The 98,587-nt window shown below is 72.4% G+C and carries 84 protein-coding genes (1 of these 84 cut by a window edge); 47 read left to right on the top strand and 37 right to left on the bottom strand.

Annotated features, from left to right (window positions below):
• Both AB0I67_RS12920 and AB0I67_RS12915 read right to left on the bottom strand, forming a co-directional pair.
• Window positions 1–728, bottom strand: a 728-nt coding sequence (locus tag AB0I67_RS12920) for a hypothetical protein (protein WP_357922141.1), incomplete at its 3' end; no start/stop codon positions are given.
• Between the two features lie 58 nt (window positions 729–786).
• Window positions 787–2,142, bottom strand: coding sequence for a hypothetical protein (locus AB0I67_RS12915; protein ID WP_357922139.1), 1,356 nt, complete (start codon window positions 2,140–2,142; stop codon window positions 787–789).
• Between the two features lie 80 nt (window positions 2,143–2,222).
• On the opposite strand from AB0I67_RS12915, the gene AB0I67_RS12910 reads away from it, so the two are divergent.
• From AB0I67_RS12910 to AB0I67_RS12895, 4 genes are all read left to right on the top strand, one after another.
• Window positions 2,223–2,873 carry a response regulator transcription factor gene (locus AB0I67_RS12910; protein ID WP_357922196.1) on the top strand — a complete coding sequence of 217 codons (651 nt, stop codon included), beginning with the start codon at window positions 2,223–2,225 and terminating at the stop codon, window positions 2,871–2,873.
• On the top strand, window positions 2,870–4,018 hold the full coding sequence (locus AB0I67_RS12905) for a HAMP domain-containing sensor histidine kinase (protein WP_357922136.1): 1,149 nt from the start codon (window positions 2,870–2,872) through the stop codon (window positions 4,016–4,018). The genes AB0I67_RS12910 and AB0I67_RS12905 overlap by 4 nt, the downstream gene beginning before the upstream one ends.
• A gap of 112 nt (window positions 4,019–4,130) precedes the next feature.
• Window positions 4,131–5,231: a spherulation-specific family 4 protein gene (locus tag AB0I67_RS12900; protein WP_357922134.1), complete on the top strand. Its 1,101-nt coding sequence runs from the start codon at window positions 4,131–4,133 to the stop codon at window positions 5,229–5,231.
• 75 nt (window positions 5,232–5,306) lie between these two features.
• Window positions 5,307–6,335 carry a DUF418 domain-containing protein gene (locus tag AB0I67_RS12895; RefSeq protein ID WP_357922132.1) on the top strand — a complete coding sequence of 343 codons (1,029 nt, stop codon included), beginning with the start codon at window positions 5,307–5,309 and terminating at the stop codon, window positions 6,333–6,335.
• Here the strand turns inward: AB0I67_RS12895 and AB0I67_RS12890 are convergent.
• The gene (locus AB0I67_RS12890) at window positions 6,288–6,812 is read right to left on the bottom strand and encodes a TetR/AcrR family transcriptional regulator (RefSeq protein WP_357922129.1); all 525 of its coding nucleotides are present in this window, start codon (window positions 6,810–6,812) and stop codon (window positions 6,288–6,290) included. The two genes, AB0I67_RS12895 and AB0I67_RS12890, sit on opposite strands and share 48 nt — an antisense overlap.
• 75 nt (window positions 6,813–6,887) lie before the next feature.
• Between AB0I67_RS12890 and AB0I67_RS12885 the strand changes: the two genes are divergently transcribed.
• Window positions 6,888–8,093, top strand: coding sequence for an FAD-dependent monooxygenase (locus tag AB0I67_RS12885; RefSeq protein WP_357922127.1), 1,206 nt, complete (start codon window positions 6,888–6,890; stop codon window positions 8,091–8,093).
• Between the two features lie 2 nt (window positions 8,094–8,095).
• On the opposite strand, the gene AB0I67_RS12880 is transcribed toward AB0I67_RS12885, so the two are convergent.
• A complete protein-coding gene (locus AB0I67_RS12880) occupies window positions 8,096–9,211 on the bottom strand; it encodes a CaiB/BaiF CoA-transferase family protein (RefSeq protein WP_357922124.1) in 1,116 nt (371 codons plus the stop codon).
• Window positions 9,212–9,411: 200 nt separating this feature from the next.
• Here AB0I67_RS12880 and AB0I67_RS12875 point away from each other — a divergent pair, with 200 nt between their 5' ends.
• From AB0I67_RS12875 to AB0I67_RS12860, 4 genes are all read left to right on the top strand, one after another.
• On the top strand, window positions 9,412–10,902 hold the full coding sequence (locus AB0I67_RS12875; RefSeq protein ID WP_357922121.1) for a serine/threonine-protein kinase: 1,491 nt from the start codon (window positions 9,412–9,414) through the stop codon (window positions 10,900–10,902).
• Window positions 10,903–10,973: 71 nt separating this feature from the next.
• On the top strand, window positions 10,974–11,906 hold the full coding sequence (locus AB0I67_RS12870) for an NAD(P)-dependent oxidoreductase (RefSeq protein WP_357922118.1): 933 nt from the start codon (window positions 10,974–10,976) through the stop codon (window positions 11,904–11,906).
• Window positions 11,907–11,999: 93 nt separating this feature from the next.
• Complete coding sequence (locus AB0I67_RS12865; RefSeq protein ID WP_357922115.1) at window positions 12,000–13,358, top strand: FAD-binding oxidoreductase; 1,359 nt, start codon at window positions 12,000–12,002, stop codon at window positions 13,356–13,358.
• A gap of 4 nt (window positions 13,359–13,362) precedes the next feature.
• The gene (locus AB0I67_RS12860) at window positions 13,363–14,622 is read left to right on the top strand and encodes a class I SAM-dependent methyltransferase (protein WP_357922112.1); all 1,260 of its coding nucleotides are present in this window, start codon (window positions 13,363–13,365) and stop codon (window positions 14,620–14,622) included.
• Window positions 14,623–14,658: 36 nt separating this feature from the next.
• Here AB0I67_RS12860 and AB0I67_RS12855 read toward each other — a convergent pair whose 3' ends face one another.
• Together AB0I67_RS12855 and AB0I67_RS12850 are read right to left on the bottom strand one after the other, a co-directional pair.
• Window positions 14,659–15,324: a tetratricopeptide repeat protein gene (locus AB0I67_RS12855; RefSeq protein ID WP_357922109.1), complete on the bottom strand. Its 666-nt coding sequence runs from the start codon at window positions 15,322–15,324 to the stop codon at window positions 14,659–14,661.
• Window positions 15,325–15,326: 2 nt separating this feature from the next.
• The gene (locus AB0I67_RS12850) at window positions 15,327–15,893 is read right to left on the bottom strand and encodes a helix-turn-helix domain-containing protein (RefSeq protein ID WP_357922106.1); all 567 of its coding nucleotides are present in this window, start codon (window positions 15,891–15,893) and stop codon (window positions 15,327–15,329) included.
• Between the two features lie 47 nt (window positions 15,894–15,940).
• On the opposite strand from AB0I67_RS12850, the gene AB0I67_RS12845 reads away from it, so the two are divergent.
• Entirely contained in the window at window positions 15,941–16,798 is an 858-nt protein-coding gene (locus AB0I67_RS12845; protein ID WP_357922103.1) for a class I SAM-dependent methyltransferase, read from the top strand.
• On the opposite strand, the gene AB0I67_RS12840 is transcribed toward AB0I67_RS12845, so the two are convergent.
• The 3 genes from AB0I67_RS12840 to AB0I67_RS12830 all read right to left on the bottom strand — a co-directional run bounded on the left by AB0I67_RS12840 (window position 16,795) and on the right by AB0I67_RS12830 (window position 19,736).
• A complete protein-coding gene (locus tag AB0I67_RS12840) occupies window positions 16,795–17,925 on the bottom strand; it encodes a winged helix DNA-binding domain-containing protein (protein WP_357922100.1) in 1,131 nt (376 codons plus the stop codon). The two genes, AB0I67_RS12845 and AB0I67_RS12840, sit on opposite strands and share 4 nt — an antisense overlap.
• Before the next feature lie 25 nt (window positions 17,926–17,950).
• Window positions 17,951–19,156, bottom strand: a complete 1,206-nt coding sequence (locus AB0I67_RS12835; RefSeq protein ID WP_357922097.1) for a GNAT family N-acetyltransferase — start codon at window positions 19,154–19,156, stop codon at window positions 17,951–17,953.
• 73 nt (window positions 19,157–19,229) lie between these two features.
• Complete coding sequence (locus tag AB0I67_RS12830) at window positions 19,230–19,736, bottom strand: hypothetical protein (protein ID WP_357922094.1); 507 nt, start codon at window positions 19,734–19,736, stop codon at window positions 19,230–19,232.
• Window positions 19,737–19,824: 88 nt separating this feature from the next.
• Between AB0I67_RS12830 and AB0I67_RS12825 the strand changes: the two genes are divergently transcribed.
• Window positions 19,825–21,435: a DUF885 domain-containing protein gene (locus AB0I67_RS12825; protein ID WP_357922091.1), complete on the top strand. Its 1,611-nt coding sequence runs from the start codon at window positions 19,825–19,827 to the stop codon at window positions 21,433–21,435.
• 207 nt (window positions 21,436–21,642) lie between these two features.
• Here AB0I67_RS12825 and AB0I67_RS12820 read toward each other — a convergent pair whose 3' ends face one another.
• Window positions 21,643–22,722, bottom strand: coding sequence for an ABC transporter substrate-binding protein (locus tag AB0I67_RS12820; RefSeq protein ID WP_357922088.1), 1,080 nt, complete (start codon window positions 22,720–22,722; stop codon window positions 21,643–21,645).
• 236 nt (window positions 22,723–22,958) lie between these two features.
• Here AB0I67_RS12820 and AB0I67_RS12815 point away from each other — a divergent pair, with 236 nt between their 5' ends.
• The gene (locus AB0I67_RS12815) at window positions 22,959–24,062 is read left to right on the top strand and encodes a hypothetical protein (RefSeq protein ID WP_357922085.1); all 1,104 of its coding nucleotides are present in this window, start codon (window positions 22,959–22,961) and stop codon (window positions 24,060–24,062) included.
• On the opposite strand, the gene AB0I67_RS12810 is transcribed toward AB0I67_RS12815, so the two are convergent.
• Both AB0I67_RS12810 and AB0I67_RS12805 read right to left on the bottom strand, forming a co-directional pair.
• On the bottom strand, window positions 24,041–25,123 hold the full coding sequence (locus AB0I67_RS12810) for an acyltransferase family protein (protein ID WP_357922082.1): 1,083 nt from the start codon (window positions 25,121–25,123) through the stop codon (window positions 24,041–24,043). The genes AB0I67_RS12815 and AB0I67_RS12810 overlap by 22 nt on opposite strands.
• 129 nt (window positions 25,124–25,252) lie before the next feature.
• Complete coding sequence (locus AB0I67_RS12805) at window positions 25,253–25,723, bottom strand: D-alanyl-D-alanine carboxypeptidase family protein (protein WP_357922079.1); 471 nt, start codon at window positions 25,721–25,723, stop codon at window positions 25,253–25,255.
• A 163-nt stretch (window positions 25,724–25,886) separates the two neighbouring features.
• Between AB0I67_RS12805 and AB0I67_RS12800 the strand changes: the two genes are divergently transcribed.
• Genes AB0I67_RS12800 through AB0I67_RS12790 form a run of 3 tightly spaced genes read left to right on the top strand, consistent with a single transcriptional unit; the run spans window position 25,887 to window position 28,472 of the window.
• Entirely contained in the window at window positions 25,887–26,567 is a 681-nt protein-coding gene (locus tag AB0I67_RS12800) for a response regulator transcription factor (protein WP_357922076.1), read from the top strand.
• Window positions 26,564–27,967 carry a HAMP domain-containing sensor histidine kinase gene (locus AB0I67_RS12795; RefSeq protein ID WP_357922073.1) on the top strand — a complete coding sequence of 468 codons (1,404 nt, stop codon included), beginning with the start codon at window positions 26,564–26,566 and terminating at the stop codon, window positions 27,965–27,967. The genes AB0I67_RS12800 and AB0I67_RS12795 overlap by 4 nt, the downstream gene beginning before the upstream one ends.
• Window positions 27,960–28,472, top strand: coding sequence for a hypothetical protein (locus AB0I67_RS12790; RefSeq protein WP_357922070.1), 513 nt, complete (start codon window positions 27,960–27,962; stop codon window positions 28,470–28,472). The genes AB0I67_RS12795 and AB0I67_RS12790 overlap by 8 nt, the downstream gene beginning before the upstream one ends.
• Here AB0I67_RS12790 and AB0I67_RS12785 read toward each other — a convergent pair.
• Window positions 28,421–28,861 (bottom strand): MarR family transcriptional regulator, encoded by a 441-nt coding sequence (locus AB0I67_RS12785; protein WP_357922067.1) that lies wholly within the window; start codon window positions 28,859–28,861, stop codon window positions 28,421–28,423. The genes AB0I67_RS12790 and AB0I67_RS12785 overlap by 52 nt on opposite strands.
• A gap of 87 nt (window positions 28,862–28,948) precedes the next feature.
• Here AB0I67_RS12785 and AB0I67_RS12780 point away from each other — a divergent pair, with 87 nt between their 5' ends.
• A complete protein-coding gene (locus AB0I67_RS12780) occupies window positions 28,949–30,169 on the top strand; it encodes an MFS transporter (protein ID WP_357922064.1) in 1,221 nt (406 codons plus the stop codon).
• On the opposite strand, the gene AB0I67_RS12775 is transcribed toward AB0I67_RS12780, so the two are convergent.
• Window positions 30,054–30,983, bottom strand: coding sequence for a DMT family transporter (locus AB0I67_RS12775; RefSeq protein ID WP_357922061.1), 930 nt, complete (start codon window positions 30,981–30,983; stop codon window positions 30,054–30,056). The genes AB0I67_RS12780 and AB0I67_RS12775 overlap by 116 nt on opposite strands.
• A gap of 69 nt (window positions 30,984–31,052) precedes the next feature.
• Here AB0I67_RS12775 and AB0I67_RS12770 point away from each other — a divergent pair, with 69 nt between their 5' ends.
• On the top strand, window positions 31,053–31,973 hold the full coding sequence (locus AB0I67_RS12770) for a LysR family transcriptional regulator (RefSeq protein ID WP_357922058.1): 921 nt from the start codon (window positions 31,053–31,055) through the stop codon (window positions 31,971–31,973).
• Here AB0I67_RS12770 and AB0I67_RS12765 read toward each other — a convergent pair.
• Together AB0I67_RS12765 and AB0I67_RS12760 are read right to left on the bottom strand one after the other, a co-directional pair.
• A complete protein-coding gene (locus AB0I67_RS12765) occupies window positions 31,963–32,592 on the bottom strand; it encodes a class I SAM-dependent methyltransferase (protein WP_357922056.1) in 630 nt (209 codons plus the stop codon). The two genes, AB0I67_RS12770 and AB0I67_RS12765, sit on opposite strands and share 11 nt — an antisense overlap.
• Window positions 32,593–32,658: 66 nt before the next feature.
• A complete protein-coding gene (locus AB0I67_RS12760; RefSeq protein WP_357922193.1) occupies window positions 32,659–34,194 on the bottom strand; it encodes a long-chain fatty acid--CoA ligase in 1,536 nt (511 codons plus the stop codon).
• Window positions 34,195–34,341: 147 nt separating this feature from the next.
• On the opposite strand from AB0I67_RS12760, the gene AB0I67_RS12755 reads away from it, so the two are divergent.
• Window positions 34,342–35,877, top strand: coding sequence for a GMC family oxidoreductase N-terminal domain-containing protein (locus AB0I67_RS12755; RefSeq protein ID WP_357922053.1), 1,536 nt, complete (start codon window positions 34,342–34,344; stop codon window positions 35,875–35,877).
• Between the two features lie 250 nt (window positions 35,878–36,127).
• Entirely contained in the window at window positions 36,128–36,964 is an 837-nt protein-coding gene (locus tag AB0I67_RS12750; protein WP_357922050.1) for an alpha/beta hydrolase, read from the top strand.
• Here the strand turns inward: AB0I67_RS12750 and AB0I67_RS12745 are convergent.
• Window positions 36,901–37,890 (bottom strand): methyltransferase domain-containing protein, encoded by a 990-nt coding sequence (locus tag AB0I67_RS12745; protein ID WP_357922047.1) that lies wholly within the window; start codon window positions 37,888–37,890, stop codon window positions 36,901–36,903. The two genes, AB0I67_RS12750 and AB0I67_RS12745, sit on opposite strands and share 64 nt — an antisense overlap.
• 174 nt (window positions 37,891–38,064) lie before the next feature.
• Between AB0I67_RS12745 and AB0I67_RS12740 the strand changes: the two genes are divergently transcribed.
• Complete coding sequence (locus tag AB0I67_RS12740; RefSeq protein ID WP_357922044.1) at window positions 38,065–39,300, top strand: cytochrome P450; 1,236 nt, start codon at window positions 38,065–38,067, stop codon at window positions 39,298–39,300.
• Between the two features lie 49 nt (window positions 39,301–39,349).
• Here the strand turns inward: AB0I67_RS12740 and AB0I67_RS12735 are convergent, their stop codons facing one another.
• Window positions 39,350–41,134 (bottom strand): hypothetical protein, encoded by a 1,785-nt coding sequence (locus tag AB0I67_RS12735; protein WP_357922042.1) that lies wholly within the window; start codon window positions 41,132–41,134, stop codon window positions 39,350–39,352.
• Window positions 41,135–41,592: 458 nt separating this feature from the next.
• On the opposite strand from AB0I67_RS12735, the gene leuS reads away from it, so the two are divergent.
• Complete coding sequence (gene leuS, locus AB0I67_RS12730; protein ID WP_357922039.1) at window positions 41,593–44,043, top strand: leucine--tRNA ligase; 2,451 nt, start codon at window positions 41,593–41,595, stop codon at window positions 44,041–44,043.
• 60 nt (window positions 44,044–44,103) lie between these two features.
• On the opposite strand, the gene AB0I67_RS12725 is transcribed toward leuS, so the two are convergent.
• Window positions 44,104–44,688, bottom strand: a complete 585-nt coding sequence (locus AB0I67_RS12725; protein ID WP_357922036.1) for an XRE family transcriptional regulator — start codon at window positions 44,686–44,688, stop codon at window positions 44,104–44,106.
• A gap of 219 nt (window positions 44,689–44,907) precedes the next feature.
• On the opposite strand from AB0I67_RS12725, the gene AB0I67_RS12720 reads away from it, so the two are divergent.
• Window positions 44,908–48,045: a PDZ domain-containing protein gene (locus AB0I67_RS12720; RefSeq protein WP_357922033.1), complete on the top strand. Its 3,138-nt coding sequence runs from the start codon at window positions 44,908–44,910 to the stop codon at window positions 48,043–48,045.
• 145 nt (window positions 48,046–48,190) lie between these two features.
• On the opposite strand, the gene AB0I67_RS12715 is transcribed toward AB0I67_RS12720, so the two are convergent.
• Together AB0I67_RS12715 and lexA are read right to left on the bottom strand one after the other, a co-directional pair.
• A complete protein-coding gene (locus AB0I67_RS12715) occupies window positions 48,191–49,213 on the bottom strand; it encodes an aminotransferase class I/II-fold pyridoxal phosphate-dependent enzyme (RefSeq protein WP_357922031.1) in 1,023 nt (340 codons plus the stop codon).
• 554 nt (window positions 49,214–49,767) lie between these two features.
• The gene (gene lexA / locus AB0I67_RS12710) at window positions 49,768–50,475 is read right to left on the bottom strand and encodes a transcriptional repressor LexA (RefSeq protein ID WP_357922028.1); all 708 of its coding nucleotides are present in this window, start codon (window positions 50,473–50,475) and stop codon (window positions 49,768–49,770) included.
• 2,140 nt (window positions 50,476–52,615) lie between these two features.
• Here lexA and nrdR point away from each other — a divergent pair.
• Together nrdR and AB0I67_RS12700 are read left to right on the top strand one after the other, a co-directional pair.
• The gene (gene nrdR, locus AB0I67_RS12705) at window positions 52,616–53,074 is read left to right on the top strand and encodes a transcriptional regulator NrdR (RefSeq protein WP_357922025.1); all 459 of its coding nucleotides are present in this window, start codon (window positions 52,616–52,618) and stop codon (window positions 53,072–53,074) included.
• Window positions 53,071–55,896 carry a vitamin B12-dependent ribonucleotide reductase gene (locus AB0I67_RS12700; protein WP_357922022.1) on the top strand — a complete coding sequence of 942 codons (2,826 nt, stop codon included), beginning with the start codon at window positions 53,071–53,073 and terminating at the stop codon, window positions 55,894–55,896. The genes nrdR and AB0I67_RS12700 overlap by 4 nt, the downstream gene beginning before the upstream one ends.
• A 3-nt stretch (window positions 55,897–55,899) precedes the next feature.
• On the opposite strand, the gene AB0I67_RS12695 is transcribed toward AB0I67_RS12700, so the two are convergent.
• The gene (locus tag AB0I67_RS12695; protein WP_357922019.1) at window positions 55,900–56,802 is read right to left on the bottom strand and encodes an alpha/beta hydrolase; all 903 of its coding nucleotides are present in this window, start codon (window positions 56,800–56,802) and stop codon (window positions 55,900–55,902) included.
• A 41-nt stretch (window positions 56,803–56,843) separates the two neighbouring features.
• Entirely contained in the window at window positions 56,844–57,254 is a 411-nt protein-coding gene (locus AB0I67_RS12690; RefSeq protein WP_357922017.1) for an ester cyclase, read from the bottom strand.
• 54 nt (window positions 57,255–57,308) lie between these two features.
• Here AB0I67_RS12690 and AB0I67_RS12685 point away from each other — a divergent pair, with 54 nt between their 5' ends.
• From AB0I67_RS12685 to AB0I67_RS12675, 3 genes are all read left to right on the top strand, one after another.
• Window positions 57,309–58,493: an amidohydrolase gene (locus AB0I67_RS12685; protein ID WP_357922014.1), complete on the top strand. Its 1,185-nt coding sequence runs from the start codon at window positions 57,309–57,311 to the stop codon at window positions 58,491–58,493.
• Between the two features lie 40 nt (window positions 58,494–58,533).
• Window positions 58,534–59,634, top strand: a complete 1,101-nt coding sequence (locus AB0I67_RS12680; RefSeq protein ID WP_357922011.1) for a PrsW family intramembrane metalloprotease — start codon at window positions 58,534–58,536, stop codon at window positions 59,632–59,634.
• A gap of 69 nt (window positions 59,635–59,703) precedes the next feature.
• A complete protein-coding gene (locus AB0I67_RS12675) occupies window positions 59,704–60,330 on the top strand; it encodes a pyridoxamine 5'-phosphate oxidase family protein (RefSeq protein WP_357922009.1) in 627 nt (208 codons plus the stop codon).
• On the opposite strand, the gene AB0I67_RS12670 is transcribed toward AB0I67_RS12675, so the two are convergent.
• Window positions 60,327–60,497 (bottom strand): hypothetical protein, encoded by a 171-nt coding sequence (locus tag AB0I67_RS12670; protein WP_357922006.1) that lies wholly within the window; start codon window positions 60,495–60,497, stop codon window positions 60,327–60,329. The two genes, AB0I67_RS12675 and AB0I67_RS12670, sit on opposite strands and share 4 nt — an antisense overlap.
• Before the next feature lie 344 nt (window positions 60,498–60,841).
• Between AB0I67_RS12670 and AB0I67_RS12665 the strand changes: the two genes are divergently transcribed.
• From AB0I67_RS12665 to AB0I67_RS12645, 5 genes are all read left to right on the top strand, one after another.
• A complete protein-coding gene (locus AB0I67_RS12665; protein WP_357922004.1) occupies window positions 60,842–61,279 on the top strand; it encodes a hypothetical protein in 438 nt (145 codons plus the stop codon).
• A 21-nt stretch (window positions 61,280–61,300) separates the two neighbouring features.
• A complete protein-coding gene (locus tag AB0I67_RS12660; protein WP_357922001.1) occupies window positions 61,301–62,413 on the top strand; it encodes an MFS transporter in 1,113 nt (370 codons plus the stop codon).
• Window positions 62,413–62,664: a hypothetical protein gene (locus tag AB0I67_RS12655; protein ID WP_357921998.1), complete on the top strand. Its 252-nt coding sequence runs from the start codon at window positions 62,413–62,415 to the stop codon at window positions 62,662–62,664. The genes AB0I67_RS12660 and AB0I67_RS12655 overlap by 1 nt, the downstream gene beginning before the upstream one ends.
• Before the next feature lie 12 nt (window positions 62,665–62,676).
• Window positions 62,677–64,080, top strand: coding sequence for a Si-specific NAD(P)(+) transhydrogenase (gene sthA, locus AB0I67_RS12650; RefSeq protein WP_357921995.1), 1,404 nt, complete (start codon window positions 62,677–62,679; stop codon window positions 64,078–64,080).
• 61 nt (window positions 64,081–64,141) lie between these two features.
• Complete coding sequence (locus AB0I67_RS12645; protein ID WP_357921992.1) at window positions 64,142–65,068, top strand: DMT family transporter; 927 nt, start codon at window positions 64,142–64,144, stop codon at window positions 65,066–65,068.
• A gap of 15 nt (window positions 65,069–65,083) precedes the next feature.
• Here the strand turns inward: AB0I67_RS12645 and AB0I67_RS12640 are convergent, their stop codons facing one another.
• Together AB0I67_RS12640 and AB0I67_RS12635 are read right to left on the bottom strand one after the other, a co-directional pair.
• Window positions 65,084–65,734, bottom strand: coding sequence for a DoxX family protein (locus AB0I67_RS12640; protein WP_357921990.1), 651 nt, complete (start codon window positions 65,732–65,734; stop codon window positions 65,084–65,086).
• A gap of 29 nt (window positions 65,735–65,763) precedes the next feature.
• Window positions 65,764–67,293 carry an MFS transporter gene (locus AB0I67_RS12635; protein WP_357921987.1) on the bottom strand — a complete coding sequence of 510 codons (1,530 nt, stop codon included), beginning with the start codon at window positions 67,291–67,293 and terminating at the stop codon, window positions 65,764–65,766.
• 141 nt (window positions 67,294–67,434) lie between these two features.
• On the opposite strand from AB0I67_RS12635, the gene AB0I67_RS12630 reads away from it, so the two are divergent.
• The 8 genes from AB0I67_RS12630 (at window position 67,435) to AB0I67_RS12595 (ending at window position 79,535) form a co-directional block, all read left to right on the top strand.
• Entirely contained in the window at window positions 67,435–69,204 is a 1,770-nt protein-coding gene (locus AB0I67_RS12630) for a hypothetical protein (protein ID WP_357921984.1), read from the top strand.
• 279 nt (window positions 69,205–69,483) lie between these two features.
• A complete protein-coding gene (locus AB0I67_RS12625) occupies window positions 69,484–71,793 on the top strand; it encodes an AAA family ATPase (protein WP_357921981.1) in 2,310 nt (769 codons plus the stop codon).
• A gap of 76 nt (window positions 71,794–71,869) precedes the next feature.
• Window positions 71,870–72,853, top strand: coding sequence for an ABC transporter permease (locus AB0I67_RS12620; RefSeq protein ID WP_357921979.1), 984 nt, complete (start codon window positions 71,870–71,872; stop codon window positions 72,851–72,853).
• Window positions 72,850–73,749 carry an ABC transporter permease gene (locus AB0I67_RS12615; RefSeq protein ID WP_357921976.1) on the top strand — a complete coding sequence of 300 codons (900 nt, stop codon included), beginning with the start codon at window positions 72,850–72,852 and terminating at the stop codon, window positions 73,747–73,749. Before AB0I67_RS12620 ends, AB0I67_RS12615 begins: the two co-directional genes overlap by 4 nt.
• Window positions 73,746–75,815 (top strand): ABC transporter ATP-binding protein, encoded by a 2,070-nt coding sequence (locus tag AB0I67_RS12610; protein WP_357921973.1) that lies wholly within the window; start codon window positions 73,746–73,748, stop codon window positions 75,813–75,815. The genes AB0I67_RS12615 and AB0I67_RS12610 overlap by 4 nt, the downstream gene beginning before the upstream one ends.
• A complete protein-coding gene (locus AB0I67_RS12605; RefSeq protein WP_357921970.1) occupies window positions 75,812–77,518 on the top strand; it encodes an ABC transporter family substrate-binding protein in 1,707 nt (568 codons plus the stop codon). Before AB0I67_RS12610 ends, AB0I67_RS12605 begins: the two co-directional genes overlap by 4 nt.
• Window positions 77,519–77,599: 81 nt before the next feature.
• The gene (locus AB0I67_RS12600; protein WP_357921968.1) at window positions 77,600–78,670 is read left to right on the top strand and encodes a winged helix DNA-binding domain-containing protein; all 1,071 of its coding nucleotides are present in this window, start codon (window positions 77,600–77,602) and stop codon (window positions 78,668–78,670) included.
• Between the two features lie 34 nt (window positions 78,671–78,704).
• The gene (locus tag AB0I67_RS12595; RefSeq protein WP_357921965.1) at window positions 78,705–79,535 is read left to right on the top strand and encodes a PhzF family phenazine biosynthesis protein; all 831 of its coding nucleotides are present in this window, start codon (window positions 78,705–78,707) and stop codon (window positions 79,533–79,535) included.
• A gap of 633 nt (window positions 79,536–80,168) precedes the next feature.
• On the opposite strand, the gene AB0I67_RS12590 is transcribed toward AB0I67_RS12595, so the two are convergent.
• The 4 genes from AB0I67_RS12590 to AB0I67_RS12575 all read right to left on the bottom strand — a co-directional run bounded on the left by AB0I67_RS12590 (window position 80,169) and on the right by AB0I67_RS12575 (window position 83,920).
• Window positions 80,169–80,900 carry a VOC family protein gene (locus tag AB0I67_RS12590; protein WP_357921962.1) on the bottom strand — a complete coding sequence of 244 codons (732 nt, stop codon included), beginning with the start codon at window positions 80,898–80,900 and terminating at the stop codon, window positions 80,169–80,171.
• Between the two features lie 69 nt (window positions 80,901–80,969).
• Window positions 80,970–81,530, bottom strand: coding sequence for a PadR family transcriptional regulator (locus tag AB0I67_RS12585; protein ID WP_357921959.1), 561 nt, complete (start codon window positions 81,528–81,530; stop codon window positions 80,970–80,972).
• Between the two features lie 92 nt (window positions 81,531–81,622).
• Entirely contained in the window at window positions 81,623–82,624 is a 1,002-nt protein-coding gene (locus AB0I67_RS12580; protein WP_357921956.1) for a glycosyl hydrolase, read from the bottom strand.
• Window positions 82,625–82,885: 261 nt separating this feature from the next.
• Complete coding sequence (locus AB0I67_RS12575) at window positions 82,886–83,920, bottom strand: LacI family DNA-binding transcriptional regulator (protein ID WP_357921953.1); 1,035 nt, start codon at window positions 83,918–83,920, stop codon at window positions 82,886–82,888.
• Window positions 83,921–84,001: 81 nt separating this feature from the next.
• Between AB0I67_RS12575 and AB0I67_RS12570 the strand changes: the two genes are divergently transcribed.
• The 3 genes from AB0I67_RS12570 to AB0I67_RS12560 are packed head-to-tail and all read left to right on the top strand — an operon-like array spanning window position 84,002 to window position 87,041.
• Entirely contained in the window at window positions 84,002–85,291 is a 1,290-nt protein-coding gene (locus AB0I67_RS12570; RefSeq protein WP_357921950.1) for a sugar ABC transporter substrate-binding protein, read from the top strand.
• Window positions 85,288–86,220 carry a sugar ABC transporter permease gene (locus AB0I67_RS12565; RefSeq protein WP_357921948.1) on the top strand — a complete coding sequence of 311 codons (933 nt, stop codon included), beginning with the start codon at window positions 85,288–85,290 and terminating at the stop codon, window positions 86,218–86,220. The genes AB0I67_RS12570 and AB0I67_RS12565 overlap by 4 nt, the downstream gene beginning before the upstream one ends.
• The gene (locus tag AB0I67_RS12560; protein ID WP_357921945.1) at window positions 86,220–87,041 is read left to right on the top strand and encodes a carbohydrate ABC transporter permease; all 822 of its coding nucleotides are present in this window, start codon (window positions 86,220–86,222) and stop codon (window positions 87,039–87,041) included. The genes AB0I67_RS12565 and AB0I67_RS12560 overlap by 1 nt, the downstream gene beginning before the upstream one ends.
• Here AB0I67_RS12560 and AB0I67_RS12555 read toward each other — a convergent pair.
• Window positions 87,031–89,061, bottom strand: coding sequence for an MMPL family transporter (locus AB0I67_RS12555; RefSeq protein ID WP_357921943.1), 2,031 nt, complete (start codon window positions 89,059–89,061; stop codon window positions 87,031–87,033). The genes AB0I67_RS12560 and AB0I67_RS12555 overlap by 11 nt on opposite strands.
• A gap of 85 nt (window positions 89,062–89,146) precedes the next feature.
• Here AB0I67_RS12555 and AB0I67_RS12550 point away from each other — a divergent pair, with 85 nt between their 5' ends.
• Both AB0I67_RS12550 and AB0I67_RS12545 read left to right on the top strand, forming a co-directional pair.
• A complete protein-coding gene (locus AB0I67_RS12550; RefSeq protein WP_357921941.1) occupies window positions 89,147–89,815 on the top strand; it encodes a response regulator transcription factor in 669 nt (222 codons plus the stop codon).
• Window positions 89,815–91,002, top strand: a complete 1,188-nt coding sequence (locus AB0I67_RS12545) for a HAMP domain-containing sensor histidine kinase (RefSeq protein WP_357921938.1) — start codon at window positions 89,815–89,817, stop codon at window positions 91,000–91,002. The genes AB0I67_RS12550 and AB0I67_RS12545 overlap by 1 nt, the downstream gene beginning before the upstream one ends.
• Here AB0I67_RS12545 and AB0I67_RS12540 read toward each other — a convergent pair.
• The 6 genes from AB0I67_RS12540 to AB0I67_RS12515 all read right to left on the bottom strand — a co-directional run bounded on the left by AB0I67_RS12540 (window position 90,989) and on the right by AB0I67_RS12515 (window position 95,795).
• Entirely contained in the window at window positions 90,989–91,837 is an 849-nt protein-coding gene (locus tag AB0I67_RS12540; RefSeq protein WP_357921935.1) for a biotin-dependent carboxyltransferase family protein, read from the bottom strand. The two genes, AB0I67_RS12545 and AB0I67_RS12540, sit on opposite strands and share 14 nt — an antisense overlap.
• Entirely contained in the window at window positions 91,834–92,442 is a 609-nt protein-coding gene (locus AB0I67_RS12535; protein WP_357921932.1) for an allophanate hydrolase subunit 1, read from the bottom strand. The genes AB0I67_RS12540 and AB0I67_RS12535 overlap by 4 nt, the downstream gene beginning before the upstream one ends.
• Window positions 92,443–92,450: 8 nt before the next feature.
• Window positions 92,451–93,206, bottom strand: a complete 756-nt coding sequence (locus AB0I67_RS12530) for a 5-oxoprolinase subunit PxpA (RefSeq protein ID WP_357921929.1) — start codon at window positions 93,204–93,206, stop codon at window positions 92,451–92,453.
• A gap of 23 nt (window positions 93,207–93,229) precedes the next feature.
• Window positions 93,230–94,006 (bottom strand): thioesterase family protein, encoded by a 777-nt coding sequence (locus AB0I67_RS12525; RefSeq protein ID WP_357921926.1) that lies wholly within the window; start codon window positions 94,004–94,006, stop codon window positions 93,230–93,232.
• The gene (locus tag AB0I67_RS12520; RefSeq protein WP_357922191.1) at window positions 93,996–95,411 is read right to left on the bottom strand and encodes a hypothetical protein; all 1,416 of its coding nucleotides are present in this window, start codon (window positions 95,409–95,411) and stop codon (window positions 93,996–93,998) included. Before AB0I67_RS12520 ends, AB0I67_RS12525 begins: the two co-directional genes overlap by 11 nt.
• A 159-nt stretch (window positions 95,412–95,570) precedes the next feature.
• The gene (locus AB0I67_RS12515; RefSeq protein WP_357921923.1) at window positions 95,571–95,795 is read right to left on the bottom strand and encodes a hypothetical protein; all 225 of its coding nucleotides are present in this window, start codon (window positions 95,793–95,795) and stop codon (window positions 95,571–95,573) included.
• 155 nt (window positions 95,796–95,950) lie between these two features.
• Here AB0I67_RS12515 and AB0I67_RS12510 point away from each other — a divergent pair, with 155 nt between their 5' ends.
• Both AB0I67_RS12510 and AB0I67_RS12505 read left to right on the top strand, forming a co-directional pair.
• Window positions 95,951–96,514 (top strand): HhH-GPD-type base excision DNA repair protein, encoded by a 564-nt coding sequence (locus AB0I67_RS12510; protein WP_357921920.1) that lies wholly within the window; start codon window positions 95,951–95,953, stop codon window positions 96,512–96,514.
• Window positions 96,515–96,696: 182 nt separating this feature from the next.
• Window positions 96,697–98,587 carry the 5' portion of a SpoIIE family protein phosphatase gene (locus AB0I67_RS12505; protein WP_357921917.1) on the top strand. Its footprint extends 203 nt past the window's final position, so only the first 1,891 of its 2,094 coding nucleotides appear in the window; it begins with the start codon at window positions 96,697–96,699; the stop codon falls past the right edge of the window.

Genomic DNA, 98,587 nt, shown 5'->3' with positions numbered 1-98,587 from the left:
GGCGGGGTGGCGCAGGTGACCGTGTAGGTGGCGCGGCCGGAGTCGTGGCCGTTGCCGAGCAGGTCGATGGCCCGCCAGCCGGTGCCGGTCGCCGAGAGGCCGAGCGTGGAGGTGAGGGTCTTGCTGCGGGGTGCGCCGGCGGGGAAGTCGGCGTACTCGACGCGGCTTTGGCCGGCGGCGCTGTCGATCCAGCGGTAGGCGATGCGGGCCGGGGTGTGCGAGACCTGGATGGTGCCGGTGAAGGTCACGGTGACCGGGCAGGTGGTGCCGCTGGTCGAGGCGGTGACGTGCGCGGCGGCGACGGTGGGCTGGCCGGCGGTGCCCTGGGGCAGCGGGGCGGCGGTGTCGTAGGTGGTCTCGCAGTCGACGGTGAAGTGGGCCTTCTTGGACAGGCCCTTCTGGCCGGCGATCTGGACGGCCTGCCAGCCGCGGATGGAGCGGTCGAAGGTCTGCCGGTCGCGGACCGTGGCCTTGCCGTTGAGGCGGATGGTTTTGGTCTTGCCCTTGCTGCCGTCTCCCCTGACCCAGCGGTACCGTACCGAGCCCTTGCCCACGAGGACCGCCGAGAAGCCGACGGTGGTGGGGCAGGTGCCTGAGTACGACCGAGGGCCGGCCTTCACCTTGGTGACCGCGACCTTCGCCGGTGCGGCGGCGGAGGCTGCTGCGGGGGGAACGGCCAGCAGGCTGCCGAGCAGGAACGCGCTCAGCAGCAGTGCTGTCCTCTTCACTTGGGGTCCCTTTCTCATGACACGAAGGGGTCCCATGCTGCTCAGGAGGGATTGCGGGTCACTTGGATCTCACTGGTGCGAAGGCCAGCGCCGCCCCCAGGCAGGCCAGCGGTACGGCAGGGAGCATGTACCGGTGGTCGAAGTCCATGGCCGCGATCGGCCCCAGGTAGAGGAAGAGCCCCACCGCCCAGGGCAGCGACGGCCGGCGCAGCGCGGCGGCCAGCATCACCAGGAAGAGCGGCCCGTGCAGCACGTACGGCCACGGCCAGGCCCCCAGCAGCCCCGACCACGGCTCGACCGAGCTCACCCCCCTGATCGACGGGTCGTACTCGGCCCGCACCTTGGCGACCAGCCCGAACTGCTCGGGCAGCCCCCACGACCCGACCGGCAGGTCGGTGAGGCTCGGCACCCGCTTGGGGTGGGCGACCGGGGTGAGCGACCAGGGCAGCGTCGCGTCCCGAGCGATGTCGGCCACGTAGTCGAACGGCTGGGCGGTGATGGCCGCGAGCGCGAAGCGGCGGGCGAGCGCGTTGTGCCGGAACCGGTCGCCGCCCAGCCGGTTGAGCGAGGCGCCGGGCGCCCACACGTACTCGGACGCGGCGTCGACCACGGTCCCGTTCGGGCAGAGCCGGGCCAGGTCGGCCGGCGGCCGGATGCGGGCGCAGTCGGCGAAGGTCATCGACCGGGCCCAGAGCGAGACCCCGTCCGCGCCGCTCAGCGCGAAGCGGCCGTGGTGCTGCTGGAACCAGGCGGCGTAGCCGAGCAGCGGCAGCCCACCGGCGATCAGCAACGCCACCAGGGGCCGCCACCCGGTCCGCTTGACCAGCAGGTACAGCCCGAACAGGCCGAGCAGCGGCACCGCCGCCGAGCGCACCAGCCCGGCGCAGGCGATCAGCACGCCGGCGAGGGCCGCGTTGACCATGCTCAGCCGCCACAGCAGCACGGTCACCGCGCCCACGAGCAGCACGATCAGCAGTGACTCCGACAGGATCGCGTGCTCGATCCGCAGGAAGGCCGGGTCGAACAGCACCGGGACCGCCGCCAGGCAGGCGCCCCACGCGGGCAGCCGCCGCCGCCGCAGCAGCGCGTACGTGAGCACCGCGACCCCGAGCCCGAGCCCGTGCTGGACCCCGGCGATCAGCCGTACCGACCCGAAGGGGGACAGCACCGCCAGGAACGCCGGGTACCCGGCCGGGTGGAACGCTCCAGACGGCTTGAGATGCAGCGCCGTGTCCAGGTAGCTAAAGGAGTCGTACCAGAACAGCTCGGCGCTCTCGTAGCCGAGCATCACCACGATCCGCAGCAATGCCCCGGCCGCCAGCAGCACGGCGAAGGCCCGGTGGCCGGATCGGCGGGGCAGGGTGGCGACGCCGGTCGGCGCACGTCTGGTCAGCAACATGACCAGCAAGTCCACCCATATGCCCATAACCCGGCCGTTACCAAAACTGGTTACGCTCGCGTTACGTCGGACAGGCCATGATCACGGGGGACGTGGTGCGGATTCTGATCGCGGAGGATGAGCGGATGCTCGCCGACTCGCTGGCCGAGGGCTTGCGGGCCGAGGCGCTGGCGGTGGACGTCGCCAACGACGGCGCCGCGGCGCTCGAGCGGCTGGCGGTGCACGACTACGACGTGCTCATCCTCGACCGGGACCTGCCGGAGGTGCACGGCGACGAGGTCTGCCGCCGGGTGGCCGGCGGCCTGGTGCGCATCCTGATGCTGACCGCCTCGGGGGAGGTTCAGGCGCGGGTGACCGGGTTGTCGCTCGGCGCCGACGACTACCTGCCCAAGCCGTTCGCCTTCGAGGAGTTGCTGGCGCGGGTGCACGCGCTGGGCCGGCGGGCGCGCCCGGCCGATCCGCCGGTGCTGGAGTGGGCCGGGCTTACCCTCGACCGGGGGCTGCGGCAGGTCTTCCGCGACGGCCGCTACGTGCCGCTGGCGCGCAAGGAGTTCGGGGTGCTGGCCGAGCTGATGCGGGCGCGCGGCGCGGTCGTCTCGGCAGAGGAACTGCTGGAGAAGGTCTGGGACGAGCACATCGACCCGTTCACCAACACCGTCCGCACGACCATGGTGAAGCTGCGCCGCAAGCTGGGCGAGCCGCAGGTGATCGAGACCGTCACCGGCGTGGGGTACCGGCTCGGATGAGCGTCCGGCTGCGTTTCGCCCTCGCCTGCGGAGGGCTGTTCCTGGTGCTGGGCGGGCTGCTGCTCGGCGGGCTGTACTTCCTGGTGCGGTCCCAGCTCGAACCCGTGCCCGGCTGGCGCAACCCCGAGTACGTCCTGGCCGGCGACCGGATCTATCCGCGGAACTCGCGCGGCTGGGAGGTCGCCAACCTGCGCGGCGTCCAGATCCGCCGCCTCTACCAGGCGCACACCCTGGAGGCCGTGCGCAACGTCGGCCTGGTCGCGCTGGCCGGCGGCAGCGGGCTGGCCACCTTCCTCGGCTGGCGGCTGTCGGCCGTGGTGATGCGCCCGCTGCGGCAGATCACCCGCACCGCCCGCCAAGTCGCCCAGTCGCACGACCTGACCGACCGGATCGACCACCGCGGGCCCCAGGACGAGATCAAGGAGCTGGCCGACACCTTCGACACCATGCTCGCCCGGCTGTCGCGGGCCTTCGACGCGCAGCGCCGCTTCGTCGCCAATGCCTCGCACGAGCTGCGCACCCCGCTGGCGATCAACCGCACGCTGGTCGACGTCGCCGTGCGCCGGCCCGGCGCCCCCGAGGAGGTGCGGCGGCTCGGCGAGTCGCTGCTGGTGGTCAACGAGCGGCACGAACGGCTCATCGGCGGTCTGCTGGCCCTGGCCGAGGGCGAGCAGGAGGTGCTCGACCGGCGCGCCTTCGACCTGTCCGACGTGGTCGAGCACGCCCTCGACCTGGCGGCGGGGGAGGCGGCCGGGCGGGAGGTCCGGCTGCACCGCCTGCTCGACGCCGGCCCGGTCGAGGGCGACCCCGTGCTGGTGGAGCGGCTGGTCCAGAACCTCGTGGAGAACGGCGTCCGGCACAACCAGCCGGGCGGCGAGGTCTGGGTGACCACCCGGCAGCGCCAGGACCGGGTGGAGCTCGTCGTCGCCAACACCGGGCTGCCGGTCCAGCCGTACGAGCTGGAGTCGATCTTCCAGCCGTTCCGGCGGCTGCACGGCGACCGGGTCAACTCCGACCGGGGGACCGGGCTGGGCATGTCCATCGTCAAGACGATCGCCGAGGCGCACGGCGGCGTCGTCCACGCCACGGCGCGCGAGGAGGGCGGGCTCACCGTCACGGTCGAGCTGCCGGCGGCTCCGGCCTGACTTGAGGCTTTGCCGTACTTTCTCGGTGTTTGTTCACCGGGCGCGAGATCGCCGCAGAGGGTAACGTCGTGTTCTCTTTCGGTGATCACCCCGCGTGGAGGCCGGACTCCCCATGAGACACAGACCCCTGCTCGCCGTGCTGGCCGCGCTCGCGCTGCTCGCGCCCGCCGCGCCCGCCCGGGCGGCCGCGCCGCACCAGCTCGCCGGCGTGCCCGCCTACTGGGCGCCCGACGCGCACCCCGAGGAGTTCGTACGGCTGGCGCAGAACGTGCCGGCCGTGGAGCTCGTCGTGGTCAACGGCTCGGCCAGCCGCGCCGAGTCGCCCTTCGACCCGGCCTGGGCCTCGGCCGTCTCCACGCTGCACGACGCCGGGATCAACGTCCTGGCCTACGTGGACACCGGCTACCTGGGCACCACCGGCCACCTCACCCGCACCGGCAGCACGGCAGCCGCCGACTGGATCGCCCAGGCCAAGGCCGACATCGACGAGTGGTACCAGCTCTACGGCCCGGCCGGGCTCGACGGCGTCTTCCTCGACCAGACCGTGGCGAGCTGCGACCAGGCCGACGCCTACGCCGAGCTCAGCGACCACCTCAGCGCCGGGCACCCGCGCGACATGGTGGTGATCAACCCCGGCGTCGGCGTCGGCCAGTGCTACGAGCCGATCGCCGACGTCATCGTCTCCTTCGAGAACACCTGGGCGGCCTACCAGGCGCACGTGCCGCTGGCCTGGGAGACGGCCCACCCGGACCCGCGCAAGTTCTGGCACCTCGTGCACGACGCCCCCGACGCCGCGGCGATGGCGGCGGCGGTGGCCCGGAGCAAGGCCAACAACGCGGGCTACGTCTACGTCACCGACGACACCCTGCACGCCGGCGGCTTCCCGTGGGACTCCTTCCCTGCCTACTGGCACGCCGAGCTGGCGGCGCTGGCCGGGGTGGCCGACACCGTGCCGCCCGATCCGCCGCACGGGTTCACCGCCTCGGTCCAGCCGGGGGTGGTGGAGCTGAGCTGGCGCAACCCCTACGACAACGTGGCCGTCGCCGACTACGAGGTGGTCAACGGGTCGGTCTCGCTCGGCACCTGCTACCCGAACCGGTTCCGGGTGACCGGGCTGGCCGCCGGGACGACGTATCGCTTCAAGGTCAGAGCCCGCGACGTTTCCGGAAATATCGGCCAATATCGGGCGATAACGGTGACCACCCCGTCCTAACGACCGGTCCGCAAGCGCCGTGATCGGCTTTTCGGCCGATCCGGCGCTCCGGGGCGGCGGCGCACGATCCATGGCATGTCTCGACCCCCCTCCCCGTCGCGGCGCCGGATCGCCGAACTGGACGTCCTGCGCGGCTTCGCGCTCTGCGGCATCGTGCTCGCCAACATCCACCCCATCGCCGGCGGCCCGCCCGAGCCCGAACCGGCGTGGATGGGCCTGCTCGTGCACCAGCGCTTCTTCCCGATCTTCTCCCTGCTCTTCGGCGTCGGCTTCTCGCTGCTCCTGGAGTCGGCGGCCCGCCGTACCAGCAGTCCCCGGCTGGTGCTGGTGCGCCGGTTCGGGGCGCTGCTGGCGCTGGGCCTGGTCCACCTGTTCGGGTTGTGGCCGGGCGACATCCTGACCTTCTACGCCGCCCTCGGGCTGCTCGTGCTGCTGCCCTCCACCTGGCTGCCCCGCCCCGCCGTGGCGGCGCTGGGCACGGCCCTGGTGATCGCCTCGGTCGTCGCGGGCGGCGAGCGCCTGCTGATGATCTCCGGGCTGTTCCTGTGCGGCTCGGCGCTGACCCGCTACGGGGTGATCGCCCGGCTGGGGGAGTCGGCGCGCGGCATCGCCATGACCGGGCTCATCCTCGCCGCGGGCGCGGCGGTCGCGGTGGAGATCCAGTTCTCCGGCGGCGGCGACCCCGGCTTCGGCCGCCGCCTCGCGGTCGCGGGGCTGTTGGCAGGCGGGGTGTACGTGTGCGGGCTGCTGCTCCTGCTCAAGACGCCCGCGCGGGGCTTCCTGCGGGCGCTGTTCGAGCCGCTGGGCCGGACCGCGCTCACCGGCTACCTGGCCGCCACCGTGCTCGTGCTGGCCGTCGACCGGGTGATCGGAGTGGACGTGCCGTTCTGGGCGCTGGCCGCGGGCATCCTGGTGGTCGAATGGCTCTTCGCCACGCTCTGGCTGAGCCGCTTCCGCCAGGGTCCGGTGGAGTGGCTCTGGCGCTGGGCCACCTGGGCCGAACGCCCGCCGCTCCGCCGCCTCCCGGCGGCCGAGGGTCCGCCCCTGCGGAGCCGGTCAGAGGCCGAGAGCGGCGAGGGCGGCCTCGACCGCGAGCGGCCGTAGCTCCTCGGCCGGGATGTGCGCGAACTGCACGGTGATGTCCTGGATGCCGCCCAGGGCCATCACCGCGCGCGCCTGCTGGGCGAGGGTCGGCTCGGGGCCGAGCAGCAACGCGCCCAGCCGCTCCCGCCACTGGATGACCAGGTCGATCAGCCCGAGTTCGGTCAGCGTGCTGAGCTCGCCCAGCAGCATGGCCGTGTCCTCGCGGTGGGCGTAGTTGAAGTCGAAGAAGGCGCCCAGCAGTTCCTCGGGCGGCACCGGCCCGCCGGCCTCCAGCCGGGTCAGCAGCGAGGCGCCGTTCTCCACGATCGGCAGCACGATGCTGCGGACCAGGTCCTCGCGCGAGGTGAAGTGGTAGTAGAGCGCCGGCTTGGTGATCCCGAGCGCGTCGGCGATCTCCTGGAGGCTGGTCTTCTGCACGCCCTGCCGGGCGAACAGCTCGCGGGCCGCCTGCTGGATGCGCTGCTTGGTGCTCGACACCGGCTCAGGATAGCTGACTTAACGGAAAGTAAGTGGGCGTGCTACCGTCTTACTTAACGTTAAGTAAGGAGCGCTATGAAGAGCATCCTGATCTCCGGCGCGAGCGTCGCCGGCCCCGTCCTGGCCTACTGGCTGGCCCGGTACGGCTTCGACGTCACCGTCGTCGAGCGCGCGCCGGCGCTCCGCAAGACCGGCGGCCACGCCGTCGACCTGTTCCGCCCGGCCATGGAGATCTCCGAACGCATGGGCGTGCTGCCCCGGATCGAGGCGGCTGCGACCGGCGCCACCCGGATGAGCGTGGTCCGCGAAGGCCGGCGCAAGGCGGTCGACGTCGACCTGGGCAAGATCTTCCAGGCCACCTCCGACCGGCACGTCGAGATCATGCGCGACGACCTCGCCGAGATCTACTACGACGCGGGCAAGGACCACGCCCGCTACCTCTTCGGCGACTCGATCACCCGCATCGGCCCGGACGGCGAGGCCGAGTTCGAGCGCTCGGCCCCCGGCCGCTACGACGTGATCATCGGAGCCGACGGGCTGCACTCCACCGTGCGGCGGCTGGTCTTCGGCGAGGTGCCCGAGCACCACGTCGGCGGCTACCTCGCCGTCCTGTCGCTGCCCAAGGACCTCGCCGCGGCCGGCGAGGCGCACTCCCGCCTGCACGTGGGCGTCAACCGCGCGGCCGCCCTCTACACCGCGCGCACCCTGCCCGACGCCCGCGCGGTCTTCCTGTTCAACCGCCCCGAGCCGCTCGACTACCACCACCGCGACGTGCCCCGGCAGAAGGAACTGCTGCGCCAGGCGTTCGCCGGCCTGAACCCCGAGGTGGACGGCTGGCTGGCCCGCCTCGACGGCGACGGGGCCTTCTACTTCGACTCCATCACCCAGCTCCGGCTCGACTCCTGGTCACGCGGCCGGGTGACGCTGGCCGGCGACGCGGGCTACTGCCCGGGACCGGCCGTCGGCGGCAGCACCAGCCTGGCGGTGGTGGGCGCCTACGTGCTGGCCGGCGAACTGGCCGAGGCGGGCGGCGACCACGAGGCGGCCTTCCAGGCCTACGAGCGGCAGGTCCTGCCGCTCGTGCAGGCCAGCCGCAAGTTCGCGCTCGGCGCGGCCAAGACGCTCATCCCGGGCTCCCGCGCCGCCGTCTGGGGCCTGGTCAACGGGGCCCGCGTCGCCGCCGCGCTGCCCGCCGGCGTCAGCCGTACCCTCGCGAAACTGAACTCCAAGGGCCTGCGGCTGCACGACTCGATGCCGGTCAGGGACTACGCGGCGGGCTGAGCTCAGGCCAGCACGCCGCCGTCGCGCAGCCGGGCGGCCTCCTGCTCGTCCAGGCCCCAGGCGCTCAGGTCGGTCAGCCGGGTGGCCGGCGACAGGTCGGGCAGGGGCGTGCCGAGCAGCCGGGGCGCCGGGCGCGGCTGGCTGGTCCCGCCGACCTCGACGAAGGACTCGCGGGCGACGTTGTGCGGGTGCTCGGCCGCCTCGGCCATGGACAGCACCGGCGAGACGCAGGCGTCGGTGCCGTCGAAGATCTTCTCCCACTCGGCGCGGGTGCGCTTCCCGAACTCCTCGGCCAGCCGCTCGCGCAGGGCCGGCCACTGCGCGGGGTCGTCGCGGTCGGGCAGGTCGTCCACGCCCATCAGGCCGGTCATCGCCGCCCAGAACTGCGGCTCCAGCGAGCCGACGGCCAGGAAGCCGCCGTCGGCGGTCTCGTAGGTGTCGTACTGCGGAGCCCCGGTGTCGAGCAGGTTGGTGCCGCGCGGCCCCCAGTGCCCGCTCCGCGCGGCCTGGTGGAACATGGCGAACAACACCGACGCGCCGTCCACCATGGCCGCGTCGATCACCCGCCCCCGACCGGTGCGCTCTCGCTCCAGCAACGCCAGCAGCACCCCGTAGGCCAGCATCAGCCCGCCCCCGGCGAAGTCGCCCAGGATGTTGATCGGCGGCGTCGGCTTCTCCCCGGCCCGGCCGAGCAGGGACAGCACGCCGGAGACGGCGATGTAGTCGATGTCGTGCCCGGCGGTCGGCGCCAGCGGCCCGTCCTGGCCCCAGCCGGTCATCCGTCCGTAGACCAGGCGCGGGTTGACCGCGTGCAGGTCCTCGGGACCGATGCCGAGCCGCTCGGCGACGCCCGGCCGGAACACCTCGATCACCACGTCGGCCCGCTCGGCGAGCCTGCGGAAGGCCGCGGCGCCGTCGGGCGACTTGAGGTCGAGGCCGATCGTGCGCTTGCCGCGGTCCATGACGTCGCGGCGCGGCCGGTCGTTCACGGCCGCCACCCGGTCCACGCGCAGCACCTCGGCCCCGTGGTCGGCCAGCATCATCCCGGCGAACGGCCCCGGCGCCAGCCCGGCCAGCTCCAGCACGCGCACCCCGGCCAGCGGTCCCTGACGCTCCATCGGGCACTCCCCTTCAGTCTGGTACGGCTGCCGCAAATGCCAGAACAATATTCTTATCCCCGATGCCGCGCCTACCCCGCAGCGACACTGACAAGGCGGGATTTCTCCCCGTTACCCGAGAGCGGGAAGATCCGCCCGGTGCGCACAGCACGCGCGCCACGCGTGTGGGAAACTTTTCCCCTTGTCGCGGAGGTTTCGGAATGGTTGGACGGATTGTCGCCGGGCGCTACCAGTTGCGGAGCGAGCTGGGGCGGGGTGGCATGGGTGTGGTGTGGGAGGGCCATGACACCCTCCTCGACCGGCCGATCGCGGTCAAGGAGGTGCTGCTCTCCGCCGGGCTGCCCGACCTCGACCGCGAGCGGCAGTTGCTGCGCACGGCCCGGGAGGCCCGCAACGCCGCCAAGCTGAACCACCCCTCGGTCGTGGCGATCTACGACGTGGTCGAGGAGGACGGCCGGCCGTGGATCATCATGGAGCTGGTCCAGGGCCGCTCGGTGGAGGAGATCGTGGCCACGGCCGGCGCGCTGCCGGTCCGGCAGGCGGCCGACGTCGGCCGGCAACTGCTCGCGGCGCTGACCGCCGCGCACGAGGCCGGGATCATCCACCGGGACGTGAAGCCGAGCAACATCCTGCTCACCCCGGACGGCCGGGCCGTCCTGACCGACTTCGGCATCGCCACCGCCGAGGGCGACGCCTCGCTCACCTCCACCGGGATGGTGACCGGCTCGCCGGCCTTCCTCGCGCCCGAGCGGGTCTTCGCCGCCGAGGCCGGGCCGCCCTCCGACCTGTGGTCGCTGGGCGCCACCCTGTACGCCGCGCTGCTCGGCCGCTCGCCGTTCGAGCGGGGCGAGCCGATGGCCACGCTCACCGCGATGCTCAAGGAGGAGCCCGACTACCGGCGCATCCCGCCCGCGCTGCATCCGGTGCTCCAGGGGCTGATGATCAAGGACCCGGCGGCGCGGATCGGCGCGGCCGAGGCCGACCGGCTGCTGGCCGCGATCGGCAGCGTGGGCGCGCCGCCGCGGCCCGAGGGGCGGCCGGCCGGGCGCACGGTCCTGGCGCTCGCCGCGGCCGTGCTGGCGGTGGCGCTGGGCACGCTCGCCTTCGTGTTACTCCGGCCGCAGGCCGAGGGCGGTCCGGCGGTCGCGCAACGGGTCAGCACGGCGCCGTTGCCGCACCTGGCCGAGGAGACGCCGACGCCGACCGTCTCGGCCACGCCGACCCCGACGCCCACGCCGAGCCGTACGAGAGCCTTGGTCCGGACCTGGACCTCGCCGGACGGGTGGTCGATCGCGCGGCCGGTCGGCTGGGACGGGCGGCGGCGCGACTCCTACACCGAGTGGCTGAAGGCCGACAGGTCGGGGCATTTCAGCGTGCAGCAGCAGTACGCCACGCTGGACGTGAACCAGGTGCTCCAGGACGCGACCACGCTGCTGCCGGACGGGGTGCTGAACTCGCGCAAGCTGGGCGACGGCATGGTCGAGTGGGAGGCGCGCTGGACCGGGCCGACCGAGTCGGCGACCTGGGCGGCCGAGGGGCAGGTCTACCGGCAGCTCAGCCGGGCGGTGGTGGCCGGGGACACGGTCTACGTGTTGTCGTGGACCGCGCCGGAGGCGCAGTGGCGCAAGAGCCTGGCGCTGGGGCGCAAGGTCCTGGCCAGCTTCGTCCCGCCCGTCTCCAGCCAAGGCTGAGCCTCTTTGGGGGGCGGCGAGGCTGAGCCCGGCTCATGACGGGGGCCGGTGGGGCGTGCCAGGATCGCCCCATGACGCCGTGGCACGTGCTCGCCCTCCCGCCCCTCCCGCTGGATCTGCTCCGCAACGTCACCGCCCCGCTCGCCGGCCTGATCGAGCTGAGCGTGCCGGCCACCCGTGACCGCGCCGGGCTGCTGGCCGCGCTCCCCGACGCCGAGATCGTGCTCGGCGACTACACCGCCGAACTGGCCCTGGACGCCGAGGCGGTCAAGGCCGCCCCCCGCCTGGCCTTCGTGCAGCAGCCCAGCGTCGGCGTGGACGGCCACGACCTGGACGCGCTGGCCGCCGCCGGGATCCCCCTGGCCAACACCGCCGGCGTCAGCGCGGTCGCGGTCGCCGAATGGTGCCTGGCCGCGACCCTGGCGCTGCTGCGCAAGCTGGTGGCGGCCGACGCGGCGGTGCGGGCGGGGGAGTGGCCGCAGCTCACCCTCCAGCCGCGCGAGCTGTCCGGCTCGAAGGTGGGCCTGGTCGGCTACGGGCCGATCGGCCGCGAGTGCGAGCGGCTGTTCGCCGCCTTCGGCTGCGAGGTCACCCACTGGAGCCGCAGCTCGCAGCGGGAACCGCTGGAGACCCTCCTGGCCACCAGCGACGTCGTCGTGGTGGTGATCGCGCTGGCCGACGGCACCCGCGGCCTGGTCGACCCGGCCGTGATGAAGCCCGGCGCCGTGCTGGTCAACGCCGCCCGCGGCGGCATCGTCCGGGAGAGCGGCCTGGAGCACCTGGGCGGCGTCGCCCTCGACGTCTTCGAACGCGAGCCGCTCCCGGCCGCCGACCCGGTCCTTGAGCTGCCCAACACTCTGCTGTCCCCGCATGTCGCGGGGGTGACACCGCAGTCGACCATGAGACTGTTCGGGGTGGTGCTCGACAACCTGCGCGCCGCGGTCTCCGGGGAGCCTGTGGCGCATGTGCTCAATGGTGCGTCGCCGCAGGTGGACAGGCGCTGACCGCAAGTTTTCACGGCATTAACGACCCCGGTCTGTTCCATGGTGATTCAGAGAGATACGGTCAGACGGACGATCTCTTGGGGGTGGAGGCCTATGACGAACATGTCGACACACCAGAGGGCCGTTGAGCAGATCAGGCAGTCCTACGCGGAGATCCCGGAGGACTCGGCGCCACGGCTGGCCAAGGCCACCTCGAACCTGTTCAGGTTCCGGGACGGGGGCAAGGCCGCCAAGCTCTCGGCCCGTGACCTGGACGAGGTCATCTCGGTGGACCCGGCGACGATGACCGCCGAGGTGCAGGGGATGACCACCTACGAGCATCTGGTCGACGCCACCCTGCCCTACGGGCTCATGCCCACGGTGGTGCCGCAGCTCAAGACCATCACCCTGGGCGGGGCGGTGACCGGGCTCGGCATCGAGTCCACCAGCTTCCGCGACGGCCTGCCGCACGAGTCGGTCGAGGAGATGGAGATCCTCACCGGCGACGGGCGCATCCTGGTCGCCACCGACGACAACGAGCACCGCGACCTGTTCCGGGCCTTCGCCAACTCCTACGGCACCCTGGGCTACGCGCTGCGGCTGCGCATCAAGCTCAAGCCGGTCCAGCCGTACGTGCAGCTCACGCACCTGCGGTTCACCGACGCCGACAAGTCCATGCTGGCCATGCAGGAGATCTGCGAGACGATGCGGCACGACGGGGAGCCGGTCGACTTCGTGGACGGGGTCTTCTTCTCGCCGTCGGAGCTGTACATCACCGTCGGACGTTTCGCCGACCGCGCGCCGTACGTCTCGGACTACACCGGGATGCGCATCTACTACCAGTCGATCCGCTCGCGCAACCGCGACTGGCTGACCGTGCGCGACTACCTGTGGCGCTGGGACACCGACTGGTTCTGGTGCTCGCGCGCCTTCGGCGTGCAGCAGCCGGTCGTGCGCTCGCTGGTGCCGCGCCGCTACCTGCGCTCCGACGTCTACCGCAAGCTGGTGGCGCTGGACCGCAAGCACGGCGTCACCGCCCGCATCGACCGCTGGCGCAACCAGCCGGTGAGCGAGTCGGTCATCCAGGACATCGAGGTGCCGATCGAGCGGGGCGCGGAGTTCCTGTCGTTCTTCCACGACAAGGTGGGCATGACCCCGGTCTGGATGTGCCCGCTGCGCTCCGGCTCGGAGTGGCCGCTCTACCCGCTGGAGACCGGCAAGCTCTACGTCAACTTCGGCTTCTGGGGCACGGTCCCGCTGCCGCGCGGCCAGTTCGACGGCTACTACAACCGGCTCATCGAGAACGAGGTTCATGCCCTGGACGGGCATAAATCGCTGTACTCGACCTCTTTCTACCGTCGAGAGCAATTCTGGGAGCTCTACAACGGCGATGCGTATTGGAAGGTCAAGCGGGCGTACGACCCCGGGGGTCGCCTGCTGGACCTGTATGACAAGTGTGTGCGGGGAAGGTGAGCAGATGGCACTGGCGTCCATCTTCGAAAGAATCGTCGGCCCCGGGTCGGGTGTCGCGTTCATGGCCTACGACGGCAGCAAGGCCGGGCCGGACAGCGCGGACATCCGTCTCGAAGTGAAGTCCCCCATCGCGGTCGCCTACCTCGCCCAGGCACCGGGCGAGCTCGGGCTGGCGCGAGCCTACGTCTCCGGGCACCTCGACGTGCACGGCGACATGTACACCCTGCTCGACCGCATGTGGACCATCACCACCAACGACCTGTCCCTGAGCGAGAAGGTGGACGCCGTCCGCGCGCTCGGGATGAAGCCGCTGCTGATGCGGGTGCCGCCGCCCCCGCAGGAGGTACGGCAGAGCGCCCTGGCCAGGCTCGGCTCGCGGCACGCCAAGCAGCGTGACGCCGAGGCGATCCACCACCACTACGACGTGTCCAACCGGTTCTACCGCTGGGTGCTCGGCCCCTCGATGGCCTACACCTGCGCGTGTTTCCCCGACGAGGACGCCTCGCTGGAAGAGGCGCAGTACGCCAAGTTCGACCTGGTCGCCAAGAAGCTCGGCCTCAAGCCCGGCATGCGGCTGCTGGACGTCGGCTGCGGCTGGGGCGGCATGGTCATCCACGCCGCCCGCGAGTACGGCGTCAAGGCGCTCGGCGTCACCCTGTCCAAGCAGCAGGCCGAGTGGGCGCAGCAGGCGATCAAGGAGGCCGGGCTGGAGCACCTGGCCGAGGTCCGGCACATGGACTACCGCGACGTCACCGAGACCGGCTTCGACGCGGTCAGCTCCATCGGCCTGACCGAGCACATCGGCAAGGACAACCTGCCCGCCTACTTCTCCTTCCTGTACGGCAAGCTCAAGCAGGGCGGCCGGCTGCTCAACCACTGCATCACCCGGCCCACCGGCTCGGAGAAGACCTTCAACAAGGGCGGCTTCATCAACCGCTACGTCTTCCCCGACGGCGAGCTGGAGTCGGTGGGCTACCTGATCCGGCAGATGGAGGACCTCGGCTTCGAGATCCGCCACGAGGAGAACCTGCGCGAGCACTACGCCAAGACGCTCAAGTTCTGGTGCGACAACCTCGACGAGAACTGGGAGGACGCGGTCCAGGAGGTCGGCCTCGGCACGGCCCGCGTCTGGCGGTTGTACATGGCCGGCTGCATCGTCGGCTTCGAGCGCAACAAGGTGCAGCTGCACCAGGTGCTGGCCGTCAAGCTCGACGACCAGGCCCGGTCGGGCGTCCCGCTGCGCCCCGCCCTCGACTGGCCCTGAGTCTTTCGCAGGGCCGTTTTCGGGCCGCCCGGGGCCTCAGGGCTCCGGGCGTTCCACGGACCTAGCGTGGGCGCGCGCCTCCTCGACCTGACCCAGGATGCGCGCCGCCCCCGCCTCGGCGGCCAGCCCGGCCGCCTCCTCCGCCAGCTCCCGGGCCTCGGCGTGCCGCCCCTGCGCCGCGGCGAGGTGGATCAGCCCCACCTGGTTGGCCGCCACACCCGCCCAGAGCCCGAGCTCGCGGCGGAGCCGTACCGACTCTTCGAGCCGCTCCCGGGCACGATCGAGCTGCCCGGCGGCATGCGCCGCGATGCCCAGATGCCGCAGCGCCTCGGCCTGCGTCCTCCGCGCCCCGTGCTCGCCCGCCAGCCCGGCCGCCTGCTCCAGCAACGGGACTGCGGTGTCGTGATCGCCGAGCACCACCTGGTGGAAGCACCCCACCCAGAACAGTGCCTCGGCCTCACCCACCGGATCCCCGAGCGCCCGGTAGATCCCCAGCGCCTGCTCGAACAACCCGAGCTCGCCCGGATCAGCCTGCCGATCGGCCAGAAACCGGGCGTGCAGCACCCGCCCCCGCCCCACCAGCAGATCGGCCTCGACCGCCGACAGGGCGCGTTCGGCCGTGGCCAAGGCGCCGGTGTCACCGGCGTACACCGCGCGCTCGTAGAGCTCCAAGGCCTGGTCGATCCGTGCGTCCGCGCTCATGCTCACTCCAAGGTCCGTAGGTGGGTGCGCTGGCCTTCGTGGTCGAGGATGCCGAGGATCTCCACCGGCCCGTCGTGCGCCCCGAAGGCGTGCGGGATCATGGTGGAGAACTCCGCCGCCTGGCCGGCCTCGACCAGGATGCGGCGCTCGCCCAGGGCGAGCTCCAGCGTGCCGGACAGCACGGTGAACCAGTCCCGGCCGGGATGCACCTTGAGCGCGGCCGGGTCGGTGGGCGCGGGCCTGGTCAGCCGTATCTTGGCCACCGAGGCGCCCGGCTCGCGGGTCAGCATCCAGGTGGTGACGCCCCGCTCGGGGTCGTGGTGCGGCCGGATGATCACGTCGGTGTCGTCGGCGGGCTCGACGAGCTGGTCGATCGTGCTGCCCAGGGCGTGCGCGATCGCGCTGAGCTGGTCGAGGCTGATGCGCCGGTGGCCGGTCTCGATGCGGCTCAGCGTGGACGGGCTGAGGTAGCACCGCCCCGCCAGGTCGTCGAGCGACCAGCCCATCGCCACGCGAAGCCCCCGGATCCGCTTCCGGACGAGGGCGTCCACGTCGTTGTCTTGCTTCATACGCAAGATGGTATGTCTCTAGGGCAAGTACCGCCTACTGTCGAAGCATGACGAAGCACGCGCACCACCAGCACGGCCATGATCACGACAGCGAAGCCCTCATGGCCGAAATGCTCGATCTCGACGCCGAGGTGCTCCGCGAGCCCCTGGCCGAGGTTGCCGACTGGCTGGCGGAGCTGGCGGGCGAGCCCGCCCCGGCCCGCCTGCTCGACCTGGGGGCCGGCACCGGCACCGGCACGCTCACCCTGCTGCGCCGCTTCCCCGGCGCCGAGGTGCTGGCGGTGGACCTGTCCCCGCGCTACCTGCACGGCCTGCGGCACAAGGCCGGCGAGCTCGGCCTGGCCGAGCGGGTCCGGACCCTCCAGGCCGACCTCGACGCGGGCTGGCCGGCGGAGGCCCGGGAACTGGACCTGGTCTGGGCGGCCGGCTCGGTGCACCACCTGGCCGACCCCGACCGGGTGCTGCGCGAGATCCTCGCCGCGCTGCGGCCCGGCGGGCTGGTCGCGCTGGTCGAGATGGACGGCTTCCCGCGCTTCCTGCCCCACGACCTCGGCTTCGGCCGTCCCGGCCTGGAGGAGCGGCTGCACGCCGCCCGTGCCGAGCGGCACGCCGAGGAGATGCCGCACCTGGGCGACGACTGGGGTCCCCGGCTGACGGCGGCCGGGTTCACCGAGGTCACCGAGCGTGTCGTCTCGCTGGAGCAGCGCTCGCCGGTGCCCGGCCTCACCCGCCGGTACGCGCAGGTCACCCTGCAGCGCTTCCGCGAGGGCCTGGGCGGCCAGGTGGCGGCCGACGACCAGAAGACGCTCGACGTCCTGCTCGACGAGCACTCGCCCGGCGGACTGCTGCGCCGCGATGACCTGCACCTGCGGGCCGAGCGCCACGTCTGGGTGGGCCGCCGCTAACCGGGCAGGACTCGCACGTCGACGCCGGGCAGGCCCTTGACCCACCAGTGCCCGAACCGCCGGTACAGGGCCGGGTCGCGGCCGGAGAAGAAGGCGGTGAGCGCCGCCGCCTCCACGGCCAGCCCGGCCCACTCCGCCTCGGAGAGCGGCCGGAAGGCGGTCGCCTCGATCCCGCCCTCGACCACCCGCCACACCCCGGCGACGTACCCGTCCACCAGCAGGGTCGGCAGCACGTCCCCGTTGCGCTGGATGACCGCGGGACGGAACTCGGCCGGAATGATCCGCGCCCGGTCGGCGTAGGCCAGCAGCACGTTGTCCCACATCCCCAGCAGCCGGGCCGGCGCGGGCGTCGCCTCGTCCGGCACCTCGCCGCCGGCCAGGTCGAACAGCTCCGTCCCGCCGGGCCCCTCGACCCGGCGCACCCGCTCGCCGAGCCGGGCCAGTTCCTGCCGGATCAGCGGCCGCCCGAGCAGGGTGAACTGCGCGACATCGGCCACCGACGCCGGCCCGAACGCGCCGAGGTAGCGCAGCACGAGCTCCCGCAGCCCTTCCTCGGCCGAGCTCGGCTCACCGCCCGCGGCCACGAACGAGGCCCGGCCCGTCTTGAACGACCACGGGCCGCCGGTGGGCGCGTGGTGCAGCCGGGCGAAGGTCCGCAGCGCCCACCAGACCCGTTCGCGCGGCTCGCCGAGCGCCGTCTCCAGGTACTTCTCGATCTCCCCGGCCGTGCGCGGGGTCAGCGCGAACTCGTCCAGCCCCGGCAGCAGCGCGTCGGCCTCGGCGACGGTCAGCCCGCTCTCGGCGAACCGGGCGTCGTGCAGCCGGGAGGCGCGCAGGTTCGGCGTCATCACCGCGTGCAGCGCCGGGTAGTCCTCGATGTGCACGGCGTGCAGGGTGAGCCGCATCAGCGACGCCTTGACCACGCCGCGGTCGGCGAACAGCGTGTCCAGGTCGGCCGCCTCGAAGCCGGCCAGCCTGTTCCACAACGCCAGGTACGGCGAGGCTGCCTCCTGGGCCTGGAGACCGACCAGATGCCGGACGGCGTCGGGGACGGACAGCTCGGCACGGCTCAGGAGGAGCTGGCGCTGGAGGGTGGCCCGGTTGAGCTGCCGCGCGGTGAGACTCATAGACCCATTGTCGGTTCGGAGGATTTCAGTACGGGAGGTAGAAGCTGAGCACGTCCGCGGTGAGCGGCGGGAACAACGCCCGGTACAGCTCACCACCGTAGACGTCGGGCCGGATCCGGCCGAGCCCCTCCAGCCCGTGCGGCCCGAAGAGCAGCGCAGGCAACTGGTCGGGAGCCACGCCCACCCCGCCCACCGAGCCCGGTCCCTGCATCGTCCCGCCGGTGACCACCTCGCCCAGCCCGTCCTCGGTGACCGGGATGCGGTAGTGCGCCCCGTAGGTGGAGATGACCAGGTTTTTGCCCGTGTGGTCGATCCCGGCCGCCGCCAGCCGCTCCTGGAACACCGGCCGCAGCCGGTCGAGAAGCGTCGCGACCTCCGGGATGCGCACGTAGTACTGCTCGGCGCCGGTGCGCGGCCGGTACTCGGCGAACTCCCGCCAGGCCGCGTCGGTGACCGTCCCGGCCCGGTGCACGACCTGCACCTGGCTGCCGGGGAAGCGCGCGTGCACCGCGCGCAGCAGATCGAGCGCCGCGGCCTCGTCGAGCGCGGCGGCCTCGGCCAGGAGCACCTCGTCACCGGGCGGCATCGTGCGCCCGGTGGCCACGACCACGCCGTCCCGGTCGAGCACCCACGTGGTGCTCGCCTTGTGCTCCAGCAGCCAGCGCCGGCAGGGCGCCGAGTGCGGCATGGCCACGTCGAACCCGCTCTGCGCCGCCTCCTGGAGCCTGGTGATCGCCGGCAGGTCCTCCGCCGTGGCCTCGCGCAGCACCGGCGTCCCCTCGCCGCCCGGCACGGTGTGCACGGGCAGGACGGGCGGGATGTCGATGGCGTACTCGTAGCCGAACAGCCGGTAGAAGTACGGGATCCCGATCATCGTCTGGATCACGTGGCCGCGCGCCGCCGACCGTTCGTGCGCCCAGGCCATGAGCGCCCGCACCAGCCCGCGGCCCTCGTACTCGCTGTCCGTGGCCACCAGCTCGACCTGACCGGCGGGCAACCGTACCCCGCCCACCCGCACCTCCTCGTCCAGGAGGGTCGCGGTGGACACGACGCGCTCGCCGTCGACCACCACCGCGCACGAGGCCCAGCCGGCCTCGGGATCGGTGACCACCAGCCGGAGGTCGACCGCGTCGGCCGGCTCCATCCGGGCGGTGATCAGGGCGCTGATCTGGTCGAGATCGCCGGGCCGCGCCTCACGGAGGACGAGGGTGGAATCGAGGGTGCTGCTCACGGCGGGGACTATCCCAGCTCGGCGACGCCCCCGTCCACCCGATTTTCCCGGCGACGGCTCCGGTGGTCTCCCGCTAGTACCCGCCCAGGATGGCGCTGTCGATGATCACGTGCAGCGGGTGGTTGGCCCCCACCCCGAAGGCCAGCGCCAGCGTGTACCCGATCGCCGCGCCCGTGGCGTCGGCCTCCTCGGTCCACTCCGCGCGCGGGCCCTCCTCCAGCACCGTGATCTCGCCCATCGGCGTCCGGTCCGGGTGGCGGACCAGCAGGCTCGTCTCGGGGGTGTTCGGCGTCAGCTCGTACCCGGTCTCGCCGGCCGTCACCCTGACCCGGTAGGAGCGGCGGGTCAGCCCGCCCGGCCCCAGCTCCAGTACGGCAGGCAGGCCGTCCACCGTCACCGAGAGCACCTCCGGGGTGCGGGTGCCGATGGGGGCCGCGGCCTTGGCGGCGAGCAGGTCGAGATCGCGGCGGATGAACGTCTCGGGGATCTCCGCCCCGGACACGCCGAACCGGCCCTGCTCGCGATCGGCGGTCAGGAAGATCTCGCCGAATCGGGCGTCGGTCACCGTCTGCTGGCTCATGGAGGCAGCGTAACCGGGATTCCTTGCGGGACGCTTTCCGCAGGCCGCCGGTGCATGCCACCGCAAGATGTCCGGATATCGTGCGACAGTGACTCCGATTTTCCGTCTGTGCGATGAGCACATCCTCCGCGCGGCCGAGCTCGACCCGCTCGACGCCGTCTACATGGGCATCAACGGCGACTTCGGCCCGGCCACCGACTACAGCCCGGACGGCCACGCCGCCAGGGCGGAGCACATCCGGGCCACCCTCGCCAAGCTCGACACCCTCGAGCCCACCGGCGACGCCGACGTCCAGGCCGCCGCGCAACTGCGCGAACGCCTGGAGAGCCGCCTGGCCTGGCACGACAGCGGCGAGCCGTACCGTGACCTCAGCGCGCCCTTCGGCCTGGTCGCCGGCGTGCGCGACAGCATCGACATGCTGCCCCAGGGCGACGACGAGCAGTGGCACAAGATCGCCACCCACCTGGCCGCCATCCCCGGCATGCTCGCCACCTACCGCGTCACCCTCGACGAAGGACTCGCCCGCGGCCTCACCGCCGCCCGCCGCCAGGCCCTCGGCGCCGCCGAGCAGGCCGAGCGCTACGCAGGCACCCACGACGGCCTGCTCGCCGACTACGGCGACGGCCCCGTCGCCCGCGACCTCGCCGACGCGGTACGGCAGGCGCACGAAGGCTACGCCGACTTCGCCCGCTACCTGCGCGAGCGGTACGCCCCCAATGCCACCGAGCGCGACGCCGTCGGCCTCGACCGCTACCGCATCGCCGCCCGCGACTCCCTCGGCGACGACATCGACCTGCACGACGCCTACGCCTGGGGCTGGGCCGAACTCGAGCGCATCGAGGAGGAGATGGCCCGCGAGGCGCACGCCATCCTGCCCGGCTCGACCGTCTCCGAAGCCATCGCCCACCTCGACGCCACGCAGTACGTCGACGGGCCCGAGGCCTACCTCGCCTGGCTCAAGGAGCAGCACGCCAGCGCGATCGCCGAGCTCGACGGGGTGCTGTTCGACATCCCCGAGGCGCTCAAGACCGTGGACGTCGTGCTCAACCCGGGCTCCACCTCCGGCGCGCCGTACTACACCGGGCCCAGCGAGGACCTCTCCCGGCCCGGACGCACCTGGTGGCCGCTCGGCGGGCGCACCAAGTTCGCCACCTGGAGCGACCTCAGCACCGTCTTCCATGAGGGCGTGCCCGGCCACCACCTCCAGCTCGGCGCCGTCGCCGTCGCCGGGGACAAGCTCTCCCGCTTCGCCCGCTTCTCCTGGGTCAGCGGGCACGGCGAGGGCTGGGCGCTGTACGCCGAGCGGCTGGCCGACGAGCTCGGCTGGTTCTCCGCGCCCGGCACCCGGCTCGGCATGCTCACCGCCCAGGCGCTCCGCGCCGCCCGCGTCGTCATCGACCTCGGCGTCCACCTCGAACTGCCGATGGCCGACGGGACGGCCTGGACCTTCGAGAAGGCGGTCGACTTCCTGCGCGACCGCGGCCGGGCCGAACCGCACACCGTGGTGCCCGAGGTCATCAGGTACTTCGGCTGGCCCGCCCAGGCGATCAGCTACAAGCTCGGCGAGCGGGCCTGGCTGGAGGCCCGGGCTGCCGCTCAGGCCAAGCCCGGCTTCGACCTCAAGGCGTGGCACACGGCTGCCCTGGACCTCGGCCCCATCGGCCTGGGCACCCTCCGCCAGGCCCTCGACCGCCTCTGACCCCCCCGGCGCGGAGGCATTCCGCGCCGGGAAAGCGGTGAGGGTGCCCTCCGGAACCGGGCGAGCCCTTCGAGGTTCGCCCGGTGCGGTGGACCGATCAGGGGAAGGCCCGGCAGCGCCGGGCCTCACCCCCAACGGCTGGAACAACCGGGAGACCTCCGGCTCCCACAGCGGGAGGACCTCCGCCCGGAGCCGCCCGGGGCGGGTTCAGCCCGAGTGCAGGACCCGGAAGTGGTCGAGGGTCTGCGGGTCGCGCTCCACGACCTGGATGGGCGGCCAGGCCCACTGCCAGACGTTGATGCCCGGCACGCGGGTGAAGCTGATGACCCCGCGGGTGCCCTCGACGGAGACGTGCGGCCAGGCGGCGGCTACGCGGGCTCGGTCCGCGCCATGGGTGCGGAGCACGTCGGCCAGGACGGTGATGGTGTCGTAGCCCTCGAAGGCCACAAACGACGGCGCGCCGCCCAGGCGGGAGCGCAGGGCGGGGTCGACGCGGGTCCCGAGGGGGGTGAGCTGCTCGGGAAGGTAGCGCAGGAACGGGATCCCGGCGCCGTCGGCCCCCAGGGCGGCCAGCCATTCGGCGAACTCCGGCTGCCCGGCCGGGGCGCCGATCAGGAGGCCGGTGAGGCGGGGGTCGGCGCGGACGGCCTTCACCACCGGCACCGCCGGGTCCGGGATGCCGGACAGCATGAGGAGCGCGGTGGCCTGGGACCCGGCGAGGGTGTCGCAGACGGCTGCGGCGTCCAGGGTGTTCAGGTCGAGCTCGACCAGGGTGCCGCCGCCGGCGGCGAGGTGCTCGCGCAGGATGCGGGTTCCCGAAGCCCAGTAGACGCTCGGCTGCGTGGCTACGGCGACCTGCCGGTGTCCGGCGCCGAGGAGGAAGTCGGCGTACAGCCGCCAGCCGCGCGACTGCGCCGGGGCGATGCGGGCCACCCACTCTGACGGCTGGTCGATGAGGGCGTCCAGGACGGCTGACGAGCAGAGGTACGGCACGCCCAGGGCATCGGCTCGGGCGGCGACCGCTCGGGCCACCACGCTGTGGTATTCGCCCACCAGGGCGGTCACACCCAGCCCGGCCAGCTCGTCGACCGCCGCCTCGGCCTTCTGGGCGTCGGCCGCGGTGTCACGGACCACCAGGTCGAGCTGAACACCGCCGCCGGCGTTCACCTCGGCGGCGGCCAGCTCCAGACCGGCGAGCAGGTGTTCACCGGCCTGGACCCACCCGGGCCGGGACAAGGGGGCGAGCACACCGATCCGGACGGGGGAACTGGTGGGGGGCGTGGTCATGTGGTTCGGCATCTCCCGGAGGGGGCGGCCCGGCTGGGACCGCTGATCGACATCAGTGAGGCAGAGAGTAGCCGAGGGCGGAAAACGGGCCGCCTCGGCCTCCTGCCCCGATCGGCTCCGGGACGCCGGGTCCGGCCCAGGTTCCCTCGGCGGAGGGAAGGGCCTCCCCTCGCCGGGGGAGGTTCGCCGCCCGGCCGCCCGGCAGGCTCGTCCGCGGAGATCGAAGAGGAGTGGGCATGCGCCGGATGTCGGTGTCGTCGATCGTCTCGCTGGCAACGCTGGCCGTGGCGGTCCTGTGGTGGTTCGTCCCGGAGAGTTACCCGTACGGGGCGGCGAGCGAGGTGTCGGTGGGGTTCAACCACTGGGTGGAGCGCGAGGCCGGGACGGCCCTGCTGGCCGCCTCGGGAGTGCTGGGGTTGCTGGTGGCGCCGGCGCAGCGGTCGCGGCCTCGGCTCGCGGCGGTGGGGGCGGCGGTCCAGGGGGCGTTCTTCCTGCTGGTGATGTGCGACGCGTCGGTGCTGGCCTCGCTCGGGTACGCGATGATCCCGGCCGTCGTGGCCGGGGTCGTGGCGCTGGTGGCGATCGGGGTCCTGCGGCGCCGCCCGGTCGCGTACGGCGCGGCGCTCGTCCTGGTCGGCGGGGTGGTGCTGGCGCTGACCCTGACGGACGCGCTGCCGCACTACGTGGCCGGCCTGGCCACCGGCTTCGGGCGTTTCGCGGAGCGGATCGCGTGGTCGTGGGCGATGGCGATCGCCGCGGTGACGTGGGCGTGGCTGGCCTACCGCGGGCTCGCGCAGCCGGAGGAGGCGGCGAACCCGCGCTGGGGCCGGACCGTGACGATCCTGGCCGCCCTGGGCGGCGTGCCGTACGCGGTGGCCCGGCTGTCCTGGGCGACGCCGTGGCCGCTCGGCGGCTTCGACCCGCGGACCGGGCACGTCGAGCTGCTCGCGCAGCCGGGCGGCGATCCGGCCACCCGGCTGCAGGGGTTCATGATCGGGATGAGCGCGGTCCTGGCCGTCGTGCTGACGCTGGGCCTGATCAGCCGGTGGGGCGAGGTCTTCCCGCGCTGGGTGCCCCGGGTGGGCGGGCGGCCGGTGCCGGTGCTGCTGGCCGTGGTGCCCGGCGCCTTCGCCGCCCTCGCGTTGTGCGTCTCGGCGCCCGGCGTGCTGGCCACCGCCGTGCAACTGGGCTCGTGGCTGGACGGCGTGCTGTTCGTGCTGCTGTTCCCGTGTCCGGTCTGGGGGCCGCTGCTCGGGGCGGCCGTGCTGGCCTACTGGCGGCGGCGCACCACGGCCGTGAGCGTGGCCGTGGGCGCGGGTCAGACGAGCGCGCGCAGGTAGGGGACGCGGGACAGCGCGATCGAGGCGCCGAAGGAGAGCGCGAGCACCATCAGGTAGGTGCAGCCCAGCAGGAGCGGGGCGTGGGCGTCGGCCAGCCAGGGGGCCAGCCGCTTGATGGTCTCGAAGACGAGCAGGTGCATGAGGAAGACGCCGAAGGAGGCGTCGGACAGCCGGGTGAGCCACGGGCTGGGGCGGAGGTGGCGCAGGGCGGAGCGGCCGACCAGGAACACGGCCAGGGACAGGGCCATGACGGCCGGACCGAGGTAGCTCACCGGGCTGACCAGGGCCAGCAGGCTGCCCGGGGCGGCGGTGCCGTACTGCCAGACGATCTCGGCGGCCAGGACCAGGGCGGCGAGCCCGGTCCAGAGGGTGGCACGGCGGGTCAGCAGCACGTCGCGGACGGCCCAGCCCAGCACGAAGTAGCCGACGTAGGGCCACCACATCGTCCAGACGCCGAGGGAGAGCGGGCGGGCGAGGCCGAGCGACTCGGCCAGGCCGGGCAGCAGGAAGGCGACCGCGGTCCACCCGAGGAGCGTCGCGGCCAGGACGCGGGCGCGGCGGGGGCCGCCGCCGGACAGGAAGGCGGCCAGCACGGGGGCGACGGCGTAGAGCCCGAGGACGAGCCAGAGGAAGTACAGGGCGGTGAAGACCTTGGCGTCGAGCAGCATCCGGGTCACGCCGGCGGCGGTGAGCTCCTCGCCGCGCAGGAAGGCACGGACGACGAACAGGTAGATCAGATGCCAGGCGACCAGCGCCGGGACGATCTTCTTGGCGCGGCGGGCGTAGAAGGCGGCGACGCCGCGGGAGTGCGCGCGCGGGTCCAGCGTCAGGACGCCGCTGATCATCACGAAGACCGGGACCACCCAGACGAACCCGAGGTCCAGGGCGGCTCCGGCCCACCAGGTGGGGGTGCCGCGGAGATCGGGGGCGACGACGATGAGGCCGAACAGGTGGATGGCGACCACCCCGCAGACGGCGAGCACGCGCAGGGCGTCGAGGGAGGCCACGCGGGTGCCGGCGGCCGGAGGTGCGAGCGGCGGGCGGAGGGTGGTGGGGGCCACGGTGGGACGCCTTCCGGTTGGGGACCGGGGTTCATCGTGGTTCATCGTGGCCGTGGGGGGTGGAGCGCGGGCGCGGTGACGACCGCATCGGGACCGGCGCTCGACCGTTTCCTTACGAAGATCGTCAGGTCAGCGGGCATGGGTGCCGTCGGGGAGCAGGCGGGGACAGCGCTTGGAGGGCCGGTACTCGAAGTGCCACCACTCGTTGGCATAGATCCGGCAGAGCCGGTAGCGCCCGGCGGTCTGCTCCAGCCAGCGGGCGGCCGGTTCCGGGCCGAGGTCGAGGGCGGTGCCCTTGACGTGCGCCGACTTCTCCGGAGGGAGCACGTACTTGGCCGCCTCCTCCGCCGAGCCGTACCGGCCGACCGCCTCGCGGAACTCGGCCCGCTGCTGGTCGGGGGTGCGGTACCCGGAGGTGATGCGCAGCTCGAAACCGGCGGCCTTGGCGGCCTTCGCGGCCTTGAGGTAGGCGGCGCGGGTGCCGGCGGTGAGCCCGGTGGTGGGGTCGGCCGAGGCGTGGCTGATGGCCTCGCAGGCGGTCAGGAGCAGGACGAGGCCGAGCGCGAGAACGGCCGGGAGCGGGTTCCGGTGCAGGTTCATGCCTGTCACCGTCGTTTCGAGGTGACCTGGGTTCGTCGCCGAAATGTCACGGCCGTGCCACAAGCCGGGCCACAAGCCGGGCCACGCCGGGAAATGTCATGGCCGTGCTACAGAAGCCGGCGATCAACCTGGGCATACGCCACCGCCGCCGATAATTGACGGCATGGCGCGCGTACTCCTGGTCGAAGACGACCCCTCGCTCCGGCGAGGGCTCAGCATGGGCCTGCGCCGTCAGGGCCACCAGCTCCACGAGGCCGGAACCGGCGAGGAGGCGCTCGAACTGCTCCGCGCGGCGGTACCCGAGATCGTGGTCCTCGACCTGATGCTCCCCGGCATCGACGGCTTCGAGGTCGCCCGGCGGATCAGGTCCGCGGGCACCACCCCGATCATCATGCTGACCGCGCGCGACGACGACCTCGACATCGTCAGCGGCCTGGAGGCCGGCGCGGACGACTACGTGGTCAAGCCCATCCGCCCCCGCGTCCTGGACGCCCGGATCCGGGCGATCCTGCGCCGGGGCGAGCGCGTGCCCTCGGGCGCCGAACGGTACGGCGAGCTGGAGATCGACCGCGACTCGCTGACCGTGACCCGGGCCGGGCAGGAGGTCGCGCTGACCCCGACCGAGCTGCGCATGCTGCTGGAGCTGTCCCGCTCGCCGGGCGTGGTGATGTCCAGGCAGCACCTGCTCCAGGCGGTGTGGGAGCACGACTTCCTGGGCGACTCCCGCATCGTGGACGCCTGCGTGCAGCGGCTGCGCGCCAAGATCGAGCCGAACCCGGCCCGCCCGGTGCACGTCAAGACCGTGCGCACCTTCGGCTACCGCTTCCAGCCGGACCCGCGGTGAGCGGCGGGCGGTGGCTGCGCGGGCTCCGGCCGCGGCTGATCCTCGCGTTCACCGCGCTGACCCTCGTCACCGCCGCCGCCACGGCCACCGCCACCTACGTCCACGCCCGCAACCTCATCCTCGACAAGGTGCAGGTCACCCTCGGCCTCCAGGTGCGCGAGACGCTCACCCAGCTCGCGCCCATGCTCGACCACCCGCTCGACGAGCAAGGGATGACCGAGATCATGGAGGCGCTCGACCCGCCCTCCAGCACCGACGCGGTCGCGGTGTTCCTGGGCGGCAAGGTCGTGCACAACGACGAGCGGCTGGCGACCGCGATCCCGGCCGAGCTGCGCCGCGCCGTCGCCGGCGACCGGCGCCTGGCCTGGCAGCGCTACATCCTGGACGGCACGCCGTACCTCGCGGTGGGCACCGTGCTGACCGGCGGCGGCGGGCCGGAGCCCGAGGTGTACGTGGTCAGCTCCCTGCGCGAGGAGCAGGCCGAGCTGGACTCCATGGCCCGGATGGTGGTGCTGATCGTCGGCGGCGCGCTGCTGCTGGCCGTCCTGCTGGCCGTCCTGTCGGCCGGGCAGGTGCTGCGGCCGGTGCGCGAGCTCGGCCGCGCGGCACGGCGGATGGCCGGCGGCGACCTTCAGGTACGGCTCCGCCCCCGGGGCAACGACGAGCTGGCCGAGCTGGCCGCGACCTTCAACACCACCGCAGCCACCCTCGACCGCACCCTGCGCTCGGCCCGGCGCTTCGCCGCGGACGTCTCGCACGAGCTGCGCACCCCGCTGGCCACCATGATGGCGGTCGCCGAGGTGCTGGAGGAGGAGAGCGCCCGCCTCGACGACGACCTGGCCGAGGCCAGCCGGACGGTCGGGGCGGAGACCCGCAACCTGGCCAGGCTGGTGGAGGACCTGATGGAGATCTCCCGCTTCGACGCCGGGGCGGCCACGCTCTCGCTCGGCGAGCTCGACCTGGCCACGGCGGTCGAGGCGTGCCTGCGGACGCGGGGCTGGACGGACGCGGTGCGCACCGACCTGTCGGCGGGGGTCGTCGCCTCGGTGGATCCCCGCCGGTTCGAGGTGATCGTGGCGAACCTGGTCGGCAACGCCCTGCGGCACGGGGCGCCCCCGGTGGAGATCGCGCTGCGGCGCGAGGCGGAGGAGGTGGTGATCACGGTGACCGACCACGGGCCGGGCCTGCCCGACGGGCTCGGCGAGCGGATCTTCGAGCGCTTCGTCAAGGGTGACGCCGCCCGCACCCGCGACTCGGGCCACGACGGCGGCAGCGGCCTCGGCCTGGCGCTGGCCTGGGAGAACGCCCACCTGCACGGTGGCACGCTGATCGCCGGCCGCGCCCGGGACGGCGGCGCCGAGTTCACCCTGCGCCTGCCGCTGGACGGCCGGCATGCGTAGCAGCCTGCGGTGGCTGGCCGCGCTGGCGCTGCTGGTGGCGACCGGCTGCGGGATCCAGCCGTCGGACGCGATCGACGCCGGCCCGGCGCCCTCCGGTCTCGGCTCGGGCCCGCGGCTGTTCTTCGTCAAGAACGGCGCGCTGCACTCGACCGTCCGCCGGGCCGAGGGCTTCCACCGGCCCGAGACGCGGCTGCGCCTGCTGCTGGCCGGGCCCAGCGAACTGGAGCGCGAGCTGGGCCTGACCACCGACCTGCCTCGCGGGCTGACCCTGGAGACGCTCATCCTCGGCTCGGCCGTGACCGTCTACCTCGGCGGCGCGAAGCAGCTGTCCCCGCTGGCGGTCAGCCAGGTCGCCTGCACGGCGGCGAAAGGCCCGAGGGGCCGGGGCGTCGTCCGGGTCGTCCTGCTGGGCGGGCGCGAGGAGACGGCGAGCTGCCCATTCGACCGCCCGGATCAGCCTCCGCTCAACAGCGCCCCGGCCAACGGCCCCAGCTCGGGTTCCTGAGCGGCCTCGTCCAGCACCTGCTTCAGCACCGCGTCGTGCACCGGGCGGGCGGCGGCGAGCAGCTCGCACCCGGCCGGGGTGACCTCGGAGTAGATCCCCCGGCGGTCGTCCTCGCACAGGTAACGGCGCAGCAGCCCGCGGTTCTCCAACCGGGTCACCAGCCGCGTGGTCGCGCTCTGGCTGAGCACCACCGCCCGGGCGAGCTGTTGCATGCGCATGTGCCAGCCGTCCTGGCGGCCGAGCACGTCGAGCACGGTGTACTCGCTGACGCTCAGCTCGTGGGCGCGCTGCAGTTCCTTCTCCAGCCGGTCCTCGATGCGGGCGTGCAGGGCGGCGAGGGTGCGCCAGCCCTGCGCGCGCGCCTCGACGGCGTCGTCGGCGATGGCCACGTTTGCCCCTCCAGCTACTTGTGTGCTTATGTAGTCGGCGCGTGCAACTAATGCACACGCTTACTAACGTCGTCTGGGGGATAGTGTATGCCTCTCGCCCTGTTCGCCCTCGCGATCAGCGCCTTCGGCATCGGCACCACCGAGTTCATCATCAACGGGCTCCTGCCCGATCTGGCGGCGGACTTCGGCGTCTCGATCCCGGTCGCGGGCCTGCTCGTCTCCGGCTACGCCCTGGGCGTGGCGATCGGCGGGCCGCCGCTGACCATGCTCGGAGGCCGGCTGTCGCGCAAGCACATGCTGGTCGCGCTGATGGTCCTGTTCATCGCCGGCAACCTGCTGTCGGCCCTCGCGCCCTCCTACGGCGTGCTCATGACCGGCCGCTTCCTCGGCGCCTTCGCGCACGGCGCGTACTTCGGCGTCGGCTCGGTCGTCGCGGCCGAACTGGTCGCCCCCGGCCGCCGGGCCAGCGCCATCGCGCTGATGTTCACCGGGCTGACCCTGGCCAACGTGCTCGGCGTCCCGCTCGGCACCTGGATCGGCCAGGCGTACGGCTGGCGCGCCACCTTCTGGGTCGTCGTCGGCATCGGCGTCGTCGCGCTCGCCGGGGTGCTCGCCCTCGTCCCTCGCCAGCCGCGCCCGCAGGTCAGCATCCGGCAGGAGCTGGCCACCTTCCGCTCCGGGGCGGTCTGGCTGGCGCTGGCGATGACCGTGTTCGGCTTCGCGCCGGTCTTCGCGGTGATCACCTTCATCGCGCCGATGATGACCGACGTCGGCGGCTTCTCGCCGGGCGCGGTGCCGATCGTCATGGCGGTGTTCGGCGTCGGCCTGGTCGTGGGCAACCTGATCGGCGGCAAGCTGGCCGACCGGGCGGTCCTGCGCAGCATCCTGGCCTCGGTCGGCCTGCTGACCGTCCTGTCGGTCGTGGTGGGCTTCGTCGCGAGCAGCCAGATCGCCTTCATCGTCGCGATCACCCTGTTCGGGCTGGCCGGCTTCATGGCCGTGCCGCCCCTGCAGACCCGGGTCCTGGACGCCGCCGCCGGAGCGCCGACGCTGGCCTCGGCGGCCAACATCGGCGCGTTCAACGTCGGCAACGCCATCGGCTCCTTCGCCGCGGGCCTGACCATCGACGCCGGCTTCGGCTACACCGCGCCCGCCTGGACCGCCGCCGTCCTCGGCCTGGTCGGGCTGGGCGTCACCGGCCTGGCTCTGCACCAGAGCCGCCGCGCGGCAAAGCCCGCCGGCCCGGGATCTGAAGGACAGCCACCGACGCCAGCACGGCCAGGCCACCGGCGAGTTGCGGCGCGCTGAGCCGCTCGCCGTACACCAGGGCGGTGGACGCCACGGTGATCGCCGGCTCCACGCAGGACAGGATCGCCGCGGTGGGCGCGCCGACCGCGCGGATGCCGGCGAACATGGTGATCACCGGGACGACCGTCGAGACGACGGCGAGCACGACGGTCCACACCCAGGCGTCGAGCCGGACCGGCAGCACCAGCGTCCCGGTGGCCGCCGCGGTGAGGCCGATGCTCGCCGCGGCGCCGGTGCAGACGATCGCCGACAGCAGGTACAGGTCGAGCCCGGCGGGCAGCCCGGCGGCGACGGTCAGGTAGAGGGAGTAGGCGACCGCGGCGCCCAGGGCGAGCAGCACCCCGGCCGAGTGCGCCGAGCCGCCCGCGCCGAGCAGCAGCACCAGCCCGGCCGCCGAGCAGGCCAGCGCCGCCGCCCGCCGTACGTCGAGGGACTCGCGGCGCAGCAGCACCGCCAGGACGGTCACCAGCGCCGGGTAGGCGTAGAGCAGCAGCGAGACCAGCGAGGCGTCGGCCAGGGTGAGCGCGCCGAAGAAGAAGGCGGCCTGGCAGGCGTACCCCACCGCGCCGAGAGCCGCCGCGACCGCCAGCGTACGGCGAGGCGGCACCCTCGGCCGCCGCCAGGCGACGATCGCCCAGAACAGCGCCGCGGCGACGGCGAAACGCACGGCCAGCAGGGTCGGCACGCCGACCCCGGCCGCGTAGGCCTGCTTGGCGAACAGGGGCGACAGCCCGAACCCGGTCGCCGAGACCAGGCACAACAACGCGCCGGCGGACACCACGGACCGGCGCTGGACGGACGACGTGCGGGTCATGCGACGACGCTAGAGAGCGGCGAGCCATCGAGGTAGCCTCGCTTTTCTTCACCAGCCATAGGAGTCGCCTTGGTCTCCCTCCACCAGTTCCGCTGCTTCCTGGCCACCCTGGAGCACGGCTCGTTCACCGCCGCCGCGACGGCGCTCGGCTACGCCCAGCCCTCGGTCTCGGAGCAGGTCAGGCTGCTGGAGCAGCACCTGGGCACCGCGCTGTTCCGGCGGGCGGGCCGGGGCGTGGTGCCGACGGAGGCGGCGGCGGCCCTGCGCCCGCACGCCGCGGCGGCCCTGGCCTCGGTCGAGGCGGGCGTGCGGGCGGTGACCTCGGTCCGCGAGGTGCTCACCGGGACCGTGCGGTTCGGGGTGTTCAACATCGCGCACTACTACCTGGGCGCCGACCTGGTGGCCGACGTGCTGGAGCGGCATCCGGGCGTGCGGATCGAGATCACCTGCCAGAACTCCGCGGCGACCATCGACGACCTGCGCAAGGGCCGGCTGGAGGCGGCGTTGATCGCGTTGCCGCTGGACGACGAGGCGCTGACGGTGAGCCAGGTGCTGCGCGACGAGTTGGTCTACGTCGGCACCGACCCCGACCGGCTGCGCGAGCCGGTCACCGCCGCGGCCCTGGCGGAGGCGACGCTGGTGCTGCCGGACGTGAGCTGGCGCGAGGAGGACTCCACCCGCCGCCAGCTCGCCCGGCTGGCCGAGGGGGCGGGCCGGGTGTTACGCACCCGGGTCGAGGTGGACAGCGTGGAGATGGCGCTCGACATCGCCGCCCGCGGCCTGGCCGACACGGTCTGCTGGCGGCTGGTGCTGCAGCGGCTGGGCAGCCGGCTCCCGGCCAACCTCCGCTGGGTGCCGCTGAGCCCGCCGATGTTCGAGCGCTTCGCCATCGCGCACCGGCCGCTGGGCGAGATCTCCCCGGCCACCCGCGTGGTGGTGGAGCTCGCCGCCGCGCGCATGCGCGCCCTCGACACCGGGCTCAGGAGCTGAGCCGGGCGCTGCCCAGGACGTGCGCGGTGCGCGGGATCATCGGCTGCGGCGCGAAGCCGAACCGCTCGGCCGTCTCGACGCGGAAGCCGGCCCGCTCGATCTCGGCCTGGGTGGCCCGGTTGGGGTGGCAGCCGGCCGCCGCCTTGCTCCAGAGCGGGGTGATCAGGTCCTCGAAGAGCCCGAGCAGCGGGTTGGCCGAGCGTACGTGCTCGTAGAAGCGCAGTTCGCCGCCCGGCCGCAGCACCCGGGCGAGTTCGGCCAGCGCCCGCGGCACCGACGGCACGCTGCACAGCACCAGCGAGGCGACGGCGGCGTCGAACGGGCCGTCCGGCAGCGCCTCGGCGTGCCCGTCGACCACGGTGACCGGCACGGGCGCGCGCGCCGCGGCCCGCTGGGCGAAGCGCCGGAGCGTGTCCTCGGGCTCGACCGCGACCACCTCGGTGACCGCCGGGGGATAGTGCGCGAAGTTGCGCCCGTCCCCGGCGCCCACCTCGACCACCCGCCCGGCGAGCCCGGCCAGGAGCCGGGCGCGGTGCTTGCGGCCGCCGCGCCGGTCGGCGGTCTCGGCGGCCTGCACGTACATCTCGGCGAAGCGCGGGTGCTGGAACTGCTCGCTCATCCGGGGCCCCCTCCAGTCCTCCTCCCGTTCTACCCCCGGGACGAGGCGGGCGCGGGCCCGGGGCGGCTAGCGCAGCTCGCGCTTGAGGATCTTGCCGGTCGCGGTCATCGGCAGCGCCTCGCGGAACTCGATGATCCGCGGGTACTTGTAGGCCGCCATGTTCTCCTTCGACCAGGCGATCAGCTCCTCCTCGGTCACGCTCACGCCGGGGGCCGGGATGACGTACGCCTTGACCTCCTCGCCGTGCGAGTCGTGCGGGACGCCGACGACCGCCACCAGCGACACCGCCGGGTGCGTCATCAGCACCTCCTCCAGCTCGCGCGGGTAGACGTTGAAGCCGCCTCGGATGATCATGTCCTTGGCGCGGTCGACGATGGCGTAGTAGCCGTCGGCGTCGCGGGTGGCGATGTCGCCAGTGCGGAACCAGCCGTCCTTCATCACCTCGGCGGTGGCCTCGGGCCGCCCGTAGTAGCCCTTCATGATGTTGTGGCCGCGGATGGCGATCTCGCCGGGGCCCTCGCCCTCGATGGTGTTCCAGTCGCCGTCGATCAGGCGCATCTCCACGCCCCAGATCGGGAAGCCGATGGTGCCGGGCTTGGTGGGCCGGCCGAGCTGGTTGAAGCTGGCCACCGGCGAGGTCTCCGACAGGCCGTAGCCCTCCAGGATCGGGATGCCGAAGGTCTTCTCGAAGTCCTTGAGCACCTCGACCGGCGAGGAGGCGCCGCCGGCCACCGCGACCCGGAGCGTGTCAGGCACCTCGACGCCGTCGGCGTGGATCTTCGACAGCAGCGCCCAGTACATCGTCGGCACGCCGGCGAAGATGGTCACGCCCTCCTTGCGCATGATCTCCAGCGCCTCGCCGGGCTCGAAGCGCGGCTGCAGCACCAGGGTGGCGCGGCGGCGCAGGCCCATGTTCATCACGCAGGTCTGGCCGAAGGAGTGGAAGAGCGGCAGCACGCAGAGGGTGACGTCGCCGTCCGGGTTGCCGGGGAACATCTCGTCGCTGACGATGGCGTTGGTCAGCATGTTCATGTGGGTCAGCTCGGCGCCCTTGGGCTGGCCGGTGGTGCCCGAGGTGTACAGGATCACCGCGGTGTCGTCCGGCGCGGTCTGCACGGTCTCGAACTCCGCCGACATGCCGCCCAGCGCCGCCCAGATCGACTCGCCGTGCACCGACTCGGTGGCCAGCGGCGTGGCGGGCAGCACGAAGAACTGCTCGCAGCCCTCGGCCGCGTCGAAGCCCTCGCGCCCGCGCGCGCCCATCGGCAGCTCTGGGGAGCCCTCGAAGCAGAACAGCGCCTTGGCGTCGCTGTCGGCCAGGTGGTAGGCGATCTCGCGCGGCTGCAGCAGCACGTTGAGCGGCACGACGGTGGCGCCGGCCTTGAGGATGCCGTAGTACACGAAGGGGAAGTACGGCAGGTTCGGGCAGAGCAGCGCGACCTTGTCACCCTTGCCGATCCCGCGCGCGACCAGGAGGTTGGCCACCTGGTTCGCCACGGAGTTGACCATGGAGTACGGCAGGCGCATGTCCCCGAAGACCACCGCGGCGCGGTCCGGAGCGTTCCGTGCGCTGTCTTCCAGGATGATCGACAGGTTGAGCATCGCGGCCCTTTCCTCGGTGCGTGGTACGAGCCACATCTTTGCAGGACCCTCATACTGACCGGTAGGTAACAATGGTTACGAAACCGTATGGACGAGGTCGGCATCCCGGCGTATGCAAGTAGCTAGTTACCTGCGCCGGGAGGCCCCATGGAGTACGACTACGTGATCGTCGGAGCGGGATCGGCGGGCTGCGTCCTGGCCAACCGGCTGTCGGCCGACCCCGCCGTCGGCGTCGCGCTCGTCGAGGCCGGCGGGCCCGACGACAAGCTGGAGATCCGCATCCCCGCGGGCTTCCCCAAGCTCTTCAAGACCGCCTACGACTGGGACTACACCACCGCCAAGCAGTCCGAGATGCTCGGCCGCGAGCTCTACTGGCCGCGCGGGCGGATGCTCGGCGGCTCCTCCAGCCTCAACGCCCAGATGTGGGTGCGCGGCTGCGCGCTCGACTACGACCAGTGGGGCCTGCCCGGCTGGACCTACGAGGACGTCCTGCCGTACTTCCGGAAGGCCGAGCGCCGCGTCGGCAGCAACCACGGCGGCGTGTACGGCGAGGCCGGCCCGCTCTACATCTCCGAGCAGCGCAGCCCCAACGTGATGACCGGCGCCTTCCTGCGTGCCTGCGAGGAACTGGGCATGCGCCGGCTCGATGAGCTGAACGGCCGCTCCAACGAGGGCTGCTGCCAGACGCCGGTCACCCAGAACCGGGGCCGCCGCTGGAGCGCCGCCGACGCCTACCTCAAGCCGGTCGCCAAGCGCCCCAACCTCAAGGTGATCAGCGGCGCCGAGGTGGAGCGCGTGCTCTTCGAGGGCGGCCGCGCGGTGGGCGTCCGGCACGGCGGGACCACGCTGGGCGCGCGGCGGGAGGTCATCCTCGCCGCCGGCGCGATCGGCTCGCCCCTGCTGCTGCTGAAGAGCGGGGTGGGACCGGCCGAGGACCTGGCCGCCGAAGGCGTGGAGGTGGTGCACGACCTGCCCGAGGTGGGCCGCAACCTCCAGGACCACCTGGCCAGCGGCGTCCTGCTGACCACCCGGCAGCCGCTCTCCATCGCCACCGCCGACTCGCTGCCCAACCTGCTGCGCTTCGTGGTGCTCCGGTCGGGGCCGTTCACCACCAACGTGGGGGAGGCGGTGGCCTTCATCAGGACCACGCCGGACGAGCCCGCCCCCGACATCGAGCTCATCTTCGCGCCCGGGCCGTTCGTCAACCACGGCCTGGACAAGCCCACCGGCCACGGCCTGACCGTGGCCGCTGTGCTGCTGCAGCCGGAGAGCCGGGGGCGGGTGACGCTGAGCGACGGCAAGGCGGTGGTCGACCCCGGCTACCTGACCGCCCCGGCCGACGTCGAACGGCTGGTCGCCGGGCTCAAGACGGCCAAGAAGATCCTGGCCACCGACGCCATGCGCCCCTACGCGGGCGGGCCGTACCCGCCCTACACCAACCCGCGAACCGACGAGGAACTCGCGCAGTGGGTGCGGGAGAAGGGGGAGACCCTCTACCACCCGGTCGGCACCTGCCGGATGGGCGCCGACGCGGCCTCGGTCGTCGACCCGGAGCTGCGCGTGCGCGGCGTCGACCGGCTGCGGGTGGCCGACGCCTCGATCATGCCGACGCTCAACCGCGGCCACACCCACGCCCCGGTGATCATGATCGGGGAGAAGGCCGCAGACCTGATCGCGACCTGAGCAACCCCGGCGGCAACAGGGCGCCCACCCAGCGCCCGGCCGCGCTCAGGGCCCCTCGAGGTGTGGCCGTGCCGTACAACGCCGAGGCGCCCACGCCCTGCACCCGCGGAAGAGGGTGAGCACGAGGGCGTCGGGGGCCAGGGTGAAGACCACCAGCACGATGGTGAGGCACGCGAGCGCAAGGACCCATCCCCGTCGCATAGGCCTCTTTGGTACGCCCGAACCGGGACGAATGCTAGGTTTCCCCGCTATGGAGATCAGGACCGTCCACGCCAACGGGGTGGAGTTCGCCTACCTGTCCCTAGGCGACGGCCCCCTGGCGTTGTGCCTGCACGGCTTCCCCGACACCGCGCACACCTGGCGCCACCTCATGCCGGAACTGGCCGGGCGCGGCTACCGCGCGGTCGCGCCCTTCATGCGCGGCTACGCGCCCACCGAGGTGCCCGACTGCTTCGAGCTCGGCGCGCTGGCCGCCGACGTCGCCGCGCTGCACGAGGAGCTCGGCGGCGACGCCGACGCGGTGGTCATCGGCCACGACTGGGGCGCCTTCGGCGTGTACGGCACCGCCGGCCGCTTCCGGCGCGCGGTGGCGATGAGCGTCATGCCGATGGCGCACCAGGCCCGGGTCTTCCTCCGCTACGAGCAGCTCAAGCGCTCCTTCTACAGCTTCGTCTTCGCCACCGGCCTCGGCGAGCTCGCCGCCACCCAGCCCGGCTTCTGGGGGTCGCTGTGGGCCGACTGGTCGCCCGGCTACGACGCCCGGGCCGACCTGGAGTTCGTCCGGCGCAGCCTGGGCGAGCCGGCCAACCTGAGCGCCGCGCTCGGCTACTACCGGGCGCTGCTCGGCACCGCGCCGCCCTCCGGGCGCTACGCCGCCGAGCAGGCCGCGGTCCAGGCCGGACCGGCCGGGGAGATCCTCTACCTGCACGGCGCCCAGGACGGCTGCATGGGCGCCGAACTGGTCGAGGGCCTGGACCAGGCGCTCCCGGCCGGTTCACGGATCGAGCTGGTCGCGCAGGCCGGTCACTTCCTCCACCTGGAACGACCCGCCGAGGTCAACCGGCTCATCCTCGACTGGATCTCATAGATCGTCACCAGCCGGCCGGACAGCCGCAGGCCGTGCCGGGCCCGCACGCGCAGCCCGAAGCGCTCCTCGAACGGCTCGTGCAGCAACGCCACGATCCGGCCGCCGGGCCGTACCACCCGGGCCAGCTCGCGCCAGAGCAGCTCGGGCCGCTCGGCCAGCCGGCCACGGGCCGGCACCTGACGGTTCCACGGCGGGTTGACCAGCACCCCGTCGACGCTCCCCGTCGCCAGCGGCAACGCGCCCGCGTCGGCGCGCGCCCACCAGCCCGCCGGGTCGTTGACCCGCGCGGCGGCGGGGTCCAGGTCGAACCCGACGTAGGCGGCCGGCCCCTGCCGGGCGGCCTCGATCAACGTCGTGCCCGCCCCGCAGCACGGGTCGAGCACGGTGCCCTCCGGGCGCACCAGCCGGGCCATCGCCGCCGCGACCGGCGGGTGCAGCGTCCCGGGCACCGAGGCCAGCTTGTACGGCCGGCGGTGCGCCGGCCGGCCGCCCGGCCGCCAGGCGAGCACCGCCTCGTCGCCCTCCACCGTCACGCGCCACGCCATCGTGCCCTCCGGCGGCGCCTGCCCGCCGCGGCGGCTGTGGTACGGCAGGCCGTACACCCGGGAGAGCGCGGCGCCCGCCGCGTCCTCCAGGTCGTGGCGGGTGTAGGCGCGGCGCCCCACGAAGGAGGCGCTCACGTCGAGCCCGCGGCCGGCGGGCGGCAGATCGGGCCGGAGGCCGCGCAACCGGCCGAGGTCGGCCCGGGCGGCGCCGACTCCGGTGACGATCGCGCCCACCACCAGCACGTCGTCGGCGGTGTGCAGCTCGGGTGGCGCGCCGGCCTCGAACCAGACCTCGCGGTGGCGCACGCGGCGCACCGGTCCGGCGATCTCCTGGCAGGCGAAATTCTCAAGTCCCCGGACAGTCCGGGCGAGCAACAGCATGGGTTCTCTTCCACGTCGCGACCCGGGACGGCGGCCGGCCGTCCCGCATCGCCGATGGCGGGCCCGTCGGCCTCGCCCCACCGGCGGGTCGTCAGCGTCGGAAGAAGAACGTCATGGAGCCAGGATATCGGGCGGGGTCTGGACGTAAGTCCTTACTTCCCGAATCCTGTTCTTATGGACGTGATCGACTTCGACCTCTCCGCGGCGGAGTTCTGGGCCCTGCCCATGGCCGAGCGCGAAGAGGCCTTCCGCAAGCTGCGCGCGCTCGACCGCCCCGCCTTCTTCGAGGAGATGGAGATCTCCTTCGCCCCGCGCGGACCGGGCTACCACGCCCTGGTCCGGCACGCGGACATCCTGGAGGCCAGCCGCCGCCCCGACCTGTTCTGCTCGGGCGACGGCGGCGCGACCAACATCCCCGACATGCCCGCCGAGTTCACCGAGTACTTCGGCTCCATGATCAATATGGACGACCCCCGGCACGCCCGGCTGCGCCGCATCGTCTCCCGCGCCTTCACCCCGCGGATGATCAAACGCTTCGAGGCCGACGTGGACGCCGCGGCCGCCCGGATCGTGGACGAGCTGATCGCGAAGGGCCCCGGCTGCGACTTCGTCACCGAGGTCGCCGCCCGGCTGCCCCTGAAGATCATCTGCGACATGATGGGCATCCCGGAGGAGCACTATCGCTACGTCTTCGACCGCTCGAACATCATCCTGGGCGGCTTCGACCCCGAGTACACCGACCTGGACAACGTCGCCGCCAACCTGCTCAACGCCGGCCTCGAACTGCAGCAACTCGTCCAGGACCTGGCCGCGCACCGGGCCGAGCACCCGGGCGACGACCTGATCACCGCGCTGACCACCGCCAACCTCGACGGCGAGCAGCTCACCCTGCAGGAGCTCGGCTCCTTCTTCATCCTCCTGGTCGTCGCGGGCAACGAGACCACCCGCAACGCCATCTCCCACGGCCTGCTGCTGCTCACCCGCAACCCCGGCCAGCGCGCCCTGCTGCTCGACGACCTCGAGGGCCGGCTGCCCGGCGCGGTGGAGGAGATCGTCCGGCTGGCCGCCCCGGTCAACTTCATGCGCCGCAAGGTCACCCGCGACTGCGAGATGAACGGCAACCCCTACCGCGCCGGCGAGAAGGTCGTGCTCTTCTACTGGGCGGCCAACCGCGACGAGGCGGTCTTCGCCGACCCCCACCGCTTCGACATCACCCGCAGCCCGAACCCGCACGTCGGGTTCGGGGGACCGGGACCGCACTTCTGCCTGGGCGCCCACCTGGCCAGGCGGGAGATCACGGTGATGTTCCGCGAACTGCTCACCCGCCTGCCCGGCATCGAGAGCGGCCGGCCCGACCGGCTGCACTCCAGCTTCATCAACGGGATCAAGCACATGGAGTGCGCCTTCTAACGGCGGCTTACCGGCCGGCGGTCACCATGATCCGGAGTGCGCCTTCTCGCTACTGGCCGGCGGTCACCTTGATCGAGCGCATGATGGTGTTGACGTCCGGCAGCAGCGACTTGCTGTCGCCCGGCACCTGCATGTACACGATCGCCGGCACCTCACCGCCGGTCGGGACGGCGGCGACCACGACGGTCGCCTTCGACTCGCCCGCGGTCAGCTCGTAGGCGTTGATCTGCGCGCCGTTCTTCAGCGTCTGCCGCGCGGTCGTGCGGACCGTGTTCGGCTTGGCGAAGAAGCGGTTGCGGGCGTTCAGCACCACCTGGCGGATCACCGGCTGGAGATCGTCCGGGGAGGTGTAGGCGGCGGCCAGCTTCGCGGGCAGCGGGCCGATCAGGACCTGCGCGAAGACCGGCTTGCCCAGCGCGTCGGTGCCGGTCTGCACGTACTGGCGGGTGGTGTAGCCATACGTGGACTGCACCACCGCGCGCTGGTCGAGCAGCCAGCGCCCGCCCAGCCGCGACACGCTCAGCCCCGCCGCGGTGTCGGCCAGCGGGCCGAGCACCGGCGAGGCCTGGCCGGGGTAGCGCGGCAGGCGCGGGAAGCGGTTGGCCGGCTTGGCGCTCGCCGACGGCTTCGCGGAGGACTTCGGCGTCGGCTTGGCCGCCACCGGGTCGCTCTCGCCGGCCAGCGGGCCCGCGACGAACGCCCACACCAGCGCGATCACCAGCGCGACCGCGACCGAGGCGCCCAGCGCGTACATCCACACCGGCTTGCCGCGCTCCTCGTCGTCCAGCGGGTCGCGGCCGTCGTCGTCGCCCTCGGAGAAGACGGCGTTCCACAGCTCCTGCTGGCGCTCGGGGGGCGGGGTGCGCGAGCCGCTGATCTGGCCCGCGGTCACGAAGGGACGGTCGGGGTCGGACGGGTCACGGCCCAGGTCACCGCCGGGCCGCTGGCCGAACTGGTCCCCACCCGGCTGGCCCGGCTGACCCGGCTGACCGGGGTGCCCCGGCTGGCCCGGCTGCCCGGGCTGGCCCGGCGGGAGCTGGTCCTGGGCGGCGGCGAGCTGGTCGGGGGTGAGCATCGCGTAGTTGACCGTGCGCTCCATCGGGTCGCCCGGCGGCTTCGGCGGGACCACCGGCGGGCCGACCTCGTCCGGCCACTGCGCCACCGTCGCCGGACCCTCCTGCGGCGCCCACGCGGGGGCGACCGGGGGCTCCTGCGCGGCCCGGCCCTGCGGCTCGGGGTTCCACGCCGGCGGGCGGGTGTCGGGCGACCAGGCCGGGTGCACCTGGGTGTCCTGCAGCGGCTGCGAGGTGTCCAGCGGGTGCCCCTGCCACTGACCCTGCTGGCCCTGACCCTGCTGACCCTGACCCTGCTGACCCTGACCCTGCTGACCCTGACCCTGCTGGCTGGACTGCCCCTGCTGCCCTTGCTGGCCCGCCGGGCTCTGCTGGGTCAAGGGGTTCTGCTGGTTCAGCGCGTTCTGCTGGTTCAGCGGGTCGTGCCCGGTCTGCTGCGGCCAGCCGCTCTGGGGCGCGGAGGAGGCGTCCGGCGACTGGGGCCAGCCGACCGGCTCCTGCTGGGCCGGCGGCCACGTGGCCGGTTGCTGGGTGGCGTTGTCGCGGGGCGGCCAGGGCGCCGGCGTCGACAGGTTCCCCCAGCCGCTGTCTCGCGCGGGCGCCGCCGGAGGCGGTCCCGGGTCGGCGGGGCGCGGGGGCTCGGCCCACGCGGGCACCGGCTCCTGCCTGGAGACTTCCGGCCAGGACGTGGGGACGTCCTGGGGCGGCAGTTCCGGCCACGCCGGTGGCAGGTGTGATGCCTCGGACTTCTCCGTCGCCATGGCTGCCGTACCTCCCGATGTTATGTCCGGCAATGCCGCATTGCGCATGATCTCACGCGGGGCTGGGGGGTTCGCAGCAAAACTGGGGAAGCTTGAGTGAATCCGCAGCCCAGTGGGGTCGGTGGGGGGATCCTGCCAGGGCAGGCCGGCCTCCGACTCCTCGGGCGTGCGTGGTTCAGTCATAGCGACGAGAGTAAACTAAAGGGACATAAGTGGTCACAACGGATGTATCACCATCCGATGTCGCGAACCTGAAGCGCCCATTGTGCCGGTCCCCCTCGATCGACGACCGGAAATCTCTTGAAGAGGTGCGGTAGGCTTGGTGTATGCGTACCGCGACCCTGCTTCTTAGTGGGCCGCGACGGCCTTAGGAAGTCCTCCGCCGTCGCGGCTGCCCCTCGTTGTCAGAACGGGGGGTTTTCTTGTGGGGTCAGTCGACAAGCCGAAGGACAACAGCCGTGAGTGAGTACGACCCGCAGGCGCTGCAGGCCAAGTGGCAGCCGCGCTGGGAGGAGATGGACCCGTTCCGGGCCAGCGACGACCCCGCCGATCCCCGTGAGCGGCGCTACCTGCTGGACATGTTCCCCTACCCGTCGGGCGACCTCCACATGGGCCACGCCGAGGCGTGGGCCTTCGGCGACATCATCGCCCGCTACTGGCAGCAGCGCGGCTACAACGTGCTGCACCCGGCCGGCTGGGACTCCTTCGGCCTGCCGGCCGAGAACGCCGCGATCAAGCGCAACGCGCACCCGGCGGAATGGACCTACGCCAACATCGAGACGCAGGTCAACTCGTTCAAGCGGTACGCCATCTCCTTCGACTGGTCGCGCCGGCTGCACACCAGCGACCCCGAGTACTACAAGTGGACCCAGTGGCTGTTCCTGCGCTTCTTCGAGCGCGGGCTGGCCTACCGCAAGGGCGGCCTGGTCAACTGGTGCCCCAACGACCAGACCGTGCTGGCCAACGAGCAGGTCGTCCAGGGCCGCTGCGAGCGCTGCGGCGCCGAGGTCGTGCGCCGCGAGCTGACCCAGTGGTACTTCAAGATCACTGACTACGCGCAGCGCCTGCTGGACGACATGGACCAGTTGGAGGACGGCTGGCCCGACCGCGTCCTGGCCATGCAGCGCAACTGGATCGGCCGCTCCGAGGGCGCCGACGTGCGCTTCGTCATCGAGGGCCGCGAGGAGCCGGTGACGGTCTACACCACCCGGCCCGACACCCTGTTCGGCGCGACCTTCTTCGTCGTCGCGCCCGACGCCGCGCTGGCCGACGAGATCGTCTCGCCCGAGCAGCGCCAGGCCTTCGAGGACTACCGCGCCGAGGTCGCCAAGCTGAGCGACATCGAGCGGCTGTCCACCGAGAAGGAGAAGACCGGCGTCTTCCTGGGCCGCTACGCGATCAACCCGGTCAACGGCGAGCGCATGCCGGTCTGGGCGGCCGACTACGTGCTGTCCGACTACGGCCACGGCGCGATCATGGCCGTGCCCGCCCACGACCAGCGCGACCTCGACTTCGCGCGCCGGTTCGGGCTGCCGGTCAAGGTCGTCGTGCACACCGGCCTGGCCGATCCCGGCGAGACCGGCATCGCCACCCCGGGCGAGGGCCAGCTGGTCAACTCCGGGCCGCTGGACGGCCTGACCAAGACCGAGGCGATCCGCAAGATCATCGAGGTGCTGAGCGCCGACGGTCTGGGCCGGGGCACGGTCAACTTCCGGCTGCGCGACTGGCTGCTGTCGCGCCAGCGCTTCTGGGGCACGCCGATCCCGATCATCCACTGCGCCGACTGCGGCGAGGTGCCCGTCCGCGACGAGCAACTGCCGGTCGAGCTGCCCGACCTGCGCGGCGAGGCCCTGGCGCCCAAGGGCGTCTCCCCGCTGGCCGCCGCGACCGACTGGGTCGAGGTCGAGTGCCCCAAGTGCGGCGGCGCCGCCCGGCGTGACACCGACACGATGGACACCTTCGTCGACTCCTCCTGGTACTTCCTGCGGTACTGCTCGCCGCGGTACGAGGACGGCCCGTTCGACGTCGAGGCGGTCCGCCGGTGGAGCCCCGTCGACCAGTACGTCGGCGGCGTCGAGCACGCGGTCCTGCACCTGCTGTACTCGCGCTTCTTCACCAAGGTCCTGCACGACATGGGCATGCTGGACTTCACCGAGCCGTTCCTGCGCCTGCTGAACCAGGGGCAGGTGATCAACGGCGGCAAGGCCATGTCGAAGTCCCTGGGCAACGGTGTGGACCTGGGCCAGCAACTGGAGGCCTACGGCGTCGACGCGGTCCGGCTGACCATGGCCTTCGCCGGGCCGCCCGAGGAGGACATCGACTGGGCCGACGTCTCCCCGGCCGCCTCGCAGAAGTTCCTGGCCCGCGCCTTCCGCGTCTTCAACGACGTGACCAGCGCCCCCGGCGTCTCGTTCGACACCGGCGACCTGGAGCTGCGCCGCGTCACCCACCGCACGGTCGACGAGGTCACCCGCCTGATCGACTCGCGGCGCTTCAACGTCGCCGTCGCGCGGCTGATGGAGCTGACCTCCGCGGCCCGCAAGGCCATCGACGCCGGTCCCGGCCCGGCCGACCCCGCCGTCCGCGAGGCCGCCGAGGCGCTGGCGATCATGCTGTCCCTGGTGGCGCCCTACACCACCGAGGAGGGCTGGGAGCGGCTGGGCCGCACCGGCAGCGTCGCCCAGGCCGGCTGGCCCGTGGCCGACCCCGCCCTGCTGGTCCAGGAGTCGGTCACCTGCGTCGTCCAGGTCGCCGGCAAGGTCCGTGACCGGCTTGAGGTCTCGCCCGACATCTCCGACGCCGACCTGGAGGCTCTGGCCCTGGCCTCGGACAAGGTCGTCCCGCTGCTGAACGGCACGCCGAAGAAGGTCATCGTGCGGGCTCCGAAGCTGGTCAACATCGTCCCCTGACGCTGGTCGCGCGACGGCTCCGCCGTACCGGTTCTCCGGTACGGCGGAGCCGTCCGCATGTCAGGAGGCCTTCGGCTTCCTCGGTCGGGCGCGGATGTGCATGCGCTCGCCCTGGCGGCCGAAGAGGCTGAGCAGTTCGGCGGGTTCGGGGCCGGCGCTGCCGAACCAGTGGGGCAGGCGGGTGTCGAACTCGGCGACCTCGCCGGCGGCCAGGACGAGGTCGTGCTCGCCGATGATGAGCCGGAGCCGGCCGGAGAGCACGTAGATCCACTCGTAGCCCTCGTGGGTCTTGGGCTCGGGGGGCTCGCCGGTGGCGGGCGGGACGATCATCTTGAACGCCTGCAGCGGGCCGGGGGCGCGGGTGAGCGGGACGACCGTCTGGCCGTTCATGCTCCGAGGGGCCAGGTGCACGCGGGGGTCGCCGGTCTCGGGGTGGCCGACCAGCTCGTCCAGCGGCACCCGGTAGGCCTGGGCGATGGGCAGGAGCAGGTCGAGGCTGGGGCGGCGGTGGCCGGACTCCAGGCGGGACAGGGTGCTCTTGGAGATGCCGGTCGCCTCGGCGAGCGCGCCCAGGGACAGGTCGCGCTCGGCGCGCAGGCGGCGCAGCCGGGGGCCCACCTCGGCGAGGACGGTGGCGAGTTCCATGTCCCGAAACTAGCAACCCCCGATGCCGGAACCGCGCGGCGGTCGGCGGCGGGTGGTCCGGAGATGGTGACCGGTGGCGGGTAGCTCGGTGGTGGCCGCCGTTGGCCGGTGGCGGGCGTCGGCCGGGGGGCGTCGTCGGTCGGTGGGGCCGGGGGTGTTCGCTGCAAGCGAGCCTGATCGACCCCCGCAGCACCCCGCCCCCCGCAATAGGGTGCTTTTGTGACTAATGGCGCATATCTCAGGTACCCCCACCTTCATGGTGACCTGGTCACCTTCGTGGCCGACGACGACGTCTGGGTGGCCCCCCTCGACGGCGGACGCGCCTGGCGGTTCACCGCCGACCGCGTCCAGGTCTCCCACCCGAGGTTCTCGCCCGACGGCGAGCGCATCGCGTGGACCAGCACGCGAGAAGGCGACCCTGAGGTGTTCGCCGCCGCGCTGGACGGCGCCGAGGGCGAGCGGCTGACCCACTGGGGCAACGCGACGACCGGCGTCCGCGGCTGGAGCGAGGACGGCCGCGTCCTGGCGGTCACCGCCGCGGGGGAGGGCGGGCGCAGCCGCGTGTGGGCCTACGCGGTCCCGCTCGACGGGGGACCCGCCGAGCGCCTGCCGTACGGGTGGGTGAGCGACGTCGCGGTCAGCGGCGGCAAGGTCGCGACGATCTCCTCGCTGTGGCGCGAGGCGTCGCAGTGGAAGCGCTACCGGGGCGGTACGGCAGGCAAGATCTGGGTGGACGCGGACGGCGAGGGCGAGTTCACCCGGCTGTTCGCCGACAACCCGGCCCAGCACGCGTCGATCATGTGGGTGGGCGGGCGGATCGCCTTCCTGGCAGACACCGACGGTGTCGGCAACCTCTACTCCGCGCTGCCCGACGGCTCCGACCTGCGCCAGCACACCACGCACACGGAGTTCTACGCGCGGCACGCCGCCACCGACGGGGAGCGCGTGATCTACAGCCACGCGGGCGACCTGTGGCTCACCGACCTGGACGGCGAGCCGTACAAGCTGGACATCAAGCTCGGCGGGCCGCGCCCGGCGCGCGCCAAGCGCCCGGCGCCCGCCCGCGTGGCCGGCTTCGCCCCCGACAAGGGCGGCCGGGCCAGCGTGGTCGAGATCCGTGGCACCGCCCACTGGGTCACCCACCGCGACGGCCCGGCCGGCGTGCTGCGGGCCGAGCCCGGCGTGCGCGTACGGCTGCCGCGCCCGCTCGACAACGAGGGCAAGGCGATCTGGGTCTCCGACGCCGGCGGCGAGGACGCCCTGGAGATCGGCACCCCCGGCGGCGAGATCCGCACCATCGCCGCCGGCGAGCTGGGCCGGGTGCTCGACCTGGCGGTCGCGCCCGACGGCAAGCACGTCGCGGTGACCAGCCACGACGGCCGGCTGCTGGTGGTCGACGTGGAGTCGGGGACCCTGCGCGAGATCGACCGCACCGACTCCGGCGACATCGGCGGCCCGACGTTCTCGCCCGACTCGGCGTGGCTGGCCTGGTCCTTCCCGCAGCACGGCTTCTACCTCAGCCAGATCAAGATGGGCCGGACCGACGGTTCGTCGGTGATCGAGGTGACGCCGCTGCGCTTCACCGACAGCTCGCCGGTCTTCACCAAGGACGGCAAGCACCTGGCGTTCCTGTCGGAGCGGACCTTCGACCCGGTGTACGACTCGCACGTGTTCGACCTGTCGTTCCCGCAGAGCTGCAAGCCGTACCTCGTGCCGTTGAAGGCGACCACGCCCTCGCCCTTCGCGCCCTCGCTGGAGGGGCGCGGGTTCAACGGCGAAGACGCCGACAAGTCCGAGAAATCAGGAGATGCGGCCCCGGTCACCGAGGTGGACGTCGAGGGCCTGTCCGCCCGTGTCGTCGCCGTGCCCGTCCCCGCCGGCACCTACAGCAACCTGCGCAGCGCCAAGGACGCCCTGCTCTGGCTCCGCCACCCGCTGCCCAGCCAGCTCGGCGACGGCACCGACCGCCCCGAGCCGGTGCTGGAGCGCTACGACCTCGCCAAGCGCGCCAAGAGCGAGATCGGCAAGGAGATCCGAGCTTTCGAGGTCAGCGGCGACGGCTCCCGGCTGGTCCTGAACGGCAAGTCCGGCCTGCAGACCCGCTCGTCCGGCGACGGCGACGAGGTCGTTCCCATCGACCTCGACCGCGTCAACGTCACCATCGAACCGGTCGCCGAGTGGCGCCAGGCCTACCGCGAGGCCGGCCGGCTCATGCGCGACCACTTCTGGCGCGAGGACATGAACGGCGTCGACTGGGCCGCCGTCCTCGACCGCTACGAGCCGCTCGTCGAACGGATCGGCGCCTACAGCGAGCTGATCGACCTGCTGTGGGAGGTCCAGGGCGAGCTCGCCACCTCCCACGCCTACGCCCGGCCCAACGCCGTCGGCGTCGACCCGCGCCGCCGCCAGGGCCTGCTCGGCGCCGACCTCGCCCGCGACGAGGACGGCACCTGGCGGGTGGCCCGCATCCTGCCCGGCGAGTCCTCCGACCACAAGGCGCGCTCGCCGCTCCTGGAGCCCGGCGTGGCCGTCCGCGAGGGCGACGCCATCGTCGCCGTGGCCGGCCGTCCCGTCGACCCCGTCCGCGGCCCCCTCGCCCTCCTGTCCGGTACGGCGGAGCATCCGGTCGAGCTGACCATCCGCCCGGCCTCCGGCGGCGAGACCCGGCGGGTCGTCGTCACGCCCGTCGCCGACGAGACCGCCCTGCGCTACCACGCCTGGGTGGAGGGTCGCCGCGCCCGCGTCCACGAGCTGTCCGGCGGGCGGCTCGGCTACCTGCACGTGCCGGACATGGTCTCCTCCGGCTGGGCGCAGTTCCACCGCGACCTCCGGACCGAGATGGCCCGCGAGGGCCTCGTCGTCGACCTCCGCGAGAACGGCGGCGGGCACACCTCCGAGCTCGTCCTGGAGAAGCTGTCCCGCCGGGTCACCGGCTGGGTCCGCTCGCGCGGCTACGAGCCCATGCGCTACCCCGTCGACTCGCCGCGCGGCGCCATCGTGGCCATCGCCGACGAGTTCGCCGGCTCGGACGGTGACATCGTCAGCTCCGGCATCAAGGCCCGCAAGCTCGGCCCGCTCATCGGCACCCGCACCTGGGGCGGCGTCATCGGCATCGACTCGCGCTACTCCCTGGTGGACGGCACCGTCGTCACCCAGCCCCGGTACTCCCACTGGCTGGAAGGACAGGAGTGGGGGGTGGAGAACTACGGCGTCGACCCGGACCTCGAGGTCGTCACCACCCCGCAGGACCGCGCCGCCGGGCGTGACCCGCAGTTGGACAAGGCGATCGAGCTCGCCCTCGCCGCCCTCACCGACACCCCCGCCGCCACCGCCCCGCCCCTGCCCCCGCTGACCTGACCCCGGAGACGAGAGGAAGGGGCACGGGCACCCGCCCTGCCCCTTCCCGGGTCCTGAGCCCGGCTTGGGGAGCCGCCGCGCCCAGTTCATCCATCCGGTTCGCCGGCCGGAGGCCTTGGGCTCCTGAGCGGACGCGGCCCGTTCTCTAGAACTCCACGGACGAGATCCGCCCGACCAGTTCCTCCAGCACGGGCAACGAGGTGGCGAAGTTGAGCCGCGCGAAGTTCTCCCCGCCGGGCCCGAACTGCTCACCCCCGCTGAGCAGGACCCCCGCCTCCCGCTCCAGCCGCTCGGCCGCCCCCGGCCGCCCGAAGTCGAGCCACGCCAGGTAGGTGGCCTCAGGCACCCGATACCCGACCCCGGCCGGCAACCGCTCGGCCAGCATCCGCCGGTTCCGGTCGAGCAGCCCGAGGATCTCGGCTAGCCAGGGCTCCCCGTGCCGCCAGGCCGCGACCGTCGCCTCCACCCCGAACAGGTTCGCCTCGCCGTACAGGAACTTCGGCGCCGACCACACGGCCTTCCGCGTGGCCTCGTGCCCGAAGTGCGCCACCGCGCACCGGACCCCGCCCAGGTTGAACGCCTTGGACGCGGAGGTCAGCGTGATCGTCCGTTCGGGGAGCAGTGTGGCGAACGGGATGTGCCGGTGCGGCTCGTACACCAGGTCGGCGTGGATCTCGTCGGAGATGACCACCAGGTCGTGCCGCTCCGCCGCCTCGGCCAGCTCGGTCAGCTCGGCCCGCGTGAACGCCCGTCCGGTCGGGTTGTGCGGGTTGACCAGCAGCAGCACCTTGGCCCGGGCCAGATCCGGCACCTCGAACCGCCACCCGTCCCCGTCCGTGTCCGCCTGTGCGGCGATCGGCAGGATGGGGCGGTTCATCTCGGTCAGCGACGCCACGAACGCGTTGTAGGCCGGTGTGTGCACCGCCACCGGATCGCCGGGCTCGGTGGTCGTGTGCAGGATGACCTGGAGGGCCTGGTTGAGGTCGCTGAACGCCCTGACCCGGTCCGGTCCCGAGGGCCGCCAGCCGTACTTGCCCTCCGACCGCTCGGCGAACGCCTCGATGAGCGGTGCCGGGGCGTACTGCTCGTCCCAGGTCGGATACCCCAGGTCGGTGACGATCCGCCGTTCCAGGGCCTCCCGGATCACCGGGGCCACCGGGAAGTCCATGTCCGCCACCCAGGCGGGAATCACCCCTGGGCCCGCTTTGGACCACTTAACCCCGTCGCGTAGCGCTTTGAGGTCTTCCGCCCGGAAAGTGTCGTTCACCCTTTCAGTCTAGATCACCCCCTCTTTTCGCCCCAGCCCCGCTTCCTGGCACCGCCTTGGCGGGGCTCGGGGGCTGCTTTGCGGTGAAGAGGTCCGCCTGTACGGGAGCGTGGGCGCGCCTGAACCGGGGCCCGGCCGGCCCGAGCAAGTGGCCGACCATCCAATCCAGCCGACCCACCGAAGTGACGGGGAGCCCGGGACGCCGGACGCCTCAGCAGAAGCGGCGGCCAGGCTCAAGGCGCGGCGGCTCAAGCAGCGGGGGCATGAGGCGGCAAGGAACAGGCCAGGGGGCGGGTCTTAGGAGCCGGCAAGTAGCGGGGCACTCAGGGGGCTCAGAAGGTAGCGAGGCGCTCACCGGGTGAGGCTCAGGAGGAGAAGGCGAAACGACTGAGGAACCAGGTGGGGGCCGGTCGGCCGCCCGTGTGCGGACGGGGGCCGACCGGTCGGAGGGGGTTTCAGAGGCGGCGAAGCACCGCCACGACCTTGCCCAGGACGCTGGCCTCATCGCCGGGGATCGGGTCGTAGTTGGGGTTGTGCGGGACGAGCCAGACATGCCCGTCCTTCCGCTTGAACGTCTTGACGGTCGCCTCACCGTCGATCATCGCGGCCACGATGTCGCCACTCTCGGCCACCGGCTGCTGCCGTACGACCACCCAGTCGCCGTCGGCGATCGCCGCCTCGATCATCGAGTCACCGCTGACCTGGAGCAGGAAGAGCGTGCCCTCGCCCACGAGCTGCTTGGGCAGGGCGAACACGTCCTCCACGCTCTCCTCGGCCAGGATGGGCCCACCGGCGGCGATCCGGCCGACCAGCGGCACGTACGCCGCCGTCGGGCGGCTCACCGGCGACTCGACCTCGTCGCCGTCCGGATCCACCCACAGCACCGGCTCACCCGGCAGCCGGACCTCCAACGCGCGCGGCCGGTGCGGATCGCGCCGCAGGTAGCCCTTTCGCTGCAAGGCCGTCAGCTGGTGCGACACGCTCGACGTGCTGGTCAGCTGGACCGCCTCGCCGATCTCGCGCATGGAGGGCGGGTACCCGCGCTGCTGCACCGAGTCGCGGATCACCTCCAGGATCTTGCGTTGCCTGGGTGTCAGACCCAGTGAGTCACGCCTGCGCAACGCGAGGTCGCTGACACCGTTGGAGTCATCGTGCTCGCTCATGCCCTGTTCCTCCTCACCGGCAGACCTTCCGGTCCGTGGTTCGTGTGTCGCACACAGCGACGATATCGCCGTTGAAGATCATCCTCAAACAATTGTTCGAGTGTTCCTCGAAAATGTCGGGTCCCTGTGGTAGACCATCGTACGGGAGTTCGATCGACATCGTGTTCGATACGCCGATCTTTGTTCGGCCATTTTCGGTCGTGACGGGGCGGGAGGCCATTCATGCGGACGACCACAATCGCAGAGACCACCGACAATCTCACCTTGATCGCCGACGCCACCCGGGAGCCCCGTCATTCGAACACGCCCCTGCCGCGTCCCCGCCGCCCGGGCACCCCACCTCTCCGCCTCGTCCCCGCGCCCCGCTCCGACCCCGGTACGGCGGAGCTTTCCGGTCCCGGGGTTCCGCGCTCCGCGGGAGTCGGTGGGGGAGGGGGGACGGGGTCGGAGGGTGGCGTACCCGCTCGGGAGGGCCGCCCTGCACGCCGTCCAGCGAGAGGGCTCTGGGGGTGGCCGGGGAGCAGCGACCGCGCGGCGCACTCGAAGAGCAGTGCGGGCGGGGGCGAAACGCTCGGTGTCGGTGTCGGTGTCGGTGTCGGTGTCGGTGGGCCAAGTGACCCTCCTGGAGCGGTCGAGGGTGATGGGCCGGCCTCGGAAGCGGCTGCCGAGGCCGTACGCCTGGCGAGCGTCACCGACCTCCGGGCGTTCCGGCAGGTAACTGGGCGGGCCCAGGCTGCGGGACGGCCGGAGGGGCGGCGGCCGGCTGAGCAGGTGGCACCCGTGGGGGACGAGGGGCGTCCGGAATGGGACAGGCCAAGAGTGTTTCCGGCTCGGGGTGGAACGGGAATCCGTCCCGTGGCCGGGGGTAGTACTACGGGGACGAGACGGCGGAGCTCGGGGGAGCGGCCGAAAGGGGGCGTAGTGGTGGCGGTGAAAGGCAACGGCACCCGGACGACACCGTCCGGCACGGGACGCAAGGGCCGGACCAAGGGCCAGACACGGCGACGGGGCGCAGGCCGTGACGCGGCCCCCAGCGTGCCCCACCCGCGCGTGGGCAGCATCGTCCAGGGCGGCCTGTCCGACGACGGCACCGGCGGCGGCACCGGCACTGGCAGCGGTGGCGGTGGCGGTGGCCGTGCCGGGACCGGCCGCGTTGGGACTGGCCGTGCCGGGACAGGCCGTGTTGGAACTGGCCGTGCTGGGGCTGGCGGTGCGGGCGGTACTGGGGTCGGCGCTCGCCGGGCACGTAGGGCTCGCACGTCGTTCCGTCTCACCCGCCGGGGCCGCATCGTGGTGGCCGCGTTGATCGTCCTACTGGCCGTAGCGGGTTACTGGCTGGGCACGCTGGCAAGCTGACGCTCAGCCACTGTCACTCCGCTCACGCTGATGCTCGGCCGGTGCCACTTCCCTCAAGGTGACGCTCGGCCGCCGTCACTTCATTCAATGGGCGCCGCCTACAACCGGCGCCCATTCGTGGTCTCCGGCCGCAGGACCTCGGGCTTGGCGGGAGGGCGGGCGCAGAATCCAGGGTCGGGCCGCGGCCGGGTTGGCAGCGTCCCACATGGGCCCGGAGGGGAATCAAGGCGCGGGGCCCCGACGGGGGTCGGCGGGATAGGGGCGGCGGGGAAAGCGAGACCCGGGGCCGGCCCGACGGGGCGGCGGAGGGGCGAGACGGGGAAGCACGGCAAGCCCAGGGAAAGCGGCTGAGGCGTGGCGCAGGGGAGTCGGTCAAGGCGGGCTGAGGTGTGGCGCGGCGAAGTCGGGGCCAGGCGGACTGAAGAGGAGAGTCCGACCGGCTGGGGACCAGGGCTGAGAGGGCGGCGGAGAGCGGGAATTCCCTGGTAGTCAGGAGTGTTTCCGCAGGTCGGGAAGCCCTATACCAGACCCGCCCACCCCCCGGAACCCGGCAGAATCCCTTCCTCGGAACACCCGCACCACGCCCCCCACCGGCGACACGCCGACTGATCAGCCACTTCGCTGGGAAGCCGCCCGGCAAGTTGCGATCACGGCCCGGCAGTTCTACGGTTGGACCACAACATCTAGTACTTACACCGATGTAGTTCACCACAAATTGTGTTTCCGTGACCCTGCTTTGGCGACCCTTGAAGGTCGGGAAACGCGTGTGTCAAGGAGGCGTGGCGTGCACTGTCCGTTCTGTCGCCACCCGGACACCAGGGTGATCGACAGTCGCTCCACGGACGACGGGGCCGCCATCAGGCGACGCAGAACCTGTCCGGAGTGCGGGCGGCGGTTCACCACGCAGGAGACGGTCCTGCTGATGGTGAGCAAGAGAAGTGGCGTGACCGAACCGTTCTCGCGGGACAAGGTGGTCGCGGGCGTGCGGCGGGCGTGCCAGGGCAGGCCGGTGGGCGAGGACTCGCTGGCGCAGCTCGGGCAGCAGGTCGAGGAGGCCATCCGGGCGAAGGGCGTGGCCGAGATCCCGTCCAACGAGGTGGGCCTGGCGATCCTCGGCCCGCTGCGGGAGCTGGACGAGGTGGCGTATTTGCGGTTCGCGTCGGTCTACCGGGGTTTCGAGAGCCTGGCGGACTTTGAAGCGGAGATCGAACAGTTGAAGGCGGAGAAGGGGGACAAGCAATGACGGAGACGGTGTCATCGCGCAAGCGCAGCAAGGGCCTGAAGATGAAGAGGATCTTCACCAAGCCGGGCGTGCACCCGTATGACGAGATCACCTGGGAGCGCCGGGACGTCGTGATGACGAACTGGCGCGACGGCTCGATCAACTTCGAGCAGCGTGGTGTGGAGTTCCCCGACTTCTGGTCGGTCAACGCGGCCAACATCGTGACGACCAAGTACTTCCGGGGCGCGGTCGGCACCCCGCAGCGTGAGTGGTCGCTCAAGCAGCTCGTGGACCGCGTGGTCGGCATGTACACCCGGACCGGTGTCGAGAACGGCTACTTCGCCTCCGACGAGGACGCCGAGATCTTCGACCACGAGCTGAAGCACGCGCTGGTCCACCAGATCTTCGCCTACAACTCGCCCGTGTGGTTCAACGTCGGCACCAAGTCGCCGCAGCAGGTCAGCGCCTGTTTCATCCTGTCGGTGGACGACACCATGGAGTCGATCCTCGACTGGTACAAGGAAGAGGGCGTGATCTTCAAGGGCGGTTCTGGCGCGGGGGTCAACCTGTCCCGCATCCGCTCGTCCAAGGAGCTGCTGTCCAGCGGCGGTACGGCCAGCGGCCCGGTGTCCTTCATGCGCGGCGCGGACGCGAGCGCGGGCACCATCAAGTCCGGCGGCGCGACTCGCCGGGCGGCCAAGATGGTCGTGCTCGACGTCGACCACCCCGACATCGAGGAGTTCATCGAGACCAAGGCGCGCGAGGAGGACAAGGTCCGCGCGCTGCGTGACGCCGGTTTCGACATGGACCTCGGCGGCAAGGACATCGTCAGCGTCCAGTACCAGAACGCCAACAACTCGGTCCGCGTCTCGGACGAGTTCATGCGCGCGGTGGACGCGGGCGAGAAGTTCGGCCTGCGCGCCCGCCTGACCGGCGAGATCATCGAGACGATCGACGCCAAGGACCTCTTCACCAAGATGGCCAAGGCCGCGTGGGAGTGCGCGGACCCGGGCGTGCAGTACGACGACACGATCAACGACTGGCACACGACGCCGGAAACGGGCCGGATCACCGCGTCCAACCCGTGTTCGGAATATGTCCACCTGGACAATTCCTCGTGCAACCTGGCGAGCATCAACCTGCTGAAGTTCCTGAAGGACGACAACTCCTTCGATGTCGCCAATTTCGTGAAGCTGACCGAGCTGATCATCACCTCGATGGACATCTCGATCACTTTCGCCGACTTCCCGACCGAGAAGATCGGCGAGACCACCCGCGCCTATCGCCAGCTCGGCATCGGCTACGCCAACCTCGGCGCGCTGCTGATGGCGACCGGCCACGCCTACGACTCCGACGGCGGCCGCGCGGTCGCCGGGGCGATCACCAGCCTGATGACCGGCGTCTCCTACCGCCGCAGCGCGGAGCTGGCGAGCGTCGTCGGCGCCTACGACGGCTACGCCCGCAACGCCGAGCCGCACAAGCGGGTCATGCGCAAGCACGCCGCCGCCAACGACAACCTGCTGACCATCGGCGGCATGGACGCGAAGATCCACGCCGAGGCGTCGAAGCAGTGGTCGGAGTGCCTCAAGCTCGGCGAGAAGCACGGCTACCGCAACGCGCAGGCCTCGCTGCTGGCCCCGACCGGGACCATCGGCCTGATGATGGACTGCGACACCACCGGCATCGAGCCCGACCTGGCGCTGGTCAAGTTCAAGAAGCTGGTCGGCGGCGGCTCCATGCAGATCGTCAACCAGACCATCCCGCGCGCGCTCAAGCAGCTCGGCTACCAGCAGGAGCAGATCGAGGCGATCGTCGAGTACATCGCCGAGAACGGCCACGTCGTCGACGCTCCCGGCCTGAAGCAGGAGCACTACGAGGTGTTCGACTGCGCCATGGGCGAGCGGGCCATCGCGCCGATGGGCCACGTGCGGATGATGGCCGCCGCGCAGCCGTTCCTGTCCGGTGCGATCTCCAAGACCGTCAACCTCCCCGAGAGCGCGACGATCGAGGACATCGAGCAGGTCTACATGGAGGGATGGCGCCTCGGCCTGAAGGCCCTGGCCGTCTACCGCGACAACTGCAAGGTCGGCCAGCCGCTGTCGGTGGCGGGCAAGAAGACCGAGGAGAAGGCGGAGGACAAGGCCGTCGAGACCGTGGCCGTCGAGCCGCAGGTCAAGGTCGTCGAGATCAACCGCCCGACCCGCCGCCGGATGCCCAACTCGCGGCCCAGCGTGACCACCCGCTTCACCGTGGGCGGCGCCAAGGGCTACATGACCGCCTCGTCCTACCCGGACGACGGCCTGGGCGAGGTCTTCCTCAAGATGTCCAAGCAGGGCTCGACCCTCGCCGGCATCATGGACGCCTTCTCGGTGGCGATCTCGATCGGCCTGCAGTACGGCGTGCCGCTGGAGACCTACGTCAGCAAGTACGTCAACATGCGCTTCGAGCCGGCCGGGATGACCGACGACCCGGACGTGCGCATGGCGGCCTCGGTGATGGACTACATCTTCCGCCGCCTGGCCCTCGACCACCTGCCCTACGACGAGCGGGCGGCGCTCGGCATCTTCTCCGCCGCCGAGCGCGCCGCCCAGCAGCGTGGTGAGGACCCCGCCCCCGTGGTGGACAAGGAGGCGCTCGCCCAGTCCGCGCCGATCGAGGTGAAGCCCAAGCCGGCCGCCGACGCTCCCGCCGAGGCCCAGCCGCCGGTCAAGGAGCTGACGCTGGAGAGCCACGCCCGGTTCGTGGCCGACGCCCCGCTCTGCATGACCTGCGGGACGAAGATGCGCCCCGCCGGTAGCTGCTACGTCTGCGAGGGCTGCGGCTCCACCTCCGGCTGCAGCTAGGAGTCACGACGAGGCGGCTCCGGAACACCACTCCGGGGCCGCTTCTTCGTGTCCGGCGAAAGAAGGAGCGGCCTGCTCAGGAGACGGGCTGGACGCGGTCTGTTCCAGGAAGCGGCGCAAGGCCAGGCTGAGCACCCGCGGCTGGTCCTCCGGGATGAGCGTGGCGCTGTCGCCGATCTCCACCAGCCGCCCCTGCGGCAGCAGCGCGGCCAGCCGTACCCCGTGGGAGAGCGGCCGGCCCCGGTCCTCGAAGGCCCACACGACCAGGGCGGGCCGGTCGAAGGCCCGCAGCCGCTCGGTGGCCTCGGCCACCGCCCCCGGAGTCGTCGACAGCAGGTAGCTCCGCAGGTCACGCCGGTTCCGCCAGGAGGACCGGAGCGGACGGAACCACCCGTCGGTCACCGAGGCCGGCGCCCGCCGCGACCACGTCCCGAAGGGCGGCATCCGCCGCAGCCCGCGCACCCGCAGAGCCTGGAAGAGCAGCCACAACCCGCCGGGCGCCTGCGCGGCCCGGTTGAGCAGCCGTCGCGGCGCACCCCGGTAGGCCTCGCACGACACCAGCACGAGCCGCTCGACGAGGTCGGGCCGCGAGGCGGCCAGGGCGAGCGCGACCGGGCCGTCGTTCTGCACCACGGTGACCGGTCCCACGCCGAGCCGCTCCACGAACTCGGCGACGATCCGCGCCTGCCCGGCCAGGGACAGGTCGGCCCCGGCCCGCATGGGCGTGCGGTGCGAGCCCAGCGGCAGCGTGGGCACGACGCAGCGGTAGCCGTCCCGCAGCGCGGCGACGACGTGCCGCCACAGGGCGCCGTGCACGGCCAGGCCGTGCAGGAACAGGAGCACGGGCCCGTCGCCGCCGGTGTCCTCGTAGTGGATCCTTCCGGCTCGGACGTCGATGAAAGGCATACGCCAGTTCTAGAACGGCGCACTGAACATCCGCTTGATTCTCACTGGGAGGCGATGTCGGCGAGCTGCCGGGAGAGCCCCTCGGCGTCGGAGACGACCCAGTACTCGGCGAACCGGTCGCCCTCGGCCCGCAGGATGTCGTGGCCGCTGAAGGAGATCGGCGTCCCCACTGGAGCCGCCACCCCGGGCAGGCCGCCGCGGTACTTGCCGGCGAAGGTCCACCGGGCGGCGACCAGGTCGCCGTCGACCAGCGGCCCGACGTCGAGGGTGACGACGACGTCGGAGAAGGGCTCGTGGCCCTGCCGGAGCGCCCCGGCCAGGCCGTCCGGCCCGCGCACGTCACCGTGCGGCCAGTGGCCGACGAAGCCGGGCGTGACCAGCTCCTTGGCCAGGGCGAAGTCGCCCTGCCACAGCTCCAGGAGCCAGCGCCGGTAGAGGTGAGCGATGTCCATGCGGGCCACCTTCCCGGCGGGGCCGGGCCTACTCCTGCACTAATCTCCGAAGGCATGAACCTTGCGATCGTCAACGGATATGTCGTGCCCATGGACGGCGACCCCATCGAGGGCGGCACCGTCCTGATCGAGGACGGGAAGATCACCGCCGTGGGGAGCGGCCTCGCCGTACCCGAGGGGGTGACCACGGTCGACGCCGGCGGTCAGTGGGTCCTGCCCGGTTTCGTGGAGGCGCACGGGCACATCGGCGTGTACGAGGAGGCCGAGGGCTGGGCGGGGCAGGACACCAACGAGATGACCGACCCCAACGGCGCCCGGCTGCGCGCGCTCGACGGGATCAACCCGGCCGACCTCGGCTTCCAGGACGCCCTGTCCGGCGGCGTGACCACCGCCGTGATCAAGCCGGGCTCCGGCAACCCGATCGGCGGTCAGACCGTCGCGGTGAAGTGCTGGGGGCGCACGGTCGACGAGATGCTGGTCCGCCAGCCGGTGAGCGTGAAGAGCGCGCTGGGGGAGAACCCCAAGCGGGTCTACGGCGACCAGAAGAAGCTGCCCTCCACCCGGCTGGGCGTGGCCACGGTGATCCGCGACGCCTTCCGCCGCGCGCAGGACTACAAGGCCGACACCGACCGCAGGGAACGCGACGCCACGCTGGAGATCCTGGTCAAGGTGCTGGACGGCGAGCTGCCCTGGTGCCAGCACGCGCACCGGGCCGACGACATCGCCACCGCCCTGCGCCTGGCCGACGAGTTCGGCTACAAGGTGATCATCAACCACGGCACCGAGGGTCACCTGCTCGCCGACGAGCTCGCTGCCCGGAACATCCCGGTGATCATCGGCCCGCTCTTCACCTCGCGGTCCAAGGTCGAGCTGCGCAACCGCTCGCTGCGTAACCCCGGCATCCTGGCCCGTGCGGGCGTCGAGCTGGCGATCACCACCGACCACCCGGTGGTGCCGATCCACTTCCTGGTGCACCAGGCGACGCTGGCGGTCAAGGAGGGCCTCGACCGCGAGACCGCGCTCAAGGCGCTCACCGTCAACCCCGCCCGGATCATGGGGCTCGACGACCGGGTCGGCGCGCTCAAGCCGGGCCTGGACGGCGACGTGGTCATCTGGTCGGGCGACCCGCTCGACGTCTTCAGCCGGGCGATGCGCGTCTTCGTCAACGGGCGCGAGGTCTACGCCTACGGTCCCGACGGCGGCACGGTGACCGACCCTTACTACCGCGAGGCGCGCTGACGTCAACTCACCTGCAAGCTTCCGGCTGCATAGTGAGGGGATGACCACTCTGGGACACCGCCCCCCTGTCCTGCCGCCGCGCCCGGCGCGCGGGCTGATCGTCGCGCTGGTGCTGTCGAGCGTCTGCGTCCTGCTGGTGCTGGGCATCTTCCTGTTCAGCGGCGGCACCCTCGGGTTCGGCCTGGCGCTGGTGCTGGCCGTCGCGCCGCTGCCGGTGCTGCTGGCCGCCGTGCTCGCGCTCGACCGGCTGGAGCCGGAACCGCGGCTGAATCTGGTGTACGCCTTCACCTGGGGCGGCGGGGTGGCGGTGGTCCTGACGCTGGTCATCCAGAGCATGGGCGAGGCGGCCATCTCCGGCACGGTGGACCAGTCCGTCCTCGACGGGCTGGGCACCGTGGTCTTCGCGCCGGTGATCGAGGAGGCGCTGAAGGGCTCGGTGCTGATCCCGCTCCTGCTGCGGCGGCGCCGGGAGATCCACGGGCTGACCGACGGCATCATCTACGCCTCGATGGCCGGGCTCGGCTTCGGCGCGGTGGAGAACGTCGGCTACTACGTCATGAACTACACCGAGAACGGCGCGGGCGCCGCCGCGGGCCTGTTCGTCTTCCGCGGGCTGATCGCCCCGCTGGGCCACCCGGTCTACACCTCGATGATCGGCCTGGGCGTCGCCTACGCCGTCACCCGGCGCGGGCCGGGCCGGTTCGCCGCCGTGCCGCTCGGCTACCTGGCCGCCGTCCTGCTGCACGGCATGTGGAACGGCATGGCCACGCTCGGCTCGCTGCCCGGCCTGGCGGCCGTCTACCTCGTCCTGATGGGCCTGATCGGCCTGCTGATCGCCATCACCGTGCGCGAGCGCCGCCGGCTGGTGGCCCGGATGGGCCCGGTGCTGGCCGGCTACCTGCCCACCGGCCTGGTCACCCCGCAGGACATCACCATGCTCGGCTCCCTGCTGGCGCGGCGCGACGCGCGCCGCTGGGCCAAGCGCACGGGGTACGGCAGGGCGATGGCCGACTACCAGCAGGCCGCCACCGAACTGGTGCTGGTGCACGAACGCGCCGAACGGGAGGGCATGCACCCGGCCGAGTTCGTCGCCGAGCGTGACGCCCTGCTGCACCTGATGGCCGGCGCCCGCCGCTGGTGAGGGGGGCGGCGTCAAGCGCTCCTCCGTCGATGGTCAAGAATGGGCAATCCCGACAGAGAGGGTTTTTCCATGACGTGGACGGAGATCCAGTCCGAGGCCGAACTCCGCGAGCTGCTCGGCGAGGTCATGCCCCGCGCCGCGACGAAGGAGCGGACGCGGTTGCACGAGCGGGACCGGGAGTGGCTGGCCCTGTCGCCGTTCTGCATCCTCGCCACCTCGGACGCGGCGGGCAACTGCGACGCCTCGCCCAAGGGCGACCCGGCCGGGTTCACCCACGTCCTCGACGACACCACGATCGCCATCCCCGACCGCCCGGGCAACCGCCGCGCGGACGGCTGGCTCAACGTCCTGGCCAACCCGCACGTCGGGCTGCTCTACCTGATCCCCGGCCGCTCGGAGACCCTGCGCATCAACGGCCGGGCCAAGCTGGTGCGCGAGGCGCCGTTCTTCGACGAGATGATCGTCAAGGGTCACCGCCCGCACCTGGCCCTGGTCGTGGAGATCGAGCAGATCTTCTTCCACTGCGCCAAGGCGTTCCTGCGCTCCTCGCTCTGGAAGCCCGAGACCTGGGACGCCGGCGCGCTGCCCTCGCACGCCAAGCTGGTCAAGGAGATCCAGAAGGTCCCCGAGTCGGTGGAGGACCTGGAGCGCTACTACGCCCCGGAGAACTACGAGGTCAAGCTCTACCGCGCCTAGGCGGCCGGAGCCGGTCCGTCGGGGAACGGGATGACGTTGCGACCGCTGTAAGCGTGCAGGTCGACGACCTTGGGGTCGGGAGCGGCAGGCTTGTGGCGGTCGGCGGACCTGATGTCACGAACCTTGTGGCGCGCGACGCGCGGTGGTACCACCACCAGCCTCTTCATCCTGAACCCCCCGACGTGATGTATTTGTGACAAGAGTCTATCTACCGGACTACTTGTAGGTTCAGCGTAAACCAGCGACCAGTGTGACTTCCGGTCGGGTTACCCGTCAGTACGGCAAGCTCTTGCCGGACGGCGTTCTGAGGTCGAGGTCGGCGGGGCGGATGGGGCGCTTCTTGACCGGGGTTTTGGCGATCCTGATGCGTCTCATGATGGGCAACCTAGTAAGCCTGGGCCGATCGCTCAACGTATTTCTACGACTACGCCGACAAATCTCCGGATCGTTGTTACCCGATCGCCGGACGGCCGACGGCTCGCCGCAGGACGAGGCCCCGATGCTGGGCCTCATGAAGAAGACCGTCACCCTGCTGTCGCTGTCCGGCGTCCTGCTCGCCGGAGGTCTCCCCTTGACCGCCACCCCGGCCGCCGCCTCGGCGTGCGCCTTCGACCCGAACAAGGTCGAGTACGCCGACGACGCCAGGATCGCGCGCAAGCAGCACGCCTACTACTGCCGCCACCGCCTCATCTCCGCCCGGGGCGCGCTGACCGCCAAGGGCGCCGCCTGGTTCGACCTGCGCAACGGCACCACTCCACCGGCCCGCACCGACAGGGCCGCCGAGCGGCAGCTCCGCGGCTACCGCGACCTCGGGCTCTGGAACCCGAACCGGATCGAGTACGCCGACGCCCCGAGGCCCGCGTTGCGGCAGTTCAAGTCCTGGTTCAAGAAGGGCTACATCAGCCCGGAGGGCGCCTGGACGAAGAAGGGCAAGGCCCGCTTCGCCTGAGTTTCCGGCATGATCGACCCCATGCCGTTGATCCTGGTCTGCGCCGCATGGGGAGTGTTCTGGGGATCGTGGGGCGCGCTGCTGCCGGCGATCCGCGAGCAGATCGAGACCGGCTCGGCGGGGCTGGGCCCGGCGCTCGCCGTGGTCCCGCTCGGCGCGATCCCGGCCATGGCGCTGGCCGGCCGGCTCGCCCGGGGGCGCGAGCGGACCGGGCTGGCGCTGTCGTCGGCGGCCTTCGCGCTCAGCATCCTGCTCATCGCGACCGCGCGCAGCCCGCTGGCCCTCGGCGCCTGCCTGCTGCTGGTGGGCGCGACCAGCGGCGCCCTCGACGTCACCCTCAACCAGGCCACCGGCCGGGCCGAGCGAGACACCGGCAAGCGGCTCTTCCAGCCGGTGCACGCCGCCTTCCCGGTCGCGGTGATCGCCGCGGCCCCGGCCACCGGGCTCGCCCGCGAACTGGGGCTGAGCACCTTCACCGTGCTCGCGGTGATCGCCGTGATCGTGCTGGCCGCCACCGCGTCGCTGCTGTTCCTGCCGATGCCGAGCGGCCCGGCCGCGCCCAGGCCCGACGGCGCGGCCAACCCCTGGCGGGCCGGGTTCGTGCTCGGCGCGTTGGCCGCGTGCGTGCTCATCATCGAGAACTCGGTCGAGCAGTGGTCGGTGCTGCTGCTGGAGGACCACCGCGGCGCCTCGGCCCTGCTGGCCAGCATCGCGCCCGCCGCCTACATGGGCGCGCTCACCCTGGGCCGGCTGCTCGTCCAGGCCATGCCGAGGCTGCGGCTGCGCACCCTCTACCTGGTGTCGGCGCTCGGCGGCGGCACGGGCATCGTGCTGGCCGGGCTGGCGACGCAGCCGTGGCCGGCCATCGCCGGGTTCACCCTCACCGGGCTCGCCTTCGGGCCGGTCGTCCCGGCCATCCTCAGCCGCGCGGCGGCCGACGACCCCCGGGGGGCGCTGGTCTCGGCGGTGTCGGTGATCTCCTACACCGGCTTCATCGTCAGCCCGCTGCTGGTGGCCGGGCTCTCGCTGCGGGTCGGCCTGCCGTACGCGCTGGCGTTGCTGGGATTGTTTGCCCTGCCCCTGGGCTTTCGCTGGCTCGCCGAGGGTATCTCGGTCCGGAAAGGGAGGACCTGATGGCTGTCTGCGAGACCTGCGGAAACGACTACGACCTGAGCTTCGAGGTGCACGCCCAAGGGGCGGTCCACACCTTCGACTCCTTCCAGTGCGCGATCCAGGCGATGGCCCCGATCTGCGAGCACTGCGGGACGAGGGTGATCGGCCACGGGGTGCAGGTCGACCTCGACTGGTACTGCTGTGCCCATTGCGCGCGGGCGGCGGGCTCAAGTGCCATCGTCGACCGGGTTCCCGCCCAGGCTTCGGCATAGCACACTGACGACGTGGCCGATTTTGACATCCTTGTCGTAGGTTCGGGGCCCGGTGGGCAGAAGGCGGCCATCGCCGCCGCCAAGCTGGAGAAACGCGTCGCGCTCGTCGAGCGGCGGAACATGATCGGCGGCGTCTGCATCAACACGGGCACCATCCCGTCGAAGACGCTGCGCGAGGCGGTCCTCTATCTCACCGGGCTCAACCAGCGCGAGATGTACGGCCAGAGCTACCGCGTCAAGGACGAGGTCACCGTCGCCGACCTGGGCATCCGCACCCAGCACGTGATCGGCCGCGAGGTGGACGTGATCCGCTCGCAGCTCTCGCGCAACCACGTCGCGGTGCTGACCGGCTCGGCCCGCTTCGTCGACCAGCACACCATGGACGTCCTCGACGAGTCCGGCCGCGACGCCAAGGTGACCGCCGAGAAGATCATCCTGGCCACCGGCACCCGGCCGGCCCGGCCGGACTCGGTGGAGTTCGACGAAGAGACGATCATCGACAGCGACGGCATCCTGAACCTGCCGGAGGTGCCCGACTCGCTGGTCGTGGTGGGCGCGGGCGTGATCGGCATCGAGTACGCCTCGATGTTCGCCGCGCTCGGCACCAAGGTCACCGTGGTCGAGCGCCGCGAGCGCATGCTGGACTTCTGCGACCTGGAGATCGTCGAGGCGCTGAAGTACCACCTGCGCGACCTGGCGGTCACCTTCCGCTTCGGCGAGAGCGTCGCCGCCGTCGAGAAGCGGCCCCGCGGCGCGATCACCTTGCTGGAGAGCGGCAAGAAGATCCCCGCCGAGACCGTCATGTACTCCGCGGGCCGCCACGGCATGACCGACGACCTGGCCCTGGAGGCCGCCGGGCTGGCCTCGGACGAGCGCGGCCGGATCAAGGTCGACGCCTTCTACCGTACGGCGGTGCCGCACATCTACGCGGTGGGCGACGTGATCGGCTTCCCGTCGCTGGCCGCCACCTCGATGGAGCAGGGGCGCATCGCCGCGCACCACGCCTGCGACGAGCCGCTGCCCGCGCTGTCGATGCTGCAGCCGATCGGCATCTACACCATCCCGGAGATCTCCTTCATCGGGCAGACCGAGGACGAGCTGACCCGCTCGCATGTGCCGTTCGAGGTCGGCATCTCGCGCTACCGAGAGCTGGCCCGCGGGCAGATCATCGGCGACACCTACGGCATGCTCAAGCTGCTGGTCTCGCCGGAGGACCGCTCGCTGCTGGGCGTGCACGTCTTCGGCACCGGCGCCACCGAGCTGCTGCACATCGGCCAGGCCGTGATGGGCTGCGGCGGCACCATCGACTACCTGGTCGACGCCGTGTTCAACTACCCGACGCTGGCCGAGTCGTACAAGGTCGCCGCCCTCGACGCGATGAACAAGCTCCGCCGGGTCGCCCGTTTCGAGCTGTAGCTCGAAAAATAGGAAAATATCCCTACGTATGAGCCCAGCAAGCTGACTACCCTGCTGCCCCGTGCACATCTCAAGCGCGGCGCGCTGGTTGCCCGCCTACGTCCTGCTCGCCTTCATCTGGGGCAACAGCTTCTTCTTCATCAAGAACCTGGTCGGCGTCCTGCACCCGCTCCAGGTCTCCTTCGGCCGGATGGTGGTCGGCGCCGCCGTGCTGCTGGCCGCGCTGGCCGTGGCCCGGCTGCGCCTGCCGCGTGACCCTTCGCTGTGGGGTCACTTCCAGGTCGTCTCCGTCGTCGCCACGACCATCCCCTTCACCCTCTTCGCGTACGGCGAGCAGTACGTCTCCTCGATCGTCGCCTCGATCTGGAACGCCACCACCCCGCTGTGCACCCTCGCCTTCACCCTGCTGCTGCGCAGCGAGAAGGCCACCGCGGGCCGCGCCCTGGGTCTCGGTCTCGGGTTCGCCGGCGTGATGGTCGTGCTCGGCGTCTGGCAGCCGCTCGACGGCGGCCAGCTCCAGGGCAGCCTGGCCTGCTTCGGCGCCGCGGCCAGCTACGGCATCGGCGGCGCGTACATGGGCCGCTTCCTGGTCGGCCGGCGCCCGGAGCCGACGATGGTGCTGGCGGCGGGCCAGTTGCTCAGCGGCACGGTCCAGCTCCTGGTGATCACGCTGATCGCCGGGGTGCCGCTGGTGAACACCGACGTGCCCGCGCTCACCTGGTGGAACCTGCTGGCGCTGGGCGGGCTCGGCACCGGCGTCGCCTACCTGCTGCTCTACTGGATCCAGGCGCGGGCCGGGGTGACCACGACCTCGACGGTCACCTACACCTTCCCGGCGGTCGCCGCGCTGTCCGGCGTGGTGGTGCTGGGGGAGAGCCTGACCTGGAACCAGCCGGTGGGCGCCGTGATCATCCTGGTCGCCATCGCGATCACCCAGCGGGCGGCGGCCAAGCAGCGCGCCGCCGCCGCACTCGCCGAGCCCGTCTGACGCCCATCGGCGCGGCTACGACTCGGTCTTGCGCGGGCGGCCGGACGGCTTGCGGCGGCCCGCGACGAGGGTGTCGCCGGCCGGCGGCTGCTCCGGGTCCGGCGTCCGCTCGGGCACGGGATGCGGCGCGGTGTCGTCCAGCGAGGGCTGTTCGGCGCGGAGCTCGCCGGGGTCCTCCTCCAGCGCGGGCCGCCGGGGCTCGTCCGGATCCCGGAGCGAGTGGATCACCCGGTCGGCGTCCCGGTCGGCCTCGAACTCCGCCTCGGCCTCCGACTGCCGGCGCCGGATGACCACCATGTGATCCACCGACACCCGGCCGGCTCCGACCACGGCCAGCAGGATCGCGGCCGCGCCGAGCAGGATGATCTCGTTGATGTCCACCGGGTTGAGCGGCCGGGCCAGCAGGAACACGCCCAGGGCCTCGACGAACAGCACCAGCCCGGTGACGGAGACGACCAGCCCGGCGATGAGCAGAGCCCCGCCGAGCAGCTCGGCCATCATGGTGATCGTCGCCCACGCGTCCGGCAGCGGCGCGCCCTGGGCGGCGAACTTCTGGCTGGTCAGCCGCAGGCCGTCCTCAAGCTTGCGCCAGCCGTTGGCGAAGAAGATGCCGCCGACCCCTAATCGGGCGACGAGCGCGGCTAAGTCGTAAAAGGCCTGCTTCACGGGGATTCTCCTGCCCTTGTCCGGACATCTCAATCGCGCCGCAAGAGCATCGCCACGGCGACGGCCGTGGCGCCCAGCAGCACCACGCTGACCGCCACCGTGGTGTGCAGGGCGTTGACGAAGGCCCAGCGGGCGGCCTCTAACAGGGCGTGCCCGGGGGTGCCGCCGACCTGGTCGGCCACGTGCTTGGCGCTGGCCAGCGACTGCCTGGCCTGGTCGAGATCGCTCTGCCGTACGCCGGGAACGGGTTTGAGCGCCGGGGCGTAGGCGAGCGTGGTGATGGTGCCGAGGACCGCCACGCCCAGGCCGGCGCCGAGCTCGTAGGCGGTCTCCTCGATCGACGCCGCGCCGCCCGCCCGCGACTCCGGCACCGAGGACATGATCGTGTCGGAGGCGGCCAGCAACGCCACCTGCACGCCGAAGCCGATGCCGACGAAGCAGACGGCCAGCATGACCGGGTGGCCCTCGACGCCCCAGCCGAGCGTGGGCGTGAGTGACAGAGCCACCAGGGCCAGGCCGCCGCTCATCGTGGTGCGCAGGCCGAGCCGGGGCAGCAGGTGCGCGGCGATCAGCCCGCCGGAGATGGCCGAAAGCACCAGCGGCAGCATGCGCACGGCCGCCACGGGCGGGCTGTCACCGAGCACGAGCTGGAGGTACTGGGCGAGCATGAGCTGCAGGCCGACCAGGGCGAAGACGCCGAGCAGCACGCCGGCCACGCCGGTGCTGAAGGCCCGGCCGCGAAAGAGCGACAGGTCGAGCAGCGGGACCGCCAGGCTGCGCTGGCGGCGCACGAACCAGGCCAGCGCGAGGCCGCCCGCGACCATCACCGCGAGCGCGGCGGCGGGCGGGAGCAGGTGCCCGGAGCCGGCCTCCTTGAGGCCGAAGGCGACCGCCATGATGCCCGCGACCGACAACACCGCGCTGAGGGTGTCCCAGGCGGTGCCGGGGCGGCGGGCGGAGTCGGGCAGCAGGCGCGCGGCCATCGGCAGCAGCACCAGCAGGATCGGCACGTTGATCAGGAAGACGGCGCCCCACCACAGCCCGACGAGCAGGCCGCCGATCAGCGGGCCCACCGCCGCGCCGGCGGCGGCCACGGCGCTCCACACGCCGAGGGCCAAGGCCCGTTCGCGGCGGTCGGTGAAGACCTGGCGGATGATCGAGAGCGTGGCCGGCATGATCATGGCGCCGCCGATGCCGAGCAGCGCGCGGGCGGCGATCAGGCTGGCCGCGTTGGGCGCGAACGCCGCGGCCGCGGAGGCCACCCCGAAGACGCCCAGCCCGGCCAGGACCAGCGGTTTCCGCCCGTACCGGTCGCCGAGCGCGCCGAAGAGAATGAGCAGCGGGGCGACGACCAGCGAGTAGACGTCGATGATCCACAGCAGTTGCACGCCGGACGGGGTGAGCGCCGCGGTGAGCGCCGGGACGGCGATGTGCAGGACGGTCGCGTCCACGGTGATCAGCAGCAGGGCCGTGCAGAGCAGCGCCAGAACCGCCCAGCGCTCTGGTGGCCGGGCGCTCTGGAGACGCCGCCTGGTCGGGGCGGCGGCGGCGATGGTCACGGAGACGCCCCGGGCATGGCTGGCAGCTTAGGCGATGGCCCTGCCCCGGCACAGCCGGATCCGGTGATCCACCTCTCTAGAGAGATACAGGCATATGTCCGGATCTATCAATGCCGGGGGCGGGCGGCGATCATGGAACTCATGGGCGAGGAGGACGACGAACCGGAAAACCCTCGTGCCTGGTGCGAGCTCGCCGTCGCCCACCTCGCCGCCGGCCGTCCCGAGGCCGCCCTGCGCGCCGCCACCGCCGCCGCCGAGCTCGACCCGCTGAGCGAGTGGGCCCACCGCCTGGTCAGCCTCGGCCACTCCCGGATCGGCGACGACCGCGAGGCCCTCGCGCCCGCCCGGGAGGCGGTACGGCTGGCGCCCGGCTCGTGGCCCTCCCGGGTACGGCTGGCCGAGGTGCTCCGCCGGACTCCGGGGAGGTGGGGCGAGGCGCGCGAGCAGGCCGGACTGGCGGCACGGTTCGCGCCCGAGGAACCCGAGCCCCAGGTGGTGCTGGGCGACCTCGCCCTGCTGCGCGGCGCCCACCGGGAGGCGGCCACCCACTACCGCACCGCCCTGTCCACGAGCCCGCCCGCCCGGGAGCCCGATGCGGGCGGGCAGGAGCGGGGAGCTAGAGGGCAGGCGCGGATCAACCTGGGGCTGGCGCTGTTGCGGTGGGACCGCCCCAGGGCGCACCACGACCCGGCCTGGCCGGTCGACCCGAGGGAGACCGGCCGGGCCAGGCGGGCCCTGGAGGTGTGGTCCCGCCAGGTGCGGCTGCTGCTCGCGGTCACCACGCTGGCGGTGGCCGGCGCCGCGCTCGCCCTCGACCGGGGCGGGGAGGCCCGCCTGGCCGGGGTGGCGGTGCTGCTCGCGGTGGTCCCGATCACGGTCCGGCAGGCCCGCCGCGTCCGCCTGTGGTCGCACGTCCCGGCGATGCTGGCCCGCGACCCGTGGCTCGGCACGGCGGTGGCCTCGGCCGTGCTGTCGGTGGCCGCCTTCACGCTCTGGCTGGTGCTGCCGGTCGTCCCCGCGACGCCCGGCCTGGCCCCGGTGCTGGACCCGCTGTGGGCGGGCCTGGCCGGGGTCGTGGTGCTCGGCTGGCCGGCGCTGGCGGGGGTGCGGCTGTTCGCCGAGGTGTGGCGGGGCCGTCCGGTCCTGGCGCTGGAGCAGTTCGCCGCCGCCGCGGGGGAGCGGGTCGCCCGGCGGGACGTCGTGGTCGCGCGCTGGCTGCTGGTGGGCCGGGCGTGGTCGGCGCAACTGGCGCTGGCCGTGGTCGCCCTGGCGGTGGATCCGCGGGGCGCGGTGCTCGGGCTGGCCGTGCCGTACCTGCTGCACCGGGCGAGCCGGCGCGGTGGGCCGGTGGCGGGGGACCGGTGGCTCGGGGTGGCCTTCGCCCTGGTGCTGGCGGGGGCGGTGGCCTGCGCGACCGGCGGGCTGACCGGCTGGGTGTGGGCCTGGCGGGCGGGCCTGGGCGCCAAGCTCGCCGTGGTGCTGGTCTTCGCCCTGCGGGCGGTGCGCGCCTGGTGGCGCGGCGCCCCCGGGCCGGGCCGGGCCTCGCTGCTGATGGCCGAGGACCTCCTGGACGCCGAGACGCGCCCGCCGGTGGCCCTGGACCCCGAGGTACGGCAGGCGCTCGCCTACGCCCGCGGCGTCGTCGTGGCCTTCGGCGACGAGCGCGGCCCCCGCGTGGCGGGCGTGATCGGCACCGTCAGCGCCCTCGGCGAGCTGCGCCTGATCGCCGGCGAGGAGGTGTGGGCGGCGATCGGGACCGACCCCCGGGTGGCCGTCTTCGCCGCCGACGCGTTGCGCCGGAGGTACTGGGTCGAGGTGCGCGGCGTGGCCTGGGCCGAGGGCGACCTGGTGCGCGTCACCCCCAAGCAGGTGCTCGTGACCGAGTTCCCCGGACGCCACCAGCGCCGCTGAATCCCGGCGCCTCGGGCTTGCCGGCCGGTGACATTCCCGTGCCCGAGGCCCCGCGCTTCCTCCAGGAGGACGCCGGAGCCGAACTAGGGTGGCGTATCGCCGGATTCCTGGCCGAAACGGATTGACCGTGCCGCTTGGGCGTGTCTCTGGGCCGTGGCTCCGCCGTACGGTATAACCGGGGGCGGCGGACGCGAGGGGGACCGAGGACGTGAGGCCAGATCTTGCGAGACGCGCGGGTCGCACCCGGCGCGTGCCACGCCGGCCCGAGGCGGCGCGGCGATGAACGCGACCGCGGGGCGCGCGGTCGCACGAGACCGGTTCGAGCAGGTCCGCGAGCGCTACTTCCGGCTTCCGCCGGCGTTGCGCCGGGTGATGTTCGGCGTGGTGCTCGTCGGGATGGTCGGCCTGGGCGTGGCCCTCGACTGGGACCTGCCGCGCACCTTCTTCCTCACCCTGGTCGCGCTGGGCTTCATCGGGCTGACGCTGAGCTTCCCGCGCGCCGCGGCGACCGTGCTGGTGGTGGTGGGCTGGGGCGCTCTGCTCGGGGTGATGGTGCAGGACGCCACCGCGCTGACGCTGATGGCGCTGCTGGGCGTGCTCACCGCGGTCGGCGCGCACCTCATCCGCTGGGTGCCGCCCTGGCTGACCACGTTGCTGGCCCTGGTCCCTGCGGGGGTGCTGGCCACGCTGCTCACCCCCGTGCTCGGGCTGGCCGCCGTCTCGGTCGCCTACGGCGCGGCGGTCGCGGTGCTGATCTACCGCTTCGTGGTGGCCCGCAAGGTCCGCCAGGAGCTCAACGCCGAGGAGCAGGTCCGCGTGCGGGTGCGGGAGGGGCGGCCCGAGCAGCAGCACGACCCCTCGCTGCCGCCCCCGCCGCTGTCGGCCGCCGAGGCGCTGAGCGAGCTCGACACGATGATCGGGCTGCAGCCGGTCAAGGAGCAGGTGCGCTCGATCGCCGCCTCCATCGAGGCGACCCGGATGCGCGCCGAGGCGGGCTACACCACCGACCGGCCGATGCGGCACTTCGTCTTCGTCGGCCCGCCGGGCACCGGCAAGACCAGCGTGGCCCGCACCCTCGCCAAGATCTTCTACGCCTTCGGCCTGCTGGAGACGCCGTACGTGGTCGAGGCGCAGCGTGCCGACCTGGTCGGCGAGTTCCTGGGCGCGACCGCGATCAAGACCAACGAGCTGGTGGACCGGGCGCTCGGCGGGGTTCTCTTCATCGACGAGGCCTACTCCCTGCTCAACGCCGGCGACGGCCAGCCGGACCGGTTCGGCGCCGAGGCGGTGCAGACGCTGCTCAAGCGGGCCGAGGACGACCGCGACCGGCTGATCATCATCCTGGCCGGCTACGAGCAGGAGATGACCACCTTCCTGGCCTCCAACCCGGGCCTGTCCAGCCGCTTCGCCACCCGGGTGCGCTTCCCCGGCTACTCGCCCGCCGAGCTGCTGGAGATCACCGACCTGCTGCAGCGCCGCCGCGGCGACCGGCTCACCGCCGACGCGCGCCCGGCGCTGCTCGGGCTGTACGAGGACGTGCAGCGCCGCGGCCTGGTGGACGAGCTGGGCAACGCGCGCTTCGTGCGCAGCCTGGTCGAGGCCGCCGCGCAGGCCCGCGACGTGCGGGTGGTCGGCGCGGGCGGCACCCCCGCCACCGAGGACCTGGTGACCACCACGGTCGCCGACGTGACGAAGGCCTTCAACGAGCTGACCTCGCGCTTCCGCGGCTACCAGACCACGCCGTCGCTGGAGGAGGCGCTGGCCGACCTCGACCGCATGGGCGGCCTCGAACCGGTCAAGGAACGGGTCCACGCCATCGCCGCCCAGCTCAAGGTGGCCAGGATGCGCCAGGAGCGCGGGCTGCCCGCGCCCGCGCCGATGCGGCACTTCCTGTTCGTCGGCCCGCCGGGCACCGGCAAGACCACCGTGGCCCGCATCCTCGGCCGCATCTTCGCCGCGCTCGGCCTGCTGGCCCGCCCCGACGTGGTCGAGGCGCACCGGGCCGACCTGGTCGGCCAGCACCTAGGCGCGACCGCGATCAAGACCAACGAGCTGGTCGACCGGGCGCTCGGCGGGGTGCTCTTCATCGACGAGGCCTACTCGCTGGTCAACCCGGGCTACTCGGGCGGCGACGCCTTCGGCGCGGAGGCGGTCCAGACGTTGCTCAAGCGGGCCGAGGACGACCGCGACCGACTGGTGATCATCCTGGCCGGCTACGAGCGCGAGATGACCACCTTCCTGGGCACCAATCCGGGCCTGTCCAGCCGGTTCAACCAGTGGGTGCGCTTCCCGAGCTACTCGCCCGCCGAGCTGTCGCAGATCGCGGTGCTGCTCGCCGAGCGCTCCGGCGACCGCTTCGACGAGGCCGCCCGGGCCGACCTGGACGAGGTCTTCCGGGTGGTGTGCGCCGAGCGGCTGATCGACGGGCTGGGCAACGGCCGCTTCGCCCGCTCGCTGTTCGAGCGCGCGGCCATGCGGCGCGACGTCCGGCTGGCCGCGACCGCCGGTTCCGCCAGCTCCGCCGAGGAGCTCACCACCATCACCCGCGACGACGTCCGCGAGGCCGTCGACGAACTATCCGGACGCTAATAACACCCCTCTTTGAATCCAGACCCCTCCGCAGTGGTTACATGGTGTAGCACTATGACTACTGAGCGGAGGTGCGATGGCGGGGTTCCTGTTCCGGCGACTGGTCAACTACGTGGTGCTGACCTTCGTCGCCACGAGTCTGGCGTACATGCTGGCCGCCAGCGCCCTCAGTCCGAGGGCCAACTACCTCGGCCGCAACCCGCCGCTCCCCGCGGCGGCGATCGACGCCCGGCTGGACGAGCTGAACCTCAACGACAAGACCCCGCTCCTGGAGCGCTACGGCACCTGGGTGAGCGGGGTCGCGCACGGTGACTTCGGCCTGACCGTCCAGGGCGACTCGGTCAACGAGGACCTCAAGCGCCGTGCCGGGGTGACCTTCCGCCTGATCATCATCGGCGTCTTCTTCGGCAGCTTCCTCGGCGTCGCCATCGGCGCCTACGCCGCGGTCAAGCAGTACGGCTGGTTCGACCGGCTGACCACCGTGGCCTCCTTCTTCGTGCTGGCCGTCCCCACGGTCGTGCTGGCCACGATCCTGGTCATCCTCGGCACGCAGTTCAACAACCTGCTCGGCATCCCGGTCGTCTACGTCAGCGGCGAGGCCACGCCCGGCCTGACCGGCGGCTTCTTCGCGCACCTGCTCGACCGGGTGCAGCACCTCATCCTGCCGACCATCTCGCTGTCCATCGGGCTGATCGCCACCTTCAGCCGCTACCAGCGCAACATGATGCTCGACGTGCTCGGCGCCGACTTCATCCGCACCGCGATGGCCAAGGGCATGTCCAGGCGGGCGGCGCTGACCAAGCACGCGCTGCGCACCGCGCTGATCCCGGCGGTCACCTACTTCGCCTTCACCTTCGGCTCGCTGCTGGTCGGCGCGACGATCACCGAGAAGGTCTTCAACTGGCCCGGCCTGGGCCAGCAACTGGTGAACTCCATCACCACCAACGACGTCAACACCGTGGCCGCCATCGCCTTCCTGACCGCCATCGCCGTGCTCTTCGCCTCGCTGCTGGCCGACCTGCTGACCGCGGCGCTCGACCCGAGGGTGCGGGTCTCGTGACGCTCGCCGAGGAGGAGATGGCGGAAGAGCTGGAGGCGGTCCAGGTCCCGTCCCGCTTCCGGGTGGTCGCCCGGCGCTTCTTCGGCATGCGGCAGGGCCTGATCGGCTTCGTGCTGCTGGCGCTGATGTTCGTGCTGGCCTTCTTCGGGCCGCTGCTGGGCCACTGGAGCTACACCGACAAGGACTTCACCGCCTTCCTGGCCCCGCCGTCGGCCTCGCACTGGTGGGGAACGCTCCAGACCGGGGCCGACGTCTACGCGCTCACTCTGCGCGGGATGCAGAAGTCGTTGCTCGTCGGCCTCCTGGTCGGCGTGATCAGCACCGCCATCGCGGCCGTCGTCGGCGCCTTCGGCGGCTACTTCCTCGGCTGGACGGACCGGGTGCTGCAGTGGGTGGTCAGCCTGCTGCTCGTGCTGCCCAGCTTCCTGATCCTGGCGATCATGTCGCCGCTGTTCTCGGGCGGCGCGTGGGTGCTCTTCGTGATCATGCTGGCGCTGTTCATGTGGATGATCACCTCTCGGGTGGTGCGCGGGCTGACCATCTCCATCAAGGAACGGGAGTTCGTGGCCGCCGCCCGGTTCATGGGCGTGCCCGCCTGGAAGATCATCTTCCAGCACATCATCCCCAACATGTCCTCGCTGCTCATCGTGGACGCCACGCTCAACGTCAGCGCCGCCATCCTCACCGAGACCGTGCTGTCCTACTTCGGCTTCGGCATCCAGCCGCCCGACGTCTCCCTCGGCAGCCTCATCGCCGACGGCTCCAAGACCGCGACCTACGCCCCCTGGACCTTCTGGTTCGCCGCCGGCGTGCTGGTCGTCACCGTGCTGGCGGTCAACCTGATCGGCGACTCCCTGCGCGACGCCTTCGACCCGACCTCGAAGAGGGGAAAATGAACGAACCGGTGCTCCAGGTCACCGACCTCCACGTCCGGTTCGGCGAGGTGCACGCGGTCCGCGGGGTCTCCTACGCGGTACGGCGGGGCGAGGTCCTGGGCATCGTGGGCGAGTCCGGCTCCGGCAAGTCGGTCACCTCGCTCGCGGTGATGGGCCTGCTGCCGCCGCACGCCAGGGCCGAGGGCTCGGTCCGGCTGCACGGCACCGAGATCCTCGGCGCCAAGGAGCGGACGCTCACCGCCTTCCGCGGCAAGACGATCTCCATGGTCTTCCAGGACCCACTCTCCGCGCTCACCCCGGTCTACCGGGTCGGCGACCAGATCGCCGAGGCGGTCCGGCTGCACCAGAAGGTGTCGAAGGAGCGGGCGGCGGTGCGCGCGGTCGAGCTGCTCGACCTGGTCGGCATCCCCAACCCGGGGGTGCGGGCGCGGCAGTTCCCGCACGAGTTCTCCGGCGGCATGCGGCAGCGGGCGGTCATCGCGATGGCCGTCGCGAACGACCCCGACGTGATCATCTGCGACGAGCCGACGACCGCGCTCGACGTGACCATCCAGGCGCAGGTCCTCGACGTGCTCAAGAAGGCGCGGGAGGAGACCGGGGCGGCGATCGTGATGATCACGCACGACCTCGGGGTGGTGGCGGGGATGGCCGACCGGGTGCTGGTCATGTACGCCGGCCGGCCGGTCGAGGTGGGGACGGTGGACGACATCTACTACCGGCCCCGCATGCCGTACACGCTGGGGTTGCTGGGCTCGATCCCGCGGCTCGACCAGGGGGCTGGGCAGCCGCTGGTGCCGATCGAGGGCAGCCCGCCCTCGCTGGCGGCGCTGCCGCCGGGCTGCCCGTTCCATCCGCGCTGCCCGATGGCGATCGACGCCTGCCGTACCGCGGAGCCGCTGCTGGAGGTGGTCGACGGGCTCGGCCACCGCGCGGCCTGCATCCGCGCCGGCGAGATCGCCGACCGCGACCTGTCGCCGGTCGAGGTCTACGACGTCGAGAGCGTGCCGGCCGGCCGGCACGCGCGGCCCGAACCGGGCGACGCGCTTCCCGAACCGGAGCCCTCCGGCCCGGCGGTGCTGGCGGTCGAGGATCTGATCAAGCACTACCCGCTGATGAAGGGCGCGATCTTCAAGCGCCGGGTCGGCACGGTCCACGCCGTGGACGGCATCAGCTTCGCCATCCGCGAGAGCGAGACGCTCGGCCTGGTCGGCGAGTCAGGATGCGGCAAGACGACGGCGCTCATGGAGGTGCTGGAGCTCAGCCGCCCCCAGGGCGGCTCGATCAGCGTGCTCGGCAAGGACGTCGCCCGGCTGACCGCCAAGGACCGGGCGGGCCTGCGGCGCGACATGTCGGTCGTCTTCCAGGACCCGCTGGCCTCGCTCGACCCCCGGATGACCGTCTACGACCTGCTCGCCGAGCCGCTGCGCGCCCAGGGCGTCAGGAAGCCGGGGCCGCGCATCCACGAGCTGCTCGACCTGGTCGGGCTCGACCGGTCCCACGCCGCCCGCTACCCGCAGGACTTCTCCGGCGGCCAGCGCCAGCGCATCGGCATCGCCCGCGCGCTGGCCCTCGAACCCCGCCTGGTGCTGCTCGACGAGCCGGTCTCCGCGCTCGACGTGTCCATCCAGGCGGGCGTGATCAACCTGCTCGACGACCTGAAGAAGCGGCTGGCGCTGAGCTACCTGTTCGTCGCGCACGACCTGGCCGTGGTGCGGCACCTGGCCGATCGGGTGGCGGTGATGTACCTCGGGCGGATCGTCGAGCTCGGCGAGGTCGGGCAGGTCTACGACCGGCCCCTGCACCCCTACACGCGGGCCCTGCTGTCGGCCATCCCGTTGCCCGACCCGGACAAGGAGCGGACCAGGAAGCGGATCCTGCTGGACGGCGACCTGCCCAGCCCGGCCGACCCGCCCTCGGGTTGCCGCTTCCGCACCCGCTGCCCGCTGTTCAAGACCCTTTCCGAGCCGGAGCAGTCGCGGTGCGTCCAGGACGACCCCGCCGTCCGGCAGCTAGACACCGATCATGGCGTGGCATGCCACTACGCCGAGAAAACGGAGGGATTGTGAAGAAGCTCCTGATCCTGGCGGCGGCCGGGGCGCTGGCCCTGTCCGGGTGCGGCGGGGGAGGCGGCAGCTCGGGCGGCAGCGGCGGCGGGAGCGGCGGCGGGGGCTCACCCCAGGCGATGAAGGCCTACGACATCAACCCGGTCGCCCGGGACCAGGTCAAGGACGGCGGCACGCTGCGCTGGGGCATCAACGACTTCCCGACCCAGTGGAACATGGGCCACACCGACGGCAGCAACGCGATCACCAAGAAGGTCATCGACGCGCTGATGCCCGCCCCCTTCCGCTCGGACGAGAAGGCGGTGATCACCCCCAACCCCGACTACCTGGTGGACGGCAAGATCACCGCGAAGAACCCCAAGCAGGTCGTCACCCTCACGCTCAACCCCAAGGCCAAGTGGTCCGACGGCAAGCCGATCACCTGGGCCGACTACGAGGCCCAGTGGAAGGCGCTCAACGGCAAGGACCCCGCCTTCCGCGGCGGCAGCGTCACCGGCTACCAGGACATCGAGAGCGTCAAGAAGGGCAAGGACGACTACGAGGTCGTCATCACCTTCACCCGCAACTTCACCGACTGGCAGAGCCTGTTCGCCCCGCTCTACCCCAAGTCCGCCACCGGTACGGCCGAGCAGTTCAACACCGGCTGGGTGAACAAGATCCCGGTCACCGCCGGGCCGTTCAAGTTCGGCAGCATCGACAAGACGGCCAAGACCACCACGCTGCTGCGCGACGACGCCTGGTGGGGGGAGAAGGCCAAGCTCGACCAGATCATCTTCCGCTCCATGGAGAGCGACGCGCTGATCTCGGCCTTCGCCAACGGCGAGCTCGACACCTTCGACATCGGCCCCTCCGCGCCCGACTACGCCCGCGCCAAGGGCACCTCCGGCGCGGTCGTCCGCCAAGCCGCCGCGCCCGACTTCCGGCACGTGCTCTTCAACGGCGAGAGCGCGCTGCTCAAGGACGTGAAGGTACGGCAGGCGCTGCTCAAGGGCATCAACCGCCAGGCCATCGCCCAGTCCGACCTGCAGGGCCTCGACTGGCCGATCACCCTGCTGAACAACCACTTCTTCATGAACACCCAGGAGGGCTACCAGGACAACGCCGGCGACCTCGGCGTCTACAACGCCGAGCAGGCCAAGCAGCAGCTCGACGCGGCCGGCTGGAAGCTGTCCGGTCAGACCAGGATGAAGGACGGCAAGGAGCTCAACCTGCGCTTCGTCATGCCGTCCGGGCTGCAGCTCACCAAGTCGGAGGGCGAGCTGCTGCAGAGCATGCTCGGCCAGATCGGGGTGAAGGTCACGCTCCAGGCGGTGCCTAGCGAGGACTTCTTCACGAAGTACATCATCCCCGGCAACTACGACTTCACCGCCTTCGCCTACACCGGCACCCCGTTCCCGGTCTCCAGCAGCTACTCCCTGTACGCCAACGCCGCCAAGGGCGCCGGCGGCGAGCTGCAGTGGGGCAACAACCTCGGGCGCATCGGCTCGGCCGAGATCGACGCGGCGATGAACAAGGCCACCGCCGCGCTCGACCCGGCCACCGCGCGGGCCGACACCAACGCCGCCGACAAGCTCATCTGGCAGGCGGTCAACCTGGTCACGCTCTACCAGCGGCCGCAGAACGTCGCGGCCAAGTCCACCCTGGCCAACCTGGGCGCGCGCGGCTTCTACGACCTGAAGTACCAGGACATCGGCTTCACCGCCTGATCTCCGCCCGCACGCCGAGGACCCCCGGGACGCCTGCCCGGGGGTCTTCGCCTGTCGGTGGCAGGGTGTAGAAGTGGTGCCGTGACGATTGAGCTGACCTGGCCCCAGATCCTCTCGTGGCGACTCGACCGGCAGTTCGTGAGCGCCGCCGACGCTCCCGACGCGGTCGCCGTCGCCCGCCGGCTGTGCGGCGTGCAGGCCCAGGTCGCCTCGGCCGCCCGGCTGGCCGTGGCCGTGCGCGGCGCCTCCGGCGTGGAGGAGGCCCTGTGGGAGCGGCGTGAGCTGGTCAAGACCTGGGTCATGCGCGGCACGCTGCACCTCGTGCCCGCCGACACGCTGGCCGACTACTGCTCGGCCCTGTGCGCCTACCGGGCCTGGGAGAAGGGGGCCTGGCAACGCGGCCACGGCGTCACCGCCGCCGAGATCGACAAGATCATCGAGGCCGTGCCCCGGGCGTTGTCCGGCCGGGTCCTGACCCGCGAGGAGCTCGTCGAGGCCGTCGTCGAGGTCACCGCCGACGCCCACCTGCGCGAGGCGCTCTCCTCCGGCTGGGGCGCGCTGCTCAAACCGCTCAGCCGGCTCGGCGAGCTCTGCTACGGCCCGCCCCGCGACGGCAAGGTCACCTTCGCCTCGCCCCGCGACTGGGTCCCCGGCTGGCCCGCCGAGCTGCCCGACCGCACCGAGGCGGGGGTACGGCTGGCGCGCGCCTTCCTCGGGGCGCACGGCCCGGCGAGCGCCGAGATGTTCGGCTCCTGGCTGTTCGGCGCCGGGGTGGCCAAGCCCGCCGTCAAGTCGTGGTTCCGCGCGCTCGCCCCCGAGCTCACCGAGGTCGAGGCCGGCGGGCGGCCACTGCTCGCGCTCACCGCCGACCTCGACTCGCTGGCGGCCACGCCGGTCTCCGAGGCGGCGCACCTGCTGCCGGGCTTCGACCAGTACATCCTCGGCGCGCCGCGCGACCTGGAGCCGCTCATCCCGGCCGGGGCCAAGGCCAAGGTCAGCCGGCAGGCGGGGTGGATCTCGCCCGTGGTGGTCTACCGGGGCCGGGTGGCCGGCGTCTGGGAGGCCAAGGACGGCGCGATCGTGACCGACCTCTTCGAGGACGTGCCGGCGGACTCCCTGGAGCGGGCGGTGGCGCGCCTCCGCGCCCTGTGAGGCGCTGGCGGGGAGTTCTGCCAGACTCGAAACCATGAAGCGTGCATTCCGGCAAGTCGATGTCTTCACCGCTGTGCCGTACTACGGCAACCCGCTGGCCGTGGTGGTCGACGGGGAGGGGCTGAGCCAGGAGGAGATGCAGCGGTTCGCCCGGTGGACGAACCTCTCCGAGACCACCTTCCTGCTCCCGCCGGCCGACCCCGAGGCGGACTACCTGGTGCGGATCTTCACCCCGGCCCAGGAACTGCCCTTCGCCGGACACCCGACGCTGGGCAGCTGCCAGGTCTGGCTGGAGGCCGGCGGGCGGCCCAAGACCGAGGGCGTCGTGGTCCAGGAGTGCGGGGCCGGGCTGGTGCGGATCCGGCGTGAGGGGGCGAGCCTGGCGTTCGCCGCGCCGCCGCTGATCCGCTCGGGGGAGCTGCCGCCGGAGCTGCTCGACGAGGTCGCGCGGGCGCTGGGGCTCGGGCAGGAGGACATCGTGGCGGCGGCCTGGGCCGACAACGGGCCCGGCTGGGTCGCGGTCGAGCTGGCCGACGCCGAGGCGGTGCTGGCGTTGCGGCCCGGCTACCTGGAGCAGAAGATCGGCGTGGTGGGGGCCTGGCCGCCGGGGTCGGAGACCGACTACGAGGTGCGGGCGTTCTTCCCGGTGGACGGGGTGATGCGCGAGGACCCCGTGACCGGCAGCCTCAACGCCTCCGTCGCCCAGTGGCTCCTCGGCAGGGGCCGGGCCGCTACGCCGTACACCGCCAGCCAGGGCACCGTGATGGGGCGAGCCGGGCGGGTCCGGGTCTCGACCGACGAGCAGGGCACCATCTGGGTCGGCGGCGAGGTCGTCACCTGCGTGAACGGCGAGGTCAACCTCTAACGCTCAGCCCGACCACCCCCCACCACCTGCCCCCCACCACCTGCCCCCACCACCTGCCCCCCACCACCGGCCACTTACTACCTGGCCCCGGCCGCCGTCCCTCGGCCCACGACCACTGCCTGGCCCCGCTCCCTGACCCGCCACCAACCGACCCCGCCCACCAACCGACCCCGGCCACCGGCTGCAACCCGCCACCCGCCACGGGCCACCTGAGCTCCGGCCGCAGCCCGTCACCCTGCGACCGCCGCCCCCCGTCACCCCGCTTACCCGCCACCACCCCGCTGCCACCCGCCACCACCCTGCTCCCACCACCAACCGGCCCCCCGCCGCCGCCTAGCTCCCGGGAGACCGGGGGGCTGGGAGACGGGGGGCAGGGTGTCGGGGACTGGGCCGCTGAAAGCCGGGGGTGCTCGGGAGGCGGGGGTGCTCGGGAGGCGGGCTGTCCGGGAGGCGGGGGTGCCCGGGAGGCGGGGGTGCCCGGGAGGCGGGGCTGCCCGAGAGGCGAGACTGCCCAGGAGGGGGAGGTGCTGGGGACGCGGGGTGCTGAGGGAGGTGGGGCGTCGAGGACGGGGCTGCCGGGGATGGGGAGCTGGGAGGGCGGGTGGCGGGTGATGAGGGCGGGAAGGCGGGGGTCTAGGGCTCGGCGGGGGAGATGGCGGTGGTGAGGTCGGCTGCGGCGGCGAGGGGGGCGGCGAGGCGGGTGCGGGTGGTGGGGTCGAGGGGGACGGCCAGGGCGCGGGCGAGGAAGGTGCGGGCCTCGTCCGGAGAGCCGAGACGGCCGGCGAGCTCGGCCCGGTAGAGGAGGACCTCCACCAGGTCACCAGCCGGCGCATCGGCCTCGTCGGTGCGGCGCAGGACGCCATCGAGGATCAGCGCCGCCTGTCGCTCGTCTCCCCGGGAGTCGCCCTGGACGACGGCGTTCTGCAGGGCGATCCCGAGCTTGGTCGCCGACGACGGCGGGGCGGCGGCGTCGTCCTGGGCGGGGAAGAAGCGGATCCAGTTCCCCCCGGGATCCACGACGCTGAACCCGGCCAGGCCGTCGACGTTCTTGCGCCGCCGCGGCGTGGTCATCCGCGGGATCCCGGCCACGAGCACCTTCCCGTAGGCGGCACGCATGCCGTCGGCGAAGGCCCGGTGCAGCACGCCGGTGTCCGGCACCCGCACGACACAACTGCCGTACGACTGCTCGGGGTCGAAGCCCGGGATACCGGCGAAGTGCAGTTCGAGGTCCTCGCGCCGGACGGCGAGGTAGGGGTTGGGGCGGAGCTGCCGGTAGGTGGTGGTGAAGCCGAGCACCCCGTAGAAGGCGGCGATCTCATCGATCGAGACGCAGGGCAGCAGGGGAATGGTCACCTCGTTGGCCAAGACGGCACCTCCAGCTAATCAAATTTGACTACTGGAAAAGAGCATAGCCCGCACAGTAGTCGACGTTGACTAGTCGGCCATCTCGTAGCGCCCGGACTCCAGCCGCTCGATCAGCCCCCGCGTCCACTCCGCACTGCCCGTGGAGTAGTGCACCCACAGGCCCATGATCTCCCCGACCGTGCCCCACTCCCGCGCGTCGGAACGCTCGGCGGACCAGTGCCGGTCCACCTCGGCCCGCCACGCCTCCAGCGCCGCGAGCCGGGTCCGGAGCAGCCCGACGGCCTCGGCGCGCGGCAGCGCGGTGAGGAAGCCGACGCCCGCGGTGAGCAGGTCGATCCGCTGGTCGGCCCGGGAGAGCGCCTCCCGCAGCAACGCCAGGAACTCCTCCTCACCAGGCCCGGTGAGCTCGTACTCCACCCGCGGCGGCCCCCCGGCGTCGCTCGGCGCGACGTCGTGCGCCAGCAGCAGGCCCTGCCTGGCCGACTGCTTCAGCGCGTGGTAGATCGAACCGGGCTTGGCGGTCGACCATTCGTGCGCGCCCCAGCTCTCCAGGTCGCTCCGCACCTGGTAGCCGTGCGCACGGCCACGGGCGCGCACCGCGCCGAGCACCAGCAGCCGGATCGCCGACACGTCCCTCCCCTTCGCCGAAGCCTCCCCTCGTAGAAGCCCCCCTCGCGGAAGCCTCCCTCTCGGAGAAGGTCAGGGTATCGAGGGCCGCCGGGTCACAGGACGTGCGAGATCCCGCGGGCCGCCAGGTGGGCGGGGTCGGCCGCGCGGGCCGGGTCCACGATCGCCACCGGGCCGGTGCCGCGCCGCCGTACCCACTCGGTGTGGAAGGGGCTGCCGGGGGCCACCTCCGCGCGCCGGTGCGGCTCCGCCCGCAGGTCGGCGGGGCAGCGGAGGGCGGGCCGCAGGCCCGGCCGGGGCCGGGGCGCGGCCAGGTAGGCGGCCAGCTCCTTGGCGGCCGGCTTGGCGACGTGGTCCACGGTGAACAGCCCGAGGTCGTACTCCCGCTCGGGGAAGTCGGCCAGCGCCCGGTCGAGGTCGTGCGAGCACCACCAGGTCACCCCCCAGAGCGCGGGGTTGGCGCCGACGCTCTCCAGCAACCCCCGCGTGTACGGCGCGGCATCCTCGGCCCCGATGTCCGGCCGGGGCGCCCCCACCTCCTGCAGCCAGACCGGCCGCCCCGGGTCGGCGGAGGCGGCCGCGGCCAGCTCGATCAGGTAGTCGGCGTGCGTCACGGTGGCCGGCCCCAGCGGCCCGTCGAGCGCGGAGACGCCGTTGAACACCCACGAGTGCACGGTGGTCAGATCGCCCAGATCCACGTTGTCGGCCGGGTGGAAGGGATGGCCGGGGGCGTACCAGGTGTCGTCGTAGAGCGAATGCAGGACCGTCAGCCCGGGAGCGGCGGCGCGGGCCACGCCGAGCAGCTCGGCCGCCCAGGCGCGCGAGTCCTCGGGCGTGGTGGGGTTGCTCGGCCAGAGGTTGTTGACCTCGTTGCCCAGGGTGAGCGCGAAGACGTTGTCCTTGGCCGCCACGGCCCGGCCGAGGGTGTCCACGTAGGCGGCCAGGCCCTCGCGCACCTTCGGGTCGGTGAACAGGCTGCGGCTGTGGTGGGTGAGCACCCACGAGGGCAGGAAGTCGAAGCTCGACAGGTGCCCCTGGAGCAGGTCGACGGCGACGCCGAGCCCGAATTCGGCGGCGACGTCGATCAGGGTGAGCACGTCCTCGACCGCGCGGGGCCGGATGAGCGTACGGTTGGGCTGGATCCACGGCCAGATCGGAAAGATCCGGACATGGTCGAGGCCCAGCCCGGCCAGGTCGGCGAGGTCGCGGCGGGCGGCGTCGGCGGAGAAGTCGAGCCAGCTGTAGAACCAGTTGGCGGAGGGGACGTAGTTCGCGCCGAAGCGGATGCGCCCGCCGTCCTGAGTGTCGTGTCTGATGATGCTCTCGTTCCACTCGGTCCGGCATGGATCGGCGCGAGCCTAAACCGATTTAGTGCCGTCTGCCAAGGGTGCGGTACTCTCCCGCACGGTCAGCCGGGGCGTCTGGGTCTGGACCTCGCGCGGCCGGCCCGGCTCGGCGATGGTCTCCAGCAACGTGGCCGCGACCTGCTGGCCGAGCGCGAAGGTGTCGCGCGAGAGCGCGGTCAGCGCGGGGTGGACGATGCGGGCCAGCACGGAGTCGTCGAAGGCGACGATGGAGACCTCGCGCGGCACCCCCACGCCCATCTCGCCGGCGACGCCGAGCCCGGCGACCGCCATGACGTCGCTGTCGTAGATGATCGCGGTCGGCCGGTCGGGCCGCGACAGCAGCGTACGCGTGGCCGCGGCGCCCTCGGCGTCGCTGAAGTCGGTCGGCACCGAGAGCAGTTCGACCAGGCCCAGCCGGCGGGCGGAGTCCTTCAGCGCCCGGATGCGCCGCTGGGTGTGCCGGAAGGAGGGCAGGCCGGAGACGTGCGCGATGCGGGTGTGCCCGAGCGCGGACAGGTACTCCACGATGGAGAGCATGGCCTCGCGGTCGTCGGCCCACACGCTCGACAGCGAGCCGTGCCTGCCCGGCCCGCCCAGCACGACCGAGGGCAGGCCGAGCTCCTCCAGCACGGCCACCCGGGGGTCGCGGACCTGCAGGTCGACCAGGATGAAGCCGTCCACCCGGTGCTCGGAGGCCCAGCGCCGGTAGACCTCGATCTCGGCCGCGGTGTCCTCCACCACCAGCAGGTGCAGCGCCACCGCCCGCGCCGACAGGCCCGCCTGCAGTCCGGACAGCAACTGGGCGAAGAACGGCTCGACGCCGATGGTCCGCGCGGGCCGGGCGATGACCAGCCCCACGGCCTCGGCCTTCGCGCCGACCAGGGCGCGGGCCGCGCTGTGCGGACGCCAGTTCATCTCCTCGGCCACCTGCAGGATCAACGCCCGCGTGGCCTCGCTCACGCCGGGCCGGCCGTTGAGCGCGAAGGAGACGGCCCCCTTCGAGACACCGGCCCGCCGGGCAATGTCGGCGATCGTCGGTCGCGCCACGGATCCCCCTTGACACCAGAAGTTTGATGGGTAGATAGTCCCGACAACTAGAGCGGTTTAGCAAGCGGCAGGAGACAGAACATGCGAAGGCACTGGACGGCGCCGGCCTTAACCGTGGCCGCGGCGCTGGCGATGTCGGGCTGCGGCCTCGGCGGCACCGAGACCCCGCCGCAGCAGCAGGCCGCCCCCACCACCACCTCCGGACAGGTCACCGGCAAGGTATCGCTCCAGACGTGGGCGTTGAAGCCGAAGTTCACCGACTACGTCCAGGGTGTCATCGACGGCTTCGAGAAGCAGCACCCCGGCGTCGAGGTCGAGTGGCTCGACCAGCCCGGCGACGGCTACTCCGAGAAGGTGCTCACCCAGGCCGCCAGCGGCACCCTGCCGGACGTGTCCAACCTGCCGCCCGACTTCGCCCTCCCGCTGGCCAAGCAGGGCCTGCTGCTCGACATCGCCAAGGCCGACGCCAAGGCGATGGAGGAGTACGTGCCCGGCGGCCTGGAGGCCTACCGGTTCGCCGGACTCGACGGCACCTTCGGCTACCCGTGGTACCTCAACACCGACGTCAACTACTGGAACTCCGAGCTGCTCACCAAGTACGGCCTCGACCCGAAGCAGCCGCCGGCCGACCTCGACGCGCTGATCGAACAGGCCAGGACGGTGAAGGAGAAGTCGGGCGGCAAGGTCTACCTGATGAGCCGCAAGCCCGGCCTGAGCGACCTGGCCAACGCAGGGGTCAAGCTGATGGCCGACGACGGCTCGGCCTTCACCTTCAACACCCCCGAGGCCGCCGCGCTGCTGGACAAGTACGCCCAGGCCTACAAGGACGGCCTGCTGCCCAAGGACATCCTGACCGACACCTTCCAGGGCAACGCCAAGCTCTTCTCCGAGGGCAAGGCCGCCTGGACCACCGGCGGCGGCAACCACATCACCAGCCTGCAGACCGACAACCCCTCGCTGGCGCCGAAGGTGGTCTCCTCGGCGGCGATGGGCACCCCGCCGCTGTACGTGCAGGGCCTGTCGGTCTCGGCCAAGAGCAAGAACCTGCCGGCCGCGGTCGCGCTGGCCCGCTGGGTGACCAACGCGGAGAACCAGGCGGCCTTCGCCCACCTGGTCGCGATCTTCCCCAGCACCAAGGCCTCCGCCAGCGACCCGTTCTTCAGCAAGAGCGACGGCACCAACGCCGGCGACGCCAAGGTGACCGCCTTCACCTCCCTGGCCAGCGCCAAGATGCTGCAGCCCGTGCAGTTCAACAGCGCCATGGACAAGATCGTGAACCAGCAGTTCGCCCTGGCCATCAGTGGCGACGCCACTGCCAAGGAAGCCCTCGACACCGCCGTGGCGAAATGCAACGAACTTCTCAACCAGTGATCAGCCGCCCCGCTGACCGGGCGGTCCCGGCCGCCCGCCGCGGCGGGATCGTCCACCAGCGCTGGTTCACGCCGTGGGTGCTGATCGCGCCCGCGGCGGCCTGGCTGCTGATCTTCTCCATCTGGCCCGTGATCAACACGATCATCCTGTCGTTCACCAACGCCAAGCCGCTCAGCGGGGGCCGCTTCACCGGGCTGCAGAACTTCGAGCGCGCGCTCAACGACGACCAGCTCGCCGACGCCCTGCTCAACAGCGTCGTCTACATGGTGGTCTGCGTGCCGCTGCTGACCTTCCTGCCGCTGCTGCTGGCCGTACTGGTGGAGAAGCGGCTGCCGGGCATCACCTTCTTCCGCACCGCCTTCTACACCCCGGTGATCGCCTCCGCGGTGGTGGTGGCGATCATCTGGAGCTGGATGCTCAACGAGCAAGGCATGCTCAACGGCCTGCTCCAGCAGTTCAGGGTGATCCAGGAACCGCTGCCCTTCCTGACCGACCGGTGGTTGCTGCTGTTCAGCGCGATCAGCCTGACGGTGTGGAAGGGCCTCGGCTACTACATGATCATCTACTTGTCGGCGCTCGGGAACGTCCGCCGTGACCTGCACGAGGCGGCGGCCGTGGACGGGGCCGGGCCGATCCGGCGCTTCTTCCACATCACCGTGCCGGGGGTGCGCAACACGATGCTGCTGGTCTCCGTGCTCATCTCGGTCAACGCGCTGCGCGTCTTCTCCGAGCTGTACGTGCTGTCCAACGGCACCGGCGGGCCCGGCGGGCGCGACATGTCGGTGGTCATGCTGATCCAGCTCTACAGCCGCGGCTTCACCGGCCACCTGGGCTACGCCTCGGCGCTGAGCCTGCTCCTGCTGGTGATCACCATCGGGCCGATGCTCCTGCTCACCCGCCTCGGCCGCGACGATCGGAAGGGGACCTGATGCCGGCGCGCGAGAAGATCCTGCGGTACGGGCTCCTCCTGCTGGTCCTGCTGATCACCGTGGGACCCTTCCTGCTCCAGCTCTCCACCTCGCTCAAGAGCGCCGACGAGGACGTCTTCACCGCCACCCCGCAGTTCCTGCCGAGCAAGCCGACGCTGGACAACTACGTCACCGTGATGGAGACCCTGCCGGTCCTGAAGTACGCCAGGAACTCGCTGATCGTCGCCTTCCTGGTGGTGACCGGCAACGCCATCGGCGCGACGCTGGCCGGCTACGCGCTGGCCCGGTTGCGCTTCCGCGGCGGCAAGCTGGTGCTCGGCGCCTTCGTGGCCACCCTGGTGCTGCCGGAGGAGGTGACGATCATCTCCAAGCTGGTCACCATCCAGAGCATGGGGCTGTCCGACACCCTGCTCGGCGTCGCCCTGCCCGACATCATCGGCATGCTCAACGTGCTGCTGATGCGCACCGCCTTCGCGGCCATCCCCAAGGAGATGGACGAGGCCGCGATCGTGGACGGCGCCAACGCCTGGCAGCGCTTCCTGCGGATCGGGCTGCCCAACGTGCGCGGCATGCTCAGCGTGATCACGATCTTCGCCTTCATCGGCGCGTGGGACAACTTCCTGTGGCCGCTCATCGTGCTGACCGACCCGGAGAACCTGACCCTCACCGTCGGCCTGAACTACCTCAACGGCACCTTCAGCGCCAACCCGCGCCTGATCACCGCCGGGACGATGATCGCCTTCATCCCGGTCGTGATCGTCTTCGCCACCCTCCAGCGCTTCTTCTTCCGCGGCGTGGAGGAGGGGGCGATCAAGGGCTAACCAGGGGGCTGGGCGGCACCCGCAGCAGGGTCGCGGCCCAGCCCGGCAGCCACCAGTTCCAGCGGCCCATCATCGCCACCAGCGCGGGCAGCAGGACGCCGCGGATCAGGGTGGCGTCGATCAGGATGCCGAGGGCCAGGCCGCCGGCGAAGATCCGCACGTCCATCTCGGGTGTCATGGCCAGTGCGGCGAAGGAGACGATCAGGATCAGCGCCGCCGAGGTCACCAGCCGGCCGGTCCTGGACACGCCCTCGACCACCGCCCGCCGGCTGTCGCCGCTGCGGTCGTACTCCTCGCGCATCCTGGCCAGGATGAACACCTCGTAGTCCATGCTCAGGCCGTACAGGAAGGCGAAGATCGTCAGCGGCACGAACTCGCCGATGCTCATGCCGCCGCTCTGCCAGATCAGCACCATCGCGCCGATCACCGCGCCCAGTGACAGCAGGTTGAGCACGATCGCCTTGATCGGCAGCAGCAGCGAGCGGAAGGCGCGGGCCAGCAGGACGAAGGTGACCAGGGCGATGAGCCCCAGCATCCAGGGGAAGGCGCCGTAGGCCCGGTCGCGGAAGTCCATGCTCTGGGCCACGTTCCCGCCGACCTGCGTGCCCTCGGGTACGGCGGCGCCGAGGCGGGCGACGGTGGCCTCGCCCTCGGCGCTGCCGTTCTCCGCGACCGGCAGGACCGACAGGATCGCCGTGCCGTCCCGGCGCCACTTCGGGGTGTCCGGCGCCAGGACGGCATGCACGCCCGCGACCTTCGCGAGGCTCTCCGGCTTCGGCTGCCCGGTCACCAGCACCTCGATCGGCGTGATCACCCCGGTCGGGATGCCGGCCCGCTCCAGGGCCGCCACGCCGGGCGTCCCGGGTCCGCGCAGGTCGCGGCTCTCCGGCAGGCCGAGGTCGACGCCGAGCCCGGCCCAGGCCAACGCCAGCAGCAGCCCGCCGGTCAGCACGGCGGCCGGGATGCGGCGCCGTACCACCCAGCGAGCCCAGACCGCCCACGCGCGCGGCTCGCGGCGGCTCACCCGCGACCGGCTCCGGGCCAGCAGCACCGGCAGCACGGTCAGCGTCGTGACCACGCTGACCGCCGCGATGATCATGCCCGCCAGCCCCAGGCTGCGCAGGAACGGCACCGGCAGCACGATCATCGTCAGCAGCCCGATCGCCACCGCGACCCCGCTGAACAGGATCGACCGCCCGGCCGCGGCCATCGCCCGATGGACCGCCTCGTCCCCGGCGAACCCGCGGGCCCGCTCCTCCCGCCAGCGCGCGACCAGCAGCAGAGAGTAGTCGACGGCGATGCCCAGACCCAGCAGCGGCATCGTGGTCAGCGCCACGTCGTGCACCGTCATCACCAGCGTGAGCAGCAGGATCACCAGGAAGGACAGGAAGACGGCCAGCACCGAGACCAGGACCGGCACGAAGGCCAGCGCCGAGCGGAAGACCAGCAGCAACACCACCACGGTGGCCAGCAGCCCGACGAGGATCTTGCTCGGCACGTTCACCCCGCCGGCGTCCGCGCTGGGCACCAGGCGGTCGAGCCCGGTCACGTGGACCACGCTGCCCGGCGGCAGGTGCGGCCGCATCGTCTCGGAGATCAGCGGCCCGTCGTCCGGCGTCTCGCCCAGCCCGCCGCCGGGCGGGCTGCCGTCGGAGTAGGTGCCGGGGAAGACCAGGCCGAAGGTGGTCCGCCCGTCGGAGCCGACCAGGCGGGGGTCGTGGGTGTCGGCGTAGGAGACCACGCGGGCCTCCGGCAGCCGCGCGGCCACGGCGGCGAAGGCCGCGCCCACGGCCTCCGGCGAGCTGCCCTCGGGCAGCACGACGACCGGGATGAAGGGCCGTTGGTAGCCGCCGTTCCCGTAGATCCCGGTGATCTCCTTGTTGACCTCGAAGACCGTGTAGTCCTCCGACAGCCGCTGGACGGCCAGCGGGGTGGCCCCGAGCCCGGCGAAGAACCCCACCAGCGCCAGCAGGGCGACCAACCGCCGGCGGCGCAGAACGAAAGCCGAAAATCTCTCCATGTCCGCCAAGTCGACCAAAATGATCTTCAGATACTCGGTGAGGCTTCACAGAGCTCTCCAAGAACCCGCAGGGCAGACTTGAGCCGTGACCCGCATCCTGGTCGTCGACGACGAACCCTTCCTCGCCGATCTGGTCTCCACCGCCCTGGGCTACGAGGGCTACGAGACCTCCGTCGCCGGCTCGGGCGCGGCCGCGATCGCCGCGGCGGCGAGCCTGCGGCCGGACCTGATCGTCCTGGACGTCCTGCTGCCCGACCTGCGCGGCACCGAGGTCTGCCGGCGCATCCGCGCCTCAGGCTCGACCACCCCGATCATCTTCCTGACCGCGGTGGACGACACCCCCGACAAGATCGCCGCGCTGCGCTCCGGCGGCGACGACTACGTGACCAAGCCGTTCAGCCTGGAGGAACTGGTCGCCCGGGTGCAGGCCGTGCTCCGCCGCAGCCTGCCCGGCCGCCGCGAGCTGGTCCTCGCCGACCTGACGGTCGACGAGGCGGCCTACGAGGTACGGCGCGGCGGCCGGCTGGTCGAGCTCACCCCGACCGAGTTCAAGCTGCTGCGCTACCTGCTGGTCAACGCCGGCAAGGTGGTGACCAAGCGGCAGATCGTGCAGCACGTCTGGGACTACGGCAACGACGGCGTCGTCCAGACCTACATCAGCTACCTGCGCCGCAAGGTCGACCACACCGGCCCGCAGCTCATCCACACCGTGCCGCGCGTCGGCTACGTCATGCGCCTGCCCAGGGACGCCTGATGTCGCTGCGCAGCCGCCTGACCGCCACCGTCGTCGGCCTGCTGGCCCTGGCGCTCGTCCTGGTCGGCGGTGCGACCTTCGGCGCCCTCCAGGACTGGCGCGGTCCGGACGACGCGCGGCTCCGCGCCCTGGGCGGCGGCCCGGAGCTGCTGGCCGCCGCCGACGAGCTCACCCACCGGGTGGCCATGGTGCTGATCGGCACCTCCGGGTTCGCGCTGTCCGGCCTCACGTTGCTGGCCGCCTGGCTGGTCCGGCGGGGGCTGCGCCCGCTCGACCGCATGGTGGCCGCCGCCGGGGCGATCGGGGCCGGTGACCTCGGCCGCCGCGTCGAGCCCGCACCGCCGGAGACCGAGGTCGGCCGGCTGGCGCGGGCGCTGAACGCGATGCTCGGCCAGCTCGAAGGGGCCTTCCGCGAGCGGGCCGAGTCGCGTGCGCGGCTGGAGCGGTTCGTCGCCGACGCCTCGCACGAACTGCGCACGCCGATCGCGACCATCCGGGGCTACGCCGAGCTGTTCCGCCGGGGGGCGCGCGTGCGGCAGGACGACCTGGCCAAGGCGATGAGCCGGATCGAGTCGGAGGCGGCCCGGATGGGGGCGCTGGTCGAGGAGCTCCTGCTGCTCGCCCGGCTGGACCAGGGGCGGGTGGCCGAACGCCAGGTGGTCGAGCTGGACGTGCTGGTGGCCGAGGCGGTCGCCGACACGTTGGCCGTCGAGCCGGACCGGCCCCTGGACCTGCTCGGCGACGGGCCGGTCCGGGTGGACGGCGACGCCGCCCAGCTCCGGCAGGCGGTCGGCAACCTGCTGGCCAACCTGCTGCGGCACACCCCGCCCGGGACCGAGGCGAGCGTCCGCGTCGCGGCCGTGGACGGGCGGGCCGTGGTCGAGGTGGCCGACCGGGGGCCGGGGCTGGAGCCGGGGGCGCGGGTCTTCGAGCGCTTCCACCACCGCGCGGGTGGGGGAGCGGGGCTGGGGCTGTCGATCGTGGCCGCGGTGGCCGAGGCACACGGCGGCCACGCCACCGCCGGACCCCGCCCCGGCGGCGGCGCCATCTTCCGCCTCAACCTCCCCGAGAGCACCGGACTGCCCGAGCGGCCCCCACCCTCCGAGAGTCCCGCACCCTCCGAAAGGCCACCGCCCCCCGAAAGCCGCAGGCCGTCCGAGGGTGGCCCTGGGGTCAGTCCCGGCTGACGACGAAACGGAGCCGGTCGCCCGGGCGGGCCTGCGCGGCCATCGGGAGGTCCCGTGCCGCCACCACCCCGATCACCGGGTACCCGCCGGTCGGCGGGTGGTCGGCCAGGAAGACGATCGGCTGCCCGCTCGGCGGCACCTGCACCGCGCCCAGCACCATGCCCTCGCTCGGCAGCTCACCCGCCCGCGCCCGCTTGAGCTCCCGCCCGCGCAGCCGCACCCCGACCCGGTTGCTGTCCTGGCTCACCTCGTACGGCTCGGCCGCCAGCTCCTCCAGCGCCGCGGGCACGAACCAGTCCGCCCTCGGCCCCGGCAGCACCCGCACCACCGGCTCACGCCGCGCCGGCTCCGGCGCGAGGTCCACGGTGATCTCCCCGTCCGGCCGCCCCACCGGCAGGCACGTCCCGGCCCGCAACGGCGCCGGGCCCAGGCCGGACAACGAGTCGGTCGAGCGGCTGCCCAAAACGGGTTCGGCCGCGACGCCGCCCCGCACCGCCAGGTAGGTCCGCAGGCCGTACCAGGGGAGACCCACGCGCAGCTCGGCCCCGGGCGGCGCCCAGAACGGCGCGCACCGGCCGGGCCGCCCGCCGGGCAGCGCGAGTGGGCAGGGCGCGCCGGTGAGCGCCAGCCACGCCCCGGCGGGGAAGCGCAGCCGTGCCCCGCCGAAGGTCAGCTCCAGCCCGGCGGCGCCCTCGGCGTTGCCCACCAGCCGGTTGGCCAGCCGCAGCGCGTCCGGATCGGCCGCGCCCGAGCGCGGCACCCCCAGGTGGGCGTAGCCGGGCCGGCCGAGGTCCTGGACCGTCGCGTACGGCCCCGGCGCCACCACCTCGATCATGCGGCCTCGAAGCGCACCCGCAGGCCCGGCCGGAACCGGGTGGGCGGGTCGGCGCGCACGTCCCAGACGGTCGTGGCGGTCCGCCCCAGCAGCCGCCAGCCGCCGGGCGAGGCGGTGGGGTAGACGGCCGAGTAGGGCCCGGCGACGGCCACCGACCCGGCCGGGACGCCGGTCCGCGGCGTGGCCAGGCGCGGCAGGTGCAGCCTGGGGTCCAGCCCGGTGAGGTAGGCGAAGCCCGGCGCGAACCCCAGCCAGCCCACGACCAGCTCGCTGCCGGTGTGCCGGGCGATCACCTCGTCGGTGCTCAGCCCGGTCTCGGCGGCCACCCGGGGCAGGTCCTCCCCGTCGTAGACGACCGGGATGACGAGCACCTCGCCGGACCCGTCCGCGCCCGCGGCCTCCGGCTCGGCCTCCGCGGCGGCCAGCAGTCCGGCCAGGTGCGCGCGCAGCGGGGCCAGGTCGGCCGCCTCCGACACCACGAGCACCGTCTCCGGTCCCGGCACGATCTCCACCACCCCGGCCGGCGGCTCGGCCCGCAACCGGGCGTCGAGCCGGTGCGACAGGGCCAGTTCCCCGGTCTCGACCAGCAGCCCGCGCTCACCCACCCGGCGGATCATGTGAACGGCTGGAGCACCACACCGGCCTCCAGCAGCCGATCACGTACGGCCCGCGCCAGCCCCACCGCGTCGGGTGTGTCCCCGTGCACGCAGATCGAGCGCGCCGGCACGGCCACGTCGCTGCCGTCGGCGGCGCGCACCCGCTGCTCCACGGCCATCCGCACCGCGCGGGCGGCCACCTCCTCTGCGGTGTGCAGGACCGAGCCGGGCTCGCGGCGCGGCACCAGCGTGCCCTCGGCGGTGTAGGCGCGGTCGGCGAACGCCTCGCAGACCGTCGGCACCCCCTCGGCCGCGGCGGCCTGGTGCACGGCCGAGCCGGGCAGGGTCAGGACCGGCAGCGAGGCGTCGTAGTCGGCCACCGCGTCGATCAGCGCGGCGGCCTGCACCGGGTCGCGCACCACCCGGTTGTAGAGCGCGCCGTGCGGCTTGACGTAGGAGACCCGCCCGCCCATCGCCCGGGCGATGCCGTCGACCGCGGCGAGCTGGTAGAGCACCTCGGCGCACAGCTCCTCGGGCTCCACCTCCATCTCGCGCCGGCCGAAGTGGGCCAGGTCGCGGTAGGACACCTGGGCGCCGATGGTCACGCCCCGGTCGATCGCCGCGGCGCAGGTGCGCCGGATGGTGACGGGGTCGCCGGCGTGGAAGCCGCAGGCGACGTTGGCGCTCGTGACGATGTCCAGCAGTGCCGTGTCGTCGCCCAGCCGCCAGATGCCGAAGCCCTCGCCGAGGTCCGCGTTCAGGTCGATCACCATGGCCCCATCCTCCACCGCATCCGCTACCGGGGCGCGACGAAGAGCGTCTGGGTCGCCACGCCGACCTCGCCGGCCCGGTCGAACAGCCTGGTGCGCACCAGGCCGCGCCCGGCGGGACCGATCACGGTCTCGGCGCCGAGGCACATCCACTCGCCCTCGGGGGCGCGGAAGAGCGAGATCGTCAGGTCGACGTTGACGAAGACGTGGGTGGCGAAGTCGAGGGCGTGGCTGACGCCGTTGCCGCTGTCGGCCAGGACCGCCAGGCGCTCCAGCGGGGTGGGCTCCTCGCCCTCCACGAGCACCGCGCGCGAGCGGCCCCAGACCGTCGCCGGGCCGGTCTCGTCGGGCGAGCCCGCGGCGAACCGCCAGTCCATCGCCCTGCCGTACCCGAAGCCGGAGGTCAGCCACGACTCGCCGGGCGGCGGCGTGGGCCCGGCCGGCAGCGGGGGCGGGCCGGCGACCGTGGTCGGCGGGGTGTTCGCCTCGCGGATGCGCCAGGCGGTGGCCCGCACGTACTCGCGCCCGCCGGAGGAGACCGAGGCGCCCAGGCACTGCACCCGCTTGCCGTCGCGCAGGACCGAGGTGGCGACCTCGACCTCGGCCAGCGGCACCGGGCCGAAGATCTCCACCACGAGCCGGGCCAGCGGCAGCTCCGAGGTGCCCAGCTCGTGCACGATCAGCGCGGTGACCGGCCCGAGGTGCTGCATCGCCGGGTCCCAGGGGCTCTGGGTGTGCTCGGTGGCCAGGTAGCGGCCCCCGCCGAGCGGCCGGTACATGAACATGGACGGGTCAGATCTCATCCGGGATCTCCGCGATGTCGTCCAGGGCGGCGGCCAGCTCCTCGGGGTCGCCGCCGATCCGCTCGACGATCTCGATCAGCACGTGGAGCACCTCCTCGCGGTCGTGCCCCAGGTCGAGCAGGCGCTGCGCGGCCTCCCACATCTGCGGCGGGTCGCCCTCCCACAGCCGGGTGGCGACCTCCTCGTGCCAGGCCAGGTGCTGCTCGTCCAGGCCGCCGGAGTGGTCGAGCTCCAGCAGGGTGCGGCGGTCGGCCGGGTCGGCCGGGTTGAGCCGGTCGAGGTTGACGTCGCCGTGCCGGCCCTGCAGCAGCGGGAAGGCGAAGATCCGCCGGGCCAGCGCGGACAGGTCGCCGTCCGGCAGCAGCCGCTCCAGCAGCGAGCGGTCGAGGCCGAAGGAGGTCGGGTCGCGGTAGGCGTCGGGGAACTTGGCCATCGCCTCCCAGACCGCGTCGAGCGTGGCGGTCAGCCCCTGCTGGGGCAGCGCGGTCTTGCGCGCGGAGAAGCGCGCCCAGGCCGACAGCACGTGCGGCATGGCCTCCTGCTCGGCCTCGCTCAGCATGACCTTGCTCGGCAGCCAGGTCAGCAGGAAGGTCTCGCACTTGGCCGGGCTGACCCGCAGCGGCCGGTTGAAGTCCTGGGCGCAGCCGTAGTCGATGATGTGGTCGGCGCAGCGCGAGGCGGCCGAGCGGTCCGACAGGTGCTCGGCCTCGTCGGAGGCCAGGAACTCGGCGGCCAGCATCGCGCGGCGCTCGCGGCTGTAGGGGGCCTCGCTGTGCAGCGGGGCGGGGCGCGTGCGGCCCGGCGGCAACGCCTTGAGCCGGGAGCGGGCGAAGGCGTGGTAGGCGCTGTAGCTGTCGCTGACCGGCGGCCGGGTGCGGGGCTCGCGGGCGGCCTTCATCGCCGAGTCGAGCAGCGCCCTGGCCTGCTGGGGCTCGATCTCCTCGAACAGCAGCATCGGGTTGGCCTCGGCCTCGGCGCGGGCCTGCTCCAGCAGCTTGTCCACCTCGGAGGAGACCCAGGCGTCGCGGGCCATGCCGCGCATGTTGTAGTCGACCACGAGCACCAGGGCGTGCCGGTCGAGACCGGAGTAGGCGAAGGTGCACACCACGGTGTCCTGGTCGCCGTAGGCGTCACGGGAGACGAAGCAGCCGGTCGGCTTGACCGCGCCCACGCGGTCGGCCCAGCCCGGCCGGGCCACGCCCGACTCCATCATCGCCAGCGCCGCGCCCTCGGCCTTGGCGCCCTGGCGGGCCGTGCCGAGGTAGGCCAGGCAGATCAGCAACGTCAGCGCGGCGGGCGTGCCGGCCTTCGCGGCGTAGTCGACCAGCCCCTCGCCCAGCACCTGCTCCACGTCACCGCCCTTGACCCGCCGCCCCCACCAGGCCCCGACCATGTCGGAGACCATGAGTTCGGCGTCCAGCGGGCTGCGTACGGCGAGCAGTTCGCGCGCCGCCTGGAGCAACTCCTTGAACACGTCGTCGGGATTGGTTCGTTGTCGGCGCACGCCCTCACTCTCTCGCATTTCGGCGGAAGCGTTGCCCTGATGGTGCTAACGGGGTAGATGCTAACGTCCCAGCCGCGGAGGTGGAGCGGAGTTCACGATCGCCAGGAGATGCTCCCGGGCTATGCGCTCGATGACGTCGGCCGTCGCCTCGATCCCGAGGTGGTCGGCGCAGGCGCAGACGTCGGCGACGCAGCGGTCGATGGTGTCGACGGGCACCGTCAGGAACTCTTCGGCCAGCCGGAGGCTGACCGGCTCCCGCAGGAAGCGGGTTGCCAGTGCGAGCATAGGAGTCAGATTCCTCTGCAGACCTAGGGGTAAACCGGTGCGAGGGTGACTTGCGCTCCAATTCCACCGGTTATCGGCCGGGTGTCAACCCTCCCGGCCGTCTGTCTTCCCTTCACCGCCGACCTCCGAACGCCCTTTCGTGGGAAGCTGGCCTCATGCGAATCCAGCTCGCCCAGCGGGCCGAGGCCGACGAGCTGCTCGGCCGCAGCCCGCTCGCCCTGCTCGTCGGCATGCTGCTCGATCAGCAAATCCCGATGGAGTGGGCGTTCACCGGCCCGCACACCATCTCGGAGCGGCTCGGGCACGACCTGACGGCCGAGGAGATCGCCGCCTACGATCCCGAGGCCTTCGCCGCGTTGCTGGCCGACAAGCCCGCCGTGCATCGGTACCCGAAGTCCATGGCGACGCGTGTCCAGCAACTGGCCGTCTATTTGGTTGAGCACTACCAGGGTGACCCGACCAGGTTGTGGGCGGACGTGGACAGCGGCAAGGAGCTGCTCAGGCGGCTCCAGGCACTGCCGGGGTACGGCAAGCAGAAGGCCCAGATCTTCCTGGCGCTGCTCGGCAAGCAACTGGGCGTCCAGCCCGCCGGGTGGCGCGAGGCGGCCGGGCCGTACGGTGAAGAGGGATCCTTCCGCTCGGTGGCCGACGTGGTCGATCCGGAGAGCCTGGTCAAGGTCCGGGAAACCAAGCAGGCTGCCAAGAAAGCCGCTGAGTAGGCTGATTTGACAGGATGCGTTGACGCCAATGACGACGTGCTTGCTGCGGGGGCTTCCGTCCGCACGTGCCCATCGCCGATGATGTACAGCAGAATCCGGTCGCCCGGAGCTGCGCTACACCGATACACAGTTTTGGAGATGTGCCGCGTGGGAGACCCTGGCACGCGACGGAGGTGCCGAGCATGAGCGCCGAGACCTCCGTCCCACGTCCCCGGGAGTCGGGTGTGGACATCTCAGACTCCGCCCTGTTCAAGGGCCTGTTGTCCGAAGCGGAGTTCGCCTTCGCCTTCTTCGACGCCGACGGCCGCATCCGGCGCGCGAACGACGTCTTCACCGACGTCGTCGGCGTGCCCGCGGACGAGCTGCCGGGCAAGCTGCCCGGCGAGGTGCTGCCCGCCGACCTCAGCCAGCTCATCACGCATGCCGTCCAGGCGGTGATCGAGAGTGACGCGCCGACCCAGGAGGGCCGCGTGCGGGTGCGCTCGGCCGAGGGCGACACCCGGCACTGGTCGTTGTCGTTCTCGCCGGTCCACGACGAGGAGGGCGTGCTCAAGGCCGTCGCCCTGGTCGGGGCGGACGTGACCGAGAGCCGCCAGACCGAGGAGGAGCTGCGCCGCAGCGAGGAGCGCTACCGCTCGCTGGTCGAGGCGCAGTCCCAGCTCGTCTGGATCACCTCGCCGGCCGGGGCGGTGATCGAGGACGCGCCGCAGTGGCGCGCGATCACCGGCCAGGGCCTGGAGGAGTACCTCGCGCACGGCTGGCTCGACGCGGTCCACCCGGACGAGCGCCGGCAGACCGACGAGGCGTGGCGGGAGGCCCTGCGCGGCCGGACCATGTTCGAGTGGAACTACCGCGTGCGCACCCGCGCCAGCGGCTACCGGCACTTCGAGGTGCGCGCGGTGCCGATCATCCGGCACGGGCGCGTGGTGGAGTGGGTCGGCGCGAACACCGACGTCACCCCGCAGAAGGAAGCCGAGGAGATGCGCGGCCGGCTGACCGACCAGCTCGGCGCCGCCGCCCTGCGCACCGCGCGGCTGCAGGGCGCCACGGCCATGCTGGCCGAGGCGCTCACCGTCGAGCAGGTGGTCCAGGTCATCATCGACGTGGGCCGCACCGCGCTGGCCGCCGACCGCTCGGCGGTGGCGCTGCTGGACGTGGAGCGCGCGTCGCTGAAGCTCATCAACGGCGAGGGCATCCCGGAGATTCCCGGCGCCTCCGGCGAGGAGATCCCGCTGTCGCACTCGAGCGTGATGACCATGGCGGTCAACAGCCGCCGCCCGGTCTTCGCCGAGTCCGCGGAGATCCTCAAGTCGTTGCTGCTGGAGGCCGGCGGTGACGAGGAGGTGGTCGGCACCTACCTGGCGCACAGCGACGAGCGGGCCTGGGTGGGCCTGCCGCTGCTGGCCGCGGGGCGGGCGCTGGGCGCGTTGCGCTTCTCGTTCACCAGGCCGCAGAAGATCTCCCAGGAGGACGGCGTCTTCCTGGAGGCGCTGGCCGGGCAGTGCGCCCTGGCGGTCGAGCGGGCCACGCTGTTCGAGCGCGAGCACAAGACCGCCGAGACGCTCCAGCGCTCGCTGCTGCCCGACCGCCTGCCGGTGGTCAAGGGGCTGCTGCTGGCGCAGCGCTTCCGGTCCGGCAGCCGGCACGTGCAGGTCGGCGGCGACTGGTACGACGCCTTCGTGCTGCAGGACGGCCGGGTCGCGGCCGTGGTCGGCGACGTCATGGGCAAGGGCGTGAAAGCGGCCGCCGGGATGGGCCGCATCCGCAACGCCATGCGCGCGCTGGCCCTGACCAACCCGCCGCCCGCCTCGGTACTCACCGGTCTCGACCGGGTCTTCGAGGCGACCGAGGAGGAGGAGCAGGTCACCACGCTGGCGTACATGGTGGTCGAGCCGGGCACCGGCGAGGGCACCCTGGCGCTGGCCGGTCACCCGCCGCCCGTGCTGGTCTCGCCGCAGGGCACCGCCGTGCTGTGCGAGGCGGAGCCGGGCACCCCGCTCGGCTGGCCGACCTCGCGGCGGCAGTTCCGGTTCGTGGTGCCGCCCGGGCACACCGCGGTGCTCTACTCCGACG

The sequence above is a fragment of the Nonomuraea sp. NPDC050310 genome (genome assembly GCF_040655795.1).
Taxonomy (GTDB): Bacteria; Actinomycetota; Actinomycetes; order Streptosporangiales; family Streptosporangiaceae; genus Nonomuraea.
Note: the sequence above shows the minus strand (reverse complement) of the source record. Positions and strands in the feature narration are given on the sequence as shown.

Excerpts from the sequence above, each read along its gene's own strand:
- AB0I67_RS12905 (WP_357922136.1), top strand. The coding sequence starts at position 2,870 with ATGAGCGTCCGGCTGCGTTTCGCCCTCGCCTGCGGAGGGCTGTTCCTG.
- AB0I67_RS12900 (WP_357922134.1), top strand. The coding sequence starts at position 4,131 with ATGAGACACAGACCCCTGCTCGCCGTGCTGGCCGCGCTCGCGCTGCTC.
- AB0I67_RS12895 (WP_357922132.1), top strand. The coding sequence starts at position 5,307 with ATGTCTCGACCCCCCTCCCCGTCGCGGCGCCGGATCGCCGAACTGGAC.
- AB0I67_RS12885 (WP_357922127.1), top strand. The coding sequence starts at position 6,888 with ATGAAGAGCATCCTGATCTCCGGCGCGAGCGTCGCCGGCCCCGTCCTG.
- AB0I67_RS12880 (WP_357922124.1), bottom strand. The coding sequence starts at position 9,211 with ATGGAGCGTCAGGGACCGCTGGCCGGGGTGCGCGTGCTGGAGCTGGCC.
- AB0I67_RS12875 (WP_357922121.1), top strand. The coding sequence starts at position 9,412 with ATGGTTGGACGGATTGTCGCCGGGCGCTACCAGTTGCGGAGCGAGCTG.
- AB0I67_RS12870 (WP_357922118.1), top strand. The coding sequence starts at position 10,974 with ATGACGCCGTGGCACGTGCTCGCCCTCCCGCCCCTCCCGCTGGATCTG.
- AB0I67_RS12865 (WP_357922115.1), top strand. The coding sequence starts at position 12,000 with ATGACGAACATGTCGACACACCAGAGGGCCGTTGAGCAGATCAGGCAG.
- AB0I67_RS12860 (WP_357922112.1), top strand. The coding sequence starts at position 13,363 with ATGGCACTGGCGTCCATCTTCGAAAGAATCGTCGGCCCCGGGTCGGGT.
- AB0I67_RS12855 (WP_357922109.1), bottom strand. The coding sequence starts at position 15,324 with ATGAGCGCGGACGCACGGATCGACCAGGCCTTGGAGCTCTACGAGCGC.
- AB0I67_RS12850 (WP_357922106.1), bottom strand. The coding sequence starts at position 15,893 with ATGAAGCAAGACAACGACGTGGACGCCCTCGTCCGGAAGCGGATCCGG.
- AB0I67_RS12845 (WP_357922103.1), top strand. The coding sequence starts at position 15,941 with ATGACGAAGCACGCGCACCACCAGCACGGCCATGATCACGACAGCGAA.
- AB0I67_RS12840 (WP_357922100.1), bottom strand. The coding sequence starts at position 17,925 with ATGAGTCTCACCGCGCGGCAGCTCAACCGGGCCACCCTCCAGCGCCAG.
- AB0I67_RS12830 (WP_357922094.1), bottom strand. The coding sequence starts at position 19,736 with ATGAGCCAGCAGACGGTGACCGACGCCCGATTCGGCGAGATCTTCCTG.
- AB0I67_RS12820 (WP_357922088.1), bottom strand. The coding sequence starts at position 22,722 with ATGACCACGCCCCCCACCAGTTCCCCCGTCCGGATCGGTGTGCTCGCC.
- AB0I67_RS12815 (WP_357922085.1), top strand. The coding sequence starts at position 22,959 with ATGCGCCGGATGTCGGTGTCGTCGATCGTCTCGCTGGCAACGCTGGCC.
- AB0I67_RS12805 (WP_357922079.1), bottom strand. The coding sequence starts at position 25,723 with ATGAACCTGCACCGGAACCCGCTCCCGGCCGTTCTCGCGCTCGGCCTC.
- AB0I67_RS12800 (WP_357922076.1), top strand. The coding sequence starts at position 25,887 with ATGGCGCGCGTACTCCTGGTCGAAGACGACCCCTCGCTCCGGCGAGGG.
- AB0I67_RS12790 (WP_357922070.1), top strand. The coding sequence starts at position 27,960 with ATGCGTAGCAGCCTGCGGTGGCTGGCCGCGCTGGCGCTGCTGGTGGCG.
- AB0I67_RS12780 (WP_357922064.1), top strand. The coding sequence starts at position 28,949 with ATGCCTCTCGCCCTGTTCGCCCTCGCGATCAGCGCCTTCGGCATCGGC.
- AB0I67_RS12775 (WP_357922061.1), bottom strand. The coding sequence starts at position 30,983 with ATGACCCGCACGTCGTCCGTCCAGCGCCGGTCCGTGGTGTCCGCCGGC.
- AB0I67_RS12765 (WP_357922056.1), bottom strand. The coding sequence starts at position 32,592 with ATGAGCGAGCAGTTCCAGCACCCGCGCTTCGCCGAGATGTACGTGCAG.
- AB0I67_RS12760 (WP_357922193.1), bottom strand. The coding sequence starts at position 34,194 with ATGCTCAACCTGTCGATCATCCTGGAAGACAGCGCACGGAACGCTCCG.
- AB0I67_RS12755 (WP_357922053.1), top strand. The coding sequence starts at position 34,342 with ATGGAGTACGACTACGTGATCGTCGGAGCGGGATCGGCGGGCTGCGTC.
- AB0I67_RS12750 (WP_357922050.1), top strand. The coding sequence starts at position 36,128 with ATGGAGATCAGGACCGTCCACGCCAACGGGGTGGAGTTCGCCTACCTG.
- AB0I67_RS12745 (WP_357922047.1), bottom strand. The coding sequence starts at position 37,890 with ATGCTGTTGCTCGCCCGGACTGTCCGGGGACTTGAGAATTTCGCCTGC.
- AB0I67_RS12740 (WP_357922044.1), top strand. The coding sequence starts at position 38,065 with ATGGACGTGATCGACTTCGACCTCTCCGCGGCGGAGTTCTGGGCCCTG.
- AB0I67_RS12735 (WP_357922042.1), bottom strand. The coding sequence starts at position 41,134 with ATGGCGACGGAGAAGTCCGAGGCATCACACCTGCCACCGGCGTGGCCG.
- AB0I67_RS12725 (WP_357922036.1), bottom strand. The coding sequence starts at position 44,688 with ATGGAACTCGCCACCGTCCTCGCCGAGGTGGGCCCCCGGCTGCGCCGC.
- AB0I67_RS12715 (WP_357922031.1), bottom strand. The coding sequence starts at position 49,213 with ATGGACTTCCCGGTGGCCCCGGTGATCCGGGAGGCCCTGGAACGGCGG.
- lexA (WP_357922028.1), bottom strand. The coding sequence starts at position 50,475 with ATGAGCGAGCACGATGACTCCAACGGTGTCAGCGACCTCGCGTTGCGC.
- AB0I67_RS12700 (WP_357922022.1), top strand. The coding sequence starts at position 53,071 with ATGACGGAGACGGTGTCATCGCGCAAGCGCAGCAAGGGCCTGAAGATG.
- AB0I67_RS12695 (WP_357922019.1), bottom strand. The coding sequence starts at position 56,802 with ATGCCTTTCATCGACGTCCGAGCCGGAAGGATCCACTACGAGGACACC.
- AB0I67_RS12690 (WP_357922017.1), bottom strand. The coding sequence starts at position 57,254 with ATGGACATCGCTCACCTCTACCGGCGCTGGCTCCTGGAGCTGTGGCAG.
- AB0I67_RS12685 (WP_357922014.1), top strand. The coding sequence starts at position 57,309 with ATGAACCTTGCGATCGTCAACGGATATGTCGTGCCCATGGACGGCGAC.
- AB0I67_RS12680 (WP_357922011.1), top strand. The coding sequence starts at position 58,534 with ATGACCACTCTGGGACACCGCCCCCCTGTCCTGCCGCCGCGCCCGGCG.
- AB0I67_RS12675 (WP_357922009.1), top strand. The coding sequence starts at position 59,704 with ATGACGTGGACGGAGATCCAGTCCGAGGCCGAACTCCGCGAGCTGCTC.
- AB0I67_RS12670 (WP_357922006.1), bottom strand. The coding sequence starts at position 60,497 with ATGAAGAGGCTGGTGGTGGTACCACCGCGCGTCGCGCGCCACAAGGTT.
- AB0I67_RS12665 (WP_357922004.1), top strand. The coding sequence starts at position 60,842 with ATGAAGAAGACCGTCACCCTGCTGTCGCTGTCCGGCGTCCTGCTCGCC.
- AB0I67_RS12660 (WP_357922001.1), top strand. The coding sequence starts at position 61,301 with ATGCCGTTGATCCTGGTCTGCGCCGCATGGGGAGTGTTCTGGGGATCG.
- AB0I67_RS12655 (WP_357921998.1), top strand. The coding sequence starts at position 62,413 with ATGGCTGTCTGCGAGACCTGCGGAAACGACTACGACCTGAGCTTCGAG.
- AB0I67_RS12630 (WP_357921984.1), top strand. The coding sequence starts at position 67,435 with ATGGGCGAGGAGGACGACGAACCGGAAAACCCTCGTGCCTGGTGCGAG.
- AB0I67_RS12625 (WP_357921981.1), top strand. The coding sequence starts at position 69,484 with ATGAACGCGACCGCGGGGCGCGCGGTCGCACGAGACCGGTTCGAGCAG.
- AB0I67_RS12620 (WP_357921979.1), top strand. The coding sequence starts at position 71,870 with ATGGCGGGGTTCCTGTTCCGGCGACTGGTCAACTACGTGGTGCTGACC.
- AB0I67_RS12610 (WP_357921973.1), top strand. The coding sequence starts at position 73,746 with ATGAACGAACCGGTGCTCCAGGTCACCGACCTCCACGTCCGGTTCGGC.
- AB0I67_RS12595 (WP_357921965.1), top strand. The coding sequence starts at position 78,705 with ATGAAGCGTGCATTCCGGCAAGTCGATGTCTTCACCGCTGTGCCGTAC.
- AB0I67_RS12570 (WP_357921950.1), top strand. The coding sequence starts at position 84,002 with ATGCGAAGGCACTGGACGGCGCCGGCCTTAACCGTGGCCGCGGCGCTG.
- AB0I67_RS12560 (WP_357921945.1), top strand. The coding sequence starts at position 86,220 with ATGCCGGCGCGCGAGAAGATCCTGCGGTACGGGCTCCTCCTGCTGGTC.
- AB0I67_RS12555 (WP_357921943.1), bottom strand. The coding sequence starts at position 89,061 with ATGGAGAGATTTTCGGCTTTCGTTCTGCGCCGCCGGCGGTTGGTCGCC.
- AB0I67_RS12545 (WP_357921938.1), top strand. The coding sequence starts at position 89,815 with ATGTCGCTGCGCAGCCGCCTGACCGCCACCGTCGTCGGCCTGCTGGCC.
- AB0I67_RS12540 (WP_357921935.1), bottom strand. The coding sequence starts at position 91,837 with ATGATCGAGGTGGTGGCGCCGGGGCCGTACGCGACGGTCCAGGACCTC.
- AB0I67_RS12530 (WP_357921929.1), bottom strand. The coding sequence starts at position 93,206 with ATGGTGATCGACCTGAACGCGGACCTCGGCGAGGGCTTCGGCATCTGG.
- AB0I67_RS12525 (WP_357921926.1), bottom strand. The coding sequence starts at position 94,006 with ATGAGATCTGACCCGTCCATGTTCATGTACCGGCCGCTCGGCGGGGGC.
- AB0I67_RS12520 (WP_357922191.1), bottom strand. The coding sequence starts at position 95,411 with ATGGTCTCCGACATGGTCGGGGCCTGGTGGGGGCGGCGGGTCAAGGGC.
- AB0I67_RS12515 (WP_357921923.1), bottom strand. The coding sequence starts at position 95,795 with ATGCTCGCACTGGCAACCCGCTTCCTGCGGGAGCCGGTCAGCCTCCGG.
- AB0I67_RS12510 (WP_357921920.1), top strand. The coding sequence starts at position 95,951 with ATGCGAATCCAGCTCGCCCAGCGGGCCGAGGCCGACGAGCTGCTCGGC.